The following is a 115,343-nucleotide window of genomic DNA, read 5'->3' as shown; positions in this document are numbered from 1 at the left end:
ATTGTTCGGTCACACGGACTATCAAGGGCTGGTGCGTCTGGTTGCGCTGGTACAAATGGGGATCGCCTGGGCGAACCTGCTGCTGGCGCTAATGAAGGGCTTTCGTGACGCGTCGGGTAATGCCTTATCGTTAATTGTCGGCAGCTTTTTGGGCGTCGCCGCTTGGTATCTCTGCTACCGTGTCGGCGGCTATGAAGGTGCTCTGCTTGGTCTGGCGCTGGTGCCGGCGCTGGTAGTAGTACCAGCCGGTATGATACTGATTAAGCGCGGCACCGTCCCGCTACGCTATCTCAAGCCCTCCTGGGACAATGGTCTGGCAGGGCAGCTCAGTAAATTTACCCTGATGGCGCTGATTACCTCCGTTACGATGCCGGTCGCCTATGTGATGATGCGAAACCAACTGGCCGCGCACTATAGCTGGAGCGATGTCGGGATCTGGCAGGGCGTAAGCAGTATTTCTGACGCCTATCTGCAATTTATCACCGCCTCCTTCAGCGTTTACCTGTTACCCACGCTCTCACGCCTGACGGAAAAACAGGACATTACGCGTGAAGTGGTAAAAGCGCTGAAATTTGTTTTACCAGCGGTTGCGGCGGCGAGTTTTACCGTCTGGCTACTGCGCGATTTTGCTATCTGGCTGCTTTTTTCCGCCAAATTCACCGCGATGCGCGATCTGTTCGCCTGGCAGTTAGTGGGCGACGTGCTGAAAGTTGGCGCCTATGTTTTCGGTTATCTGGTGATTGCCAAAGCGTCGTTGCGATTTTACATTCTGGCCGAAATTAGCCAGTTCATTCTGTTAACGGCGTTCGCTCACTGGCTGATTCCCGCTCACGGCGCGCTGGGTGCGGCACAGGCTTATATGGTCACCTATATTGTCTATTTTTCACTTTGTTGCGGCGTATTTTTACTCTGGCGTAGGCGAGCATGACTGTACTGATTCACGTCCTGGGATCGGATATCCCTCACCATAACCACACCGTGCTGCGGTTTTTCAATGATACGCTGGCCGCCACAAGCGAGCACGCGCGCGAATTTATGGTTGCCGGTGAAGATAACGGCTTCACGGAAAGCTGCCCGGCGCTCTCGCTTCGTTTTTATGGCAGTAAGAAAGCGCTGGCGCAGGCGGTCATCGCCAAAGCGAAAGCAAATCGTCGACAGAGATTCTTCTTTCACGGTCAGTTCAACACCAGCCTGTGGCTGGCGCTGTTAAGCGGCGGTATTAAGCCAGCTCAGTTTTACTGGCATATCTGGGGCGCGGATCTCTACGAAGTGTCCAACGGGCTGAAATTCCGCCTTTTCTACCCGCTTCGTCGTATCGCGCAGGGGCGAGTAGGGTGCGTATTCGCGACGCGCGGCGATCTCAGCTATTTTGCGCGCCAGCATCCGAACGTACGCGGCGAGTTGCTCTATTTCCCGACGCGCATGGATCCTTCCCTGAATGCTATGGCAAAAGAGTGCCAACGTGCGGGGAAATTGACCATTTTAGTAGGGAACTCCGGCGATCGCAGTAACCAACATATTGCGGCGTTACGGGCGGTGTATCAGCAGTTTGGCGATACGGTAAACGTGGTGGTGCCGATGGGCTATCCGGCCAATAACCAGGCCTATATTGATGAGGTTCGCCAGGCCGGCCTGGCGCTATTTAGCGCCGAAAATCTACAAATTCTTAGCGAAAAAATGGAATTTGATGCCTATCTTGCGCTTTTGCGCCAGTGCGACCTCGGTTATTTTATTTTTGCCCGCCAACAGGGGATCGGGACGTTGTGTCTGCTAATTCAGGCCGATATCCCGTGCGTACTGAACCGCGACAATCCTTTCTGGCAGGATATGGCGGAACAGCATCTGCCCGTCCTGTTTACCACGGACGATCTTAATGAGCAGGTCGTGCGCGAGGCGCAGCGTCAGCTCGCATCGGTAGATAAAAGCGGCATCACCTTCTTTAGCCCCAACTACCTGCAGCCGTGGCATAATGCGTTGAGAATCGCCGCAGGAGAAGCCGAATGAGTTTAATGCAATTCAGCGGGCTGCTGGTGGTCTGGCTGCTCTCTACGCTGTTTATCGCCACGCTGACCTGGTTTGAATTCCGCCGCGTGCGTTTTAACTTCAACGTTTTCTTTTCGTTGCTGTTTTTGTTGACCTTCTTTTTTGGTTTTCCGCTAACCAGCGTGCTGGTATTTCGTTTCGACGTTGGCGTCGCGCCGCCGGAAATCTTATTGCAGGCTCTATTATCCGCCGCCTGTTTCTACGGCGTGTATTACGTGACCTATAAAACGCGTTTACGCAAACGCGTTGTGGATGTACCACGCAAGCCGCTATTTACCATGAACCGGGTGGAAACCCACCTTACCTGGGTGATCCTGATGGGCATCGCGCTGGTGAGCGTGGCGATTTTCTTTATGCATAACGGCTTTTTGCTGTTCCGGCTGCACTCCTACAGCCAGATATTTTCCAGCGAAGTCTCCGGCGTGGCGTTAAAACGGTTCTTCTATTTCTTCATTCCGGCGATGCTGGTGGTCTATTTCCTGCGCCAGGACAGCAAAGCGTGGCTGTTCTTTCTGGTGAGCACCGTCGCGTTTGGTCTGTTGACCTACATGATTGTCGGCGGCACGCGCGCTAACATCATTATTGCGTTTGCTATCTTCCTGTTTATCGGCATTATTCGGGGCTGGATCAGCCTGTGGATGCTGGCGGCGGCGGGCGTGCTGGGGATTGTCGGTATGTTCTGGCTGGCGCTCAAACGCTACGGATTAAATGTGAGCGGCGATGAGGCGTTCTATACGTTTCTTTATCTGACGCGCGATACCTTTTCGCCGTGGGAGAATCTGGCGCTGCTGTTGCAAAATTACCACAATATCGATTTTCAGGGGCTGGCCCCTATCGTGCGTGATTTCTACGTCTTTATTCCCACCTGGTTATGGCCGGGACGACCCAGTATTGTGCTGAACTCTGCGAATTACTTCACCTGGGAAGTCCTGAACAACCATTCTGGCCTGGCGATATCGCCAACGCTTATCGGATCGCTGGTGGTCATGGGCGGGGCGCTGTTTATTCCGCTCGGCGCGATCGTCGTCGGGCTGATTATCAAATGGTTCGACTGGCTGTATGAACTGGGTAACCGGGAGCCCAATCGCTATAAGGCGGCGATTCTGCACAGTTTCTGCTTTGGCGCCATCTTTAATATGATTGTGCTGGCGCGAGAAGGGCTGGATTCGTTTGTTTCGCGCGTGGTTTTCTTCCTGGTGGTTTTTGGCGCCAGCCTGCTGGTCGCTAAGCTTCTGTTCTGGTTATTTGATAGCGCCGGGCTGATTCATAAACGTACAACTTCGCTCCCTCAGGCACAGGTGGAAGGAAAACTATGACCAATAATGCCGCTGCGCCCCTTTACTCGCTGCGTGGATTACCTCTGATTGGCTGGCGCGACATGTCACACGCGCTGAATTATCTGTTTGCCGATGGTCAACTGAAGCAAGGCACGTTGGTGGCGATCAACGCCGAAAAGCTGCTGACGGCGGAAGATAATCCGGAAGTCCGCGCGTTGATAGCGGCGGCGGAATTTAAATATGCCGATGGCATCAGCGTGGTGCGTTCAATACGTAAAAAATTTCCGCAGGCGCAGGTTTCTCGCGTGGCTGGCGCCGACCTTTGGGAAGCGTTAATGGCGCGCGCGGGGAAAGAAGGCACACCGGTATTTCTTGTCGGCGGCAAGCCTGAGGTGCTGGCGCAGACGGAAGCAAAACTGCGGACGCAGTGGAACGTCAATATTGTGGGTAGCCAGGACGGTTACTTTACGCCGGAGCAGCGTCAGGCGCTATTTGCGCGTATCCATGCCAGCGGCGCGAAAATTGTCACCGTCGCGATGGGATCGCCAAAACAGGAATTACTCATGCGCGATTGTCGGGAAGTGCATCCCCATGCGCTATATATGGGGGTGGGCGGTACCTATGATGTGTTTACCGGTCACGTCAAACGCGCCCCAAAAATATGGCAGAACCTGGGGCTGGAGTGGTTGTATCGTCTGCTTTCTCAACCGAGGCGTATTACCCGCCAGATGCGCCTGCTGCGCTATCTTCGCTGGCACTATACTGGCGATCTCTAATTCTCCCTTCTGATGACTTGAGCAGCGGATTGTGCTTATGGTGCTGCTCATTTACAACATAATCGATGATTTCTTACACAATAAGTGCATTTTTTTAATGCTCCATTTGCCATTTGTCCAAATTTAAGAAAATATTCGCAACAATCGATGTACCCATAACAATAACCGGTACTACCGGAACCGTTGCAAACACGACATGAGGATTTATGGCAGAGAAAAAACCGGAGCTACAGCGTGGGCTGGAAGCTCGTCATATTGAATTGATTGCCCTCGGGGGCACCATCGGCGTCGGACTCTTTATGGGCGCCGCCAGTACGCTGAAATGGGCGGGCCCGTCAGTGCTGCTGGCGTATATCATCGCCGGATTGTTCGTCTTTTTCATCATGCGTTCGATGGGGGAGATGCTCTTTCTGGAACCTGTTACCGGCTCCTTTGCCGTGTACGCCCACCGGTATATGAGTCCTTTTTTTGGCTATCTTACCGCCTGGTCATACTGGTTTATGTGGATGGCGGTCGGGATCTCGGAAATTACCGCCATTGGGGTCTACGTCCAGTTCTGGTTTCCGGAGATGGCGCAGTGGATACCGGCGCTGATTGCCGTCGGACTTGTTGCGTTGGCGAATTTGGCTGCGGTGCGCCTGTATGGTGAAATCGAGTTCTGGTTTGCGATGATCAAAGTCACCACGATTATTGTGATGATCATCATCGGTCTGGGGGTGATTTTCTTCGGCTTTGGTAACGGCGGCCAGGCGATTGGCTTTGGTAATCTGACCGAGCATGGCGGCTTTTTTGCCGGCGGCTGGAAAGGCTTTCTGACCGCATTATGTATCGTGGTGGCCTCTTATCAAGGGGTTGAGTTGATCGGTATTACCGCCGGTGAAGCGAAGAATCCACAGGTGACGTTGCGTAGCGCGGTGGGTAAGGTGCTGTGGCGTATCCTGATTTTTTATGTTGGCGCGATTTTCGTGATCGTCACCATTTTCCCGTGGAATGAGATTGGCAGCAACGGCAGTCCCTTTGTGCTCACCTTCGCGAAAATCGGCATCACCGCCGCGGCAGGCATTATCAACTTTGTCGTGCTGACGGCGGCGCTCTCCGGCTGTAACAGCGGAATGTATAGCTGTGGGCGTATGCTTTACGCGCTGGCGAAAAACCGTCAACTGCCGGCGGCAGTCGCGAAAGTCTCTCGCCACGGCGTGCCGGTCGCGGGCGTGGCGCTCTCTATTTTGATTTTGCTGGTAGGTTCTTGCCTGAACTACATCATCCCCAATCCGCAGCGCGTCTTTGTTTACGTTTATAGCGCCAGCGTACTGCCGGGGATGGTGCCGTGGTTTGTCATTCTGATTAGCCAACTGCGCTTTCGTCGGGCGCATAAAGAAGCGATTGCGGATCATCCTTTTCGTTCCATTATGTTTCCGTGGGCGAACTATTTGACGATGGCGTTTCTGGTTTGCGTTTTAATCGGCATGTACTTTAATGAAGATACGCGCATGTCGCTGTTTGTCGGCGTCATCTTCCTGCTGGCCGTCACGCTGGTCTACAAAGTTTTCGGTCTGAATCGTCACGGAACCGCCCACAAGGTGGGGGAATAAGCGCCAAAATGCGCAAAGCATAACCAAACGCGCATTTTATTTAAAAAGGCACTGGACAGCGGGGTGTGAAGTCCGTATTATCCACCCCCGCAACGGCGCTAAGCGCCCGTAGCTCAGCTGGATAGAGCGCTGCCCTCCGGAGGCAGAGGTCTCAGGTTCGAATCCTGTCGGGCGTACCATTTATTTAGGTGCTTGAGCTGCGGTGGTTTAATACCGCGTAAAAAGTTTCAGTGGTGGCTATAGCTCAGTTGGTAGAGCCCTGGATTGTGATTCCAGTTGTCGTGGGTTCGAATCCCATTAGCCACCCCATTAATATAGAGTTGTGAAACGCGAAGGTGGCGGAATTGGTAGACGCGCTAGCTTCAGGTGTTAGTGTCCTTACGGACGTGGGGGTTCAAGTCCCCCCCCTCGCACCACGACTCAATGAATTGAACTAAAAATTCAAAAAAGCAGTATATCGGCGAGTAGCGCAGCTTGGTAGCGCAACTGGTTTGGGACCAGTGGGTCGGAGGTTCGAATCCTCTCTCGCCGACCAATTTTGAACCCCGCTTCGGCGGGGTTTTTTGTTTTCTGTTCATTTTCAACCCCTTATCCCGCACGTGTTGCCATTATGGTTTATTGGCGATATCCCAGTCTTCATTTGTCGCTATTCGGTGACGAATAATCTATTGATTTATAATCACTTTGTAAAAAGCATCCTGTTCTGTCTCCGCCGGGCGACACGCTAAAACCTCGCCAGCGGTGGGGGGATGACAATCGCGTGAATTGTCTACGTTTTTTTAATGCCTGCGCCTGTTTTTTAGCGGTGCAAAGATGGCACGTTATGTGCAATAATGTACGGGTAGATGCTCATTCCATCTCTTATGTTCGCCTTCTGGCCTCATAAACTCAGGAATGATGCAGAGCCGTTTACGGTGCTTATCGTCCACTGACAGATGTCGCTTACGCCTCATCAAACACCCTGGACACAACGTTGAGTGAAGCACCCCTTTATGTTGTCATACAGACCTGTTTTGACGCCTGCCCCTTAACCGGGCAGGCGTTTTTTTATGCATCCCGAATGATTTTGTGTAGGCGGTAGGCCCGGTAAGCGAAGCGCCACCGGGCAAGAGGGAATTACTGCGGGGGATTGTTCTGTAATGTCAGCATCAAGCCATCGCGCCGCATGGCGGCGGCCTCTTCCGGTTGATGCAGTCGATCAAGCGCATCGGCAAGCCAGGCATAATCATACGCGTCCGGGCGTTGTTTTAGCGCGGCGCGGAAAGCCAGGGTTGCCTCCTGCCATTCACCGTGTTTCATTAGCGACTGGCCGAGCGTGCTCCATAACAGCGGGCGATCGCCTACCGTCTTGATTTGCTGACGCAGCACTTTCTCCAGTTGTTCCGGATTATTGGTTCTGAGGCGAGGAATGGGCAGCACCAGCCGATCGTCATACTGGCGTTTCAGACCGTCGATGATAATCTGCTGCGCCATATCATGATCGTCACATTCGATCAGATGCTCGGCCATCGCGACCTGCAGCGCCACCTGATGGCGGGTTTTACGGCTTTGGTTTTTCCACCAGGTGCGTAATCCTTCGCTGCCCTGCTCGGCGCGCGCCTGATCCATGAGTCCTATCCACGCCTGTTGTTCGAGCATGGCGCGATGCGCTTCATCGCCGACGTGCGCTTTCGCCATGGATGGGATGATATCCAGTAAAGAACTCCATGCGCTGGTGCGAATATAGGCCTGCTCCGCCAGACGCAGAACTTCCGGGTGACGCGGCGTGACCTCCAGCAGTTTGTCCACGCCGTGACGCGCTGCGTGATTTTCATTGCGCGCCAGCTGTAAGCGCACGCGCGTGATCTCGACCGGGATGGTGTCGTTCCCCGCCAGCTCTGCCGCACGTTCAAGGTGCTGATTAGCGCGTGCTTCATCGCCGCGCTGCTGCGCCGCTTCTGCCGCCAGCAGATAATTTACCACCGGTTGTTCAGCATGGTCGGCATTTTTTGACATCAGCTTTTCAACCTGCTGATAGTCGCCCTCCGCCAGCTTCAGCAGCGCCTGTTCGGTCTGCTTGCGGGCGCGACGGCGTTTACGACCGGCAAACCAACCGCGGGTGTGCGCGCCGGTACGAAACAGACGGCGTAGTAACCACTCAATGGCGAATAGCACCACCATAGCGACGATGAGAATGATCGCCAGGCCGGTGACGCTGGTTTCAATGTTGTAGTTATCGGTCTGGATTAACACATAGCCCTGGTGACCGGCTATCATCGGGCCGACCACGATACCCGCAAGCAACAACACAAAGAGCAATAATACTTTTAGCATCATTATTCTCCTTGCGGCGCGGCTGCCGGAGCGTCTGTCTGCGTGGCAGGCGCTGCCGTAGAGACTGTCGGTTGCGCCAGCAGATTACGCACGCGGGTTTGCATCAGTTTTTCAAGAATCGCCTGGCTTCCCAGAGTTTCCGGCAGATCCATCGTGATATTTTGCTGGCTTAATTTATCGACCTCCTCCAGGAAGGCTTTTGTCGCGGCGTCGTCAGTATCGTAATAAGCGCGAACCCAGGTCGAAACGTTATCCAGCGCCTGACGGTATGTTTCTTCCTGATGGCGTGGCACGGCCTGCGCGGCGACTAACAGGCGGGAGCGAATATTTTCGCGTAAATAGACGTCCTGGTTGGGCGCCAACAGCGGTACGGCGGTATCATCGCGGCGGCGAATGGTAATAAAGCTGTCCATAAAGTTCTGCCAGCTTTTTTGCAGGTTAACGCGCCATTCGCTTAGCGAGCTGGACAGCTCGCTGCTGTCTGAATCCATCGGCGAACCATCGGTATCGTTATCCGCCAGACGCAGGTTATCGATTTGGTTAGAGAGCTGATTGAGCTTGAGAATAATGCCGTCGTAGTCGATCTGCGCAACGGATGACAGGCTGGCGATATCGTCAGTAATCGCGCGTCGTGCGGTAATCAGGCTGGGGTCATTCATGTCCGCCAGACTGGCGTCAGCGCTTTTGAGCAGCGCAGCGGCGGTAGTGACGTCCTGATCGCTCCACAGTTTACGTCCGGCGAGTTTCACCAGGAAATCAGCCTGCGCCAGCAGCCAGGTTTTAGCATCGCTGCCGGAAATGGTGGCGACTTTTTGTTGTACTTCATCAAGCTGTTTCGCCAGCGCCGCCTGTTGGCGATTCGCGTCATCTAACTGCGCCGCTTGTTTTTTGATAATCCCTTCCAGCTCCGCTTTTTGGCTCTCCTGCGCCTTTTGCAAGGCGGTCAGTTGCGTCGCCAGCGCATCGCTGGTTTCCGTTTGCGCGGTTGCTTGCTGTTTCCCCCAGCCATAAAGCCCAATACCTGCCGCCAGGGCAATCGCAATCGCCACCGCGCTTAATACCAGCGCGGCGCCGTTCTTACTTTTTTTCTCGGTATTAACTGGCTGTGGCGTGGTTTCCACGCTCTCCCTGGTCTCATCAACCACGGCGGAGGATTTTTCTTGTTCCGTCATTATGGCATCCCATTATGAGAGTTATTGTAATGCGCGCAACAGCGCATCGTTGTCGGCGTTATCAGCGACCTTAATATCTTGCCAGCCCAGCTCCCGGGCGAGGTGCGCCAGACGTTCACTGACGACCAATAGCCGACAGCGTAGTAACCAGTGCTCACGATACCACTCGGGAGTCAGCGACCAGAGCCGTTGCAACATCTCGCCGCTGGTAACAACAAGCGTTGTTACGCCGCGAGTATGCCAGCGCATCGCTTCTTCCGCGCCATCGTAATGTTTCGCACATCGTTGATAACATTCACAAAAACTGACTTCGGCTCCGCGAGCTGTCAGGGTTTCGCCCAGCAGTTCGCGGCCGCCATTGCCACGCAAAATCAGCGCGCGTTTGCCCGCAATATTTTGTAATTCAGGTAATTGTAGCAAGGCTTCGCTGATTTCCCGATCCAATGGATAACGAATATCGAACCCGCTAACGGTATGAAGGGCGAGCGCCGTGGTGCGGCCAATCGCGAAATAGCGCGGCGACGCAGGCCAGTTTCGGCCATCCCGCTGGAGCTGGGCGTGAGCAAAGGCGACGGCGTGCTGTGAAAGGGCAAAAACCAGATCGTTTTCCGTCAGTGTCGCCAGGCGGTCGGCCAGGGTGGGTAGCTCCCGGCCGGCGACAAATTCAATCAGTGGAAAACTCCAGGCCACCTGCCCCAGTGCGCGCAGACGGCTCACTAACGCTTCCCCTGCGGGAGAGGGGCGGGTGATCAGAATACTCATGCGGGCGTCTCGCCGTTATAAACTTCCGTCAGAATCGCGCGTGCGCCGTTTTCCAGCAGTTCCTCTGCAAGCGAGATGCCCATTTGCTCCGCCTGCTCGGGAGAACCACGACGTTCGCCGCGCACCATCACCGAACCGTCCGGCGCGCCAACCAGCGCGCGTAGCCAAATTTCACCGTTGATGATTTCTGCATAGCTGCCAATCGGCACCTGACAACCGCCTTCCAGGCGGGTGTTCATAGCGCGTTCCGCCGTTACGCGCAGCGCGGTTTGCGAGTGATTCAACGGTGCGAGCAGCGCCTGTGTTCGCGCGTCGTCAAGACGACACTCAATCCCGACGGCGCCCTGGCCTACGGCAGGAAGTGAAACGTCGGGCGGCAAGGCTGTGCGAATGCGCGACTCCAGACCTAAGCGTTTCAGACCGGCCACGGCCAGGATAATGGCGTCATAATCGCCGTTGTCCAGCTTGCCGAGACGTGTGCCAACGTTGCCACGCAACGAACGGATAATGAGGTCCGGACGGCGTTCCGCCAGTTGACACTGACGACGCAAACTGGACGTCCCGACGATACTACCCGCGGGCAGATCGTCCAGACTGTGATATTTATTCGAGACAAACGCGTCGCGCGGATCTTCGCGCTCGCAAATGGTCACCAGACCGAGACCGTCCGGGAAGGCCACCGGAACGTCTTTCATAGAGTGCACGGCGATATCAGCGCGTTTTTCCAGCAGCGCGATTTCAAGCTCTTTAACAAACAGTCCCTTACCGCCCACTTTCGCCAGGGGAGTATCGAGAATCACGTCGCCGCGTGTGACCATCGGCACCAGTTCTACCGTCAGTCCCGGATGGGTTGCCATCAATGCGTCTTTGACATAATGTGCCTGCCAAAGCGCAAGGGGACTTTGGCGTGTGGCAATTCTTAAAACATTGTCTAACATGCTTGTTACCGTCATTATCAATCATTGACCATCCTAACATCCTTATAGAGAGTATGTTAGTTTTCCGGTCACCGTGAGTGAGAGGATAAGGCGCAGTGTCGTCAAGGACAGTGAATAATGACGAGAAACCGCCAGCCCGTATTTAAGAATTTACACGCAGCGAACGGTGCTACACTTGTATGTAGCGCATCTTTCTTTACGGTCAATGAGCAAGGTGTTAAATTGATCACGTTTTAGACCATTTTTTCGTCGGTATTAGATAAAAATATGCAGGCGAGAAAGGGTAACGGTTATTTTTGACATACGGTTTATCCCGAATGGCGACGGTCAAGTACTGACCTGCACCATGACGGGTAGCAACATCAGGCGATACGTCTTGTACCTCTATATTGAGACTCTGAAACAGAGACTGGATGCCATAAATCAACTGCGTGTGGATCGCGCGCTTGCTGCCATGGGACCCGCTTTTCAGCAGGTTTACAGTCTTCTGCCGACATTATTGCACTATCACCATCCACTGATGCCGGGTTACCTTGATGGTAACGTTCCCAGCGGTATTTGCTTCTACACGCCTGATGAAACCCAACGCCACTATCTGAACGAACTTGAGCTGTACCGCGGTATGACGCCGCAGGACCCGCCGAAGGGCGAGCTGCCGATTACCGGCGTTTACACCATGGGCAGCACCTCCTCGGTTGGGCAGAGCTGCTCGTCCGACCTGGATATCTGGGTGTGCCATCAGTCCTGGCTCGACGGTGAAGAGCGTCAGTTGCTGCAACGTAAGTGTAGCCTGCTGGAAAGCTGGGCCGCCTCGCTTGGCGTTGAGGTGAGCTTCTTCCTGATCGACGAGAACCGTTTCCGCCATAACGAAAGCGGCAGTCTGGGCGGGGAAGACTGTGGTTCTACGCAGCATATCCTGTTGCTTGATGAGTTTTATCGTACCGCTGTGCGCCTGGCCGGGAAACGTATCCTGTGGAGTATGGTGCCGTGCGACGAAGAAGAGCATTACGACGACTATGTCATGACGCTCTACGCGCAGGGCGTATTAACGCCAAACGAATGGCTGGATCTGGGGGGCTTAAGCTCGCTCTCCGCCGAAGAGTACTTTGGCGCCAGCCTGTGGCAGCTATACAAGAGCATTGACTCGCCGTACAAAGCGGTGCTGAAAACGCTGCTGCTGGAAGCCTATTCATGGGAATATCCTAACCCACGTCTGCTGGCGAAAGATATTAAACAACGTCTGCATGACGGTGAAATCGTATCGTTTGGACTCGATCCCTACTGCATGATGCTGGAACGGGTCACTGAATACCTGACGGCGATTGAAGATCCGACGCGGCTGGATTTAGTCCGCCGCTGCTTTTACCTGAAAGTGTGCGAGAAATTAAGTCGCGAGCGTGCCTGCGTAGGCTGGCGTCGGGAAGTATTAAGCCAGTTAGTCAGCGAGTGGGGATGGGACGACGCGCGTCTGACCATGCTCGATAATCGCGCAAACTGGAAAATCGATCAGGTGCGCGAAGCCCACAACGAATTGCTCGACGCCATGATGCAAAGCTATCGTAATCTGATTCGCTTTGCGCGGCGCAACAACCTCAGCGTGAGTGCCAGCCCGCAGGATATCGGCGTACTGACGCGTAAGCTGTACGCTGCTTTTGAAGCGTTGCCGGGTAAAGTCACGCTGGTGAACCCGCAGATATCGCCGGATCTGTCCGAGCCGAATTTAACCTTTATCCATGTGCCGCCGGGACGCGCCAACCGTTCAGGCTGGTATCTCTACAACCGCGCGCCGAACATGGATTCCATCATCAGCCATCAGCCGCTGGAATATAACCGTTATCTTAATAAGCTGGTCGCGTGGGCGTGGTTCAACGGCCTGCTGACGTCGCGAACGCATCTGTTTATTAAGGGCAACGGTATTGTCGACCTGCCTAAGTTGCAGGAGATGGTCGCCGATGTTTCGCACCATTTCCCGCTGCGCTTGCCTGCTCCGACGCCGAAAGCGCTCTACAGCCCCTGTGAAATTCGCCATCTGGCGATTATCGTTAACCTCGAATATGACCCGACGGCGGCGTTTCGCAATAAAGTGGTCCATTTTGACTTCCGTAAGCTGGATGTTTTCAGCTTTGGCGAAGAGCAAAACTGTCTGATAGGCAGTATCGACTTGTTATATCGCAACTCGTGGAACGAAGTGCGTACTCTGCACTTTAACGGCGAGCAGGCGATGATCGAAGCGCTGAAAACGATTCTGGGGAAAATGCACCAGGATGCCGCGCCGCCGGATAGCGTGGAGGTGTTCTGCTACAGTCAGCATCTTCGCGGTCTGATTCGCACCCGCGTGCAGCAACTGGTCTCCGAATGTATCGAGCTACGTCTTTCCAGCACCCGTCAGGAGACCGGTCGCTTCAAGGCGCTGCGGGTTTCCGGGCAGACGTGGGGACTATTCTTCGAACGCTTGAATGTCTCGGTGCAGAAGCTGGAGAACGCTATCGAATTCTACGGCGCGATTTCGCATAACAAGCTGCACGGGCTGTCGGTACAGGTGGAAACCAACCAGGTGAAATTGCCGTCAGTGGTGGATGGCTTCGCCAGCGAAGGGATTATCCAGTTCTTCTTTGAAGAAACGGGCGATGAGAAAGGCTTTAATATTTATATTCTGGATGAAAGTAACCGGGCGGAAGTGTATCACCACTGCGAAGGTAGCAAGGAAGAACTGGTGCGCGACGTCAGTCGCTTCTATTCATCATCGCACGATCGCTTCACGTATGGCTCCAGTTTTATCAACTTTAACCTGCCGCAGTTCTACCAGATAGTGAAAACCGATGGCCGCGCGCAGGTGATCCCATTCCGTACGCAGCCTATCAACACCGTGCCGCCAGCAAACCAGGATCATGACGCGCCGCTATTGCAGCAGTATTTTTCCTGAGGATTTTTGCCCGGTGGCGGCTACGCCTTACCGGGTCTACAGTAAGCCGGATAAGCAAAGCGCATCCGGCAAATAAATCAACGAAAGCTCACCTTTTCACCCGCCTGCTGCGTTGCCGCCTGCTCCAGCAGATCCCAGAACGTTTCGCCGCTGCGATCGCAAACCCACTCGTCGCCTTTCAGATCGAAATGATAGCCGCCCTGTTTGGTCGCCAGCCACACCTGGTGCAACGGCTCCTGACGGTTAATAATGATCTTACTGCCGTTCTCAAAGCTGAGGGTCAGCACGCCGCCGTTGATTTCGCAGTCGATATCGCTGTCGCCGTCCCAGTTATCGAGGCGTTCTTCAATGGTGAGCCACAGGGCGTCAGCCAGGCGATGAAATTCACTGTCGTTCATTGTTTTATCCCGCTATTGAGTGATATCGCCAGTATAAGGGGAAGCGTCAGCTTCTGGAACCGATACGAATTACCGTTGTGAGCGGTAAAGGATAAAACTCAGCGGTAGGTAAATGACGATAAATAGCGCACTGGTGATAAGTATGACGGACGCGTTAACCGGGAAATGGTTCAGAGCCGACAGCATTGCCACCATCAGCGCGACGCAGCCGCCGCAGAGGAGAAAATGCAACAGGATTAAGGGGGCGCGCGGCTTTGCTTTGATATCCAAAAGAGCGCTAAGCAGACCGAGTACCGCGCTTATCGTCAGGACTCCGGCAGCTTCAACACCGTTTATCGTGCCGTGCATAACGCTTTCAACAATGACGTAAATGCATGAACCGATCCCCACGCCCCGAAGGGCGTTTTTCAGATGTTTATTCAAACGCGCAAAACGGTTTAGCGGCGTCATTTTTGGCATTCCTGCGCCTGCGTTATGATGATGATATCTTTATTATTGGTGTACATGACGTTCCTATTCAGAGTATGCGACTTATCCGGGCAGGGGGATGCTGTTCGGTAAAGCTGGCTGCCAATCCACGTATAAACATAGCGGTTGTCATACGCAAAACGCTCGGTGACTTTTAGCGGCCCATTGATGCTAAAGACATGAATACCCTGACCTTGCTGGCTATCACGCATAAAATAGCCATGCTCTTTTCCGGCGTTAATTTCCCGGTTCAGGAAGGGGGCTGGGCTATCCAGTTCCAGCCCTGATTTGCCGGGTTAATCAATGAATTGGGTAACCGACGCAGGCGTTTGAAATTCACCTCCGGCAACGAAAGATTGTTCTCCTCTTCTGGCTGGAGATAAACCACGCCGCTGCCTTGCCGTTGATAAACATTGTGCGGAGATTCACTCAGCCGGCATCCCCAGGCGGGAGGTAGCAGAAGTGAAAGCGAAAAAAGGCAAAACAAATTACGATATTGCATAAGGTCATCCGGACGTGGTACGTAAACCTAAAGTGATGAGCAAAGCATGTTTCCTGATGTAAATGCGCAATAATCATGGCAACGCGCCGCTTTTCAGATTTTATAAAGAGCCCCTAAACGCTTGCTTTTACGCCTTCTCCTGCGATGATAGAAAATAGAAAGCATGAACTTACAGGCAATCCATAATGAAAAACGTGTTTAAGACACTCGCTGTACTTCTGACTCTGTTCAGCCTGACGGGCTGCGGTTTGAAAGGGCCGCTTTATTTCCCGCCAGCCGATAAAAATGCGCCGCCGCCGACGAAAAAAGTCGATTCGCAAACGCAGTCCACGATGCCCGATAAGAACGATCGCGCAACGGGAGATGGCCCGTCCCAGGTCAATTACTGAGGATAGTTTTCTGTCCCCGCGTGAACGGAGTGAATGATGCAATTCTCTAAAATGCATGGCCTTGGCAACGATTTTATGGTCGTCGACGCGGTAACGCAGAATGTCTTTTTTTCGCCGGAACTGATTCGTCGGCTATCCGACAGACACCTGGGCGTAGGGTTCGATCAGCTGCTGGTGGTTGAGCCGCCCTATGATCCTGAGTTGGACTTTCATTACCGCATCTTCAACGCCGACGGCAGTGAAGTCTCGCAGTGCGGCAATGGCGCGCGCTGTTTCGCGCGATTTGTTCGCCTGAAAGGGCTAACCAATAAACGCGACATTCGGGTCAGTACCGCGAATGGCCGGATGGTACTGAGCGTCACGGAAGATGAACTGGTGCGGGTGAATATGGGGGAGCCAAACTTTGAACCCGCGCAGGTGCCTTTTCGCGCCAACAAAGCGGAAAAGACGTATATTATGCGAGCGGCGGAACAGACCATACTGTGCGGCGTGGTTTCAATGGGCAATCCGCACTGTGTCATTCAGGTTGATAACGTCGACACGGCGGCCGTTGAAACACTGGGGCCGGTTCTGGAAAGCCATGAGCGTTTTCCGGAACGCGCCAACATTGGTTTTATGCAGGTTGTAAGACGTGAGCATATCCGGCTGCGAGTCTATGAACGCGGCGCAGGGGAGACCCGCGCGTGCGGCAGCGGCGCGTGCGCTGCCGTTGCCGTGGGGATTCAGCAGGGGCTGCTGGCTGAAGAAGTACGCGTGGAATTACCGGGCGGTCGGCTGGATATCGCCTGGAAAGGTCCTGGTCATCCGTTATACATGACTGGTCCGGCGGCACATATCTACGACGGATTTATCCATTTATGAAGCAACCAGAGGAAGAACTACAGGAAACGCTCACGGAACTGGACGATCGAGCGGTCGTCGATTACCTGCGCCATCACCCTGAGTTTTTTATCCGTAACGCCCATGCCGTGGAAGCGATGCGTGTTCCACATCCCGTGCGGGGAACGGTTTCGCTCGTTGAGTGGCATATGGCCCGCGCGCGTAATCACATCAATGTGCTTGAAGAAAATATGACGCTGCTGATGGAACAGGCTCATGCCAATGAAAGCCTGTTTTATCGCTTGCTGCATCTGCAAAGCCGTCTGGTCGCCGCGGATAGTCTGGATGAGATGCTGGTGCGGTTTCACCGCTGGGCGCGCGATTTGGGGCTTGCCGGCGCGACGCTGCGTTTGTTCCCGGATCGGTGGCGTCTTGGCGCGCCATCGCGCTATACGCATCTGGCTTTAAACCGTCAGGCCTTCGAGCCGCTGCGTATTCAACGACTGGGACAGTCGCAGCATTATCTTGGCCCGCTAAACGGCCCGGAACTGCTGGTGGTCTTGCCGGAGGCGAAGGCTGTAGGCTCGGTAGCTATGTCGATGATGGGCAGCGATGGCGACCTCGGGGTGATTCTCTTCAGCAGCCGTGACCCGCACCACTATCAGCCGGGGCAGGGGACGCAGCTTTTACAGGAGATCGCGCTGATGCTGCCGGAACTGCTGGAGCGCTGGATTAAACGCGTATGACGGATGTCGCGCTTTCTCAGGATGTCTCGCGGTTCCTGCGCTATTTAGGCGTGGAGCGCCAGCTTAGCCCCATTACCGTGCAGAACTACCAGCGTCAGCTTGATGCCATTATCGCTTTAGCCGGAGAAACCGGGCTGAAAAGCTGGCAACAATGTGACGCTGCGATTGTGCGCAGTTTTGCGGTGCGCAGTCGGCGTAAAGGGCTTGGCCCTGCCAGTCTGGCGCTACGTCTCTCGGCATTGCGAAGCTTTTTTGACTGGTTAGTCAGTCAGGGCGAATTGAAAGCTAACCCGGCGAAGGGCGTCTCCGCACCGAAAGCGCCGCGTCATCTGCCGAAAAATATTGATGTCGACGACGTTAACCGCCTGCTGGACATCGATCTTAACGATCCGCTCGCCGTACGTGACCGGGCGATGCTGGAGGTCATGTACGGCGCGGGGCTGCGTTTATCCGAACTGGTTGGCCTGGATATAAAGCACCTCGATCTTGATACCGGCGAAGTGTGGGTAATGGGTAAAGGCAGCAAAGAGCGACGCCTGCCGATTGGCCGTAACGCGGTGACGTGGATTGAGCACTGGCTGGATCTGCGCGGCCTGTTCGCCAGCGATGAAGAGGCGTTATTCCTGTCGAAGCTCGGCAAGCGTATCTCCGCGCGCAATGTCCAAAAACGGTTCGCCGAATGGGGCATAAAGCAGGGGCTAAACAGCCACGTGCATCCACATAAGCTGCGCCATTCGTTCGCGACCCATATGCTGGAATCGAGCGGCGATCTGCGCGGCGTGCAAGAGCTGCTGGGTCATGCCAACCTTTCCACCACCCAAATTTATACTCATCTTGATTTTCAACATCTTGCTTCAGTGTACGACGCGGCGCATCCGCGCGCTAAACGGGGGAAATAATGCGTTTTTACCGGCCTTTGGGGCGTATTGCCGCGCTCACCTTTGACCTGGATGATACCCTTTATGATAACCGTCCGGTGATTTTGCGTACTGAGCAGGAAGCGCTCGCTTTTATGCAAAATTATCACCCGTCGCTACGTTCGTTTCAAAACGTCGATTTACAGCGGATACGGCAGGCGGTGCGTGAAGCGGAGCCGGAAATCTATCATGACGTTACCCGCTGGCGCCATCGTGCGATAGAGCAGGCCATGCGGGATGCGGGATTATCGGCGCAGGAGGCCATTGCCGGCGCGAATGCGGCGATGATGCATTTTGCCAAATGGCGCAGCCAGATTGAGGTTCCGCAGGCTACCCATGAGACATTACAGCAGCTTGCGAAAAAATGGCCGCTGGTGGCGATCACTAACGGCAACGCCCAGCCGGAACTATTTGGTCTCGGCGATTACTTTAAGTTTGTACTGCGCGCCGGCCCGGATGGACGTTCCAAGCCGTTTAGCGACATGTATTTCCTGGCGGCGGAAAAGCTGCATGTGCCGATCGGCGAGATCCTGCATGTCGGCGACGATCTGACTACCGATGTGGCTGGCGCTATTCGCTGTGGGATGCAGGCCTGCTGGATTAAACCTGAAAATGCCGACCTGATGCGGACGCAGGACAGCCGTTTACTGCCGCATATCGAAATTTCGCGGTTGGCATCTCTCACCTCGCTGATATAATCACCAGTAGTTCTGTATAAATTCCCAGTTATTCTGGCGGATGGCGCTATGCTTATCCGCCCTACGATAAGTAGCCCCGGTAAGCGAAGCGCCACCGGGCGTTTTTAGTTTTCATGTTTTTACGCGGCGGTGCCAATGGACGTTTCTTACCTGCTCGACAGCCTTAATGATAAACAGCGCGAAGCGGTGGCCGCGCCACGTAGCAACATGCTGGTGCTGGCGGGCGCGGGAAGCGGGAAAACCCGCGTGCTGGTGCACCGTATCGCCTGGTTACTGAGCGTAGAAAACAATTCGCCATACTCCATCATGGCGGTGACCTTTACCAATAAAGCGGCGGCGGAAATGCGCCATCGTATTGGCCAGTTGATGGGGACCAGCCAGGGCGGAATGTGGGTAGGGACGTTCCACGGTCTGGCGCACCGCCTGCTGCGCGCGCATCATATGGACGCTAATTTGCCGCAGGATTTCCAGATTCTCGACAGCGAAGATCAGATGCGTTTGCTTAAACGCCTGATTAAGGCGATGAATCTTGATGAGAAGCAGTGGCCGCCGCGTCAGGCGATGTGGTACATCAATAGCCAGAAAGACGAAGGGCTACGCCCGCACCATATCCAAAGCTATGGCAATCCGGTGGAACAGACCTGGCAGAAGGTGTATCAGGCCTATCAGGAAGCGTGCGATCGCGCTGGTCTGGTGGATTTCGCCGAGCTACTGCTGCGCGCTCATGAACTATGGCTGAACAAGCCGCACATCCTGCAACACTATCGCGAGCGGTTTACTAACATCCTGGTGGACGAATTCCAGGATACCAACAACATTCAGTACGCCTGGGTTCGTCTGCTGGCGGGCGATACCGGTAAGGTGATGATTGTCGGCGACGATGACCAGTCGATTTACGGCTGGCGCGGGGCCCAGGTAGAGAACATCCAGCGCTTCCTCAATGATTTCCCCGGCGCGCAGACCATTCGTCTGGAGCAGAATTACCGCTCGACCAGCAACATCCTTAGCGCGGCGAACGCTCTGATTGAGAATAACAATGGGCGTTTGGGTAAAAAGCTGTGGACTGACGGCGTTGATGGCGAACCGATATCGCTGTACTGCGCTTTCAACGAACTGGATGAAGCGCGCTTTGTGGTTAACCGTATCAAAACCTGGCAGGACAACGGCGGCGCGCTTGCGCAATGCGCCATCCTTTATCGCAGCAACGCCCAGTCGCGCGTGCTGGAAGAAGCGTTATTACAGGCCAGTATGCCGTACCGGATTTACGGCGGTATGCGCTTCTTCGAACGCCAGGAGATCAAAGATGCGCTCTCTTATCTGCGTTTGATTGCCAATCGCAACGATGATGCCGCCTTTGAACGCGTGGTGAATACCCCAACGCGCGGTATCGGCGACCGCACGCTGGACGTGGTGCGCCAGACCTCGCGCGATCGCCAGCTAACATTGTGGCAGGCGTGCCGTGAATTGTTACAGGAAAAAGCCCTGGCCGGGCGTGCGGCCAGCGCGCTGCAACGCTTTATGGAACTGATCGACGCTCTGGCGCAGGAAACTGCCGACATGCCGCTGCATGTGCAGACTGACCGGGTGATCAAAGATTCCGGCCTGCGCACCATGTATGAGCAAGAAAAAGGCGAGAAAGGCCAGACGCGCATCGAAAACTTAGAGGAACTGGTGACGGCGACGCGGCAGTTCAGCTACAACGACGAAGATGAAGATTTAATGCCATTGCAGGCCTTCCTCTCTCACGCGGCGCTGGAAGCGGGCGAGGGGCAGGCGGATACCTGGCAGGATGCGGTACAGCTGATGACGCTGCACTCGGCCAAAGGGCTGGAGTTCCCGCAGGTGTTTATCGTCGGGATGGAAGAGGGGATGTTCCCCAGCCAGATGTCGCTGGATGAGGGCGGGCGTTTGGAAGAGGAGCGTCGTCTGGCCTACGTCGGCGTTACCCGTGCCATGCAGAAACTGACGCTAACCTATGCCGAAACTCGCCGTCTGTATGGTAAAGAGGTCTACCATCGCCCGTCGCGTTTTATCGGCGAGTTGCCGGAGGAGTGCGTGGAAGAGGTCCGTCTGCGCGCCACCGTCAGTCGTCCGGTGAGCCATCAACGAATGGGAACGCCGCTGGCGGAAAACGACACAGGCTACAAACTCGGCCAACGCGTGCGCCATGCGAAGTTCGGCGAGGGAACTATTGTCAACCTGGAGGGCAGCGGCGAGCATAGCCGGTTGCAGGTGGCTTTTCAGGGGCAAGGGATCAAATGGCTGGTTGCCGCGTATGCGAAGCTGGAAACGGTTTGACCGGCTCTCATATTGCCGGATGGCACCTCTTATCCGGCCTACGTGCTGGCTAACATTTTGATTTGTAGGCCGGATAAGGCGAAGCCGCCATCCGGCGATATATTGATGTTAATATTCTGAAATCATAGATAAATACTCTCACTCTGCTAACCTTTCTGCATAAGGGGAAATTATTGCTTTTTCGCGTTTCGTTGCGTGTTGACGGCAAATTTTTGCTGGCGTAACATGCGCCCACGATTACGCTAAGAGGACATTCGCCTTGGACACACCCAGTAGATACTGGCTCATTATCCTGTCATCCAGGATCAACTCCTAAGGCTATCCCTTTTTGCTGATAGCCTTAGCGGTTGTCAGCGACCTTTCATTTTTTCCCGTCGCGTTGAGTCAGGCTGTTTAATGGTCTGAAACCCAATTTGTTTCTGTGTGCCCATCTGAACTGTCCGATATTTTTACGCATTGGGAGTCCCGGTCATGCTGAGCGCATTTCAACTGGAAAAAAACCGACTGACCCGGCTGGAAGTCGAGGAGTCACAAAGCCTGATTGATGCCGTATGGGTCGATTTGGTCGAACCGGACGACGACGAGCGATTGCGCGTACAATCTGAGCTGGGCCAGAGTCTGGCGACGCGTCCTGAACTGGAAGATATCGAAGCATCCGCGCGCTTCTTTGAAGACGAAGACGGACTGCATATCCACTCCTTCTTCTTCTTCGAAGATGCGGAAGATCATGCCGGTAACTCTACGGTGGCATTCACTATTCGCGATGGCCGTCTGTTTACGCTGCGTGAACGTGAACTGCCCGCCTTCCGTTTGTATCGTATGCGCGCCCGCAGCCAGGCGATGGTCGACGGTAATGCTTATGAATTACTGCTCGATCTGTTCGAAACCAAAATTGAACAGCTAGCGGATGAGATCGAAAACATTTACAGCGATCTGGAAAAACTGAGCCGCGTCATTATGGAAGGGCATCAGGGCGATGAATACGACGAAGCGCTCTCCACGCTGGCGGAGCTGGAAGATATCGGCTGGAAAGTACGCCTGTGTCTGATGGATACCCAGCGCGCGCTGAACTTCCTGGTGCGCAAGGCGCGCTTACCGGGCGGACAGCTGGAGCAGGCGCGTGAGATCCTGCGCGATATCGAATCTCTGCTACCGCACAATGAATCGCTGTTCCAGAAGGTGAACTTCCTGATGCAGGCGGCGATGGGGTTCATCAACATCGAGCAGAACCGCATTATCAAAATCTTCTCGGTGGTTTCCGTGGTGTTCCTGCCGCCGACGCTGGTCGCTTCCAGCTATGGGATGAACTTCGAGTTTATGCCGGAACTTAAGTGGAGCTTTGGTTATCCAGGCGCGATTATCTTTATGATTCTGGCGGGGCTTGCGCCGTATCTGTACTTTAAGCGTAAGAACTGGTTGTAAAATATACGGACTGGCGATTTAACCGCCAGTCCGTTGGAAGTTCTTCATCATGAGGAAAGTTCTTGTTTTGAAGAAGCGATGAAAGATAGCAGTAGTGTTGTGAGTATTACCCAGGCAATATTGAGTTGTATACCAATGTTATCGCAATCAGCCCCATTGAGTGCGACACTGACTGTACAGAAGACATTTACACCTATAGACAATGCGATGAAATAAAGTGCCCTGCAACCTGAATCTCTGATTCTCTTCGCGCCAATATTAATATGGATATAGGTATTGGCAATAATAAATATTAAATTAAGATATTGGTTTTTAGGCATTATAGTAAATAATATTATCCACGATGATAATGTATAAATAACAAATTTTGCTCGCTTCAATGTATCCCTTGGGGAAGGGTGAAAAATATCTTTAATAATCCTAATCATATTATTTTTTCCATATTGATAACCAACTTCAGATCTCACATGTAAATATATTACACTGAATTTTCTAATGACAGCAATGGTAATTAATGTCATGATAATTACGCTGTACAGCAATCGATAATAATTAAATATATTATCTGGTAATTAACAATTTCAATGAATGGATTTCATAAAATGCAAAAGAAAAATTTCTGGCAAATTTATTTTGGTAAAGACCCTTTTTCTAAAGCCGAATTCATTAAAGCTTGGATTGGATGGTGGGTGATTGCTATTGTCCTGCTCGGTGTACTGTCGATTTGTACTTCATTAAATTTGAGGGGGATTGGAATAGCGTTGGGATTCGGCTTTTGCCAGATTCATGCCCGCTATTTAACGTTTGTTGGTTGGAATAAGTTTATTGGTGTGTTGGGCGTGTTTCCAGTAACAAATATTATATTATTTATTGTATTGCTATTTACTAAGAAGAAATAACATAAAATGGCAGCCAGATAATAGCTGCCATTTTATTATTTAATGCTTACGCCGCTGCGTATAAATCGCATCCATCACGAAAATCGCCAGCGCGACCCAGATAAACGCAAATGTCACCATCTTATCCGCGCCCGGCACTTCGCCATAAAACGTCACCGCCAGTAAAAACATCAGCGTTGGGCCGATATACTGGAAAAAGCCCAGTGTAGAAAGACGCAGACGCGTAGCCGCTCCGGTGAAGCACAGCAGCGGAATCGTAGTGACCACACCCGCCGCCATTAACAGCAAGTTCAACGATAGTGCGTTTTGTCCCATATGGCTGGTAGGGCTATCGGCGATGCCAAACAGATAAATTGCCGCGACCGGCAACAGCCATAGCGTTTCGACCAGCATACCCGTCTGCGCTTCAACGGCGATCTTCTTACGCACCAGGCCGTAAAACGCAAAACTAAACGCCAGCCCCAGCGCGATAATCGGCAGTGAACCAAACGTCCAGAGTTGCACCAGCACGCCGCACACCGCCAGAATCACCGCCAGCCACTGCATTCGACGGAAGCGTTCGCCAAGAAAAATCATCCCCAGCAAGATGTTAACCAGTGGATTAATGAAATAACCCAGGCTGGCCTCCAGCATATGGTGATTATTTACCGCCCAAATGAATAATAGCCAGTTACCGCCGACCAGTACGGCGGACAGGGCCAGCAGGAAAATCTTCTTTGGCGTTTTCAGTAAGCGCTTAACCTGTCGCCACTGCCGGCTGACGCTAAGCAGCGCCACCATAAAGAAAAATGACCAAATCACGCGGTGCGTCAGGATCTCATCTGCGCGAACGTAATAGATCAGCTTGAAATACGCGGGGGCGATCCCCCAAATAAAATAGGCGGCAAGAGCGAGTAATACGCCCTGCCGTGTTTGTTTTGCGTCCATCCGGAAAACTCGTATCTGAATTGTAACAACAGTTTACCTGCTTTTATCCCACCATATAAGTAGCGGTGGCGCTGGCGATGTACAGCTGATCTTCATTGTGTAATTCCACGCGGGCGACGGCCACTTTATTCCCTGCGCGCAGCAGGCTACTGGTGGCCGTAAAGCGGTTGCCTCTGCCCGGACGCAGGTAGTCAACGCGCAGGTCAATCGTTCCCATCCGCGACAGGCGCTGGCGTAGTTCATCTTCGCTGATGGTTTCGTGGCGAGTTAGCGTGCTGCCGACGCATACCAGTCCGGCGGCGACATCCAGCGCAGAGGCGATCACGCCGCCGTGTAAAATGCTTTGCGCCCAGTTGCCGACCATCATCGGCTGGTTGTTGAAGGCCAGTTGGGCGAACGCTTTTTCATAGCGTTCCAGCTCCAGCCCTAACGCCCGATTAAACGGCATGTGGTAGACAAACATTTCACCCACTAATTTCAGAGCTTGTTCAGCGGTAAGTACAGCGGACATAGATTCCTGACACTCCATTGGTTAATGAAATGTTGATATTATGCTTCTTAATTGTTGTTCTCTACTTTAAGAAGGGATAACTAACGGCTATGTGTGTAAATATGTAAAAATGGTTGGCAGAGAATGATTCAAGCTGAAAATACTTCGTCAGGAGAACGTCAAGAATGCGGGCGATTTTGAGAGGGTTGTTGCCAGCCACGCTACTGCCATTAGCGGCATATGCACAAGAAGCTACGATAAAAGAGGTTCATGATGCGCCTGCAGTACGGGGAAGTATCATCGCTAACATGCTACAGGAGCATGATAACCCTTTTACGCTTTACCCTTATGACACGAACTACTTGATCTACACGAACACCAGCGATCTGAACAAAGAGGCCATAAGTACCTACAACTGGTCTGAAAACGCACGTAAAGATGAAGTGAAATTTCAGTTGAGCCTGGCGTTTCCGCTGTGGCGCGGAATACTGGGGCCGAACTCGGTACTGGGCGCTTCCTATACGCAGAAATCCTGGTGGCAGCTTTCCAACAGTAAAGAGTCTTCGCCGTTTCGCGAAACCAACTACGAACCGCAGCTTTTTCTTGGTTTTGCTACCGATTATCGCTTTGCCGGCTGGACGCTGCGCGACGTAGAGATGGGCTACAACCATGACTCTAACGGACGTTCGGACCCCACCTCGCGTAGCTGGAACCGTCTGTATACCCGTCTGATGGCCGAAAACGGTAACTGGCTGGTAGAGGTCAAACCGTGGTACGTGATTGGCAGTACCGACGATAATCCGGACATCACCAAATATATGGGTTATTACCAGCTTAAAATCGGTTATCACCTGGGCGAGGCGGTATTAAGCGCCAAAGGCCAGTACAACTGGAATACAGGCTACGGCGGCGCGGAAGTTGGATTAAGCTATCCGGTCACCAAACATGTCCGGCTTTATACCCAGGTGTACAGCGGCTATGGCGAATCGCTGATCGACTATAATTTTAATCAGACACGTGTCGGCGTCGGCGTGATGCTTAACGATATCTTCTGATTGGATTGTGTTTTAAACATTGCAGTTTCTCTCGCAGGCGCTGAAAATAGCGCCTGTTTTGATTTATGGTGAACGGGGTTAATGTGGCGCAGGCGGAAGTGTTGAATCTGGAATCAGGGGCCAAACAGGTTTTGCAGGAAACCTTTGGCTACCAACAGTTTCGCCCGGGCCAGGAAGCGATTATTGATACTGCGCTCTCCGGTCGCGACTGTCTGGTCGTCATGCCCACCGGCGGCGGCAAATCTCTGTGCTATCAAATCCCCGCGTTGTTGCTGGACGGGTTGACCGTCGTCGTTTCGCCCCTGATCTCGTTGATGAAAGACCAGGTCGATCAGCTACTGGCGAACGGGGTGGCGGCGGCGTGCCTGAACTCCACTCAAAGCCGCGAGCAGCAGCTTGAGGTGATGGCGGGGTGCCGTACCGGACAGATTCGTCTGCTGTATATTGCGCCGGAACGCCTGATGCTGGACAACTTTCTTGATCATCTGGCGCACTGGAATCCGGTATTGCTGGCGGTGGATGAAGCGCACTGTATCTCGCAATGGGGACATGATTTCCGTCCGGAATATGCGGCGCTCGGTCAGCTTCGCCAGCGTTTTCCCGCTTTGCCGTTTATGGCATTGACCGCCACCGCCGACGACACCACGCGCCTGGATATTATTCGTCTGCTTGGGCTTAACGATCCGTTAATCCAGATCAGTAGCTTTGACCGACCGAATATCCGCTACATGCTGATGGAGAAGTTTAAGCCGCTCGACCAGCTAATGCGCTATGTTCAGGAGCAACGCGGCAAATCGGGTATCATCTACTGCAACAGTCGGGCGAAAGTGGAAGATACCGCCGCGCGCTTGCAAAGTCGCGGCATTAGCGCGGCGGCCTATCATGCGGGGCTGGAAAACGCTATTCGCGCCGATGTGCAGGAAAAATTTCAGCGCGACGATCTGCAAATCGTGGTGGCGACCGTCGCTTTTGGAATGGGCATAAACAAACCTAACGTACGTTTCGTCGTGCATTTCGATATCCCGCGTAATATTGAATCCTACTATCAGGAAACGGGCCGCGCCGGGCGCGACGGACTGCCTGCGGAAGCCATGCTATTTTACGATCCGGCTGACATGGCCTGGCTACGTCGTTGTCTGGAAGAGAAACCAGCCGGACAGCTTCAGGATATTGAACGGCATAAACTGAATGCGATGGGCGCTTTTGCTGAAGCGCAAACCTGCCGCCGCCTGGTATTGCTTAATTACTTTGGCGAAGGCCGACAAGAACCGTGCGGCAACTGCGATATCTGTCTCGATCCGCCCAAACAATATGATGGCTTAAACGATGCCCAGATTGCGCTTTCTACCATTGGTCGGGTTAACCAGCGTTTTGGCATGGGCTACGTTGTCGAGGTGATCCGCGGCGCGAATAACCAACGCATCCGCGATTTCGGTCATGACAAACTCAAGGTTTATGGCATGGGACGCGAAAAGAGCCATGAGCACTGGGTGAGCGTGATTCGCCAGCTCATTCATCTGGGGCTGGTAATGCAAAATATTGCGCAGCACTCCGCATTACAGTTGACGGATGCCGCGCGTCCGGTACTCCGTGGAGACGTTCCGCTAAAGCTTGCGGTGCCGCGCATCGTCGCCCTCAAACCCCGCGTGATGCAGAAATCGTTCGGCGGTAATTACGATCGCAAATTGTTCGCTAAGTTGCGCAAGCTGCGTAAAGCTATCGCTGATGAAGAGAATATCCCGCCGTATGTGGTCTTTAACGACGCCACGTTGATAGAAATGGCGGAACAGATGCCGGTTTCCGCCAGCGAGATGTTAAGCGTTAACGGGGTTGGGATGCGCAAACTGGAGCGCTTCGGGAAAGAATTTATGGCGCTCATCCGCGCGCATGTCGATGGTGATGACGAAGAGTAGTCAGCCCGGCAAAAAAGTGCCAGGATGGTGACTCACTGAACTATTTCCCCGCGAGCCATTTTTATGATGATGCTATTTTTCACCGTGGCAATGGTGCACATCGTTGCGCTAATGAGCCCCGGCCCCGACTTTTTCTTCGTGTCTCAAACTGCTGTCAGCCGTTCGCGTAAAGAAGCGATGATGGGCGTACTGGGCATCACCTGCGGCGTGATGGTATGGGCGGGCGTGGCGCTGCTTGGCCTGCATCTCATCATCGAAAAAATGGCCTGGCTGCATACGATCATTATGGTAGGCGGCGGCCTGTACCTGTGCTGGATGGGCTATCAGATGCTGCGCGGCGCGCTGAAAAAACAGGATGCGGCGGCGTCTTCTCCGCACATTGAACTGGCGCAGAGCGGGCGCAGCTTTCTCAAAGGGCTGCTGACCAATCTGTCGAATCCTAAAGCGATTATCTATTTTGGTTCCGTTTTTTCACTTTTTGTCGGCGATAACGTCGGCGCTGCGGCGCGCTGGGGTATTTTCGCGTTAATCACCCTGGAAACGCTGGCCTGGTTTACCGTAGTCGCCAGCCTGTTCGCGCTGCCGAAAATGCGCCGTGGCTATCAGCGTCTGGCGAAATGGATTGATGGCTTTGCCGGCGCTCTGTTTGCGGGCTTTGGTATTCACCTGATTATTTCGCGCTAATTTACCTCCGGGCCGGATAAACATCATCCGGCACGACTATCACGCGTGTCTTGCCGACGCCAGGAGCGCGCCTACCAGCATAAACAACGAACCAAACGCTTTATTCAGCGCCTTCATCTGCTTTGGTCCTTTAATCCAGGCGGCAATGCGCTGCGCCAGTGTGGCGTAACCGGTCATCACAACCATATCCACCACAATCGTGGTGACGCCGAGAATGAGGTACTGCGCCAGTTGCGGTTGCTGCGGCATGATGAATTGCGGAAACAGGGCGGCAAGAAAGACAATACTTTTGGGATTGGTTAGATTGACAAATATCGCCCGTTTGAACAGCCGACCCCGCGATTGCGTCTGGGCGAGGGTATGCAGATCGATAGCGCCTGCGGCGCGCCATTGCTGGATACCCAGCCAGATAAGATAAGCCGCGCCAGCCCATTTCAGAATTTCAAAAGCGAGGAGCGAGCGCGAAAAGAGCGTACCCAGTCCGACGCCCACCAGTACGATATGTATCCCCAGCCCGGTCTGGAGTCCGGCGATAGAAGCCACTGCGCCACGATATCCATGGTTGATAGACGTCGTCATGGTATTGATGGCGCCTGAACCCGGAGAAAGACTCAGCAGAGTTGAGGTCAGTAGATAGGCGAACCACCATTCAAAGGTCATGCGAAACTCCCTGGTTGTCTGTTTTTGTGCCACAATACGCTACTGCCGCTGTGTTGTGTCAGGCACGACGCAAAAAACGATTTTACCTGGTAAACGAGGCCGAAAACCCGATGTTTCAGCAGCAAAATGACTGGGAAACAAGAGAAAATGCGTTTGCCGCTTTTGCTATGGGGCCGCTGACCGATTTCTGGCGTCAGCGGGAAGAGGCGGAGTTTATCGGCGTGGGTAACATTCCGGTGCGCTTTGTCCGTTTTCGGAATGATTCTAACGATCGGACGATCGTCATTTGTCCTGGCCGCATTGAGAGTTATGTAAAATACGCTGAACTGGCGTATGACCTTTTTCATCTCGGTTTTGATATCTTCATCATCGACCACCGTGGTCAAGGGCGCTCCGGGCGGATGTTATCGGACCCGCATCGGGGCCACGTTGATCATTTTAACGATTATGTTGAGGACTTAGCGGCGTTCTGGCAGCAGGAAATTGAGCTGGGGCCGTGGCGTAAGCGTTATATCCTGGCGCACTCAATGGGGGGCGCGATAGCCACCCTGTTCCTGCAACGCCATCGTGTGCGGTGCGACGCTATTGCGCTCACCGCGCCGATGTTTGGTATTGTGATACGCTTGCCTTCCTTTATGGTGCGCCATATTCTCGACTGGGCCGAGGGGCACCAGCGTATCCGTGAAGATTACGCTATTGGTACCGGTCAGTGGCGGGCGTTGCCGTTTGGGATGAATGCGCTGACCCACAGCCGCCAGCGTTATCAGCGCAACTTACGATTTTATGCCGACGAGCCGCAGCTGCGCGTTGGCGGCCCCACCTGGCATTGGGTACGCGAAGGCATTCTGGCGGGTGAGCAGGTTCTGGCTGGGGCGAGCGATGACACGACGCCTACGCTACTGATTCAGGCGGAAGAAGAGCGGGTAGTGGATAACCGCACCCACGATCGTTTTTGTGAAATTCGCGCCGCGGCGGGATACCCTTGTGAAGGGGGAAAACCGCTGGTTATCAAAGGCGCGTACCATGAGATCCTTTTTGAAAAGGACGCCATGCGCTCAGTCGCGCTTAACGCCATTGTTGAATTTTTCAACAAGCCTAATTTATCCAGCGGAAATCGCTTTGCTTAGAGGTTAAATTTTATTATGTATCAGGTTGTTGCGTCTGATTTAGATGGCACGCTGCTCTCCCCCGACCATACGTTGTCCCCTTATGCCAAAGAGACTCTGAAGCTGTTGACCGCACGCGGCATCCATTTTGTCTTTGCCACTGGTCGTCATCATGTCGATGTAGGGCAAATCCGCGATAATCTTGAAATCAAGTCTTACATGATCACCTCCAACGGCGCGCGAGTGCACGATACCGACGGGAATTTGGTTTTTACGCATAATCTGGACAGCGACATTGCCAGCGACCTGTTCGGGGTGGTGAATGCGAACCCGGACATCGTGACTAACGTTTATCGCGACGACGAATGGTTTATGAATCGTCATCGCCCCGATGAAATGCGTTTTTTCAAAGAGGCGGTATTTAACTACTCGCTGTTTGAGCCTGCGCTGCTGGAGCCGGAGGGCGTCAGCAAAGTGTTTTTCACCAGCGACACTCATGAAAAGTTGTTGCCGCTGGAGCAGGCGATTAACGCGCGCTGGGGCGATCGGGTAAACGTGAGCTTCTCTACGCTAACCTGTCTGGAAGTGATGGCGGGCGGAGTGTCGAAAGGTCATGCGCTGGAAGCGGTCGCTCAGGCGATGGGGTACAGCCTGAAAGAGTGTATCGCCTTTGGCGACGGAATGAACGACGCTGAAATGCTCACGATGGCGGGCAAAGGCTGCATCATGGGCAATGCGCACCAGCGTCTGAAAGACCTGTATCCCGAACTTGAGGTGATCGGCATCAACGCGGATAACGCCGTGCCGCATTACCTGCGCGATCTTTTCTTACGCTGATGTGATTGTTTGTTAGTTGACCAGTTGTCAACTTCACTCTCCGCTACAATGGGTGTTCCCTGTTTTAAGAGACATCCATTGTGGCGCTACTCATCATTACCACTATCCTGTGGGCTTTCTCCTTTAGTCTATTTGGCGAGTATCTTGCCGGGCATGTCGATAGCTATTTCGCGGTGCTGATACGCGTTGGGCTGGCGGCGCTCGTTTTTCTGCCGTTTTTGCGTTCTCGCGGGCACAACCTAAAAACCATCAGCCTGTATATGCTGGTGGGGGCGATGCAGCTTGGCATCATGTATATGTTGAGCTTCCATGCTTACCTCTACCTGACCGTATCCGAACTGCTGCTGTTTACCGTTCTGACGCCGCTCTATATCACGCTGATTTACGATGTGATGAGTCAGCGTCGTTTGCGCTGGGGCTATGCATTTAGCGCGTTGCTGGCGGTGATTGGCGCCGGGATTATTCGCTACGATCGCGTGACCGACCATTTTTGGGTCGGTTTGCTCCTGGTGCAGCTTTCTAATATCAGTTTCGCTATCGGAATGGTGGGGTATAAACGTCTGATGGAGACCCGTCCCATGCCGCAGCACAACGCCTTTGCATGGTTCTATCTGGGGGCGTTTTTGGTGGCGGCGGTGGCGTGGTCGCTGTTGGGGAACGCGCAAAAGCTGCCGGAAACCACGCTGCAATGGAGCATTCTGGTGTTTCTCGGCGTGGTGGCGTCCGGCATTGGCTACTTTATGTGGAACTATGGCGCTACCCAGGTAGATGCCGGGACGCTGGGTATCATGAATAATATGCATGTTCCCGCAGGACTACTGGTTAATCTTGCCATCTGGCATCAGCAGCCCCACTGGCCAAGCTTTATTACAGGCGCGGCTGTGATCCTGGCTTCGCTGTGGGTGCATCGAAAATGGGTCGCTCCGCGCTCCGCACAAACGGCAGATGATCGCAGGCGTGATCCCGCGTCGAGCGAATAAACGCCTCGGTCACCGCCTGACGCTGGTCGCCGTCGCGCACGGCGGCATACAGGCGGCTCCACAGACCATCGCCCAGGGTTTTGGTCACCACCAGACCCTGGCGCTCAACGCTTTCCACCACCCAGTGCGGCAGGGCGGCAATGCCCATTCTGGCCGCCACCATCTGAATCAGCAGTAGCGTATTATCCACGCTTTTCAGCAGCGGACTGGTACCCGCCGGTTGCAGGAAATGTCGCCAGACATCCAGTCGGCTGCGCTGCACCGGGTAAATCAACAGCGTTTCGCTGGCTAAATCTTCCGGCGTAATCTGCGTTTTGCTGGCCAGCGGATGGTCGGGCGCCAGCACCAGTCGGACTTCAAAATCAAACATCGGCGAATAATGCAGCCCGCTGCGCGGCAAAATATCCGACGTCATCACCAAATCCAGCTCGCCTTGTTGCAAGGCCGGTTGCGGATCAAAAGTGACGCCGGATGTGAAATCCATTTCTACCTGCGGCCAGCTTGCACGGAAGTTTTCCAGCGCCGGGGTCAGCCACTGAATACAGCTATGACATTCAATAGCGATGCGCAGACGAGTTTGCTGCGGTTCGTTGCACGCCTGCAGCGCACGGCTGATTTGCGGCAGCACCTGGTTTGCCAGTTGCAGCAGAACTTCCCCCTGCGGCGTAAAGCGCAGCGGCTGGCTTTTACGCACGAACAGGCGGAAGCCAAGGCGTTGTTCCAGATCGCTGAACTGATGAGACAGAGCGGATTGGGTCTGGTGCAGCACCGCCGCCGCGGCAGCCAGCGATCCACTATTCCGCAATGCCTGGAGTGTTTTCAGATGTTTAATTTCGATCATGAAAGTCCTTCACTTCGCCATGAACAAATTGCGCTTGAGGAATATACAGTACCTTTACATTATGGATGTGTAAACATCCAGACGTCTAAAACTCGTCATATTTCGACTTGCAGATGCGTTGGCTTCCTTGCTTACCCCAGTCACTTACTTCAGTAAGCTCCTGGGGATGCGCTGTGTCGCCGCCTTCCTGCAAGCCGAACTATTTAGAGTTTTACTTTCAGATTCAATAAAATAAGAGAGGAAGTAAAATGACAATATTGACTCATACCCTCGGTTTTCCTCGCGTTGGCCTGCGTCGCGAGCTGAAAAAAGCGCAAGAGAGCTACTGGGCGGGGAACTCAACGCGTGAAGCGTTACTGGCGGTAGGCCGCGAACTGCGCGCGCGTCACTGGGAGCAGCAGAAACAAGCGGGTATTGACCTGTTACCGGTAGGCGACTTTGCCTGGTACGACCATGTTCTGACCACCAGCCTGCTGTTAGGCAATGTGCCGGCTCGTCATCAGAACAACGACGGTTCCGTGGACATCGACACTCTGTTCCGCATTGGCCGCGGTCGCGCGCCAACCGGCGAACCGGCGGCGGCAGCGGAAATGACCAAATGGTTTAATACTAACTATCACTACATAGTACCGGAGTTCAGCAAAGGCCAGCAGTTCAGGCTTACCTGGACACAGTTGCTGGAGGAAGTGGACGAAGCGCTGGCGCTGGGGCATAAGATCAAACCCGTACTGCTGGGGCCTGTCACGTATCTGTGGCTGGGTAAAGTGAAAGGCGAGCCGTTTGACCGCCTGACGTTGCTGAAAGACATTTTGCCGGTGTATCAGCACGTGCTGGCTGAGCTGGCGAAGCGTGGTGTTGAGTGGGTCCAAATTGATGAGCCAGCACTGGTGCTGGAACTGCCGCAGGCGTGGCTGGATGCCTTCAAACCGGCTTACGACGCGCTCGCCGGCCAGGTGAAGCTGTTGCTGACGACCTATTTTGAAGGCGTGACGCCAAACCTGGACACTATTATCGCGCTACCGGTACAGGGGTTACATGTTGACCTCATTCATGGCAAAGATGATGTAGCGGAACTGCATCAACGTCTGCCGGTCGACTGGCTGCTCTCCGCAGGCTTGATTAACGGGCGTAATGTCTGGCGCGCCGATTTGACCGAAAAATACGCGCAGATTAACGCCATTGTGGGCAAACGCGCGCTGTGGGTAGCATCCTCCTGCTCTTTGCTGCACAGCCCGATCGATCTCAGCGTCGAAACGCGTCTGGATACGGAAGTTAAAAGCTGGTTTGCCTTTGCGCTGCAAAAATGCGGTGAACTGGCGTTGCTGCGCGATGCGCTGAACAGCGGCGAAACGGCGGCACTTGAGGAATGGAGCGCACCGATTCAGGCTCGTCGTCACTCCCGCCGCGTACATAATGCCGCGGTAGAAAAACGCCTGGCGGCGATCACCGCGCAGGCCAGCCAGCGTGAGAATCCGTATGAGGTGCGCGCTGAAGCGCAACGCGCCCGCTTTAAACTTCCCGCCTGGCCGACGACGACTATCGGTTCGTTCCCGCAAACCACGGAAATTCGCGGTCTGCGTCTGGACTTCAAAAAGGGCAACCTCGACGCGAACAACTACCGCACCGGCATCGCCGAACATATCAAACAGGCTATCATCGAGCAGGAGCGTTTAGGGCTGGATGTGCTGGTACACGGCGAAGCCGAGCGAAACGACATGGTGGAATACTTCGGCGAGCATCTGGACGGCTTCGTCTTTACCCAGAATGGTTGGGTGCAAAGCTATGGCTCCCGCTGTGTGAAACCGCCGGTAGTGATTGGCGATATCAGCCGTCCGGCACCGATTACCGTGGAGTGGGCGAAATATGCCCAGTCGCTGACCGACAAGCCGGTAAAAGGGATGTTGACCGGCCCGGTGACAATTCTTTGCTGGTCATTCCCCCGCGAAGACGTGACCCGCGAAACGATTGCGAAACAGATTGCGCTGGCGCTGCGTGATGAAGTCGCGGATCTGGAGGCGGCGGGGATCGGGATTATTCAGATTGACGAACCGGCGCTGCGTGAAGGTTTACCGCTGCGTCGCAGCGACTGGGACGCCTATCTGGAATGGGGTGTGGAAGCCTTCCGCATCAACGCGGCGGTGGCGAAGGATGAAACCCAGATCCACACCCACATGTGTTACTGCGAGTTCAACGACATTATGGATTCGATCGCCGCGCTGGATGCGGATGTGATCACCATTGAGACCTCCCGCTCGGATATGGAGTTGCTGGAGTCGTTCGAAGCGTTCGACTACCCGAACGAAATCGGGCCGGGCGTGTACGATATTCACTCGCCGAACGTGCCGAGCGTCGAGTGGATTGAAGCCCTGCTGAAGAAGGCGGCACAGCGTATACCGGCACAACGCCTGTGGGTGAATCCGGACTGCGGTCTGAAAACTCGCGGTTGGCCTGAAACCCGCGCGGCGTTAGCGAACATGGTCAAAGCGGCGCACAATCTGCGTCAGGCGAAATAACCCATCCTGGCCGCTGCGTTTATCCGGCAGCAATGCGGCGCTACCCTTTGACGGGTAGCGCCCGTGCCTGACCTGATTAACAGCGCCTCTATCTCCTCTTTTTTCTCATTTCCCTTTTTCTTATTTTCCGCGCTGTCTTTTTCAGGATCTGGCTATTTGGCGATCTTGATAATAAAAAGGTTCTCCGTATGAATGACAACCAGGCGGATAGCGTCCCCGGAAGCAGCGCGGCGGATTTTATTGCCTCGCAGATCGTTTTTCCTGTCATGATCGCCCAGCGCTCTCATAGCACAAAACGAGGTTTTCCATTCTGTTATGTTCCCTGGCGACGATAAACGTCGCATTGTCTCATGGCGCTGGTGAACCTTATTTTTTAACGGAGATGTCTGACATGGCGGTAGCAGGTTGTCACGTAATGGCCAAACCCGGCGGCGCGATCTGCAATATTGATTGCACATATTGCTTCTATCTTGAAAAAGAGGCGCTGTACCCGGAACGCAATAAAAACTGGCGGATGTCGGACGAGACGCTGGAACAATTTATACGCCAGCATATTGCCGCGCAGAGTGGCGACCGCATTGACTTTGCCTGGCAGGGCGGCGAACCGACCATGATGGGGCTACCGTTTTTCCGCCGGGTTGTCGCATTATGTGAAAAGTACGGCGATGGGCGAAAAATCACTCATGCGTTGCAGACGAACGGCATCCTGGTGAATGACGAGTGGGCGCGCTTTTTCGCTGAACAGCATTTTCTCATCGGTCTCTCTATCGACGGCCCGGCGTCGTTACACAACCACTATCGGCTTAATCGCGCTGGAAAAGGAACTCATGAACAGGTCGTCGCAGCAATGGCGCGGCTTAAAGCGCACCATGTCGACTTTAATACCTTAACCGTCGTGGGAAAACATAACGTCGGTCATGCAGCAGACGTCTACGAATTTCTTCTGGCGGCGGGATCGCGTTTTATTCAGTTTATCCCGCTGGTGGAGCGAATGAGCACCGATAACTCATCGGTACTTAATCTGGTGATGCCCGGCGAAAGCGCGGCAAAGCTGGCGCCATGGACGGTACCGTCGTGGCAATATGGCGAATTTCTCAACCAGATCTTTGATATCTGGGTTCGTCGCGACGTAGACCGCGTCTATGTGCAGATGTTTGACGTGGCGTTAGCCGCCTGGACGGCGCAGCAGCCGGTACTGTGTGTACATTCCGAGACTTGTGGACATGCCTTCGCGTTGGAGTCGAACGGCGATCTCTACAACTGTGACCACTTTGTCTACCCGGAGCATCTGCTGGGGAATATCCACCAGCACAGCATCAAAACCTTAAATAATAGCGAGCGGGCTATTGCGTTTGGCGAGGCCAAGCGGGAGACCCTGACCGCCGATTGTCGTCGCTGTGACTACCGCTTTGCGTGTCATGGCGGCTGTCCGAAGCATCGCTTTGCCGTCTCGCCGTCCGGTCATCCTGCGCATAATTACTTGTGTGCGGGCTATAAACATTTTTTCCAGCACGTTACGCCGTATATGAATGTCTGGCGGGAGCTGCTGGCGCAAGGCTATCCGATGGCATCGATCATGCGCTGGCTGGCGCAGGACGCGCGTAAAGACACAGGAGCCGTCAGTCGTAACCATCTCTGTCCCTGCGGCAGCGGCAAAAAATATAAAAAATGCTGTGGTAAAGCATAGCTAACGTGGCGATGACGATTTGTTGAGCCTACACCGACTCCGGTCTCGTAGGCCCAACAAACATCGTAATGCGCTGTGGTTAGCCTTTTTTCCCACCGTACTGCGCGAACCATTCCAGCATTCTTTGCCAGCCGTCTTTCGCTGAGGCTTCGTGGTAGCCCGGACGATAATCGGCATTAAACGCGTGCCCTGCATCGGGATAGACCACGATTTCCGCCTTCGCATTAGCGGCGCGTAGCGCCTGACGCATGGTTTCCACGCTCTCCTGTGGAATACTGGTATCCTGCCCGCCGTATAAACCCAGTACCGGCGCGTTAAGATCGGTGGCGATGTCAACGGGATGCTTCGGCGAATTGAGTGACGTGTCGCCCACCAGCTTGCCGTACCACGCTACCGCCGCTTTTAACTGAGGGTTGTGCGCGGCGTACAGCCAGGTAATTCGGCCTCCCCAACAAAAACCGGTGATCATCAGCCTATGCGCATCCCCGCCGTTGCGCGAAGCCCAACTGGCGACGTGATCCAGGTCGGCAAGGACTTGCGAATCCGGTACTTTAGCCACCAGCCCGCTCAATAATGTGGGTATATCGGCGAAATCATTGGGGTCGCCTTCGCGGAAATAGAGTTCTGGCGCGATAGCGAGATAGCCTTCCAGCGCCAGTCGTCGGCAAATATCGCGAATGTGTTCATGTACGCCAAAAATTTCCTGTACCACAATGACCACAGGCAGCGCGCCGTCGCTCGCTTTTGGTCTGGCGTAATAGGCTGGCATATCGTCGCCCTGAGAGGGGATCGACGTTATCCCCGCGCTAATGGCCCCATCAGGCGTATGAATCATCGTAGGGGCAAGTGGGGAAGCTGCAGGTGCAAAGCCGGATGGATGTGTCGTTGTCATGGTATTCTCCGTACCCTTAAAAAATAGCGCAATCTTAACTATAGACAGTGTGTAACAAACCACATTGCCTTAAAGCGGCTATCTTTTGTGCAATGCTTGGCGATATTGATTATTTATTGTGATGAACATCACTTTTTAATGGTAAGCGAGTGCAATTGTTTTACGTCATAGTGATGGCTGTCACGAAAATATCTTTATGCCTTAGGTAAAGTGTCTCTTTGCTTCTTCTGACAAACCCGATTCACAGAGGAGTTTTATATGTCCAAGTCTGATGTTTTTCATCTCGGCCTCACCAAAAACGATTTACAAGGGGCCCAGCTCGCCATCGTCCCTGGCGATCCTGAGCGTGTGGAAAAGATCGCCGCGCTGATGGATAAGCCGGTTAAGCTGGCATCTCACCGCGAATTCACCTCCTGGCGCGCTGAGCTGGATGGCAAAGCAGTTATCGTTTGCTCTACCGGTATCGGCGGCCCGTCTACCTCTATTGCCGTGGAAGAACTGGCGCAACTGGGTATTCGTACCTTCTTGCGTATCGGCACCACGGGGGCTATTCAGCCGCACATTAACGTCGGCGACGTTCTGGTAACGACCGCATCCGTACGTCTGGATGGGGCGAGCCTGCATTTTGCGCCGATGGAATTCCCGGCGGTTGCCGACTTTGCCTGCACCACTGCGCTGGTTGAAGCCGCGAAATCGATTGGCGCCACGACTCACGTTGGCGTAACCGCCTCTTCCGACACTTTCTATCCGGGTCAGGAACGTTACGACACCTATTCTGGCCGCGTTGTTCGTCGCTTCAAAGGCTCTATGGAAGAGTGGCAGGCGATGGGCGTGATGAACTACGAAATGGAATCCGCTACGCTGTTAACCATGTGCGCAAGCCAGGGTTTACGCGCAGGTATGGTGGCGGGCGTTATCGTCAACCGTACCCAACAAGAGATTCCGAATGCGGAAACGATGAAACAAACTGAAAGCCACGCGGTGAAAATCGTCGTGGAAGCGGCCCGTCGTCTGCTGTAATTCTCCTCTCTTTTGCAAAGGCCGACGCGTTCGGCCTTTTCTTTTTGCGTGGCGCCTCGCAGGAAATCCCTTTTAAACTGGACGTTTATACAGCACAATTCTATTTTGTGCAGGACAGTGTGGTTCCAGGAGAGGTGTTGTGAATATTACTCTTATGATAAGCGCCGTCGTGGCGCTGGCGGCTGGGGCGGTGATTGGCTGGCTGGCGACGAAAGCGCACGCCGATCAAATCCGCGCCGATCTTATCGAAGAACGGCGTGAGCTGGATATCGAACTTAGCGCGGCCCGGCAGCAATTAGCGCAAGAAGCGCACTGGCGCAGTGAATGCGAGTTACTTAATAACGAACTGCGTAGCCTGCACAGTATCAATACCTCTCTGGAAGCCGATCTGCGTGAAGTCACGACCCGTCTGGAAGCGACTCAACAACACGCGGAAGACAAAATCCGTCAGATGATCAACAGCGAACAGCGTTTAAGCGAGCAGTTTGAAAATCTGGCGAACCGTATTTTTGAACACAGTAATCGTCGCGTAGACGAACAAAACCGACAAAGCCTGAATAGCCTGCTGACGCCGCTGCGTGAGCAACTGGACGGTTTTCGCCGCCAGGTTCAGGAGAGTTTTGGCAAAGAAGCGCAGGAGCGGCATACGCTGGCGCACGAAATTCGTAATTTGCAGCAGCTTAACGCGCAAATGGCGCAGGAAGCGATCAACCTGACGCGCGCCCTGAAAGGGGACAATAAGGCGCAAGGAAACTGGGGCGAAGTTGTGCTGGCGCGGGTGCTGGAGGCATCCGGACTGCGTGAAGGCTACGAATACGAAACCCAGGTCAGTATTGAGAACGATGCGCGCTCGCGGATGCAGCCGGATGTCATCGTCCGCTTGCCGCAGGGCAAAGATGTGGTCATCGACGCTAAAATGACGTTGGTCGCCTACGAGCGTTACTTTAACGCTGAAGATGACTACACGCGCGAGGCCGCTTTACAAGAGCACATCGCCTCGGTGCGCAATCATATTCGCTTACTGGGGCGTAAAGACTACCAGCAGCTTCCCGGCCTCCGCTCGCTGGACTATGTTCTGATGTTTATCCCCGTAGAACCCGCTTTCCTGCTGGCGTTAGATAAACAGCCCGAACTGATAACCGAGGCGCTGAAAAATAACATTATGCTGGTAAGCCCCACGACGCTGCTGGTGGCGTTACGGACAATCGCCAACCTGTGGCGCTATGAACACCAGAGCCGCAATGCGCAGCACATCGCAGACAGAGCCAGTAAGCTCTACGATAAAATGCGGTTGTTCGTTGATGATATGTCAGCGATCGGTCAGAGTCTGGATAAAGCGCAGGATAACTACCGCCAGGCGATGAAAAAACTTGCGTCGGGGCGTGGCAACGTTTTGGCGCAGGCGGAGGCCTTCCGGGGGCTAGGCGTGGAAATCAAACGCGAGATTAATCCGGATTTAGCGGAACAGGCCGTTACGCAAGATGAAGAATATCGTTTACGATCGATCCCTGAAGGGCGGCAGGATGAACATTATCCCAATGATGAACGGGTGAAGCAGCAGTTAAGTTAACCCATACGGAGTAGTTTAGTCCTGGCGCAGAGTAGGGCAAATTGGCCCAATCTGTTACACTTCTTGAACATTTTTATCGATAAGCAGGCACTGAGATGGTGGAAGATTCACAAGAAACGACGCACTTTGGCTTTCAGACCGTCGCTAAAGAGCAGAAAGCTGACATGGTGGCCCACGTTTTTCATTCTGTGGCGTCAAAGTACGATGTGATGAATGATTTAATGTCATTTGGCATTCATCGTTTGTGGAAGCGCTTCACCATTGATTGCAGTGGCGTGCGTCGTGGACAAACCGTTCTCGATTTAGCGGGCGGTACGGGCGATCTTACCGCGAAATTTTCACGTATGGTCGGGGAAACTGGCAAAGTTATCCTGGCGGATATTAATGATTCTATGCTCAAAATGGGGCGTGAGAAGCTGCGTAATATCGGCGTGATCGGCAACGTAGAGTATGTGCAGGCGAATGCCGAAGCTCTGCCTTTCCCTGATAATACGTTTGATTGCATTACCATTTCGTTTGGTTTGCGCAATGTAACGGAAAAAGAAAAAGCGCTGCGGTCAATGTTCCGTGTGTTGAAACCCGGCGGACGTTTACTGGTGCTTGAATTTTCCAAGCCTATCATTGAGCCGCTGAGTAAAGCGTATGACGCCTATTCTTTCCATATTTTACCGCGTATTGGCTCGATGGTCGCAAACGATGCGGATAGCTATCGGTATCTCGCGGAATCCATCCGTATGCATCCCGATCAGGATACCTTAAAAGCCATGATGCAGGACGCCGGATTTGAGAGCGTGGATTATTACAATCTGACGGCGGGCGTTGTGGCATTGCACCGTGGTTATAAATTCTAGGAGGGTGGAATGCCTTTTAAACCCTTAGTGACCGCAGGAATTGAAGGTCTCCTCAATACGTTTCTGTATCGTTCGCCAGCGCTGAAATCAGCCAGAACGCGCTTACAGGGAAAAGTACTGTGTGTGAAACTAAAGGGATTTTCGACGCCATTAGTCCTGGTATTCAGCGAACGCCAGGTTGATGTGCTGGGGGCATGGGAAGGCGAAGCGGACTGTACGGTAATCACTCAAGCTAGCGTTTTGCCAAAACTACGCGATCGTCAGCAGCTGGCCGCGCTTATTCGCAGCGGCGAACTGGAAGTGCAGGGCGATATTCAGGTCGTGCAAAATTTTGTGGCGCTCGCCGATCTCGCCGAATTCGATCCTGCGGAGCTGTTGGCGCCATACACGGGTGATATTGCGGCGGAAAGTATCGGTAAGGCCGTGCGTGGCGGGGCTAAATTCCTGCGCCACGGGTTTCAACGCCAGCAGCGTTATGCCGCTGAAGCGATCACTGAAGAGTGGCGTATGGCGCCTGGCCCGCTGGAAGTCGCATGGTTTGCCGAAGAAACCGCGGCTGTTGAGCGCGCCGTAGATTCTCTGACCACACGGCTGGAAAAACTGGAGGCCAAATGACGCCAGGTGAAGTACGGCGCCTATATTTCATCATCCGCACGTTTTTAAGCTACGGCCTTGATGAACTCATCCCCCGAATGCGTCTTACACTGCCACTCCGATTATGGCGCTATTCGCTGTTCTGGATGCCAAACCGGCATAAAGATAAATTGCTGGGTGAACGATTAAGACTGGCGTTGCAAGAGCTGGGACCGGTCTGGATCAAATTTGGCCAGATGCTCTCCACGCGCCGTGACCTGTTCCCGCCGCAAATCGCCGATCAGCTCGCTTTGCTCCAGGATAAAGTCGCGCCATTCGATGGTCGGCTGGCGAAAGCCCAGATTGAAGAGGCGATGGGGGGGCTACCTGTCGACGCCTGGTTTGACGACTTTGATATCCAGCCTTTAGCGTCGGCGTCAATCGCCCAGGTACATACCGCGCGATTGAAATCAAACGGTAAAGAAGTGGTTATTAAGGTCATTCGCCCGGATATTTTGCCGGTAATTCAGGCAGACCTGAAACTGATTTATCGCCTTGCTCGCTGGGTACCACGCCTGTTGCCGGATGGGCGTCGTCTGCGCCCGACGGAAGTGGTGCGTGAGTATGAAAAAACGCTGATCGATGAGCTGAATCTGCTGCGGGAATCGGCCAACGCGATTCAGTTACGCCGCAATTTTGAAAATAGTCCCATGCTGTATATCCCGGAGGTGTACTCCGATTACTGTAGCCAGAACATGATGGTGATGGAGCGGATATACGGCATTCCTGTTTCGGATGTGGCGGCGCTGGAAAAGAACGGCACCAACATGAAACTGCTGGCGGAACGCGGGGTTAAAGTTTTCTTCACCCAGGTTTTCCGCGACAGCTTTTTCCATGCGGACATGCATCCGGGAAATATTTTTGTCAGCCATGAACACCCTGAAAACCCGCAATATATCGGCATTGACTGCGGTATCGTCGGGTCGCTAAACAAAGAAGATAAGCGTTATCTGGCTGAAAACTTTATCGCGTTTTTTAATCGCGATTACCGAAAGGTGGCAGAACTGCATGTCGATTCAGGCTGGGTTCCGCCAGATACCAACGTTGAAGATTTTGAGTTTGCCATCCGCACCGTCTGTGAACCTATCTTTGAAAAGCCGCTCGCGGAAATCTCGTTTGGTCATGTGTTGTTAAACCTTTTCAATACAGCGCGTCGATTTAACATGGAAGTCCAGCCGCAACTGGTGTTGTTGCAGAAAACATTATTGTATGTTGAAGGGGTTGGGCGGCAACTTTATCCTCAGCTTGATTTGTGGAAAACGGCGAAGCCGTTTCTTGAGTCCTGGATCAAAGATCAGGTGGGTATTCCGGCTCTCACGCGGGCTCTTAAAGAAAAAGCGCCGTTCTGGGTCGAAAAAATGCCAGAAATACCTGAACTGGTGTACGACAGTTTGCGCCAGGGCAAATATTTACAGCACAGTGTTGATAAGATTGCGCGCGAGTTACAGGTAAACCATGTGCGCCAAAGTCAGTCTCGTTATTTATTGGGAATTGGCGCAACGCTGTTACTGAGCGGGTCATTCTTACTCGTCAACCGCCCTGAATGGGGATTGATGCCTGGCTGGCTCATGGTCGGCGGCGTAGTTGTCTGGCTGGTTGGCTGGCGTAAAACTCGTTGAGATTTTTTATCGCTCAACGCCGGTTGTGTCACGCAGGTACATATTATCACTCGAGGCAATACTCAGGCCGCAAGTCAATGTCGTCCCGGTCGTATGTAAAAGTATGTGAATAGGGCGGGCGAAAGCGGCTAACAAAGAGGCAGCGCGAAGGATAATGTGTATAATGCGGCCCTATTAATTCATCATCTATCACAGAGGAACATGTATGGGTGGTATCAGTATTTGGCAGTTGTTGATTGTTGCCGTCATCGTCGTACTGCTGTTCGGCACCAAAAAACTCGGTTCCATCGGTTCCGATCTTGGCGCGTCTATCAAAGGCTTTAAAAAGGCCATGAGCGATGATGATGCCAAACAGGATAAAACCAGTCAGGACGCTGATTTTACCGCTAAATCTATCGCGGATAAGCAAGGCGAAGCGAAAAAGGAAGACGCTAAAAGCCAAGATAAAGAGCAGGTATAATCCGTGTTTGATATCGGTTTTAGCGAACTGCTGTTAGTGTTCGTTATCGGCCTCATTGTGTTGGGGCCGCAACGATTGCCAGTAGCGGTAAAAACGGTAGCGGGCTGGATTCGCGCGTTGCGATCCCTTGCGACAACGGTTCAGAATGAACTGACTCAGGAACTGAAACTTCAGGAGTTCCAGGACAGTCTGAAAAAAGTCGAAAAGGCGAGTCTGGAAAATCTGACTCCCGAACTGAAAGCATCTATGGATGAACTGCGTCAGGCGGCGGAGTCGATGAAACGCACCTACAGCGCTAACGATCCCGAACAAGCGAGCGATGAAGCGCATACCATCCATAATCCGGTGGTAAAAGGGAACGAAACGCAGCATGAGGGCGTCACCCCTGCCGCCGCTGAAACACAGGCGAGCGCGCCGGAACAAAAGCCGGAGCCCGTTAAAGCTAACGTGCCTGAGTCGACGGAAACCGCTTCCGTAGCCACGATAGACGCCGAGAAGAAATCCGCTGCGCCTGTTGTCGAATCTTCCCCCTCGTCGAGTGATAAACCGTAAACATGGCTGTAGAAGATACTCAACCGCTTATCACGCATCTGATCGAGTTGCGTAAGCGCCTGCTAAACTGCATCGTCGCAGTACTTCTGATTTTTCTGGCGTTAATTTACTTCGCCAATGATATTTATCATTTAGTCGCCGCACCGCTGATTAAACAGATGCCGCAAGGGGCGACAATGATTGCGACGGATGTGGCGTCGCCGTTTTTTACGCCTATCAAACTCACCTTCATGGTGTCTTTGATCTTATCCGCGCCTGTCATTTTGTACCAGGTTTGGGCCTTTATCGCCCCGGCGCTGTATAAACATGAGCGTCGTCTGGTCGTACCGCTGCTGGTATCCAGTTCGCTGCTTTTCTACATTGGTATGGCCTTCGCCTATTTTGTCGTATTCCCTTTGGCCTTTGGTTTCCTGACGCATACGGCGCCGGAAGGGGTACAGGTTTCGACAGATATCGCCAGCTATCTTAGCTTTGTCATGGCGCTTTTTATGGCCTTTGGCGTAGCCTTTGAAGTGCCGGTGGCGATTGTGTTGCTGTGCTGGATGGGCATCACCACGCCAGAAGATTTGCGTAAAAAACGGCCTTATATCCTGGTCGGGGCATTCATTGTGGGAATGCTGCTTACGCCGCCAGATGTTTTCTCGCAAACGTTGCTGGCGATACCGATGTACTGCCTGTTTGAAATTGGCGTTTTCTGCTCACGCTTTTATGTCGGTAAGCGACGGACGCGCGACGAAGATAACGAGGCCGAAACCGAAAAGGCCGAGCACACTGAAGACTAAACACAACCGCCCGCCAGGGCGGTTGTCATATGGGGGCAAGCATGTTTGATATTGGCGTTAATTTAACCAGTAGCCAGTTTGCAAAAGATCGTGATGATGTGGTCGCCCGTGCGTTTGCGGCGGGAGTAAAAGGTATGCTACTGACCGGAACGAACATCCATGAAAGTCAGCAGGCGTTAAAACTGGCGCGGCGCTACCCCCATTGTTGGTCGACGGCTGGCGTCCATCCCCATGACAGCAGTCAGTGGTCACCCGCGTCTGAAGACGCCATTATTGCGCTGGCGAACCAGCCGGAAGTCGTCGCTATCGGTGAGTGCGGGCTGGATTTCAATCGCAATTTTTCCACGCCGCAGGAGCAGGAGCGTGCCTTTCAGGCGCAGCTACAAATTGCCGCCGAATTGCAGATGCCAATCTTTATGCACTGCCGGGACGCGCATGAGCGATTTCTGGCATTGCTTGATCCCTGGCTGGATAGTCTTCCTGGTGCAATACTGCACTGCTTTACCGGTTCACGCCAGCAAATGCAGGCCTGTGTGGATAGAGGGCTCTATATCGGTATTACCGGGTGGGTTTGCGACGAACGACGCGGGCTTGAGCTACGTGAACTCTTACCGTTTATTCCAGCGGAAAAGCTACTGATAGAAACCGACGCGCCGTATCTGTTGCCCCGCGATCTTACGCCGAAACCAACGTCACGACGCAACGAGCCCGCGTATCTGCCTCACATCCTGGAGCGCATTGCGCTATGGCGTGGTGAAGATCCGCAATGGTTAGCGGCGATGACAGATGCCAACGCCAGAACCTTATTTGAGGTCGTATTCTGAACGATAGCTAAATCTTGCGAAAACCGGTGTTTTTTACGCTCTGCTTCACTTCTTTATTGAGTAAATTAAGCAGTAACATCGAACGCGTTTCGCCATCCGGTTCGGTAAAAATCGCTTTCAGCCCTTCAAATGCGCCTTCCGTGATGATGACGCTATCGCCGGGATAGGGGGTTTCAGGATCGACAACGCCTTCGGGCTTGTAGATAGAAAGCTGATGAATAACGCTGGAAGGCACGATCGCAGGATGCGCGCCAAAGCGCACAAAATGGCTGACGCCGCGCGTGGCGTTGATTGTAGTGGTATGTATCACTTCCGGATCAAATTCAACGAACAGATAATTAGGAAAGAGCGGTTCGCTGACGGAGGTACGTTTTCCGCGTACCATTTTTTCCAGGGTGATCATCGGTGTCAGGCAACTTACCGCTTGTCTTTCGAGGTGTTCCTGAGCACGCTGAAGTTGCCCGCGTTTGCAGTACAGTAAATACCAGGATTGCATAATGACTCTTATCCGCTTGTTCGGGGCGCAAGCATAGCAAAAGCCATGCGCGAAGTTAATTATACACTTCATCCTTTAAGCCGTATCTGGATTAGCGTTGGTTGCCAGAGTTCACGCTAATTTAACAAAAATACAGCATCCCGATGATGAACGCCGTATAATGATGCGCTTACCAAGAGGCTACAATGGACGCCATGAAATATCACGATTTACGCGACTTCCTGACGCTACTTGAGCTGCAGGGGGAACTAAAACGCATCACGCTACCTGTGGATCCTCATCTGGAAATCACGGAAATCGCTGACCGCACGCTGCGTGCCGGTGGACCGGCGTTGCTGTTTGAAAATCCTAAAGGTTACGCCATGCCGGTGCTGTGCAACCTTTTTGGCACGCCAAAACGCGTGGCGATGGGCATGGGGCAGGATGATGTTTCCGCCTTACGGGAAGTGGGTAAATTATTAGCGTTTCTTAAAGAACCTGAGCCGCCGAAAGGCTTTCGCGATCTGTTTGACAAGCTGCCGCAGTTTAAGCAAGTGCTGAATATGCCGACGAAACGGTTACGCGGCGCGCCTTGCCAACAGAAAATCGCGTCTGGCGATGATGTCGATTTAACGCGTCTTCCTGTCATGACCTGTTGGCCGGACGACGCCGCGCCGCTGATTACCTGGGGACTGACGGTAACGCGTGGCCCGCACAAAGAACGGCAAAACCTGGGCATTTATCGTCAGCAGTTGATAGGTAAAAATAAGCTTATTATGCGCTGGCTGTCTCACCGAGGCGGCGCGCTGGATTTTCAGGAGTGGTTAGCCGCGCGTCCGGGTGAACGTTTCCCGGTCTCCGTCGCATTGGGCGCCGATCCGGCGACGATACTTGGCGCCGTGACTCCTGTTCCCGATACTCTGTCGGAGTATGCCTTTGCGGGCCTGCTGCGCGGCACGAAAACTGAAGTGGTTAAATGCCTTTCTAACGATCTGGAAGTGCCTGCCAGCGCCGAGATTATCCTTGAAGGTTACATTGAGCCGGGAGAGATGGCGCCGGAAGGACCGTATGGCGATCATACGGGCTATTATAATGAAGTGGATAACTTTCCGGTCTTTACCGTCACGCATATTACGCAGCGTGAGGATGCCATCTATCACTCCACCTATACCGGGCGTCCGCCCGATGAGCCTGCGGTATTAGGGGTGGCGCTCAATGAAGTCTTCGTGCCTATTCTGCAAAAACAGTTTCCGGAAATCGTCGACTTTTATCTGCCGCCGGAAGGGTGTTCTTACCGCCTGGCGGTAGTGACGATGAAAAAGCAGTACGCTGGTCATGCGAAACGCGTCATGATGGGCGTCTGGTCGTTTTTGCGCCAGTTTATGTATACGAAGTTTGTTATCGTTTGCGATGATGACGTTAACGCACGCGACTGGAATGATGTGATCTGGGCGATTACCACCCGTATGGACCCTGCGCGGGATACGGTGCTGGTTGAAAATACGCCGATTGACTACCTGGATTTTGCCTCGCCGGTCTCCGGGCTGGGTTCAAAAATGGGGCTGGATGCCACAAACAAATGGCCGGGCGAAACCCAACGCGAGTGGGGTCGTCCTATTGTTAAAGATCCTGAAGTTACCGCGCGTATTGATGCGATTTGGGATGAGCTGGCTATCTTTAAATAACTGAAAGCGGACATCGACATTTCAGGCTGCGGCGACTCGGCTTGAAAAATGTCGGTATTGACCCGACACCCGACAGAGGGAGCGCATGACAACCTTAAGCTGTAAAGTGACCTCGGTAGAAGCTATCACCGATACCGTATATCGGGTTCGTTTAGTGCCGGACGCGGCGTTTTCATTCCGCGCTGGTCAGTATTTGATGGTCGTAATGGACGAGCGTGACAAACGCCCGTTTTCGATGGCTTCAACGCCGGACGAGAAAGGGTTTATTGAATTACACATTGGCGCTTCCGAGCTCAATCTGTATGCGATGGCGGTCATGGATCGAATTCTGAAAGACCGGGAAATCGTCGTCGATATTCCGCATGGCGACGCCTGGCTACGTGACGATGAAGAGCGTCCGTTGATTCTGATCGCGGGCGGTACGGGCTTTTCTTATGTGCGCTCCATCCTGTTGACGGCGTTAGCGCGCAACCCGAACCGCGATGTTACCATTTACTGGGGTGGTCGCGAAGAAAAGCACCTCTATGATCTCTCTGAGCTGGAAGCACTCTCTGTTAACCATCCGAATTTGCGTATTGAACCTGTTGTCGAGCAGCCGGAAGAAGGCTGGCGTGGACGTACAGGAACGGTACTTACGGCGGTATTGCAGGATTATGGTACGCTGGCGGGGCACGATATTTATATTGCCGGACGTTTTGAGATGGCGAAAATCGCCCGCGATCTGTTCTGTCATGAGCGTAACGCGCGGGAAGATCGTCTGTTTGGCGATGCGTTCGCATTTATTTAACTATTTTATGGGACGCAGTAGCGTCCCTTTTTACGTTAGCCTACCTAAAAGTCCTCTTAAATATTAATTAATCGTCAACTATAAAACCTTATGATATTGAATATCTACAGGCTTTGTATTGCGTGTAATAAATTAAGTAATATTATGTCCTGAGGCTATCAATAAAAATAGTTAATTATATATGCTTCATTTATTTTTATAAAAGAAACATAAAATGGAAAGTTAGTTATTTATTTATAAGATGGAGAGTGTTATGAAATTTAAATATGCTTTAACTTCTCTCGCATTATCTGTTGCAATTTTGTCATCAGTACCTTCTACTGCTTTCGCCATCGGCGGCGCCAGCGGCGCTAAAGTGGACTATCAGGTCCAGGGAAAAATTGGCGAAGTTGTTATGAACCCCTATGATATCGCGCCGCTAACCGCCGTTATTCGTAATGGCGGTTACCAGTTACGTGACGTGCATGTACGGATTGTCCCCAAAGAAAATGGCCAGGAGATCGCGTATAAAGTTAATAATAAATACCTTTTAACGTATGGCGGTATCCCCGTCTTTGGTCTTTACCCAGATTATGTCAATACCGTTGAAGTTGAATATACAAGGATCCAGGGTAGTAAAACCGAAAATATAAAAGAAAGCTATAAAATGTATGCACCGCCTGCCTATATTGAATCAGCGGGTACAAAAGAAGAACAATCAGCACTCTTTACTATCGATGTTAAAAAGGTTTCCCCAGAATTTAAAGATCGCTTGTATCTTTTGAATAATACGAAAGATAAGTCTGGGAATGGAACGCGTACTGTCTGGAACAACCCTACTGGGGGTGCATTAGAATGGAACTTCACTACAGCTAACGCTATTATCGACACCTCCGGTGATATTCGTTGGTTTATGAATCCAAGTTCAATTTATGATTTAAAGTCAATTTATCGTGCTGGCGTTATGATGGGCTTTAAACAAAACCAGGATGGCGCACTATCGTGGGGCTACGGTCAGCGTTATGTGAAATACGATATCATGGGGCGTGAAATCTTTAACCGCCGCCTGCCGGATAATTATAACGATTTTTCACACTCAATGGATAACGCGGCCAACGGTCACTACTTCCTGCGTGTAGCCAGCTCTAACTATAAACGCCCTGATGGGAAAAATGTTCGTACCGTGCGTGATGTGATTGCCGAAGTTGATCAGAACGGCGTGGTAGTGGATGAATGGCGTCTGTTTGATATCCTCGATCCTTATCGTGATGTGATAATGAAAACCCTCGATCAGGGCGCTGTGTGCCTGAATATCGACGCCAGCCAGTCCGGCCATACGTTGAGCGAAGAAGATCTGGCGGCGCTGGACTCCTCCGACAAATTCGGGGATATCGTGGGTAGTGGGGCTGGCCGCAACTGGGCGCATGTCAACAGCGTCGACTATGACAGTGAAGATGATTCCATCATCATCAGCTCCCGCCACCAGAGTGCGATTATCAAAATCGGCCGCGATAAGAAAGTGAAGTGGATACTGGGTACGCCTGCTGGCTGGAAAGCGCCATTTAATGCCGCAATTCTGACGCCTGTGGATAGCAAAGGCCAAAAAATCGCCTGCCAGGACAGTGGCTGCGAGGGTGACTTCGACTGGACATGGACGCAACATACGGCCTTTAAAATTGATAGTAAGAGTAAAGGCGATATCTTATACCTTTCCGCTTTCGACAATGGCGATGGCCGCGGCTTAGAACAGCCTGCTATGCAGAGTATGAAATACAGCCGCTCCGTGATTTACAAAATCGACCAGAAAAACAAGACAGTCCAACAGATCTGGCAATACGGTAAAGAGCGCGGGAACGAGTGGTTTAGCCCGGTAACCTCTATCACCGAGTACCAGACTGACAAGAATTCTGTGTTCGTGTATTCCGCAACAGCAGGTGGTGCGTTTGATTTATCGGTAGGCGCATTTACCAGCTTGCCTAATCCGTATCTGGAAGAGTTCAAATGGGGAGAAAAAGAGCCTGCGGTTGAAATGCAAATACATGGTGCGCGTGGATATCAGGCTATGCCATTTAGCCTGACCAAAGCGCTTACTGAGTAGAGCGGGCCATACGGTGAAAAAACCCGCCCCTGACGGGCGGGAAAAACGGCAACTAAACTGTTTCCCGTCATAATTCGCGCAGCCTCTTTGTTGGCTGCCTTTGCTCACCCCGGGCACATAGTTATCTATGTGCCCGGGGATTCGCTCAGTTGCCGCTGCGCTGCAATGCGAGTTATTTAGGGGATATTATCTTTGATTAAACCCGCTCAAACACCGTGGCGATGCCCTGACCCAGACCAATACACATCGTCGCCAGACCAAACTGTGCGTCTTTGCGCTCCATCAGGTTGATAAGCGTGGTGCTGATACGTGCTCCGGAGCAGCCGAGCGGATGACCAAGCGCGATCGCACCGCCGTTGAGGTTGATCTTCTCGTCTATCTGCTCCATCAATCCCAGATCCTTAATGCATGGCAGGATCTGTGCGGCAAACGCTTCGTTCATCTCAAACACATCGATATCGCTGGCTGACAGTCCCGCTTTTTTCAACGCCAGTTTTGACGCCGGAACCGGCCCGTAACCCATAATTGACGGATCACAACCCACCACTGCCATTGAGCGAATACGGGCGCGAGGTTTCAGGCCCAGCTCACGGGCACGACTTTCGCTCATTACCAGCATGGCGGCTGCGCCATCGGAAAGCGCGGATGAGGTGCCCGCCGTGACCGTGCCACTAACCGGATCAAATGCCGGACGCAGCGTTGATAGCGCTTCGACCGTGGTTTCCGGGCGGATCACTTCATCGTAGCTAAACTGCTTCAACACGCCATCGGCATCATGACCGCCAGTCGGGATAATCTCCGTTTTGAATGCGCCAGACTGGGTGGCGGCCCAGGCGCGAGCGTGAGAACGCGCGGCGAACTGGTCCTGCATTTCCCGGCTAATGCCGTGCAGGCGGGAGAGCATTTCCGCCGTTAGCCCCATCATCCCTGCCGCTTTGGCGACGTTGCGGCTCAGACCCGGGTGAAAATCCACGCCGTGGCTCATCGGCACGTGCCCCATATGCTCCACGCCGCCAACCAGACAAACCTGCGCATCGCCGGTCATGATCATTCGCGCTGCATCGTGTAACGCCTGCATCGAGGAACCACACAGACGGTTGACGGTGACCGCCGGTACCGAATGGGGAATTTCTGCCAGCAGCGCGGCGTTACGGGCAATGTTGAAGCCTTGCTCCAGCGTTTGTTGTACGCAGCCCCAGTAAATATCATCGAGGGTCGCCGCTGTAAGCGACGGATTACGCGCCAGCAGGCTACGCATTAAGTGGGCGGAGAGATCTTCTGCCCGCACGTTGCGAAACGCGCCGCCCTTCGAACGGCCCATCGGGGTGCGAATAGCATCGACAATGACAACCTGTTCCATTGTGACTCCTTAAGCCGTTTTCAGAGAACCAACCGGACGGGCTGGTTCAACCGGGGGATAATACGGTTCGTTATGGCGCGCTTTATTACGCAGCCCTTCCGGCACTTCATACAGCGGGCCGAGGTGTTGATACTGCTGCGCCATATCAAGATATTTCGCGCTGCCCTGTGTATCCAGCCAGCGGAATGCGCCGCCGTGGAACGGAGGGAAGCCCAGGCCGTAGACCAGCGCCATATCGGCTTCCGCCGGGCTTGCGATAATGCCTTCTTCCAGACAGCGAACCACTTCGTTAATCATCGGGATCATCATACGGGCGATTATCTCGTCGTCGCTGAAGTCGCGTTTCGTCTGACTGACGCTTGCCAGCAGGTCATCCACCGCAGCATCTTCTTCTTTCTTCGGCTTACCCTTGCTGTCTTCTTTATAGCGCCAGAAGCCCAGACCGTTTTTTTGCCCAAAACGGCTGGCGTCAAACAATGCGTCGATCGCGTCGCGATACTCTTTCTGCATCCGTTGTGGGAAGCCTGCCGCCATTACCGCCTGCGCGTGGTGGGCGGTATCAATACCCACCACGTCGAGCAGATAGGCCGGGCCCATCGGCCAGCCGAACTGTTTTTCCATCACTTTATCGACTTTGCGGAAATCCGCGCCGTCGCGCAGCAGTTGACTGAAACCGGCGAAATAGGGGAACAGCACGCGGTTAACAAAGAAGCCGGGGCAGTCGTTGACTACAATCGGCGTCTTGCCCATTTTGCTGGCCCAGGCGACGACTTTGGCAATGGTTTCGTCTGAACTCTTCTCGCCGCGAATGATTTCAACCAGCGGCATCCGGTGTACCGGGTTGAAGAAGTGCATTCCGCAAAAGTTTTCCGGACGTTCCAGGGCGCTTGCCAGTTCGCCAATTGGGATGGTGGAGGTATTTGAGGCCAGCACGGTTTCCGGGCGCACTTTCTGCTCGGTTTCCGCCAGTACCGCTTTTTTCACTTTCGGATTTTCGACTACCGCTTCGACAACAACATCTACGCGATCGAAACCGGCATAATCGAGAGTCGGGTGGATGGTCGAAATGACGCCCGCCAGCTTCAGACCGTCGATCTTGCCGCGCTCCAGCTGTTTGTTCAGCAGCTTGGCCGCTTCGGTCATGCCGAGGTTCAACGATTTATCGTTGATATCTTTCATGATGACCGGTACGCCTTTCCAGGCCGACTGGTAAGCGATACCGCCGCCCATAATGCCCGCGCCCAGTACGGCTGCCTGTTTCGGCGTCTCAATATCTTTGGTCAGCTTTTTGGCTTTACCTTTTACATATTGATCGTTGAGGAAGATACCGACCAGCGCACGAGCCTCATTGGTATGCGCCAGCGGAACAAAGCTTTTATTTTCCAGATTCAGCGCTTCTTCACGACCAAAACGCGCGGCGGCTTCAATGGTTTTCACTGCGGTCATCGGCGCCGGATAATGTTTACCCGCCGTTTGTGCGACCATGCCTTTAGCGATGGTAAAGCTCATCGCCGCTTCAATCTTACTGAGTTTCAACGGTTCCAGTTTCGGCTGGCGTTTAGCTCTCCAGTCGAGATCGCCGGTAATGGCCTGGCGTAACACCGCTATCGCGCCTTCAATTAGCTTCTCTTGTTTGACCACGCCGTCCACAAGGCCGATTTTCAGCGCGTGCTCAGCACCGACATCTTTACCTGCCGCGATAATCTCCAGCGCGCTGTCTGCGCCCAGCATACGCGGCAGACGAACGGAGCCGCCGAAACCCGGCATGATGCCCAGTTTAGTTTCCGGCAGACCGATACGGAGGTCTGGCGTCGCCAGACGGTAATCGGTGGCCAGCACGCATTCGCACCCGCCGCCCAACGCATAGCCGTTTACGGCGGCAAGGGTCGGTACGGGTAAATCTTCCAGACGGTTAAAGACGCTATTAGCGAAATGCAGCCATTGGCTTAACTGCTCTTCGGGGACGAGGAACAGTGAAAGAAATTCGGTGATGTCCGCGCCGACAATAAAGGCCGCTTTATTAGAGCGCAGCAGCAGCCCTTTTAAATCGTGTTGCTTTTCCAGCACCTCAAGCGCCTGGCCGAGGCTGGCGACGGTTGCGGTGTCGAGTTTATTGACCGAGCCTGGAGCATCGAACACCAGTTCGGCGATGCCATCTTCCAGCCAGTCGAGGTACAGGGTGTCGCCTTTATAAAGCATGTCAGTCTCCTGAATCCACAAGGTGATCTGGTCGTACCAGATGAAGCGAAGTGTGTATTTTGTGTTAATAAAATGCAAATAAATGATTGAAGAAATGCCGATGTGATCACGCTCGGCAGAGATCACGCTCTCGTGGGGCGATGTGCTAAGATGCGGAAACTTGAGGTCAAAAAAACAGAAGGGTAAAAAATGGAATCACTGGCCGCGCTCTATAAAAATCATATTGTTACCTTACAAGAACGGACGCGCGATGTTCTGGCGCGCTTTAAGCTGGATGCGTTACTTATTCATTCCGGCGAGCTTTTCAACGTCTTTCTCGACGATCACCCTTATCCGTTTAAGGTCAATCCGCAGTTTAAAGCGTGGGTGCCGGTAACTCAGGTTCCAAATTGCTGGCTGCTGGTCGATGGCGTCAACAAACCCAAATTGTGGTTTTATCTGCCGGTCGATTACTGGCATAACGTTGAACCGCTGCCAACGTCATTCTGGACAGAAGAAGTCGAGGTCGTCGCCTTACCGAAAGCGGATGGCATCGGCAGCCAACTGCCTGCCGCGCGTGGCAATATCGGCTATATCGGCCCGGTTCCTGAGCGCGCGCTACAATTGGATATCGCCGCCAGCAACATCAACCCGAAAGGTGTTATCGACTATCTGCATTACTACCGCGCCTATAAAACGGATTATGAACTGGCCTGTATGCGCGAAGCGCAGAAAATGGCGGTGAGCGGTCATCGGGCGGCGGAAGAGGCCTTCCGTTCCGGCATGAGTGAGTTCGACATCAACCTGGCGTACCTGACCGCCACGGGACATCGCGATACTGATGTTCCATACAGCAACATTGTGGCGCTGAACGAACATGCCGCCGTGCTGCATTACACGAAACTGGATCATCAGGCACCGTCTGAAATGCGCAGTTTCCTGCTGGATGCGGGCGCGGAATACAATGGCTACGCGGCGGATCTGACGCGGACCTGGTCGGCGAAAAGCGATAACGACTACGCCCACCTGGTGAAAGATGTTAACGACGAACAGTTGGCGCTGATCGCTACCATGAAGGCGGGCGTCAGCTATGTGGATTATCATATTCAGTTCCATCAACGTATCGCGAAGCTGCTGCGTAAACATCAAATCATTACCGACATGAGTGAAGAGGCGATGGTGGAAAATGATCTTACCGGGCCGTTTATGCCGCACGGTATTGGTCATCCGTTGGGTCTGCAGGTACACGATGTGGCCGGGTTTATGCAGGATGATTCCGGTACGCATCTCGCTGCACCGTCCAAATACCCGTATCTGCGCTGCACGCGTGTGTTACAGCCGCGAATGGTGTTGACCATCGAACCGGGGATTTACTTCATCGAATCGCTGTTAGCGCCGTGGCGCGAAGGCCCGTTCAGCAAGCACTTCAACTGGCAGAAAATTGAAGCGCTCAAGCCTTTCGGCGGTATTCGCATTGAAGATAACGTGGTCATCCACGAAAACGGCGTGGAAAACATGACGCGGGATTTAAAACTGGCGTAATGGACAGTTGGTTAATCCCTGCAGCGCCGGTCACCGTTGTTGAAGAGATCAAAAAAAGCCGCTTTATTACGCTATTGGCGCATACCGATGGCGTAGACGCGGCGAAAGCGTTTGTTGAGTCAGTCAGAGCTGAGCACCCTGATGCGCGCCACCATTGTGTGGCGTGGGTGGCGGGTGCGCCGGACGACTCACAGCAACTGGGCTTTTCAGACGACGGCGAACCGGCGGGAACGGCAGGCAAGCCGATGCTTGCGCAATTGATGGGCAGCGGCGTCGGAGAAATTACTGCCGTCGTCGTGCGCTACTATGGTGGTATTCTGCTGGGTACGGGCGGGCTGGTAAAAGCCTATGGCGGCGGTGTGAATCAGGCATTACGTCAGCTTGCCACACAACGCAAGACGCCATTAACCGAATATACTTTGCAGTGTGAGTACGGTCAGTTGGCCGGAATCGAAGCATTATTAGGACAGTTTGCCGGGAAGATCGTTTCCAGCGATTATCAGGCGTCTGTTCGGCTCAGGGTGGCGCTTCCTTTTGCTCATGTGAATGCATTTTCCACAAAACTGGCGGATTTTAGCCGTGGTTCATTGCAATTGTTAGCGATTGAAGAATAATCCCCACCTCATTTTTAAGAATAAAGGAAGCGGCAGAGATGCATTTTCGCGCCATTACCCGAATCGTTGGACTACTGGTTATCTTATTTTCGGGGACAATGATTCTCCCGGGACTGGTAGCGCTAATATATCGTGATGGCGCAGGAAGAGCGTTCACGCAGACCTTTTTTGTCGCGCTGGCGATCGGTTCCATACTGTGGTGGCCAAACCGTAGGGAAAAGGGCGAGCTGAAATCCCGCGAAGGATTTCTTATCGTGGTGCTGTTCTGGACCGTGCTGGGCAGCGTGGGTGCGCTGCCGTTTATTTTCTCGGAAAGCCCAAACCTCACCATTACCGATGCTTTTTTTGAATCGTTCTCCGGGTTAACCACCACGGGCGCCACTACGCTGGTGGGGCTGGACTCATTACCGCACGCCATTCTCTTTTATCGTCAGATGCTGCAATGGTTTGGGGGTATGGGGATCATTGTGCTGGCGGTGGCGATTCTCCCTATCCTCGGCGTCGGGGGGATGCAGCTCTATCGGGCGGAAATGCCGGGGCCGCTCAAAGATAACAAAATGCGCCCGCGTATTGCCGAGACGGCGAAAACGCTGTGGCTTATCTATGTCTTGCTAACGGTAGCCTGCGCGCTGGCGCTATGGTTTGCAGGGATGCCCGCGTTTGACGCTATCGGACACAGCTTCTCCACTATCGCTATCGGCGGCTTCTCAACGCATGACGCCAGCGTAGGCTATTTTGATAGTCCCACTATTAATACCATCATCGCTATTTTCCTGCTGATCTCCGGTTGTAACTATGGCCTGCATTTCTCTTTATTAAGCGGGCGTAGCCTGAAAGTATACTGGCGCGATCCGGAATTCCGCATGTTCATCGGCGTACAGTTGACGCTGGTGGTGATCTGCACGCTGGTACTGTGGTTCCATAATATCTACGACTCGGCGCTGACAACGCTAAATCAGGCATTCTTCCAGGTTGTGTCGATGGCGACAACGGCAGGGTTTACCACGGACAGCATTGCGCGCTGGCCGCTGTTTTTGCCCGTCTTGCTGCTATGTTCCGCGTTTATTGGCGGTTGCGCCGGGTCAACGGGCGGGGGGTTAAAGGTCATCCGTATTCTGTTGTTGTTTAAACAGGGGAACCGCGAACTCAAACGTCTGGTGCATCCGAATGCCGTTTACAGTATTAAGCTGGGGAACCGGGCGCTGCCAGAACGTATTCTGGAAGCCGTCTGGGGATTCTTTTCTGCCTACGCGCTGGTATTTATCGTCAGTATGCTGGCCATTATCGCTACAGGCGTAGATGATTTCTCGGCTTTCGCCTCGGTAGTGGCTACGCTTAATAACCTGGGACCGGGGCTGGGGGTGGTTGCTGATAACTTCGCCAGTATGAATCCGGTTGCGAAATGGATACTCATCGCCAACATGCTATTTGGTCGTCTGGAAGTATTCACTTTGCTGGTACTTTTTACCCCGACTTTCTGGCGTGAATAATGGAGTAACACGTGAAAACATTGATTCTTTTCTCTACCCGGGACGGACAAACGCGCGAAATTGCCTCTTATCTGGCTTCTGAACTCAAAGAGATGGGGATCTGGGCCGATGTCGTTAATCTGCATCGCGCAGAAGAGCCGGACTGGGATAGCTATGATCGCGTAGTGATTGGCGCGTCTATTCGTTATGGTCATTACCACAGCGCCTTTCAGGAGTTTGTTAAGAAATATGCCACGCGGTTGAACGGAATGCCGAGCGCCTTTTATTCCGTTAACCTGGTGGCGCGTAAAGCTGAAAAACGGACGCCGCAGACTAACAGCTACGCGCGTAAGTTTTTAATGAGCTCTCCGTGGCGACCTGACTACTGTGCCGTCATTGCAGGCGCGCTTCGCTATCCCCGCTATCGCTGGTATGACCGTCTGATGATCAAGCTTATTATGAAGATGTCGGGCGGCGAAACGGATACCAGTAAAGAAGTGGTGTACACCGACTGGGAGCAGGTTGCGCACTTTGCCCGTGAAATAGCCCATTTAACCAACAAATCGTCGGCAAAATAAACGCAAAGAATAAAAAGTGCGCACTCAGAAAATTATTTTAAATTTCCTCTTGTCAGGCAGAAATAACTCCCTATAATGCGCCACCACTGACACGGAACAACGGCACACAGGCCGCCGGGTCAGCGGGGTTCAGACCAGAACCTCACGGAGAAAAGCGAAAATAAACGCTTGACTCTGAAGCGGGAAAGCGTAATATGCACACCCCGCGCCGCTGAGAAAAAGCGAAGCGGCACTGCTCTTTAACAATTTATCAGACAATCTGTGTGGGCACTCGAAGATACGGATTCTTAACGTCCTCGGACGAAAAATGAATACCAAGTCTCAAGAGTGAACACGTAATTCATTACGAAGTTTAATTCTTTGAGCATCAAACTTTTAAATTGAAGAGTTTGATCATGGCTCAGATTGAACGCTGGCGGCAGGCCTAACACATGCAAGTCGAACGGTAACAGGAAGCAGCTTGCTGCTTCGCTGACGAGTGGCGGACGGGTGAGTAATGTCTGGGAAACTGCCTGATGGAGGGGGATAACTACTGGAAACGGTGGCTAATACCGCATAACGTCGCAAGACCAAAGAGGGGGACCTTCGGGCCTCTTGCCATCAGATGTGCCCAGATGGGATTAGCTTGTTGGTGAGGTAACGGCTCACCAAGGCGACGATCCCTAGCTGGTCTGAGAGGATGACCAGCCACACTGGAACTGAGACACGGTCCAGACTCCTACGGGAGGCAGCAGTGGGGAATATTGCACAATGGGCGCAAGCCTGATGCAGCCATGCCGCGTGTATGAAGAAGGCCTTCGGGTTGTAAAGTACTTTCAGCGGGGAGGAAGGTGTTGTGGTTAATAACCGCAGCAATTGACGTTACCCGCAGAAGAAGCACCGGCTAACTCCGTGCCAGCAGCCGCGGTAATACGGAGGGTGCAAGCGTTAATCGGAATTACTGGGCGTAAAGCGCACGCAGGCGGTCTGTCAAGTCGGATGTGAAATCCCCGGGCTCAACCTGGGAACTGCATTCGAAACTGGCAGGCTTGAGTCTTGTAGAGGGGGGTAGAATTCCAGGTGTAGCGGTGAAATGCGTAGAGATCTGGAGGAATACCGGTGGCGAAGGCGGCCCCCTGGACAAAGACTGACGCTCAGGTGCGAAAGCGTGGGGAGCAAACAGGATTAGATACCCTGGTAGTCCACGCCGTAAACGATGTCTACTTGGAGGTTGTGCCCTTGAGGCGTGGCTTCCGGAGCTAACGCGTTAAGTAGACCGCCTGGGGAGTACGGCCGCAAGGTTAAAACTCAAATGAATTGACGGGGGCCCGCACAAGCGGTGGAGCATGTGGTTTAATTCGATGCAACGCGAAGAACCTTACCTGGTCTTGACATCCACAGAAGAATCCAGAGATGGATTTGTGCCTTCGGGAACTGTGAGACAGGTGCTGCATGGCTGTCGTCAGCTCGTGTTGTGAAATGTTGGGTTAAGTCCCGCAACGAGCGCAACCCTTATCCTTTGTTGCCAGCGGTTAGGCCGGGAACTCAAAGGAGACTGCCAGTGATAAACTGGAGGAAGGTGGGGATGACGTCAAGTCATCATGGCCCTTACGACCAGGGCTACACACGTGCTACAATGGCGCATACAAAGAGAAGCGACCTCGCGAGAGCAAGCGGACCTCATAAAGTGCGTCGTAGTCCGGATTGGAGTCTGCAACTCGACTCCATGAAGTCGGAATCGCTAGTAATCGTGGATCAGAATGCCACGGTGAATACGTTCCCGGGCCTTGTACACACCGCCCGTCACACCATGGGAGTGGGTTGCAAAAGAAGTAGGTAGCTTAACCTTCGGGAGGGCGCTTACCACTTTGTGATTCATGACTGGGGTGAAGTCGTAACAAGGTAACCGTAGGGGAACCTGCGGTTGGATCACCTCCTTACCTTAAAGAACTGTTCTTTGAAGTGCTCACACAGATTGTCTGATGAAAAACGAGCAGTAAAACCTCTACAGGCTTGTAGCTCAGGTGGTTAGAGCGCACCCCTGATAAGGGTGAGGTCGGTGGTTCAAGTCCACTCAGGCCTACCAAATTTTCCCTGAATACTGCGTTGTGAAATAACTCACATACTGATGTATGCTTCGTTATCCCACGCCTTGTCTCAGGAAAAATTATCGGTAAAGAGGTTCTGACTACACGATGGGGCTATAGCTCAGCTGGGAGAGCGCCTGCTTTGCACGCAGGAGGTCTGCGGTTCGATCCCGCATAGCTCCACCATCTCGTGAGTGTTTACGAAAAAATACTTCAGAGTGTACCTGAAAGGGTTCACTGCGAAGTTTTGCTCTTTAAAAATCTGGATCAAGCTGAAAATTGAAACACAGAACAACGAAAATTGTTCGTGAGTCTCTCAAATTTTCGCAACACGATGATGAATCGTAAGAAACATCTTCGGGTTGTGAGGTTAAGCGACTAAGCGTACACGGTGGATGCCCTGGCAGTCAGAGGCGATGAAGGGCGTGCTAATCTGCGATAAGCGCCGGTAAGGTGATATGAACCGTTATAACCGGCGATACCCGAATGGGGAAACCCAGTGTGACTCGTCACACTATCATTAACTGAATCCATAGGTTAATGAGGCGAACCGGGGGAACTGAAACATCTAAGTACCCCGAGGAAAAGAAATCAACCGAGATTCCCCCAGTAGCGGCGAGCGAACGGGGAGGAGCCCAGAGCCTGAATCAGCATGTGTGTTAGTGGAAGCGTCTGGAAAGGCGCGCGATACAGGGTGACAGCCCCGTACACAAAAGCGCATGTGCTGTGAGCTCGATGAGTAGGGCGGGACACGTGGTATCCTGTCTGAATATGGGGGGACCATCCTCCAAGGCTAAATACTCCTGACTGACCGATAGTGAACCAGTACCGTGAGGGAAAGGCGAAAAGAACCCCGGCGAGGGGAGTGAAAAAGAACCTGAAACCGTGTACGTACAAGCAGTGGGAGCACAGGTTTACCTGTGTGACTGCGTACCTTTTGTATAATGGGTCAGCGACTTATATTCTGTAGCAAGGTTAACCGAATAGGGGAGCCGGAGGGAAACCGAGTCTTAATTGGGCGTTAAGTTGCAGGGTATAGACCCGAAACCCGGTGATCTAGCCATGGGCAGGTTGAAGGTTGGGTAACACTAACTGGAGGACCGAACCGACTAATGTTGAAAAATTAGCGGATGACCTGTGGCTGGGGGTGAAAGGCCAATCAAACCGGGAGATAGCTGGTTCTCCCCGAAAGCTATTTAGGTAGCGCCTCGTGAATTCATCTCCGGGGGTAGAGCACTGTTTCGGCTAGGGGGCCATCCCGGCTTACCAACCCGATGCAAACTGCGAATACCGGAGAATGTTATCACGGGAGACACACGGCGGGTGCTAACGTCCGTCGTGAAGAGGGAAACAACCCAGACCGCCAGCTAAGGTCCCAAAGTCATGGTTAAGTGGGAAACGATGTGGGAAGGCCCAGACAGCCAGGATGTTGGCTTAGAAGCAGCCATCATTTAAAGAAAGCGTAATAGCTCACTGGTCGAGTCGGCCTGCGCGGAAGATGTAACGGGGCTAAACCATGCACCGAAGCTGCGGCAGCGACACTGTGTGTTGTTGGGTAGGGGAGCGTTCTGTAAGCCTGTGAAGGTGTGTCGTGAGGCATGCTGGAGGTATCAGAAGTGCGAATGCTGACATAAGTAACGATAAAGCGGGTGAAAAGCCCGCTCGCCGGAAGACCAAGGGTTCCTGTCCAACGTTAATCGGGGCAGGGTGAGTCGACCCCTAAGGCGAGGCCGAAAGGCGTAGTCGATGGGAAACGGGTTAATATTCCCGTACTTGGTGTTACTGCGAAGGGGGGACGGAGAAGGCTATGTTGGCCGGGCGACGGTTGTCCCGGTTTAAGCGTGTAGGTGTGTGTTCCAGGTAAATCCGGTTCACTTTAACACTGAGGCGTGACGACGAGGCACTACGGTGCTGAAGCAACAAATGCCCTGCTTCCAGGAAAAGCCTCTAAGCATCAGGTAACATCAAATCGTACCCCAAACCGACACAGGTGGTCAGGTAGAGAATACCAAGGCGCTTGAGAGAACTCGGGTGAAGGAACTAGGCAAAATGGTGCCGTAACTTCGGGAGAAGGCACGCTGACACGTAGGTGAAGTGATTTACTCATGGAGCTGAAGTCAGTCGAAGATACCAGCTGGCTGCAACTGTTTATTAAAAACACAGCACTGTGCAAACACGAAAGTGGACGTATACGGTGTGACGCCTGCCCGGTGCCGGAAGGTTAATTGATGGGGTCAGCGCAAGCGAAGCTCCTGATCGAAGCCCCGGTAAACGGCGGCCGTAACTATAACGGTCCTAAGGTAGCGAAATTCCTTGTCGGGTAAGTTCCGACCTGCACGAATGGCGTAATGATGGCCAGGCTGTCTCCACCCGAGACTCAGTGAAATTGAACTCGCTGTGAAGATGCAGTGTACCCGCGGCAAGACGGAAAGACCCCGTGAACCTTTACTATAGCTTGACACTGAACATTGAGCCTTGATGTGTAGGATAGGTGGGAGGCTTTGAAGTGTGGACGCCAGTCTGCATGGAGCCGACCTTGAAATACCACCCTTTAATGTTTGATGTTCTAACGTGGACCCGTTACCCGGGTTGCGGACAGTGTCTGGTGGGTAGTTTGACTGGGGCGGTCTCCTCCTAAAGAGTAACGGAGGAGCACGAAGGTTGGCTAATCCTGGTCGGACATCAGGAGGTTAGTGCAATGGCATAAGCCAGCTTGACTGCGAGCGTGACGGCGCGAGCAGGTGCGAAAGCAGGTCATAGTGATCCGGTGGTTCTGAATGGAAGGGCCATCGCTCAACGGATAAAAGGTACTCCGGGGATAACAGGCTGATACCGCCCAAGAGTTCATATCGACGGCGGTGTTTGGCACCTCGATGTCGGCTCATCACATCCTGGGGCTGAAGTAGGTCCCAAGGGTATGGCTGTTCGCCATTTAAAGTGGTACGCGAGCTGGGTTTAGAACGTCGTGAGACAGTTCGGTCCCTATCTGCCGTGGGCGCTGGAGAACTGAGGGGGGCTGCTCCTAGTACGAGAGGACCGGAGTGGACGCATCACTGGTGTTCGGGTTGTCATGCCAATGGCACTGCCCGGTAGCTAAATGCGGAAGAGATAAGTGCTGAAAGCATCTAAGCACGAAACTTGCCCCGAGATGAGTTCTCCCTGAGACTTAAAGTCTCCTGAAGGAACGTTGAAGACGACGACGTTGATAGGCCGGGTGTGTAAGCGCAGCGATGCGTTGAGCTAACCGGTACTAATGAACCGTGAGGCTTAACCTTACAACGCCGAAGATGTTTTGGCGGATGAGAAGACGATTTTCAGCAGTGATTCAGAGTTGAGTACGCAATACTTTGCGCAGCAGCAAGGCGGCAAGCGAAGGAAAGGAAGGAGCATACAGAAGTATGTGACTGAGTTTACGAGCGCAGGCAACGCCGCTGATGCGATAAAGAATTGCGTACAGAGCACAAAGAATTTGCCTGGCGGCACTAGCGCGGTGGTCCCACCTGACCCCATGCCGAACTCAGAAGTGAAACGCCGTAGCGCCGATGGTAGTGTGGGGTCTCCCCATGCGAGAGTAGGGAACTGCCAGACATCAAATAAAACAAAAGGCTCAGTCGAAAGACTGGGCCTTTTGTTTTATCTGTTGTTTGTCGGTGAGTAGTCTCCTGAGGAGGACAAATCCGCCGGGAGCGGATTTGAACGTTGCGCAGCAACGGCCCGTAGGGTGGCGGGCAGGACGCCCGCCATAAACTGCCAGGCATCAATTTAGTGAAGAAGCCCATCCGTCAGGATGGGCTTTTTTGCGTGTGCGGTAACTGTAAAAATGTAGGCCTGATAAGTGCAGCGCCATCAGGCAACCGGCACCGCCGGATGGCGGCTCCGCCTTATTCGGCCTACAAGGAACGTGCTTTCTCTAACCACCGCAAAATGAAGGCAGAAATCTGCGATACATCATTAAGATCCAAAACGGGTACCGCTACGGCAAGTGGAATATCACTGGCAACTGCAATAACATGCTCATCAAGAATTAATTCTTCCTCGCTGTGCCCACATCCCTGACGAAAAAGTAAGATCTTCGCAACTGCCTCGTGTTTAAACCCTTCTACCAGCACCATATCCAGCTTTGATGCATCCATCCGGCTCACCAGCCATGCCAGATCCAACTCTTCTTGCCCCGGCGTTTCAGTCATTAACGCCCAGCGCTGCTGACTGGCAACCAGCGTCTGTGCCGCCCCGGCTTTACGCAGCTCGTAGCTATCTTTACCCGGTTTATCGACATCCATATCATGATGGGTATGCTTAATCAGCCCTGGCCGAATTCCATGCTCACAAAGTGCTGGGATCAGTTTTTTCAGCAGTGTTGTTTTTCCCGTGCCGCTCCATGCGGCAATGGCGAGTAGCGGTATCATGGTCTCTTTTGCCATTGCGCGAGTTCCTCCGGCGTGTTGACGTTCACAAATGCCTCCTTACAATCGCTGAAATCAACGGCGTGTCCGCCTACCTGGCGCATAAAAATCATTACCCGCCGCTCGCCTGCTTGCAAATAAGCTGTCAACTGGGGCTCAACGGCACGATTAATCAACGCGATCGTTGGATGATCGCGCTCTCCATCATGAACCCAAACCACGGGTGCGCCATGACGCTGCGCTGCTAAACGATCGACCAGGTTGTGGGGGATACAGGGATTGTCACAGGGACAAAACAGAAACCAGTCGCTTGCTACCTGCTGAAAAACGGAAAGCATACCCGCCAGCGGACCGGGAAAGTCAGCGATTGAATCCGGAATGACTTTCAGGCCGCTGGCCTGGTAGATATCCAGATGGCGATTAGCACTAATGACGACCGTTGCAAGTTGTGGCGCGAGCGCGTCGGCAACGTGTCGCCAGAGCGGTTTCCCGTTCAGTTCAAGCAGACCTTTATCCGCACCTCCCATCCGCCGGGCTTTACCGCCTGCCAGCACCACGCCGGTTATTACTTCATCCAGATTCACCGATATCGCCTCTTTTATTGTGGGATTGACCCTGCTACCGTGTCTGTATCAAGAATAAGGAGCACAGCTATGAAATGTAAACGCCTGAATGAAGTCATTGAACTCCTCCAGCCAGCCTGGCAGAAAGAGCCTGATCTTAATCTGACGCAATTTTTGCAGAAACTGGCGAAAGAGTCAGGTTTTGACGGCAAACTGGAAGATTTAACTGATGATATCCTGATCTACCATCTGAAAATGCGCGATTCCGCCAAAGACGCCGCCATTCCAGGGATTCAAAAAGACTATGAAGAGGACTTTAAAACGGCGCTTTTACGCGCCCGCGGCGTTATTAAAGAGTAAAACCTTGTAAGCGGCGCCACCGAAATCGCCACGAAATGATATCCTGAATCATTCGTAGTATTTTCCGGATGATGGGATGAACGACAACGCTTTTACTTTCCAGACGCTACACCCGGAAACCATCATGGATGCGCTGTTTGAACAGGGGATCAGGGTGGATTCCGGGCTGACTCCACTAAACAGTTATGAAAACCGCGTCTATCAGTTTCAGGATGAAGACCGTCGACGTTTTGTCGTTAAGTTTTATCGTCCTGAACGCTGGTCTGTTGATCAAATTCGGGAAGAACACCAATTCGCGCTTGAACTGGTGAAGGATGAGGTTCCGGTTGCTGCTCCGCTCGCGTTTAATGGCCAGACACTGTTAGCGCATCAGGGCTATCATTATGCCATTTTCCCCAGCGTAGGCGGTCGTCAGTTTGAAGCAGATAATATCGATCAGATGGAGGCGGTAGGGCGTTATCTTGGTCGATTGCATCAGACGGGGCGAAAACGTCCTTTCACTTTCCGGCCTGACATTGGGCTTGCAGAGTATCTTTTTGAACCTCGCCAGGTATTCGAAGATGCCGCACTGATTCCCTCCGGGCAAAAAGCGGCTTTCCTGAAAGCCACTGATACTCTACTGTCTGCAGTTACCGAATGCTGGCGCACCGATTTCGCCACGCTGCGATTGCACGGCGATTGTCATGCCGGCAACATTCTATGGCGTGATGGACCGCTGTTTGTCGATTTAGATGATGCCCGTAACGGTCCGGCGATACAGGATTTATGGATGCTGCTGAACGGCGACAAAGCCGAACAGCGAATGCAGCTTGAAACCATTATTGAAGCTTATGAAGAAGTTAGTGAGTTCGATACGGCTGAAATTGGTCTCATTGAACCTTTACGCGCCATGCGTTTAGTTTATTATCTTGCCTGGTTGATTCGTCGTTGGGGCGATCCTGCGTTTCCAAAAAACTTTCCCTGGTTAACAGGGGAAGATTACTGGCAGCGACAGACAACGACTTTTATTGAGCAGACTAAAATTTTGCACGAACCCCCTTTACAATTAACGCCAATGTATTAATCGGAGAGAGTTGATCATGAAAAAGATTTGGCTGGCGCTGGCTGGTATGGTTTTAGCTTTTAGCGCCTCGGCAGCACAGATCAGCGACGGTAAACAGTATATCACGCTGGATAAACCGGTCGCTGGCGAACCCCAGGTACTGGAGTTTTTCTCCTTCTACTGCCCACATTGTTATCAGTTTGAAGAAGTGCTTCATGTGTCTGACAATGTGAAGAAAAAGCTGCCGGAAGGCACCAAAATGACCAAGTACCACGTTGAGTTCCTGGGGCCGTTGGGCAAGGAGCTCACCCAGGCATGGGCGGTGGCGATGGCGTTGGGTGTAGAAGATAAAGTCACGGTCCCGCTGTTTGAAGCCGTACAGAAAACCCAGACAGTACAATCTGCCGCGGATATCCGTAAAGTGTTCGTTGATGCGGGCGTCAAAGGCGAAGATTACGATGCGGCATGGAACAGCTTCGTGGTGAAATCACTGGTTGCGCAACAGGAGAAAGCCGCGGCTGACTTGCAACTGCAGGGCGTTCCGGCGATGTTCGTCAATGGCAAATACCAGATTAACCCACAAGGCATGGATACCAGCAGCATGGATGTTTTTGTTCAGCAGTATGCTGATACCGTGAAATATTTGGTTGATAAAAAATAAAAAGAACGCCGGTCACTGACCGGCGTTTTTATAAGATGTTTTAATCTCTTCTATCTGTATATCTTTCTTATCCCACAGCGTATTAAGCCAACGTTGAAAACGGCGTTTGAATGTTTTGTCGTTCACGTAATCGCCGTGCAGTTCTTCATTTATGGGTTCCAGTTGCACCCGAACAACAATACGCGTCAGCCTACCGCTTAGCATATCGTAGAAAGGGTGGCGATCGTTGTTTGGGTAACACAACGTAATATTAAGCAGCTTATCGAACTGTGAGCCTAAAACGTTAATCGCCATTGCAATACCGGCTGCTTTTGGCGGCAACAGATGTTGATAAGGTGAATGCGTTTGCTGACGTTTCTCATGCGTAAATCGCGAGCCTTCAACAAAGTTAACGATAGTGGTGGGATACCGACGAAACTTTTCGCAAGAGCGACGAGTTGTTTCAACATCTTTGCCGCGTCGATCGGGGTGGCGGAGCAGGTAGCTACGGGAGTAGCGCTTCATAAACGGCATATCTAATGCCCAGCACGCCAAGCCAATGAACGGTACCCAGGCCAATTGCTGTTTAAGAAAGTACTTATTCATTGGGATATGCTTGCGGAACAGAACGCAAAGCACAACGATATCGGCCCAGCTGCGATGATTACAAATCAGTAAATACCAATTTTTCTTGCTCAGCCCTTCTAACCCTTCTACATCCCATTGCAAGTGCGGATTAAGGCGTAACAGCGCTGCAAGACCAGCACACCAGCAATACATCATGAAATTGCAGAAAATGGAGACCTTGCGCCAGATACAGGGAACAGGCAAAAGGAGCTTTACCATACCGGCAACGATGATCGGTACTGAGCAAACAATAGTGACCAGGATGGTCAATACGATACTCAATGGGAGCGTGATAGCCGCGAGTATTCTCGTCATAATAAATTATTCAAAAGTTAGCCATAAACGGTGCGCGAAAAGGGCGCAAGAGGCTGATTCTATCAGAAAACGATGCTAATGATGGCGCTGAGTGAAATAGAAACACTCGTAACAACTATCCACATTATGATAACGGCATGAATCAGATAATCAGAAAAACGTGATGTTAACAACTCATTGAAAATAATGGTTAATTATTAAGATGAGAAGGCTATCGCGCTGATTTTAAAGTAATGGTAAGAATTTACACACAAAGTTATCCACAGGTTGTTTTGCGAGCGATCCTGAAGATCGACAAAACTTTTCCGCAAATGCGGCGAAAAACTCAAGTTTTCCTCCTGTATGTGGCATCCTTTAACCATAATCTGTTAAACAGGCACGGACATTATGGTTCAGATCCCAGAAAACCCACTTATTCTCGTAGATGGCTCATCCTATCTCTATCGCGCCTATCATGCGTTTCCGCCGTTAACCAACAGCGCGGGAGAACCTACGGGCGCAATGTATGGTGTCCTCAACATGTTGCGCAGCCTGATCATGCAGTATCAGCCGACGCATGCTGCGGTGGTGTTTGACGCCAAAGGAAAAACCTTCCGTGATGAGCTCTTTGAACACTACAAATCGCATCGTCCTCCGATGCCGGATGATCTGCGAGCGCAAATAGAGCCGTTACATGCCATGGTTAAAGCCATGGGGTTACCTCTGCTGGCAGTCTCTGGCGTAGAAGCGGATGACGTTATCGGTACACTGGCGCGAGAAGCGGAGAAGGTGGGGCGTCCGGTATTAATCAGCACCGGCGATAAAGATATGGCACAGTTGGTGACGCCGAATATTACGCTGATCAACACCATGACTAACACCATCCTCGGCCCGGATGAAGTCGTTAATAAGTACGGCGTGCCGCCTGAGCTGATTATCGACTTTCTGGCGCTGATGGGGGACTCCTCGGATAATATTCCAGGCGTACCAGGCGTGGGTGAGAAGACGGCGCAAGCCTTGCTTCAGGGATTGGGCGGCCTGGATACGCTGTACGCCGAGCCGGAAAAAATTGCCGGTCTCACTTTCCGCGGCGCCAAAACGATGGCCGGTAAATTAGCGCAGAATAAAGACGTAGCGTACCTGTCTTATAAACTCGCCACCATTAAAACGGATGTTGAGCTGGAGCTGACCTGCGAACAGCTTGAAGTGCAGCAGCCGATTGCGGATGAACTGCTGGGCCTGTTTAAAAAATATGAGTTCAAGCGCTGGACGGCGGACGTCGAGGCAGGCAAGTGGCTACAGGCAAAGGGCGCGAAACCGGCGGCCAAACCGCAGGAAACGGTCGTTATTGATGAATCGCCCAGCGAACCGGCAGCGGCGCTCTCTTATGAAAATTATGTCACGATTCTGGACGACGTTACGCTGGAAAGCTGGATTGAAAAGCTGAAAAAAGCGCCAGTTTTTGCTTTCGACACGGAGACCGACAGTCTGGATAATATCGCCGCCAACCTGGTGGGCCTCTCGTTTGCTATCGAACCTGGCGTTGCCGCGTATGTACCTGTCGCGCATGATTATCTGGACGCTCCGGATCAAATCTCCCGCCAGCGTGCTCTGGAACTGCTGAAGCCGCTGCTGGAAGATGAAAAAGTGCGCAAAGTGGGGCAAAACCTCAAGTACGATCGCGGCGTCTTGCAAAATTACGGTATTGAGCTGCGCGGTATCGCCTTCGATACCATGCTTGAGTCTTACATTCTGAACAGCGTCGCCGGACGCCATGATATGGACAGTTTGTCCGATCGTTGGCTGAAGCACAAAACTATCACCTTTGAAGACATTGCCGGTAAAGGTAAAAACCAGCTCACCTTTAACCAGATCGCACTGGAGGAAGCGGGGCGCTATGCGGCAGAAGATGCGGATGTCACGTTACAGTTGCATCTCAAAATGTGGCCTGAGCTCCAGCAGCACAAAGGCCCGCTGAATGTTTTCGAAAACATCGAAATGCCGTTGGTGCCTGTACTGTCACGCGTTGAGCGCAATGGCGTAAAAATCGATCCTGCCGTCCTGCACAAACATTCGGAAGAAATCACGCTACGTCTGGCGGAACTGGAAAAGAAAGCGCATGACATTGCGGGCGAGGCGTTCAACCTGTCCTCGACGAAGCAGTTGCAGACCATCCTGTTTGAAAAGCAGGGTATTAAGCCGCTGAAGAAAACGCCTGGCGGCGCGCCGTCAACGTCGGAAGAGGTGCTGGAAGAGCTGGCGCTGGACTATCCGCTGCCGAAAGTGATTCTGGAGTATCGTGGTCTGGCGAAGCTAAAATCCACCTATACCGATAAGCTGCCGCTGATGATTAACCCGAAAACCGGGCGCGTCCATACGTCCTATCATCAGGCGGTAACGGCGACGGGACGTTTATCGTCCACCGATCCGAACCTGCAAAATATTCCGGTGCGCAATGAAGAAGGCCGCCGCATTCGTCAGGCATTTATTGCGCCTGAGGATTATCTCATCGTGTCTGCGGACTATTCACAGATTGAGCTGCGTATTATGGCGCATCTTTCCCGTGATAAAGGACTGCTCACGGCGTTCGCCGAAGGGAAGGATATTCACCGCGCAACGGCGGCGGAAGTCTTTGGCTTGCCGCTGGATAGCGTGACCGGGGAACAGCGCCGAAGTGCGAAAGCCATTAACTTTGGCCTGATTTACGGGATGAGCGCCTTCGGTCTTTCTCGCCAGCTTAATATTCCGCGTAAAGAGGCGCAGAAGTATATGGATCTCTACTTCGAACGCTACCCTGGCGTGCTGGAATATATGGAGCGCACCCGCGCTCAGGCAAAAGAACAAGGCTATGTGGAAACGCTGGAGGGACGCCGCCTTTACCTGCCGGATATTAAATCCAGCAACGCGGCGCGGCGCGCGGGGGCGGAACGCGCGGCGATCAATGCTCCCATGCAAGGAACGGCTGCCGATATCATCAAGCGCGCCATGATTGCCGTCGATGCCTGGCTACAGGCCGAGCAGCCACGCGTGCGGATGATTATGCAGGTACACGATGAATTAGTGTTCGAGGTGCATAAAGACGACTTAGATGCGGTAGCAAAACGTATCCATCAGTTGATGGAAAACTGCACGCGTATTGATGTGCCGTTGCTGGTGGAAGTCGGTAGCGGAGAAAATTGGGATCAAGCGCACTAAGCATTTAAGGAATAACGCGCTTTTTTCGTAATTAAGCAACATAAGCACGGGGGTTTTGTGATGGGTATTAGAATTCCCTATGTAAAGAATGAAAAAAAATTACGAAAAGGTCTTTCTGTGTTGCTCAAAAAAGAGTAAAGTTATTCACGTAGGGTACAGAGGTAAGATGTTCTATCTTTCAGACCTTTTACTTCACGTAATCGGATTTGGCTGAATATTTTAGCCGCCCCAGTCAGTTTATGACTGGGGCGTTTTTTATTGTGCGCAAGAAAAGTTTCGCTCACACCGTAGGCCGGATAAGACGCGCAGCGGCGCCATCCGGCATAGCGGGTGATTATTCCCCGTCCTGAATCTCTTCGACCGGTGCCAGTTCACTAAACCAGCTATCCAGCTTCTGACGTAACTTATCCACGCCCTGCTTTTTCAGCGAGGAAAACGCTTCTACCTGCACATCGCCATTAAAAGCCAGCACGGCTTCACGTACCATATTCAACTGCGCCTTGCGCGCGCCGCTGGCCAGTTTGTCCGCTTTGGTCAGCAGAACCAGAACCTGGATATTGCTCTCTACAGCCCACTGGATCATCTGTTGGTCGAGGTCTTTCAACGGATGGCGGATATCCATTAAAACGACTAAGCCCTGTAGGCTTTGACGTTTCTCCAGATATTCCCCCAGCGCGCGTTGCCACTTGCGTTTCATCTCTTCCGGGACTTCCGCATAGCCATAGCCCGGCAGGTCGACCAACCGTTTGCCCTCTACGACTTCAAACAGGTTAATCAATTGGGTACGGCCCGGCGTTTTAGAGGTGCGCGCCAGGCTTTTTTGGTTGGTCAACGTGTTCAGGGCGCTGGATTTGCCTGCATTGGAACGGCCAGCAAAAGCCACTTCAATTCCGCAATCGGAAGGTAAATGGCGAATATCAGGCGCACTCATCACAAAATGCGTCTGTTGATAATTCAGGTTAGTCAAAGCGGTCGTCTCCGTCAGTCAAAGCATTGTGGCGATTATACCTGAACGCCAGCAAAAGACGGATTTTTCGGCGCGGCGGTGCTGTAAGTAAAAGCCATACGCTTTGTGAGACATTGACCATTGCACTTATGCGACATGGCAGAGTCGTTGTCAGGCTCAAAGCCAGTTAATATAGTTAAATCATGAATTTATAGAAAGGTAATTGTCTGAAAAAAAGGGATTTGCCGTGTCGGTATCTTGTGAGTTTACCCCAAAAGAGTAAAGTAATGCACATAGCGAGGACGCTAACAGGATCAACGACTCAGGATGAGGGTCAGGAGCGCCAGGAGGCGAAGACACAGGATTGTCAGGAAGACAAACGTCCGGAGACGTTAGTAAAAGGAAATGGAAACAACATGGAATGTTCCAGGCTAAGGGAAAAACAGGGCGTGTTGATAGCCAACAGGGATGGTGGAACCCGTTAAGGGTCGTGAGTCAAGAAAAAAGGCGGCAGATTACTCTGTCGCCTTTTTTCTTTGCTTGCTTTCTGCTAGATTCCGCCTCAATTCTATACTGAATAAAACGGCTTAAAGATCTGACATCATGAAAAAACCAACCTCTGCACCGCGCAGTAAAGCCTTTGGCAAACAGCGTCGTAAAACGCGTGAAGAGTTAAACCAGGAGGCGCGCGACCGTAAACGCCTGAAAAAACATCGCGGTCATGCGCCGGGAAGTCGCGCGGCGGGCGGCAATTCCGCTTCGGGCGGCGGCAATCAGAATCAACAAAAAGATCCACGTATTGGCAGTAAAACACCTGTTCCATTGGGCGTGACTGAAAAAGTGACCCAACAGCATAAACCGAAAAGTGAGAAACCTATGCTTTCACCGCAGGCGGAGTTGGATTTACTGGAAACGGATGAGCGCCTGGATGCGCTGTTAGAACGTCTGGAAGCGGGCGAAACCCTGAGTGCGGAAGATCAAGCCTGGGTAGATGCCAAACTGGATCGTATTGATGAACTGATGCAGAAGCTTGGTCTGTCTTACGATGACGACGAAGAAGACGACGAAGAGGACGAGAAGCAGGAAGATATGATGCGCCTGCTAAGAGGCGGCAACTAACGGGTTTACACCGTGGGCTTGCCCGTCCTGCTTATAACCCTTCCGGTTATATGTTATCTGGTGTGGTTATTCGTTAAACTACAGCGATTGTCGCGGCGACAGAAATGGCTGCGCAGCCGGCTTGCCGCCCGTCATGGCGTGAAGCCGGTACGCCGTACCCGCCAGAGACGCCATCGGAAGGAGTGAGCATGTCTGAACAGCAAATAGACTGGGATCTGGCCCTGATCCAGAAATATAACTATTCCGGGCCACGATATACCTCGTACCCAACCGCGCTGGAGTTTTCTGAAGACTTCGAGGACGCCGCATTCTTGCAGGCTGTGGCGCGTTATCCTGAGCGTCCGCTCTCGCTGTATGTGCATATCCCGTTTTGTCACAAGTTGTGTTATTTCTGCGGCTGCAACAAGATTGTCACCCGCCAACAGCATAAAGCTGACCAGTATCTTGACGCGCTTGAGCAGGAAATTCGTCATCGCGCGCCGCTGTTTGCAGACCGTCATGTCAGCCAGCTTCACTGGGGCGGCGGTACGCCTACTTACCTGAATAAAACGCAAATCAGCCGCTTAATGACGCTGTTGCGTGAAAATTTCCACTTTAATACCGATGCGGAAATCTCGATCGAAGTCGATCCTCGTGAAATTGAGCTGGATGTGCTCGATCATTTACGTGCGGAAGGTTTTAACCGCCTGAGTATGGGCGTGCAGGACTTTAATAAAGAGGTGCAGCGCCTGGTTAACCGCGAGCAGGATGAAGAATTCATCTTTGCGCTGCTTAATCACGCCCGCGATATCGGCTTTACCTCGACCAATATCGATTTGATCTACGGTCTACCGAAACAGACGCCGGAAAGCTTCGCTTTCACGCTGAAGCGTGTGACGGAACTGAACCCCGATCGTTTGAGCGTCTTTAACTATGCGCATCTGCCAACGCTTTTTGCCGCCCAGCGTAAAATTAAAGATGCTGATTTACCCAGCGCGCAGCAGAAACTGGATATTTTGCAGGAGACGATCGTATCGCTTACCCAGGCTGGTTATCAGTTTATCGGGATGGACCATTTTGCCCGTCCGGACGACGAACTGGCCGTCGCGCAGCGCGAAGGCGTGTTGCACCGTAATTTTCAGGGCTATACGACCCAGGGCGATACCGATCTGCTGGGGATGGGGGTTTCTGCTATCAGCATGATTGGCGATGGCTACATGCAGAACCAGAAAGAGCTGAAGCGTTATTACCAGCAAGTGGATGAGCGGGGCAATGCGCTATGGCGTGGTATTACGCTGACCCGTGATGATTGCATTCGTCGCGATGTTATCAAGGCGCTGATTTGTAACTTCCGCCTGGATTTTAACGCTGTCGAACAGCAGTGGGGTTTGCATTTCGCTGAGTATTTTGCCGAAGATTTGCAGTTACTGTCGCCGCTGGCGAAAGATGGGCTGGTGGATATTAGCGAGAAGGGAATTCAGGTGACGGCGAAAGGTCGTTTGCTGATCCGCAATATCTGCATGTGCTTTGACGCGTATCTGCGCCAGAAAGCGCGGATGCAGCAGTTCTCGCGCGTCATTTAGCCGGGTTGCCCGGTGGCGCTGCGCTTACCAGGCCTACACGTTGCGACAACCTGTAGGCCGGATAAGCATTAGCGCCATCCGGCACATTGTCAGCTGAACAGTCCCACCAGCGCGGCACACAACACGGCGGCTAGCGCAGTTTGTGGCGTGTGGCTGTCGACCGCTCCACTCGATACCAGATTAATAATAGATTCTAACATAATGAATCCCCCCGTTTGCCGGGCATGATCATACTGAACTCATCGGAACAGTAAAGCGCAAAATAGCAGCGTTTTGCGCTCAATTATTAATCTTTACACTCGCGGGTAATGTTTACTCCATTCCCAGCTCTTTCAACTTCCGCGTTAGGGTGTTTCGCCCCCAACCGAGCAGCCTGGCGGCTTCCTGTTTATGACCCTGCGTATGGCGTAATGCCGTGGTCAGTAGCGTTCTCTCCAGTTCTGGCTGCGCTTCAGAAAGCAGGTTTTGATGACCGGATCGCAAGGCGCGGTCCGCCCATTGTGCCAGTAATGTAGCCCAGCTATCCGGCGGCAGGTGGGACGGGCTATCCGGCGTCGAGGCTTCAAACAGTTCGCCCGGTAAATCCTGGATCAATACCTCCTGTCCGGCGGCCATGACGGTGAGCCAGCGGCAGGTATTTTCTAACTGACGCACGTTACCAGGCCATGCCAGGCGCGTTAACGCCGTTTCGGTTTCCGGATGTAATAATTTGGCTTCCACACCTAATTCACGGGCGGCGACCTGCAAAAAATGGCGCGCCAGGCGCGGAATATCCTCACGGCGCTCGCGCAACGGCGGAAGATGGATACGAATCACGTTCAGGCGGTGGAACAGGTCTTCGCGGAATTTCCCTTCCTGAACGCGTCGTTCGAGGTTCTGGTGGGTGGCGGCGATAATGCGCACATCCACTTTTACCGGCGCGTACCCGCCCACGCGGTAGAACTGTCCGTCAGCCAGCACGCGTAACAGACGAGTCTGGACATCCAGCGGCATATCGCCAATTTCGTCCAGAAACAGCGTGCCGCCGTCAGCCTGCTCGAAACGGCCCTGCCGGATGGTATTCGCCCCGGTAAAAGCGCCTTTCTCATGGCCAAACAGTTCGGATTCAATCAAATCTTTCGGGATGGCCGCCATATTGAGCGCGATAAACGGCGCTTTGGCGCGTGGGCTATGGCGGTGAAGCGCATGGGCGACCAGTTCTTTACCGGTCCCTGATTCGCCGTTAATCAGCACGCTAATCGAAGAACGCGACAGCCGACCAATAATGCGAAACACATCCTGCATGGCGGGCGCTTCGCCTATCATGTCTGTTGTCGGGCCGTTAACCTCGATATTACGCGGCTGCTGCTGCTCCTGATAGTGGCTAATCGCGCGCTCGACCAGAGCGACGGCTTCATCAATATCAAACGGTTTAGGCAGATAATCAAACGCCCCCTGCTGATAGGCGCTCACGGCGGCATCTAAATCGGAATGCGCGGTCATAATGATGACCGGAAGCATCGGGTGACGCTGTTTAATCTGCTTTAATAGCGCCAGCCCGTCCATTCCCGGCATTCGGATATCCGACAGCAAGACGTCCGGCGTTTTACTGGCCAGCGCAGCCAGTACTTCATTACCATTCTCAAAGGTGGTACAGGTCAACCCTGCCCCGGCGAGAGCACGTTCAAGCACCCAACGGATGGAACTATCATCATCGACGACCCAGACTATTCCTCGTTGCATAAACACCTCTATTTCCGAATCGGCAGGTAAACCGAAAACTCGGTATGCCCCGGCCAACTGGTAAATTCAATTTTGCCGGCGTGTTGATCGATAAGATTGCGGGCGATAGATAACCCAAGCCCGGTGCCGCCTTCGCGACCGCTGACCATCGGGTAGAACAGCGTATCCTGTAAATGGGGAGGAATGCCCGGCCCATTGTCTTCAACGTCTATACGCGCCGCCAGGCGATAGCGTTCGCCATGCAGCGTTAACTGGAAGGCGGTACGGGTACGCAGCGTAATTTCGCCGCCATCCGGCCCCAGCGCCTGCAAGGCATTGCGGACAATATTCAGCAGTACTTGCTCAATTTGTTCCGGGTCATGCGGCAGTTCTGGCAGACTGGGGTCGTAATCGCGGATAAGCCGGACATTATCCGGCAGTTCCATCGACACCAGCGCCACCACGCGCTCCGCGACTTTATGTATGCTCTCGGTAATGTGCATTCCCGGGTGCTGCGGCCCCAGCAAACGATCGACAAGGTTGCGTAGCCTGTCGGCCTGTTCAATGATGACTTTGGTATATTCCGTTAGCGCCGGGTCGGGCAGCGCCTTGCTGAGTAGCTGCGCCGCGCCGCGCAGGCCGCCGAGCGGATTTTTGATTTCGTGTGCCAGACCGCGCACCAGATCGCGGGCGGCGATTTGCTGCGCGTGCTGCAACTGCTCCTGACTCAGACGACGCTGGTTATCCATCGGCGCCATTTCGAGCAGTATAAAATCGTCGGGCAGACGTTGGGCGGTCAAAGAGAGAATATGCGAGCGACTATCAATCACCAGCGTCACTTCGTTATCGGTAAAGCCTTGCCCTGCCGCTAAACTTTCGCGCATCAGGTCAATGTTTAACGAAAAATAGCTCAACAGTTCAGGTAACGGCGTCCCGAACAGTTTGCGTGAGCTTTGCGCGAGCAACTGCTGCGCGGCAGGGTTGGCGTAATGGATTGCCAGCGCGTCGTCGACCACCAGCACGCTGTTGATTAACGAATTGAGGATCTGCCCAGCATCGGGCTGTATGCCGCTTGCCATTCAGCAGTCTCCTGGAAAAGGTTGCACCATTTTAGTGCATTATAGCTTTTTACCACTAAAAAGCGCGTGAGATCAGATTGTTGGTGGAGAAAAAAGCCCATCCTGGGATGGGCTGAAAGTTTCCACGGCAACTCAAAAACTCCTGACGCCTTTCACGCTGCTGCTGCGTTGGCTGCCTTCGCTTACCCCGGTCACATCGCTATCTATGCTCCTGGGGATGTGCTCAGTTGCCGCCTTGCAGCAACGCGAAATTCGTCGGATTTTTAATATACGATTAAACGCTGTAGTACAGCTCAAACTCTACCGGGTGCGGGGTCATACGCACGCGGTCATCTTCTTCGCGACGCAGCGCAATATACGCATCGATCGCTTCATCCGTGAACACGCCGCCTGCTTTCAGGAACTCGCGGTCCAGATCCAGCGCGTTCAGCGCTTCTTCCAGAGAACCCGCTACCTGTGGGATCTCTTTCGCTTCTTCCGGCGGCAGATCATACAGGTTTTTGTCCATGGCTTCGCCCGGGTGAATCTTATTCTTAATCCCGTCCAGACCGGCCATCAGCAGGGCGGCAAAGCACAGATACGGGTTAGCCGCCGGGTCCGGGAAACGCACTTCGATACGGCGCGCTTTCGGAGACGCCACCACCGGAATACGGATGGAGGCGGAACGGTTACGGGCGGAGTAGGCCAGCATCACCGGCGCTTCGTAACCCGGGACCAGACGCTTGTAGGAGTTGGTGGTCGGGTTCGCCAGGGCGTTGATGGCTTTGGCGTGTTTGATGACGCCGCCGATGTAGTACAGCGCCTGCTCAGACAGACCGGCATATTTGTCGCCAGAGAACAGGTTGGTGCCGTTCTTCGCCAGCGACATGTGGCAGTGCATACCAGAACCGTTATCGCCGAACATCGGTTTTGGCATAAAGGTCGCGGTCTTACCGAAGCGGTGAGCCACGTTATGTACGACATATTTGTAAATCTGAATTTCGTCGGCTTTTTTGGTCATGGTGTTAAAGCGGGTCGCCACTTCGTTCTGACCTGCGGTCGCTACTTCGTGGTGGTGCGCTTCAACGACCAGGCCCATCTGCTCCATGACCAGACACATTTCAGAACGGATATCCTGCGCGGAGTCAACTGGCGGAACCGGGAAATAACCGCCTTTCACGCCCGGACGATGGCCTTTGTTGCCGCCTTCATATTTGGTAGAGGAGTTCCAGGCGCCTTCAATATCGTCAATCGCCACATGTGAGCCGGAGATAGATGCGCCGAAGCGGATGTCATCGAACAGGAAGAATTCAGGTTCCGGCCCAAACAGGACGGTATCGGCGATACCGGTCGCGCGCAGGTAGTCTTCCGCACGTTTTGCGATGGAACGTGGGTCACGGTCATAACCTTGCAGAGTGCCAGGCTCCAGGATGTCGCAACGGATAATCAGGGTAGAGTCCGCGAAGAACGGGTCAATCACTGCGGTGGATGCGTCTGGCATCAGCACCATGTCGGATTCGTTAATGCCTTTCCAGCCGCCGATAGAGGAGCCGTCAAACATTTTGCCTTCTTCAAAGAATTCGGCATTTACCTGATGAGCAGGAATCGTGACGTGCTGTTCTTTGCCTTTGGTATCGGTGAAGCGCAGATCGACAAACTTCACTTCGTGCTCGTTCAGCATCGTCAAAACGTGTTCAGCGGACATACTTGTACTCTCCCGGATTGGTCATGGTCGGTCGTCGTGGTAACGAGATCTTCAATTCTGCTGGCCGTGTCGCCGTAAAAATATAAAGCGAAATCTGTGCCAACTTTCACATTGCCCCCAAAAGGCGTTATCATGCGTACCATCGTGCAAAAGGGCTGCACCACGGTGACTATGTTGCACCAAAATAGTGCTTTAATGTGAACATTGAGCACCACATTGGTGCAATAGAACGCAAGCCACCCTTTTAACGCTCCGTGAAAGCGATCACAAAGAGACTCTGCAATACTTGTTTGCGGAGGATGTTTGTGATCCTGTTTTGTAGTGCGATTAATCCGTGTACAATAACGCGCTATTTCTAATGCCTGAGGCAAAGTTGTGATCGAAAATTTGCGTAACATCGCCATCATCGCGCACGTTGACCATGGTAAAACTACCCTGGTTGATAAGCTGCTCCAGCAATCCGGTACGTTCGACGCGCGTGCCGAAACTCAAGAGCGAGTGATGGACTCCAACGATTTGGAGAAAGAGCGTGGTATTACTATCCTCGCTAAAAACACCGCTATTAAATGGAATGATTACCGTATCAACATCGTTGATACTCCCGGGCACGCTGACTTCGGTGGTGAAGTAGAGCGCGTCATGTCCATGGTTGACTCTGTGCTGCTGGTGGTTGACGCATTTGACGGCCCGATGCCGCAAACGCGCTTCGTGACCAAAAAAGCCTTTGCTCATGGCCTGAAACCTATTGTGGTTATCAACAAGGTTGACCGTCCTGGCGCGCGCCCTGACTGGGTTGTTGACCAGGTATTCGACCTGTTTGTTAACCTCGACGCGACCGACGAACAGCTGGACTTCCCGATCATCTACGCTTCGGCGCTGAACGGTATCGCGGGTCTGGACCACGAAGATATGGCGGAAGACATGACCCCGCTGTATCAGGCGATCGTTGATCATGTTCCGGCGCCGGACGTTGACCTCGATGGTCCGTTGCAGATGCAGATCTCCCAGCTGGACTACAACAACTATGTTGGCGTTATCGGCATTGGCCGTATCAAACGCGGCAAAGTGAAGCCGAACCAGCAGGTCACTATCATCGATAGTGAAGGGAAAACCCGTAACGCGAAAGTAGGTAAAGTGCTGACGCATCTGGGTCTGGAGCGTATCGACAGCGATATCGCCGAAGCGGGCGATATCATTGCGATCACCGGTCTGGGCGAGCTGAACATTTCCGACACCATCTGCGACCCGCAGAACGTTGAAGCGCTGCCGGCGTTGTCCGTTGATGAGCCGACCGTGTCTATGTTCTTCTGCGTTAACACCTCGCCGTTCTGCGGTAAAGAAGGTAAGTTTGTGACTTCTCGTCAGATTCTTGACCGTCTGAACAAAGAGCTGGTGCATAACGTGGCGCTGCGCGTTGAAGAAACCGAAGATGCGGATGCGTTCCGTGTATCCGGTCGTGGCGAACTGCACCTGTCCGTGCTGATTGAAAATATGCGTCGTGAAGGTTTCGAACTGGCGGTTTCCCGTCCGAAAGTTATCTTCCGTGAAATCGACGGTCGTAAACAAGAGCCGTACGAAAACGTGACGCTGGACGTCGAAGAGCAGCACCAGGGGTCTGTCATGCAGGCGCTGGGCGAGCGTAAAGGCGACCTGAAAAACATGAATCCGGACGGTAAAGGCCGCGTACGTCTCGACTACGTGATCCCAAGCCGTGGGCTGATTGGTTTCCGTTCAGAATTCATGACCATGACTTCCGGTACGGGTCTGCTGTACTCCACCTTCAGCCATTACGACGATATTCGTCCGGGTGAAGTGGGTCAGCGTCAGAACGGCGTACTGATCTCTAACGGTCAGGGTAAAGCGGTGGCGTTTGCGCTGTTCGGTTTGCAGGATCGCGGTAAGCTGTTCCTGGGTCACGGCGCGGAAGTTTATGAAGGCCAGATTATTGGTATTCACAGTCGCTCCAACGACCTGACGGTAAACTGCCTGACCGGTAAGAAGCTGACCAACATGCGTGCGTCTGGTACGGATGAAGCGGTGATTCTGGTTCCGCCAATTAAAATGAGCCTTGAGCAAGCGCTGGAGTTCATTGATGACGACGAACTGGTAGAAGTCACCCCGACCTCTATCCGTATCCGTAAACGTCACCTGACGGAAAACGATCGCCGCCGTGCGAACCGTGGTCAGAAAGAAGAGTAATTAACGTTCTTACGGATAAAAACCCTGCCGAAATGAAAGCTCGGCGGGGTTTTTTTATTCACGTTGAGAAAGGGATAAGGTTGCCAAAAAATCAGCAATTGCTGGCGTATTATGCCGACCAATGACGCTGTCCGCATAAACCTTTGCCCGGGCGCTGGCATTCCCCATCGCTACGCCCAATCCGGCTAAACGTAGCATTTCCGCATCGTTATCATTATCGCCAAACGCCATCACTTCGCGCATTGCGATATGCTGTTGCTGTGCATATCTGGCGAGGCTTTGCCCTTTGCTACACCCCTTCTGGAGAATATCCAGTTGATGATGCCAGGACCAGGTACAGCTTAGCTGTAATTCATGCTGTATAAACTCAGCAATATTTTGTAGTTGTTTTATGTGCCGATGAACGACGCTGATTTGCCAAATATTCTCCCTACTGCTTAGCTCATCAGCCTGAAAGATTATTTTATCATCAGCACGAATTGTCGGTTTAAGCGGATATACCCGCGCCAGTATTTTTTCCGTTTGTAAGTGCGTCAGCGGCAGTGGATGAAGGATCTGCTGTTGAGCCGGTTGATAAATATAACTTCCGTTACAACAGATCATCGGTTCGGTGAGCGCCAGCGTTTGATAATACGCATAGGCTTCACGATGAGAGCGGCCGGTGACAAGCATTATTCGGCAGCCCATGTCTTGCATCTGACGGATGGCGGTTAGCGACTCTGGCAGAATTTGTTTATTACGGTTTAGCAGCGTTCCATCAAGATCAAAAGCGATTAAACGATATCGCATGAGCGCCCGATCCTAAAACAGCGTGAGGTATCCAGGTGATTCAGCAATGGAATATCGAGACGGTGCTGATAAGCGAGAAAACAGTGGCATTGTTTTGCCTGGCAGGCGGGAGAATTAAGCCGTTGCTGATATAAATTACCCATTTTAATTTTGCTGATATGACAAGCAAAAAGATCGCCTTCTGCATTCATAAAAATACTTTTTCTTCCTGCGGTACAGATATCCAGCTGCGCTGGCCACTGCTGCGTTTCAACCACATACAGCGGATCGAGTTCGCTGAAGGCGATGGTTTCCTCAACGGTATGCCGGGTATTGGCACACTCGTTGGCGTTAAACCAAAAATAATTCTGGTCAGGCAACTGCTGGCGTAGCCAACGAAACTGGGCGATATCTTTCATACTGGCGACAGCCCCCGCGCACCAGGTTATTCCGGCGGCAGAGAGCGCTAAACACTGCTGGAGAAAGCGCTCAGCGGTAATTTGTGAGGGATGAAAAGAACACCATAACCGAAGCTTTGAGATATCTCCGCCGCCGGCACGAAATGATTCCAGCAATGACATTAACGAAAAAGAGGCGTTAGTTTGTATGCCGACCGCCTGAACATGAGGATAGCGGCTAATTTCTGCCAACGCCGCCATGTAATAACGCAAGCGTAGCGCCTCGCCATAAGGCGTAATCATCACATTCAACGGCGTACCTAAAAGAGGCAAATGGTCAACCATGCGCCATAGCGCGGCTTCGTCGCGTTTTTTATCGTTGCGGGCGTGTTTATGGAACGGGCAATAGCCGCAATGATAATTACACGATTTAAGATAGCCGCGATAAAACAGCGTGTGAATATCGCGCAGGGCGGGGGCGCTCATCTCTGCCGATTCTCCCGTAGCATCACCTCAGGCGAAACGAACACAGGAGCAAGGCAATCGGATAATGCCATACCGGTCTCCGTTAGCCGGAGGCGACTGCCATTCTGATAGCAGTAACCCTGCCGTATGAAGCGTTCAAGGTCGGGGAAATCCCTTAGCGCATCGCTGGCAAAATATTGCTGATAATCGCTAAGAGAAAGTCCCTGCCAGAAAAATAGATTTTTAATGATAAAGCGGCGTTTCATTTCATCAGGGGGAAGCAGATAACCGTGATTAATGACGGTTTTATCCGGGCTGTCGATAAACGCCTGAATGATTTTTCGTGATGTTTGCAGGTTCGACGACCACGGTGAACAGTAATGCAGATTGCCAAGATAACTTCTGCCGCCCGCGCCGAGCGCCAGTGAGTTTTCAAATCCGCAGCTTTCCGCCGCGGCGGATGGCGCTGGATTAAGGACGAAACGGCGCATGGACGTTTGGGTGTAGCCCGCGTTGCGTAAAAGATCGCGGGCTAAAACGTAGTAGCTATGCATATTTTCCTGGCGAGGCATATTATAAAGCGGATAAAGGAACAGCTCTTCCGGTTGATAAACGAGCGCCTGATGTAACGATTCCGTCAGGCTTGCGTGAGTCTGGCCGGGAATGCCATAAATAATATCAATATTGAGTGATGGAAAATGACCCGCCTTTAGCCATTCCAGCGCCTGGTGCGCGCTGGCGGCATTGTGGCGGCGGTGCAGCGTATGTAACTCGCTATCATGAAAACTTTGTACGCCAATACTGACGCGATTAACGGAAAAGGCGTTTAATAGCGCTACTTTTTCTGCCGTGGTATCCGTAGGGGAAGTTTCAATCGTTTTATAAATATTCCAGTCAACATTGAGCACATCAAAGACGGAAAAAAATAACTTCTCTAATTGCGCAATATTTAATAGCAGAGGTGTGCCGCCGCCTACGGTAAAGCTTGCCCAGTGGGCGGGCGCCAGCGCCATTTGTCGGCCCTGGGTAATAATCGCGTCGATATAGCTATCAATGAACGTATTATCTGCGCCAGTGCAGGTAAATAAATTACAGAACCCGCAGCGACTTTGACAAAAGGGCATATGAACATACAGATGTGTGTCGTGCTCGTAAATCCGCGGTTTTACTTCGCTAAAGCTGACGTTCTCCACCTCCCGATAAGCCGTCTTATGCGGATAACTGTACATATACTGACGATAAATATCATTGTTATTCATATTAATGATTACAGCTCAGCAAGAAATGCATATAGGGAACGGTATTAACGATCGGATGATTAAAACTATGGAAATATTTCCCGTCTTCGCCATAGCAGGTACCGTGATCGGAGCAGACAATAACGAACGTTTCGCCGCCGGTTTGGCGGAAAATGTTTAGTAATCCGTCGATGCGGGCGTCGATATAGCGTAGCGCGGCGGCATGGGTCTCAACGGTATCGCCAGGGGCCGCGCCCTCAACGTAAAAATGGTTAGGGTAATGAATCGTGTCGATATTGATATACATCATGACCGGTTGGCTGCCAGCACGCTCGGCCATGATTTTCTGGATATAATGGATCTGGTTATCCATACTTTCTTTAACCGTACAGGCAAATCGTGGATGCCAGTAACTCTCTTTAAACATCGACGGGAACACTTTTCCCATGCCGGAGCGGTTATTAAAGAAAGAGACGCCGCCAATACAGATGGTCTGGTAGCCTTTATTTTCCAGACTTTTTATCCATGTTGCGTCATCAAAGGCAAATGCATTTTTCGGCCCTTTACGACCAAGTCCGATATCTTTTGGGAAAAACAGCATGGTCTGATTAACGGTATCATCAATAGGTTTTGGCATAAAACCTGAAAACATGGCGTGATGCGAAGGCCAGGTAAAATTACCGGCCGCCTCGCATTTCGTCCATTGTCCATAATGATTAAGGTTGGGCGTATTTCCGGCGGTTTGTTCCTGAAGCGCAATATCGTAGCGTAACGAGTCCAGCACAATAAAAAGAATATGAGCGTTATTACTAATTAGCGTATTCATATCGAATTCGCCATCGCCTGTGTCAATCGACGCGTGCAGCGAGACGGGGACTTCATCCATTGAATTATACATTTTGCTTCCTCATGGCCCGGATTTGCGCCTGATAAATTAGATTATTCTGCTGCGCATCCTGATAAATCAAATCACCCTGGCCATTAATTTCAATAACATACGGCGTCAGGCTGGTAGTAAGTAAAACATCAATACCCGCTAAGCGAATGCCAGGGAAAAGCCGCATGGCATTTTGACAGAGCGTATCGATCTCAGTCACTTTTGCGGCAGATAACTCCAGACTTTCGAAGCAGTAAGCCTGGTTTTGCAGATGTAAGTTAGTAATGGGCTGCGAGGAGGTTCTGACCACTCGCCAGATAATTTCGCCATCCAGGCAGACGATGCGTAAATCATAGGTTTTATGCTTTACGTTGGCTTTGGGCAGCCACTGTTCGACGAGGTTTTCCTGCTGAAGAACGCCATCAATAATGAGCTGGATATCTTCTTTCTGACGATACTGTTGGATTTTTTTGCTGTTAAATAGCTGTTGTCCTGATATGGCAATCGCGCTGTAAAGCACCTGCTTTATGCCATCAGGGTGGCGGCGCAAAGCGATAACGCCCGCCGCGCCAGAACCCAGCGAGGGCTTAATGAACACGCTGGCGACCCTTTTTTCCTCCATGATGGCGGTGAGCTGTACAAAACTTTTTACGTCTTCCGCTACCAACGGCGGCGTGGGGATGCCGTGTTCCAGTAAGCGCCGCTTGCAGAGTTTTTTATCCAACAGGTGAATGAGGCCCGCCGGATGGTTAAGCCAGGTGACGCCAGGACGCGCCGCCATGTTCTGCAAAAAATGGATATAGTCCAGACCGATCGCGTTTATTTTGCGGATGTCTGTTTCACTGTGTACTGGCGGGTCGATTTTAACGATGCCAGAGGTCAGCGAAGCGTCCAGCGCTTGCGGATGAGTCAGCGCCGTGACGGGTTCCCCAAGTACGGCGGCAGCCTGCATAAAATAATGCGTGCGCTTGCTCTGACGGGGGCCAATGAGCGTAATCACAATAAATCCCTTTATCGTTGTGTAGGGGAATGTGCACATTCCCCTACACAATCACTCGGTGTACATCGCATTCATATAAATATCGCCATCGTAATCATCAGGCTCCAGAGCTTCTGAAAGATTCAGGTTTATCGGCAGTGTGGCTTTTAGCTTTTCCTGCATCTCCGGCGTCAAATAGTGGTGGTGGAGATCGAGTGTTTCCAGATGCGCAATTCGGTCTTTATGCTCCAGCAGCGCCTCTGCGCCGTTGTCCGTTAAGGTACCGCATGAGAGTTCCAGCACGTTAAGCTGCGGCAGGATATTACTTTCCAGCACCCGGCGGGCGATATCATCCTGCTCTTCGCTGTTCATCAACCCCAGATGGGTGAGCTGAGGGAAAAGGTCTTTCGATGCCAGTGCCATCACGTCATCCAGCGAACCGTCAAAACCGTATTCCTCTACGCCCAGGAAGAGCTTCAGCGTTTTTAATGCAGGGAGCTGCGCATTTTGTAGTTCGGCAAGTACGTTAGAAGGGATGCCGCCGGAAATGATTTCCAGGTGCTCCAGTTTCTCATGATGTATAGCGCCCAGTCGCAGATCCGACGCGCCTTTAATAATCAGTTCTTTCAGATTGGGTAACGCCGCATAGAGCCTGGAATAGTCACCTTGTTTAATCCAGGAGATCTCGCAGTCTTCGCTCTCCATATCACCGATAAACAGTGATTCCAGGTGAGTAAAGCGGGAGGCGTTCTCCACAATCATATCAATAATAGGCTGGCAGGTTTCGTCTTCCCAACAATCACCCCAGTTACCAATGGTCAGTGAGCGAAGCTTTGGCAGATCTTCATCGGTTAAAATCAAATTAATGAGCTGTTCCTGGGTTAATTCATTGTCCCAATCAATATTAAATCGCTTATTCATTTGTTTCCCTTCTCTATAAGCATGAATATGGTAAAACGCTTTGCGAATATTATCATGGCGCTTAGAGACGGGATATCGGGAGTCTGATTCAGGATGAATGAGCGGGCAGAACAACTACCCGCTGTGATGCAGATTCGAAAAATAGAGGCGATAATATCAGAAGAAATACTTCGCCCCGATACGAATCTGGTTTTGCTCTCTATGGTAGGGACCCACGTTACGATCTAACCAGCGTAATTCAAAGTAGGGCAACCAGTGTTCATTGATACGATAACGGAAGGTATTAGTGATTTCCCAATGATGCTTCGTACCATTACTACTATTAAAATCATTAACGTTATAAAAATAGTGTGGTTCAAAGGTATAAGAAAATTTATCGGTAATGATAAAATTCCAATAGTTACCGATTTCATAGCTGTCATTATTATCCAGTTCGCCATTCAAATCGGTTGAACTATAATTATTGTGATTATATCGGTTACGTACCGTAAGATTAAACCACGGGGTAAATTTATAGTTAACATCCAGATAGACGGCGCCGCCGGAACCAATGCTTTTGTCGTTTATTAACCCCCCAGGCTGGATGGTTAATTTATCTGTAGGTTTAAATAATGGATACCAGCCCTCAATCTCATTATAACCGTGCTTTAATTCATCATCACGCTGTAGCGTATAGGTATTGGTCAACATAATTCCGGCCCCCATATCGGAGTTATAGCCGACGCGCAGCATAAACTCCATTTGGTCAGACGCCAGGTTATAGGCCTCACGGTTTTCTACATAAGCGCCAGCAAAAACAGAGGTGGATATTACTGAAGTTAATATCACTAGAGTATTCAGAGATTTCATAATAAATCCATTTTTCAAATATAGGGAAGCCGCCATCCATCGGGATGGATAAAGCGGCAAGCGTCGTTTAATTATTTACAGTAGAAATACTTTGTTTATTATTAGTCGCGACAATTTGATTACCTGTTTTCTTTCGTTGGGCAATTTCCTCGATAATAAAAGCGAAACGTTGTTCATTGAGCTTATAAAAAAAGCCCATCGTTAGTGCTGCGATAATGGCAAGACCGCAAGGCCATAAAAAAATGAGCTGACGCAAACCAAGCAACGTGGTGTCACTTTGAGCTATGTTGGGGATATAACCGATTTGCGTCAGCATAATACCTGGCAAAAAGCCAGCAAGCGCAGCGGAAATTTTGCGGGAAAAGGTATAACCCGTATACACCGAGCCTTCAGCGCGAATACCCGTTTTCCATTCACCGTAGTCAACCGTATCCGGAACCAGTGCCCAGTTCAGGCTGTTGACGAAAGCGGTACCGAAGAAGGCGATACAAGAGAAAATAACAAACAGGAATGACGTTCCACCCCAGATAAAATTCAGGATATCGCCAACGGCCCACAATATCAGACCACCAAGATAAACCTGTTTTTTCCCGAAGCGTTTTACCGCAGCAGGTACTAATAAAACACCAATCAGGATACAGCCCATGCTGAAAAACCCATCCATGACAACAAATGAATATCGTTCAGCACGTACTGAGTGTAATAAACCTGAATGGCCAGCTTGATATTAAAGGCGGCCAGCGTGCACAAATTGGCAACGCAGAGCACCAGCAGCGGCGGATTACGAAAAATCGCGCAGAAGGACTTCAATATGCTGGGTTTATGCGTGTCAGGTACGGTTTCGATATACCGTTCTTTCACCCCGCTAAAGCACCACCACATGCTGAACAGCCCGCAGACCGAAAAGATGACTGCTGCAATCAGATAACCCAGCGAAGGGGAACGGGTAAACAGCGCCTGAATGGGCATAAAACCTACGGTACAAAGAAGAAGGCCAATGGTAGCGCCGCCTTGTCGCCATGCGGCGAGCTGGGCCCGCTCATGCGGATTTTTGGTAATAGCGGGTACCATCGCGCCGTATGAGCAGTTCATCAGGCTGTAGAACAGACCGAACAACATAAACAGCACCGTCGCGAAGGCTGTTTTAACGGGTAAAGTAAAGTGAGTGGCAAAGAATTGCGCAGTAGCAACCAGAGCGACTGGAAATGACGCATACAGAATAAAAGGCCGAAACTTTCCTTTTGTGCCAATATTACGGCGTGAGTCCAGCAATACGCCGGTGAGCATATCGGTAAAAGCGGTGAAGAATTTCGCCACCAGAAAGATAATTCCACCGTAATATGCAGGCATCCCGAGTTCATCGGTATAAAACTTCAGTAGATACAGCGTACCGATACACAGCATCAGATTTGAGCCGAAATCGCCCACGCCATAGGCGCATTTTTCCCGCAGGCTCAACTTTAGCGTTAGCGGATCATGATTAGACATAATCGCCTCTCAAAACGCCCCGCAGGGCGTTATATTTTATTGTTGTTAAACCGTATGTTTCCGGGCCTCAATCTCTTCCACAATTCGCACGTACATCTTCTCGTTGAGGTTGTAGAAACAGCCCATCGCAATAATGGTGATGACCGCCAGCACGCAAGGATAAATAAAGATCAACTGGCGTAGGCCTTCGACGGTGCCTGCCGATTGCACCACATTCGGGATATAACCGATTTGCGTTAGCATCCAGCCGGGGAAGAACCCTGCCAGCGCCTGGGAGACCTTACGGAAGAACGTGAAGCCGGTGTAAACCGTCCCTTCCGAGCGGACGCCGGTGCGCCATTCACCGTACTCCACCGTGTCGGAAACCAGCGCCCAGTTCAGGCTGTTGACGAAGGCGGAACCGAAGAACGCCAGGCAGGAGAAGGCGACAAAACTGACCGAGCCGCCGCCAAAGAAGTAGTTGAGCAGATCGCCTGCCACCCATATTAACAGCCCGCCGATATAGACTTTCTTCTTGCCAAAACGCCTTACAGCGCCGGGCATCAAAAAAACGCCGATAAAAATACAGCCCATGCTAAAGAAGCCCATCCAGGAGAGGAGGATCGGGTCGTTAAGAACGTACTGGGTGTAATAAACCTGAATCGCCAGTTTGACGTTGAAGGCGCCAAGAGTACAAAGGTTGGCGATACACAGAATAAACAGCGGACGGTTACCGGCGATGGCGCGGAACGACTGCAATAATCCAGGCTTTTGCGCGCTATCGACAGGTTTCACTTCGACGTAGCGCTCTTTAACGCCGGCGTAGCACAGCCACATAAATAGCAGGCCAAACAATGAAAATAGCGTGGCGGCGAAAATATAGCTGAGTTGGGCATTGCCTTCGATCAGGTTCATGACCGGCACAAAGCCAACGGTACACAGCAGCAGGCCGAGAGTGGCGCCGCCCTGACGCCAGGCGGCAAGCGAGGCGCGTTCATCCGGGTTCTTGGTAATCGCGGGTACCATCGCGCCATACGAGCAGTTCATCATGCTGAAAACCAGCCCGTACAGCATAAACAGCATCGTTGCGACGACGGTTTTTCCCGTCACCTCAAACGGTGTGCCGACAAAGTTAGCAATCGCCAGTAGCGTTACCGGAAATGCCGCGTAAAGCACGAACGGGCGGAATTTGCCCTTCGGACCAATTTTACGCCGCGAGTCGAGCATAATGCCGGTACCCATATCGGTAAATGCGGTAAAAAATTTGGCGATCAGGAAAATGATACCGCCATAAGTTCCCGGTAAACCAAGGACATCGGTATAAAACTTGAGTAAATAGAGGGTCCCGATATCTAACAGGATATTGGAACCTAAATCCCCCAGTCCATAGGCAAGTTTTTCTTTAAACGGCAAGCGTAGGGTTGCCGGATTCGATGATGTTTGACTCATTATTCTTCTCCATCTGCCCGCAGGTTTCCCTGCGGGCGAGCCGTATTAGATATTCCGTAAAGAAGCAAAAAGTGAAGCCCACTCGCTCTTCGCGCGATAGAAGACCGGCGGTTTGCCAATGGGCGCATCCACGGTAATTTCACCGCCGTGGTGAACTTCACCGGTCCAGATATTCACCCAGTGATCTTCCGGCAGGTACAGCGTCCAGTCGCAACGCCCCTGCTCGTGAACCGGCGCGACCAGCAGATCCTGACCGAGCAGATATTGATATTTCAGGGTGTAGGTTGCGGCATCGTTCTCGTAGTGCAGGAATAGCGGACGCATGACCGGCAGACCGGTATCCGCGTTTTGCGCCACCGCCTGCTTGAGATACGGTTTCAGCGTGGTAAAGACGGTGGTCATACGGGCAAAGTGGGCAATGGTTTCCTCATCGCCATCAAACTGCCAGTTATCGCCAGGGCGGTTGCCTTCATGGGTGCGCATCATTGGGGTGAAGGCACTGAAATCACACCAGCGCAGCAACAGCTCTTTGCTGCGTTTCATGTCAAACAACGTGGTGTAACCGCCGATATCGCTGTGGTGCAGACCGTGACCGGTCATTGCCAGCGACAGTGCGGCAGGAACGACCGAGGCCAGTCCATCATCAAGGCTCCAGTCAACGTTTTGATCGCCTGCCCACATCATGGTGGAGTACTTCTGACTGCCGGTGTAGCCCGCACGCATAAAGAACAGGATCTCGCCGAGCTTGCCGGTCTCCTGTAGCGCTTCGTAGTTACATTTCGCCCACAGTGCGGGCCACGCGTTATGCATAATTTCGGCACTGACGCCGTTGTGCAGGTAAGTGTCGGTTGGCAGGTATTCGCCGAAATCCGCCATCCAGCCGCTGCAGCCGAGCGCGATCATGTTCTTTTTGATGACGTCTTTGAACCAGTCGTAAGCTTCAGGATTGGTCAGATCGACCACGCCGCCATAGAATTCGCCAAACTCGACCAGATAGTCGCCGCCCGTGGCGTCTTTCGCCAGGTAGCCGTGTTTCGCCGCCTCGGCGCAGAGGTCTTTATCACTGGCGACGTATGGGTTGATATAAGAGAGGAACTGGACGCCTTCTTCTTTCCACTGTTTGATACGGCTATCCAGCTGTGGATAGTTGTCGCTATTCCACTTCCAGTTCCACATCACGCGTTTGCCAAAGGAGGTCATGCGAATGCCGGACCAGTCCTGCGCCCAAATACCGTTCACTTTTACGCCTGCGTTGCGCATGGTATCCAGTTTTTGCTGGCAAACTTCCGTACCGCCCTGAATGCCTAGCGTGACGCCGTCGTAAACCCAGTCCGGCAGCTCCGGCTGGCGACCTAACAGCGCAGTCAGTTTTTCCAGCAGGGCGATGTAGGTGTCGGCACACTCAAAACGTAGCGTAGTTTTATCTTCCCACAGCGCCAGTTCGTGATACTCCGGCGCGCTGAAGTCGAAATTCATATAGCAGCTATTATCGACGTGGCAGTAATACTTCTGCGTGCTGACAAAGGTCGGTTGCGGGAAGAAGGTCCAGTAATAGTCGCCGCCGGCGTTCTCTTTACAGTCTGCCTGCCAGGTGACATAGCTGGTTTTATTACGGCCAACGCCCTGTTCGCTGGTCCACAGCGGGAACGGCTTGCCGCGCAAATCGAAATAAGAGAACTGTTCGCCGCAGCCGTAGATATGGTCGTCTGGATTAGCTGCGAGGCGTAACCAGATACGGTTATGGTGCAGGTCGTCGTTTTGCAGATCCAGCTTCAGGCGTCCCGCCTCATCGGCGGAGATGCGAAGGGTGGCGCTAATTGTTGCGCCACGGCTGAATTGTACCAGCCAGCCGTCGGGTAGCTCGCTGACGGTGGCCTCCGTTAATGCAATCTTTTCGTTAAGTTTGTCTTTGATGCTGAAGTTGCCGCGAAACATGTCAATGTCGGCAACGCCCGCGCCAATCCACAGACAGGGATTTTCGGTGCTGTGGCGTAAAATCAGGCGCTGTTGCCAGCTAAGCGCAAAACCATCCTGTGATGTTGTCAGTTCAAAATCGGTTGACCGTTGTGGTAGAGAATTCATTGTAATCTCCGTGAATGTAGGGTAATTCGGTAATCCATTTGGGCTAGTCGCAGCCGATGGAAAAATGCAGTTGATGGATCGCTTTTGGGGCAAGATGAATCAGTGCGATCCCGGAATTAAATGCATCGGGCGGGCAGCTCATAGGCTCTACCGCGAGACCTTTTCGGCTGAGTTTTTCGCCGGTATAGATCTGCAACCAGGGCTGGGTGCTGCGTAAAAATGTGGACATGTTCTGCGTTGGGCTGGTAAGTCTGACCTCCCACTCAGCCGGGGTAGTCGCGGTCTTAACCGCATGATCAAGGCGCGTTTCGCCGAGCAGGCATGATGCGGAAAAATCTCTGCCTGCGGGCAATTCTTCGCTTGCCGGCAGTGTTAATACACAGCTATCGATGCTTTGCAGGTTACAAGTCAAATAAGGATGTGCGCCCGCGCCATAAGGGGCTGATTCATCGCCAATGTTTTGCGTACGAATCAATACGTGCAGCCCACTGGCGGCATCTAACCGATAAATCACTTCCGATATCAACGCAAAGGGATAGCCGTAAGAGGGCGGCAGAAAAATCGTTAGCGACGCTTCCGTCGTCGACTGATAATTAATCTGCCAGTCTCGCCAGGCTAACAGACCGTGAATGGCGGTCTGCGAAACCGGGTCGTTAACGGCAAGCTGGAAAACTTTGCCGTTATAGGAGTAGCAGCCATTTGTCACGCGATTTGGCCAGGGAATCAATACTTTCCCCAGATGCGCCATGGGTATTTCTTCCGGTTTATGCGGGATGACCACATGACGTCCATGATGAGTCAGTTCCGCCAGACCTGCGCCAACCGTGACGATTTTCGCCTGGTAATGGCCCGCATTAAGCTGAATAGTTTTTCCACCGCTATGCATGGCTGCCATCCTCATGACCTATTTCGCGTTGATATCCAGGAGACCCGCCGCGACCGCCGGAGCCAGGCCCGGCGCCAGTGGCAGACGAGGAATGACCAGACAGTGCAGCAGATGGTAAATATCTTGCTTGCCGTCCCACACTTTGGTGGTCACTTTGTTATCGGCGTCCAGCTCTTGCCACCAGGAACCATTTTCATAGTCCATCAGGTACTTAATGCAGTAGTCCCACCATTTCTGATACCACTCTTCATGCTGGCTATCGCCCGTCAGGGTGTGGAGGGCGTAGGCCGTACCCATCGCTTCCACAATCGGCCAGCGCACGCGTTCACGTACGATAGGTTTACCGTCCCAGTCGACTGAGTAGACAAAACCGTCTGCGCCATCTGGCGCCCAGGCGTCGCGGATAGTGGCATGGAACAGACCTTTCGCGTCTTCCAGCAGCCAGGCGGGTGGCGTTTCGAAGCGGGCCTCCAGCGCAGCATGGAGATGGAGCATCAGACGGCCCCATTCAATCCAGTGACCTGGCGTACCGCCGTAGGCGCGGAAACGGTGGGCAGGATTATCTTTGTTGTAGTCGCGGATAGGGTTCCACTGTGAATCGAAGTGCTCATTGACGCGGTAATCACCGTTGCGCGCCACATCATGAATAATTACCGACGCGATACGCAGCGCGCGATCCAGCCATTTTTTGTCATGGGTAACGTCATAAACAATCAGGAACGCTTCGACGGCGTGCATATTGGCGTTACCGCCACGGTAATCTTCCGTCTGGCTGAAGGCTTCGTCCCAGGACTCCAGGCACATCTGCTCTTCTTCACTCCAGAAGTATTTCTCAATCACTTCTATGGTGTAATCCAGCAATTTCCTGGCTTCAGGATGCCCGGTCGTGACGGCGCTGGCCGCGCCCAGCAAGGCGAAGAAGTGTTGATAACCCTGTTTAGAGGCATCCACCACGCCCTGATCGTTAACGCAGGCATACCAGCCGCCGTATTTTTTATCGCGCAGCGCGCCGTTCATGGCTTTGATGCCATGATCGACCAGATCATAAGCGCCCGGTCGGCCCATCGACGCCGCCACGGAATAAACGTGCAACATACGCGCCGTGATCCAAAGATGGGTGCCCATCTCTTCTTTAATTTGCCCTTTATTTCCCAGCCAGCCGAAGCCTGTCGGCACCACGGCGTTTTTACCGAAATTAAAGATGCGGTCGGTTTCCTGCTCCAGCCAGTGGTTGTGGCTCAACGTGTTAAACCATTTCATTCTTTCATCCTCGTATTAACGACGTTTCGCCATCATTTCATCGACGATCTCGCCCAGACGTTGCAACTTAGGCGCGGAAACATCACGTAGCATCAGCTCGGTATCCGGTAGACCAATCACTGATGACCAGACCGCGCGTCCCGCCAGGAACCCGGATGCGCCAGCTTCCATGGCGACCCTGACCGCGCGAGGGAACAGTTTTTCGTCCACACCGGAAGAGAGGATGACCCACGGCATATTGATATGCCCATTCAGGCGTTGTGAGGCGGTAAGAAGATCGGAACGCGCGCCTTTGCCGTAGAGCGGCATTTCAACTTTGTAAAGATCGGCGCCGCTGTCGCCCAGCTCTTTGGCCGCATCGATAATCGCCTGCTCGCGATCGAACTTGTCGCCGCAGCGCGGCGGACGAACAACCGGTTCGATAATGCTCAGCAAACCATTGGAGTGACATAATTCATTGAATTCTTTGACCATATCCAGACGCTGCTGCGCGTCTTCATCGCTGCGCCACAGCACCAACAGTTTTAAGGCTTTCGCGCCATCCCGTTTTACCGCCTGCGCATTAATTTTTTTATCAATGACCACGTTATCAACGGGAATACCGTTGCCCGGGATGAAATCATCCGCCGCGACGATCATGGCGCAGCTTTTAGCGACCGCGTTTTGTTCTACGGCCTGGCGATAACAGAACTGCTGATCCAGCAGAACGGCAGAGGCATACGGGGAAAGAATTTTCGCCGCATTCACTTTGAAATCCGTCAGCACGCTATCGGCAACGGGTGTTTTCGCACCAGCAGCAGCAAACATTAAACGCATCGCCTCGCGCTGATCGACAGCCAGCATGGCAAACCCGCCGGACGCTCGCGTAATGTCTTTGATGGTGTAGTTGTTCATTCAATTTTCCTTTATACAGTCGTTACTTTTTTACGTTGGCGGTCAGCCCGGCGCTGATGCGCACCTGTTCCAGGATGGCGCTCCAGTCTTCCCGACCGCGGCCTGCGGCCCGCGCCAGGTTATAAACTTCACGGGAGGCGGCGCCGAGCGGCATCGGTACGTGCAGTTGATTGGCGACATCCAACGCGATGCCAAGATCTTTGTGCGCCAGATCGATCATGAAGGCGGGAGACAGATCTCCTTTCATCACTTTATTCGGCCAGGTGGTGGTGAAATGCCCTTTGCCTGCGGCAGTGCCGCTCATCACTTTTAAAGCCACGTCGAAGGAAAGCCCCAGCGCTTCACACAGCACGGCGGCTTCGGCGGAGAGCGCATTTAGCGCAATACTCATGTAGTTGTTGATCAGTTTTAAGCGAATACCCATTCCCGGGCCGCCGGTGTTGACCAGCTCATTACCCATCGCCATCAGAACAGGGGTAGCACGCTCTACTTGCTCCGCCGTACCGCCTGCCAGCAGCAACAATGTGCCGGTAATCGCGTTGTCGGATGTCCGGCCTACCGGCACATCCATCATGCTGAACCCTTTGCTCTGCATGTCGGCAATCAGCTTATCGGTTTGCAACGGATGAATAGTGGACATATCAATGACCAGCGCTTCATGGGAAAGAGTTTCACAAACGCCTTGCTCGCCAAACAAAACGGAACGAACCAGATCGCCGTTCGGGAGCATGGTGATAACAAATTCAGCGCCGATGGTTGCCTGAGCCGGGCTGCTTGCAGGTTGCGCGCCTTTGTCTACCAGACGCTGTACGGCGTCGGGATTAACATCGAAGACGCTGAGTTGATGGCCCTGCTTTAGCAGATTGCTCGCCATAGGGGAGCCCATCTGTCCCAACCCGATAAATGCTATAACTGCCATATCGTTCTCCTGAACACGGTGGTGTCATTTTTTGTCATTAATGAGCCTTTTCCTGTCTGTTTGTGATCGTATTTGTAATTTATAGTCAAAAAATTGACAGCCGTCACTTTTTAAACATTTCGTGAAATTAAAATGATCACATCGAAAATGCTTGAGGAATGACCATGGTTCGTATTGCTTGTGTAGGTATTACCGTGATGGATCGCATCTATTACGTGGAAGGATTACCGACAGAAGGGGGTAAATATGTGGCGAAGCGCTATACGGAAGTGGGCGGCGGGCCTGCGGCGACCGCTGCCGTGGCTGCGGCGAAATTGGGCGCGCAGGTGGACTTTATTGGCCGTGTGGGCGATGACGACACCGGAAACAGCCTGCTGGCGGAACTGGAATCCCTGGGGGTAAATACCCGCTATACCCGCCGCTACACGCAGGCCATGTCCTCGCAGTCAGCGATTATGGTGGATGCCAAAGGAGAGCGGATTATCGTTAATTATCCCAGCCCGGATTTATTACCTGACGCCGACTGGCTTAACGACATCGATTTTTCGCAGTGGGATGTGGTGTTGGCGGATGTGCGCTGGCATGACGGCGCAAAACAGGCGTTTACGCTGGCGCGTCAGGCTGGCGTCATGACTGTTCTTGATGGCGATATTACGCCGCAGGATATTAGCGAGCTGGTGGCGTTAAGCGACCACGCCGCCTTCTCCGAGCCAGGGCTGGCACGCCTGACGGGGATGAGCGAAGCCATTGATGCGCTAAAAAAAGCACAAATGCTCACAAATGGACATGTCTATGTCACGCGAGGCAGCGAAGGCTGCAACTGGTTGGAAAAAGCGGCGGTACGCCACCAACCGGGTTTTACCGTGGAGGTGGTGGATACTACTGGCGCGGGCGATGTTTTTCATGGCGCACTGGCATTTGGCCTGGCAAGCGGATACGCCATCGAAGAGGCTGTCAGATTCGCCAGCGGCGTTGCCGCGCTGAAGTGTACGCGCCCGGGTGGCCGGGCGGGTATCCCTGATTGTGAGCAAACCCGATCTTTCTTGTCACTTTTTGTATAATATGAGCAGTAGGAAGCTTTTAGAGGAATGCTCATGAGTCTTACCGAACTGACCGGTAATCCGCGACACGATCGGCTGTTAATGCTAATTGATGAACGCGGCTATATGAATATCGATGAGTTAGCCAGTTTGTTGGAGGTCTCTACCCAGACGGTTCGCCGCGATATTCGTAAATTAAGCGAGCAGGGGCTGATTACGCGTCATCACGGCGGCGCTGGCAGAGCGTCCAGTGTGGTCAATACCGCCTTTGAGCAGCGAGAGGTCTCCTGGACGCAAGAGAAAAAAGCCATTGCGGAAGCCGTGGCTGACTATATTCCGGATGGCTCCACGATATTTATCACGATTGGAACGACGGTTGAGCAGGTGGCGCGCGCGCTGCTCAACCATAATCATCTGCGCATTATCACCAATAGCCTGCGCGTCGCGCACATTCTTTATAATAACCCTCGCTTTGAAGTGATGGTGCCTGGCGGCACGCTGCGCCCGCATAATAGCGGCATTATCGGGCCATCCGCGGCGGCGTTTGTGGCGGGGTTCCGGGCGGACTATCTCGTCACCAGCGTAGGCGCGATAGAGAGCGATGGCGCGTTACTGGAGTTTGATGTCAACGAAGCCAGCGTAGTGAAAACCATGATGGCCCACTCGCGACATATTCTGCTGGCCGCCGATCATACGAAATACCATGCTTCTGCGGCGGTTGAGATCGGCAATGTGTCACAGATTACCGCTCTGTTTACGGACGAGTATCCCGGTCCGGCATTACAGAATTTACTTCAATCCCAGCAAATCGAAGTGGTTCAGGTGAGTCCTTCGCTGGACGACGCCGTTTCAGCGTGACAAGCGCCCTTGCGCCGGATGGTCGCGTCAGCGCTTTATCCAGCCAATAAAACGGCGCTGTGATGCAGGCGATATTGAACATCGTCTGCGTTTCTATTGTCTTTTTGTTAATTGATTTATAAAGGGATACATAGTCAAACTTCTCCTTTCCCGCTACAGTTATTCATCCCCGGTTAGCAAGGAGAATGACATGCTCTACATCTTTGATTTAGGTAATGTGATTGTCGACATCGACTTTAACCGCGTATTAGGTGTGTGGAGCGACCTGAGTCGAGTACCGCTGGCTTCGCTGAAGCAAAAATTTACGATGGGCGAGACTTTTCACCAACATGAACGCGGTGAGATAACGGACGAAGCGTTTGCTGAAGCTTTCTGTCATGAAATGGCGTTATCGCTCAGTTATGAACAATTTGCGCACGGCTGGCAGGCGGTATTTGTCGGATTACGGCCCGAAGTGATTGCTATCATGCATAAACTGCGCGAGCAGGGGCATCGCGTGGTGGTGCTATCCAATACTAACCGACTGCATACCCACTTCTGGCCGGAAGAATATCCGGAGGTGCGCGCTGCCGCCGACCATATTTATTTATCCCAGGATTTGGGAATGCGTAAGCCGGAAGCGCGTATTTATCAGCACGTCCTGCAGAAAGAAGGTTTTTCTGCTGCCGATGCGGTCTTTTTCGACGACAATGCCGATAATATAGAAGGGGCCAACCAGTTGGGGATCACCAGCATTCTGGTGAAGGATAAAGCCACCATCCCTGACTATTTCGCGAAGCTGTTATGCTAAAAACCGTTCACCAAAAAGCTGGACGCCATACGCGCCCTGTTCGGGCCTGGCTCAAGCTATTATGGCAGCGTATCGATGAGGATAATATGACGACTCTGGCGGGAAATCTCGCTTATGTCTCATTACTCTCCTTAGTACCGCTTATTGCCGTCGTTTTTGCCCTTTTCGCTGCTTTTCCGATGTTTTCTGATGTCAGCATTCAGTTACGCCATTTTATTTTTGCTAACTTTATGCCAGCCACCGGAGACGTGATTCAGCGCTATATTGAGCAGTTTGTCGCTAACTCCAACAAAATGACGGCGGTGGGTGCCTGTGGACTGATTGTGACGGCATTGCTGTTGATGTACGCCATTGATAGCGCCTTAAACACTATCTGGCGCAGCAAACGCACACGGCCAAAAGTGTACTCTTTTGCGGTGTACTGGATGATCCTCACGCTCGGCCCGCTTCTCGCCGGTGCCAGCCTGGCGATCAGCTCCTACCTGCTTTCTTTACGCTGGGCCAGCGATCTGAATACGGTCATCGACAATGTATTGCGCATCCTTCCGCTGCTGCTCTCGTGGATCTCATTCTGGTTACTTTACAGTATTGTCCCAACAACTCGCGTACCGAACCGTGACGCCCTTGTCGGCGCGTTTGTCGCAGCGTTGCTGTTCGAGGCCGGAAAGAAAGGTTTCGCGCTTTATATCACCATGTTCCCGTCATATCAGCTCATTTATGGCGTACTGGCAGTGATCCCTATCCTGTTTGTCTGGGTATACTGGACCTGGTGTATAGTCTTGCTTGGCGCAGAAATAACTGTCACTCTCGGGGAATACCGAAAACTCAAACAAGCCGCAGAACAAGAAGAAGCTGACCAACCATGATTGCATTAATTCAACGCGTAACCCGTGCCAGCGTCACCGTGGAGGACGAGGTGACGGGTGAAATCGGCCCAGGACTTTTGGTGTTATTGGGTGTCGAAAAAGAAGATGACGAACAAAAAGCGAATCGTCTGTGCGAGCGCGTGCTGGGATACCGTATCTTCAGCGATGCTGACGGCAAGATGAATCTGAATGTACAACAGGCTGGCGGCAGCGTGCTGGTGGTGTCGCAGTTTACGCTGGCGGCAGATACCGAGCGTGGTATGCGACCAAGCTTTTCCGGCGGGGCTGCGCCGGATCGCGCGCAGGCGCTTTATGAATATTTTGTCGAACGCTGCCGCCAGCAGGCGATAGACACGCAAACCGGACGCTTCGCTGCCGATATGCAGGTTGAGCTGGTTAATGACGGCCCCGTGACATTCTGGCTCCAGGTATGAGTCAGCTTCCGGCGTGGCCGCGGATAACAAGAGAGAGTACGGCTATGTATCACCTTCGAGTTCCGCAAACAGAAGAAGAATTAGAACGTTACTACCAGTTTCGCTGGGAGATGCTGCGTAAACCGCTGCACCAGCCGAAAGGGTCGGAGCGGGATGGCTGGGATGCGTTGGCGCACCATCAAATGGTGGTGGACGAAGAAGGAAATTTAGTTGCAGTGGGCCGCCTGTATATCAATGCAGATAACGAGGCGTCTATCCGTTTTATGGCTGTACATCCCTCGGTACAGGATAAAGGGCTGGGGACATTAATGGCGATGACCCTGGAGTCTGTTGCCCGCCAGGAAGGCGTTAAGCGCGTCACCTGCAGTGCGCGCGAAGATGCGGTTGAGTTCTTTGCCAAACTCGGGTTTGTCAATCAGGGGGAGATTACTACGCCCACAACCACGCCAATCCGCCATTTTCTGATGATTAAACCGGTAGCATCGCTGGATGATATCCTGCATCGCGGCGACTGGTGCGGGCAGCTTCAGCAGGCCTGGTATGAGCACATTCCATTGAGTGAAAAGATGGGGGTGCGCATTCAGCAGTACACCGGGCAAAAATTTATCACCACGATGCCGGAAACCGGTAATCAAAATCCGCATCACACGGTGTTTGCCGGCAGCTTGTTCTCCCTGGCGACGCTGACCGGATGGGGACTTATCTGGCTGATGCTCCGTGAACGCCACCTGGGCGGGACGATTATTCTTGCTGACGCCCATATTCGCTACAGTAAACCCATTAGCGGAAAGCCAAACGCCGTGGCTGATTTGGGGTCGCTAAGCGGTGATTTGGACAGGCTGGCGCGGGGTAAAAAAGCGCGTGTCCAGTTGCAGGTTGAACTGTTGGGCGGCGAGACCGCTGGGGCAATTTTCGAAGGCATTTATATCGTACTACCTGCGAAACCGTTCGGCCCGTATGAAGAGGGCGGGAATGAGGAGGAGTAGCTGGACATCTCCAACTACTCGATGAAGGCATCTGCTGGTAGTTTGAAGCGTTGTGTAAGCGCTTTAATATGATTAACCGTTAGTGCTCTGCGGCCATTTAAGATGTTGCTGACGTTCGATTTAGAACCAAGTTCGTTGGCAAGATCTGCTGCTTTGAGACCGTATTGATCCATGAGCGTTCGCAATACTGAAACGCCAGGGGGCGTTTTCTCCAGGTGTTGGTTGAGTGCTTTGAATTCCGGCGCATGTTTTTCGTATTCACTGATTCGGGCACAGAGCAATTCAAATAGTGGGTTTTCAAGATCGTCGTGGTCGACCAGAAACTCCACTAGCGCTAGTGCCCTGCGATACTCATTGTCATTTCGGTCTTCCCCCATCAGTGGGACGCTTTTTACCGCATCGCTGAAGGTATCAACGATCTTTTTTGCGCTGGTTGCATCCATCTGACGATGAGTTCTCATTCTTTATTACCCCGATCATATGCGGTCAGTTTGTCATATTCGGCATGGGAAACGATATGTTTCACAAATATCTTATGTAACCTGAAATCTATGTAGGAAATGAGTCTCAGGCTGTTACCAGAAACATCAATCACCCACCATTTATCTCTGTGCTTAAAATTATCCAGTGAAGGAATATACCGCTTCATCTCTTCAGGCTGAGTGAGTGTTTTTTTCTCCAGAACATTCAGCAACTCAGTGAGAGCAAGCTCATGGTTTGGATACATGAGCATCGCTTCATTGAACGGTTTTCGGCTGATAACATGCACAATGTAGTTCCATTACAAAGTTTTCAACCTGAAAACAATTTAGCGCAACGTTATCCAGTTTTCAAGTTGAAAACAAAATTGAATTTTAGGTCATTTTGCCTGTTGATGGACTTACAACACGCCAGGCCACATCTCGCATGGCGCTTCGTGCCGCCTGGCTCACGCCTCCTAGCTGGAAAAAGCCATGGATGACACCGAGATAGCGCTGGCAAGTGCATTCCACACCCTGTTCCTGGAACCGTTGATACAGGGCCTCGCCCTCATCGCGCAGTGGGTCGAATTCGGCAGTAATGATGTGCGTGGATGGCAGTCCGGCGAAGTCCTCACGCCAGAGCGGACTGGCTTCAGGATGCAGTGGATCGGTTCGCGGCATATACATCTCGTAGCCTGAAAGCAGCGTGTCACGCGTGATAATGTAATCCAGCCCATTACAGGTGTAGCTCGCAAACCTGGCGGTTGCGTCCAGCATGGGGTAGATCAGAATCAGCTGTGCAGGTTGCCATTGACGGGCGGCTTTCAGGCGTAGCGCGGTGACCAGCGCCAGATGCCCACCCGCGCTGTCACCGGCAAGCGTAATGTTCTCGCGATCTATCCCCAGTTTCTGGGCATATTTCCAGATAGTATTAGCTCCGGTTTCGGCATCGTTATGTGCGGCCGGGAAGGTGTGCTCTGGTGCAAGTCGGTACTGTGCCGCAATCACGCGACAACGGCTGTAAAAAGCTAACTGCCTTAACTGGTTATCGTGAGTGGCAAAACCGCCGCTGACAAAGCAGCCACCATGATAATAAATGATGCAGGGTAATTTCCCTGTGGCATTGAGCGGCGAAACCACGCGAAACGTCATGGCATCGAGTTCAATATCTTCAACCTGGACGCGGGTTTCTGTTTCTCCTGCCAGCGTCGTGCTGGCGATGTAGCCCGCCCTCCGGTCATCAATATTCTGTTCGCGAGAAGAGGGGCGTCCCGCGGCGATAAACCCAGCGACCAGTTCGGCAATTCCTTTTTCCAGTGGCATATAACGCTCCTTTAACTGTATGTATGTACAGTTTATAACCTGGTTCGTTGGGGATGGAAAGTGGTGAAACGAGGGGATGATGATTCTGGATAGAGGTTCGCAAAAAATGGAATGCGGTTGGCGCTGGGTTTTTAATTTTTGTACTGTGAAATGATGATGCTATACGCCATTGACGTATAGATTATTTTCACTACTATAAGCCAATGGCGTATGGAATATGCAATTTATAGAAACGGAACTCTTTACTGAAGATGTTAAAAAACTGCTCGATGAGGATGAATACCATAAGCTTCAGGTTTTTATGGCTCAGCATCCAGATTGTGGTGATGTCATTCAGGAAACGGGCGGCCTGAGAAAAATGCGCTGGGGAGCGCGAGGCAAAGGAAAGCGTAGTGGCGTGCGAATTATCTATTTTCACCGTAGTCAACGGTATGAGATTCGCTTGCTTCTGATTTATCAAAAAGGCATTAAAGATGATCTCACGCCGCAGGAAAAAGCGGTGCTTCGTATGCTGAATGAGAGGTGGTAGATGGATAAAGTGTTATTTGAGCGATTAACTCAAAGTATGTCTCAAATGAATGAAATCATTGAAGGGACCCGTGAGCCTTCTCGTACCTTTCATATTGATGCAATGAAGATTAAAGAAATACGGCAGGCATCTGGGTTGTCGCAATCTAAGTTTGCAGAACTGATTTCGGTCAACGTGGATACGCTGCGCAACTGGGAGCAAGGAAGACGTTCACCGACAGGGCCAGCCAAAGCGTTACTTCGCGCCATTGCCAACGACCCGAGAAACGTTATACAAGCATTGCGTTATTGAGCAATGATCCGGCTAACGTAGATTGCTAGCCGGTATACCAGAGAACTTATTCCCCTTCCCCCGGGAACAGGAACGGGTTGATGGAACTGCGGGCGAACCCTTCCTGCTCCATGCGCGCGTCCAGCACCAGCGAGGCGAGGTCGTCGGCCACGGCTTCCACTTTCGGGTCTTTTTCCTGATAGAGAATCTTCAGGTAAGTCCCGCAATCGCCGCAGCTTTCGGCTTTCACCGCAGCCTGCTCATTTTCCAGCGACCAGTAGTGTAAGTCGCGGCTCTGTTCGCAGTTACTGCATTTTACGCGCACGACATGCCATTCGGTTTCGCACAGGTTACAGTGCAGATAACGCAGCCCCTGCGTGGTGCCGATCTGCACCATGCTGGAGACCGGCATCGAACCGCACACCGGGCAATACTGGCGCGCTTCACCGTATTCCGCGCGGGCTTTGCCTGGAATCAAGCTGGCCATTTGCGCCCAGTAAAGGGAGAGCGCGGCCCAGATAAACGGGGCTTTATCGCTGCTGACGGAGGCAAAATCCGAGGCAAACAGCGCGCTGGCCATCTGCTCCAGCTCCTGCTCGGAGGCTTTCTCCAGGTTTTCGATAACCGCCAGCGCCGGGCCGCTCATTTCCGGCTTCAGTTCAGCAATCATCGAGTGCAGCAGCGTATGCCAGTGCTTGTCGCGCGGCAGAACGTGAATATCCAGCGGCGGTTTGCCCTGATCGTTCGCGTCTTTAATGCGCGCGGTGAGGTCCATCCGCAGCGGATGATCGTACAGCACCACTTCCTGCGCGTGCGCGATAAGCGCGGCAAAGCGCAGGTAATCGCCCAGCGGGTTATTTTCAGCCAGCTCGCGCAGACGTTCGGCGCGGCGGTTGTAGACGTTTTTGAGTCGGGGGAACAATAACGGCGGAATCATATCCGCCGTACGTTTCTCGCTCGACCCCAGCTCATCTTGCGGGATTATGCGAATACTCATTCAGTTTCTTTTTCCGTTGTCTTGCGGACTTCTCGGTACCAGCGTGGGTGATGTTTCTTCGCCCACGACCGGGTTACCCAGCCTTCCACCATCGCGGTAATGGTACCTTTCACCCAAAGGGCGGCGTAGATATGCACCATGATAACCACAATTAACGCTACTGCGGCAAAAGAATGCAACATTAACGCGAATCGGATCACCGGGATTGAGAAAGCAGGCGCAAAGTACGGACGCCAGATAATTACCCCGCTCACCAGCAGCAGCACTAGGAAGATAATCGCCGCCCAGAATACGCATTTCTGGCCGAAGTTATAACGCCCGGTGTCACCCACTTCCTCGTTGACGACGATCTTACGAATATTCTTCGCCCAAAAGATATCATCCCGATTGATTAGATTGTGGTGCCAATAACGGAAAAACATGATGATGAACGAGGCAAACATAACCACGCCCACAAACGGGTGCAGAATTCGCGCCAGTTGTGGGGTGCCCAGGATATGCATCAACCAGTTGAAGGATGGGAATAAAAAGCCCAGCCCGCTCACCGCCGCCAGCACGAAGCAGAAGGCGACGATCCAGTGGTTGATGCGTTCCGGCGCCGTATAGCGCACGATGGTGTCACGTCGTTTCATTTGCGCACCTCGTCTTTCTCTTCATGCAGGTTGTCATCTTCCTCTTCCGCACGGTTCGGGCCGACGCCGACATAGTGGAAGACGCTGGCGGCAAAGGTCGCGGCAAAACCGAACGCGGCGAGCGGTTTCCAGACGCCTTTCCAGAACTTAACGGTTTCGCTGATTTCCGGGTTCTCCGGCAGACCGTGATACAGATTCGGCTTGTCGGCATGATGCAGCACGTACATGACATGCGTACCGCCTACGCCCGCCGGATCGTACAGACCCGCGTTGTCATAACCACGGGTTTTTAGTTCCGCCACCCGCTCGCCCGCCAGCGTTTTCATATCCTCTTTCGAGCCAAAATGAATGGCGCCGGTTGGACAGGTCTTCACGCAGGCCGGTTCCTGGCCGACCACCACACGGTCAACGCACAGCGTACATTTATAGACGCGGTTGTCTTCCGGGTTGAGGCGCGGCACGTTGAACGGGCAGCCAGCGATACAGTAGCCGCAGCCGATACACTGCTCGGACTGGAAGTCGACAATACCGTTAGCGTACTGAATGATCGCCCCTTCCGCCGGACAGGCCTTCAGGCAGCCGGGATCGGCGCAGTGCATACAGCCATCCTTACGGATCAGCCACTCCAGTTTGTCGTTCTGTTCCACTTCCGAGAAGCGCATCACCGTCCAGGATTTCGCAGTTAAGTCCGCCGGGTTGTCATACACCCCGACGTTATTGCCCACTTCATCACGGATGTCGTTCCACTCGGAGCACGCCACCTGACACGCTTTACAGCCGATACAGGTGGTGACGTCGATGAGTTTCGCCACCTCTTCCTGGTGGTCCCGCGCCTGGGGCGCGGGGGTGAAACCGTTAGTGGCGGAACGACGAATGATGTCTTGCGATTGATAAGCCATAGGTCGTCTCCGTTACACCTTTTCCACGTTCACAAGGAAGGATTTAAACTCCGGCGTTTGCGTGTTCGCATCGCCGACGAAAGGCGTTAACGTATTGGCGATAAAGCCTTTTTTTGCCACGCCTTCGTAGCCCCAGTGAATAGGAATACCGATGGTATCGATATCCTTGCCGTCCGCTTTCAGCGTGCGAATACGCTTGGTCACCACTGCTTTGGCTTTGATATAGCCGCGGTTCGAGGAGACCTTCACGGTATCGCCATGCGCGATGCCGAGCTTATTCGCCAGCTTCTCGCCAATTTCCACAAACTGTTCCGGCTGGGCGATAGCGTTAAGCAACGCGTGCTTGGTCCAGTAGTGGAAGTGCTCGGTCAGACGGTAAGTGGTTCCGACATACGGGAACTTATCCGCTTTACCCAGCGCGTCGGCATCGTCTTTAAAGATACGGGCGGCAGGGTTAGAGATAACGTTCGGGTGCAGCGGGTTAGTGCCCAGCGGCGTTTCAAACGGCTCGTAGTGTTCCGGGAACGGCCCTTCCGCCATCTTATCGATAGCAAACAGGCGACCCATCCCTTCCGGCTGCATGATAAACGGTCCGACGTCACTGCCGGGCGCGGCGGCGCTGTAGTCCGGAATATCCCATCCGGCCCATTTGCCGCCTTCCCATTTCAGTAGCTGACGTTTCGGGTCCCAGGGATTACCCTGCGGATCGGCGGAGGCGCGGTTATAGAGGATGCGGCGGTTAAGCGGCCATGCCCATGCCCAGCCCAGCGTGTTGCCGAGACCAGACGGGTCGGCATTATCACGACGCGCCATCATGTTGCCTTCCGGCGTCCAGCTACCGGCGAAAATCCAGCAGCCGCTGGACGTCGTACCGTCATCGCGCAGTTGCGCGAACGAACTGAGCTGTTGACCTTTCTTCACCACCACCGCGCCGGTTGCCGGGTCGATAAGATCGGCCAGCGCTTTACCGTTACTTTCCATCGCCACTTCTTCAGAGGCGGGTTCGTATGGTTTGGTGTAGTTCCAGGTCATATTCAGCACCTGTTCCGGGTTGGCGCCGCCCTGTTCAGAGTACATCTTACGCAGGCGTAAGAAGATACCGGCGAGGATTTCGCCGTCGGTCATGGCAATTCCCGGGGCGTCCGCGCCCTTCCAGTGCCACTGTAACCAGCGACCGGAGTTAACGATGGAACCATTTTCCTCGGCAAAACAGGTGGAAGGCAGACGGAACACTTCGGTCTGGATTTTTGCGGGATCAACGTCGTTCGACTCACCGTGGTTTTGCCAGAAGGTGGACGTTTCGGTGTTGAGCGGATCGATAGTCACCAGGTACTTCAGTTTGGAAAGCGACGCGACCACTTTGTTTTTGTTCGGGAATGAGGCCACCGGGTTAAAGCCCTGGCAGATATAGCCGTTGACCTTGCCCTGTTTCATCATCTCGAAGTACTGCAGTACATCGTACCCTTTGTCCCACTTCGGTAGCCAGTCAAAGCCCCAGCTATTTTCCGCTGTCGCTTTATCACCAAAGAAGGCCTTCATCATCGAGACGAAGAATTTCGGATAGTTGCCCCAGTAGTTGACCTGATCCTTCAACAATGGCTTCGGCGTATTGGCAGCCAGATAGGTTTGCAGGTCGGTCTGTTTTTCGCTCGGCAGCGTCAGGTAGCCCGGCAGACTTTGCGACAGCAGTCCTAAGTCGGTCAGTCCCTGAATATTGGAGTGACCGCGCAGGGCGTTAACGCCGCCGCCGGCCATCCCCATGTTACCGAGCAGAAGCTGGATCATTGCCATAGTACGGATGTTCTGCGCGCCGATGGAATGCTGCGTCCAGCCCAGCGCGTACAGGAACGACGCGGTTTTATCTTTTGCGCTGGTTTCTGCAATGTACTCGCACACTTTCAGGAAGTCCGCTTTCGGCGTACCGCAGATATTTTCTACCACGTCCGGCGTATAGCGCGAGACATGCTGTTTCAACAGATTCCAGACACAGCGCGGGTGTTGCAGTGTCGTATCGCGTTTGGCAAAACCGTTTTCGTCCAGCTCATAGTGCCAACTGGTTTTATCGTACTGCCGCTTGTCTGCGTCATAGCCGGTGAACAGACCATCATCGAAGCCAAAATCTTCACGCACGATCAGGCTGGCATTGGTATAGGCCTCGGTGTATTCACGGTTGTATTTTTCGTTGGTCAGCAGATACAGCATCACGCCTGACAAGAAGGCAATGTCAGTACCAGAGCGTATTGGCGCATAGAAATCGGCCACCGACGCGGTACGCGTGAAGCGCGGATCGATCACAATCAGCTTCGCGCCGTTGTGAATTTTGGCTTCCATCGCCCAGCGGAACCCGACCGGGTGAGCTTCTGCGGCGTTACCGCCCATCACCACGACGAGGTTGGCGTTCTTGATGTCGACCCAGTGGTTGGTCATCGCACCGCGACCAAATGTTGGAGCAAGACTTGCTACCGTTGGTCCGTGTCAGACACGCGCCTGGTTGTCGACCGCGAGCATACCCAGCGCGCGGGAGAATTTTTGCGTTAAATAACCCGTCTCGTTACTGGATGCGGAAGCGCACAGCATCCCGGTGGTGAGCCAGCGGTTAACGGTAACGCCTTCGGCGTTCTGCGCCTGATAGTTGGCGTCGCGATCTTCCTTCATCAGTTTAGCGATGCGGTCAAACGCTTCTTCCCAACTGATCTGTTGCCACTTATCTGAACCCGGCGCGCGGTATTGCGGGAATTTCAGGCGGCTTTCAGAGTGGATAAAGTCCACCAGACCGGCCCCTTTCGGGCACAGCGCGCCACGGCTTACCGGATGATCCGGGTCCCCTTCGATATGGAAAATAGATGCTTTGGCGTTTTTCGCACCGTCGCCGAGGCTGTACATCAACAGCCCGCAGCCAACGGAACAGTAGGTGCAGGTGTTACGGGTTTCGCGGGTGCGCAGCAGTTTATATTGCCGTGTTTCCGCTAGCGCTACGCCGGGCGCGAAGCCCAGTGCCGCCGCCGTGGTGCCTGCCATACCGCCAGCGCAGATCTTAAAGAACTGCCTTCTGCTGACCTGCATGGTTTGCTCCTTGTTTCGACATTGTCACTTCTCTTTCACATTTCTCTATCTGAAACGCTCAGGGAGTGGTTGTTATTTTTCTTTGCGGACGGGCCCGCAAAGGTTCAGAATTGGATAAATTTTCCTCCATCCGGGAGGAGTTGTAACAGAATACCATAATGTTGGTGTGTGTGTTCTTATATGGTTAAAAGAAAGTGAACAATATACTGTCTGAAGAAGTCCTAAATGTGACTGATTTCACAACCTCACGCCAGTTGACTCTCTGGAAACGCGAGGATTTGCAGTCCCCCCAACTTGATGATGTTGCCGAGGAAGTGCCTGTGGCACTGGTGTATAACGGCATTTCGCATGTTGTTATGATGGCCTCTCCGAAAGATCTGACGCATTTCGCAATGGGGTTTTCTCTGTCGGAAGGGATCATTGACAGCCCGCGTGAAATCTATGGCATGGACGTTGTACCGTCCTGTAACGGACTTGAAGTGCAGATTGATCTTTCCAGCCGTCGATTTATGGGGCTGAAAGCGCGTCGTCGCGCGCTGGCCGGACGCACCGGTTGCGGCGTGTGTGGCGTGGAACAGCTCAATGACATCGGTAAGCCGGTGCAACCGCTGCCGTTTAGCCAAACGTTTAATCTCGGTAACCTTGATCGCGCGTTAAAACATCTGAATGATTTTCAACCGACGGGTAAGCTGACGGGTTGTACGCACGCTGCGGCGTGGGTCATGCCGTCGGGTGAACTGGCGGGGGGCCATGAAGATGTCGGACGCCACGTTGCGCTGGATAAACTGCTCGGCCGCCGCGCTACGGAAGGTGAGGAATGGCGGCAAGGCGCGGCGCTGGTTTCCAGTCGTGCGAGTTACGAAATGGTGCAGAAGTCGGCGATGTGCGGTGTGGAAATTTTGTTTGCGGTTTCTGCTGCTACCACGCTCGCGGTTGACGTCGCTGAACGGTGTAATCTTACGCTGGTGGGGTTCTGTAAGCCGGGTCGGGCGACGATTTATACCCATCCGCAGCGGTTAATCGCAGACTAAAATAGTACCCTCTACATTTGCGTAAAATATATATTTTCTCAATTTTACAGCCTCTCTTGATAACGGAATCACGTATAGTGGCGAGGCCATACAGGTTTTAATCGTTTTTATGCTGGGCCGCAGCTTATTCCAGCCATTCACGAGGCGCTTGCTACCCGGTAATACTTCGAACGAAAAAAGCGCCCCTGGGGCGCTCTTTCGACAGTCGCTAACGACTTATTTGTTCAGTTTAGCGGTCATATGCACGCGATTTGCAGCGTGAAAAGCTTAGAACTCACGCTCAAGATGATAGCCATTATAGGTATCGATGAGCTCGTTATAAGCTTTAACCACAGCCTCATAAGAACCATCTACCATATCACCGCTGCCGCTATTGAGGTAGTCCTGCTCATGCGAGGTATACGCCACGTTATCGCGCACGCGCCGAATGCGTTTTTTCACCTTGCCCTGGAATTTTTCCAGCTCAGAAATAAAACCAGGGAAGCTACGATGTTTATCTATATCAACGTTGATCTTCTCGTTTAGCTTCTGAGTATGCTCTTCAAAATCAGCGAGCTGTTTGCTTACTGCCGCCACATCAAAAGAATCATCAGCTACAGCGTCATTAAGCGTCTCGGCTTCCTGCATCGTCAAAAGCGTATAGTACTTAATGGATTTACCTTCTTTCTTCTCGGTCGCCTTAATTTCATTAGCCGCATGCTGCCCACTCATAATGGTAATCTCGGCGCGCAATGGGATCAAACTCATCGAACTGTTTTATAAACGTTTTATGGAACGCTTTAGCGCCAGCAAAGGCATCATCCTTGAAGTTATCTTGATCATAGTATTTATTCATACTATTGATTGTTTCAGCTAGTGGTCCAGCCGCATTAATAAATGCCAGAGCAGCACTATCCAGAGAGGCAAACGCCGGCTTTAATTCAGCCGCCGCCTTGATGTCTTTCCGGCAGTCCTGGATAAGTGCAGGATACACAGGAACCAGCGGAGAGGGATCGTCTTCCTTACCGGTAGGACCGGTGCGGAAATCGTCGAATGTGTTAGCATAACGATTTACAGCGCGGTAAATACCTGCCTGGAGATTATTATAACAATCAATGTAAACATTTAGCTTTTGGTTAAGAACATCGTTCGCATCTGCGCTTTCCGCTGATGTGGATTGTGTATTGCTCGCTGATGAGTCCGCACTCTGAGCTACAGGTTGTTCGTCCGCTTTTTTTTCATCACAAGCGCTTAGCCCGGCAGTCATCAGCATAGCGATAATAATTGATGATAACAAATCCTTTTTCATTAGAATAACCTATAAATAATATCATTGAAATTTACAGATTCATTTTAATGAAAAAAAACAGGTATGTGATTTATTCAACATAAAAAATACTTAATCCATATTTCATTATAATTAACATTATCAATATCAATGTGTTCGTTAAAATAAGAGAACCCCAACGTAAATATACAAAAGGCAATTAAATGAAAAGGAATTTATTATCCTCAGCGATAATCATTGCGCTAATGACCCTGGGCGCAACAGGATGTGATAACAATAATGTTAAAACCGAGGCGACGCCGGCCGCCAGCAGTCAGCCTGCGACGCCAGCGCCTTCTCAGACGCCGGAAACGCAATCTGACGAAAGTCCAGCGCAGCCCTCAGCAGCGAAGCCAGAAACGGCAACTCAGCCCCCGGCGGCGAAGCCAGAAACGCCAGCTCAGCCGGAGGTTGACGCTGAAGAAGTTTATAGTGAAAAAATGGATGTCTATATCGATTGTTTTAATAAACTTCAATTGCCCGTTCAGCACAGTCTGGCGCGTTACGCGGATTGGGTGAAAGACTTTAAAAAAGGTCCGACAGGGAAAGAGAGCCTGGTTTATGGCATTTATGGTATTACGGAGTCTTACATAACGAATTGCCAGAAAGAGATGAAACAGGTGGCCGCCTTAACGCCATTACTTGAGCCTATTGATGGCGTTGCCGTTAGCTATATTGATAGCGCCGCCGCGCTGGGTAATACCATTAACGACATGGAAAAATATTATACCCAGGAAAACTATAAAGATGATGCCTTTGCTAAAGGTAAGGCGCTGCATCAGACATTACTGAAGAATATCGAGGATTTTAAACCCGTCTCGGAAAAATATCATGAGGCTATTCAGGAAATAAATGACAGGCGGCAATTGACACAGTTGAAGAGAATAGAAGAAGCGGAAGGTAAAACATTTAACTATTATTCTCTGGCTGTCATGATTTCGGCAAAGCAGATCAACAAGGTTATTTCTGCCGATACCTTTGATGCCGAAGCGATGATGAAAAAAGTCGCGGAACTGGAAACAATGATTGCACAATTGAAAGAAGTGAATACTGATGGCCGTAATTCTTCTTTCATCAGCTCTGCGGCTGATTATCAGCTACAAGCTAAAAAATATATTCGTCGCATCAGAGACAATGTTGAGTATTCTGATTTTGAAAAGAAACGGGTGCAGGACCCTGCAACAGGATGGATGGTTGCGGATTCTTATCCGGCGTCGTTGAGAAGTTATAACGAGATGGTGGATGATTATAACCGCCTGCGTTGAGTGACGGCACATTAACTGCGCACAGGCTGGCGCAAGTGCCTATAAAATTACGCTATAACGCCAATAAAAAGCGCCGATCAGGCGCTTTTTTCGTTCATGTATTCTTCATCAGGCAATATCCGTAAAAATAGCTGACGTAAACATTAACTAAAGAGAGCTATTAGAAAAACCAGTAATCTGAAGCTATCACAAGATGTTGACGTCACGCTGGAAGGTACTGGTAGTGTCATTGAGGATCGGCATTTATATGGAAAGCATTTATCCCGTCTGATGCGAAAATTCTGAGCCACTTCAGCATAGGGCGGCCCAGCCTTTATCACTTATAGGGTGTCACGTCCAACTGTTCGGTAAGACGTTAATTAATACCCGCCATTCGTAATAACGCGGTCACCACCGCAGCGGCGATAATCACCACAATAAGCGGCATTTTACGCCAGGCTAAAAATACGGCGAAGCCAACCCCAAGAACGCGCGCCATTCCGGCAAAATGTTCGCCTTCGTAAAAGGTGGTCGCCAGCGCGACGGAGAATAGTAGCACCGTTGCCGCATCCGAGAGCAGCGCCTGTGAACGCTCAGACAGCGCCAGACGGCTGCCAAGTTTAGCGCCGCCGAGGCGCATCAAATAGGTTCCCGCAGACAAAAGAGCAA

The 115,343-nt window shown here is 52.5% G+C and carries 102 protein-coding genes, 6 tRNA genes, 3 rRNA genes and 3 pseudogenes (2 of these 114 cut by a window edge); 66 read left to right on the top strand and 48 right to left on the bottom strand.

Annotated elements, in window-relative coordinates; genetic code table 11:
* From wzxE to J1G48_RS22170, 9 genes are all read left to right on the top strand, one after another.
* On the top strand, positions 1-928 hold the 3' portion of the coding sequence (gene wzxE / locus J1G48_RS22210; protein WP_000050305.1) for a lipid III flippase WzxE. It extends 323 nt beyond the left edge of the window; 928 of the gene's 1,251 nt are visible here — the last part of the coding sequence; its start codon lies beyond the left edge, outside the window; its stop codon occupies positions 926-928.
* On the top strand, positions 925-2,004 hold the full coding sequence (locus J1G48_RS22205; protein ID WP_000217198.1) for a TDP-N-acetylfucosamine:lipid II N-acetylfucosaminyltransferase: 1,080 nt from the start codon (positions 925-927) through the stop codon (positions 2,002-2,004). The genes wzxE and J1G48_RS22205 overlap by 4 nt, the downstream gene beginning before the upstream one ends.
* Complete coding sequence (wzyE, locus tag J1G48_RS22200) at positions 2,001-3,359, top strand: ECA oligosaccharide polymerase (protein ID WP_000055605.1); 1,359 nt, start codon at positions 2,001-2,003, stop codon at positions 3,357-3,359. The genes J1G48_RS22205 and wzyE overlap by 4 nt, the downstream gene beginning before the upstream one ends.
* Positions 3,356-4,096, top strand: coding sequence for a lipopolysaccharide N-acetylmannosaminouronosyltransferase (gene wecG, locus J1G48_RS22195; protein WP_000183621.1), 741 nt, complete (start codon positions 3,356-3,358; stop codon positions 4,094-4,096). Before wzyE ends, wecG begins: the two co-directional genes overlap by 4 nt.
* 206 nt (positions 4,097-4,302) lie before the next feature.
* A complete protein-coding gene (locus J1G48_RS22190; RefSeq protein WP_000818378.1) occupies positions 4,303-5,688 on the top strand; it encodes an amino acid permease in 1,386 nt (461 codons plus the stop codon).
* A 102-nt stretch (positions 5,689-5,790) separates the two neighbouring features.
* Positions 5,791-5,867, top strand: a tRNA-Arg gene (locus J1G48_RS22185).
* A gap of 54 nt (positions 5,868-5,921) precedes the next feature.
* Positions 5,922-5,997, top strand: a tRNA-His gene (locus J1G48_RS22180).
* A gap of 20 nt (positions 5,998-6,017) precedes the next feature.
* Positions 6,018-6,104, top strand: a tRNA-Leu gene (locus tag J1G48_RS22175).
* Positions 6,105-6,146: 42 nt separating this feature from the next.
* Positions 6,147-6,223, top strand: a tRNA-Pro gene (locus tag J1G48_RS22170).
* Between the two features lie 581 nt (positions 6,224-6,804).
* On the opposite strand, the gene hemY is transcribed toward J1G48_RS22170, so the two are convergent.
* The 4 genes from hemY to hemC are packed head-to-tail and all read right to left on the bottom strand — an operon-like array spanning position 6,805 to position 10,873.
* Complete coding sequence (gene hemY, locus J1G48_RS22165; protein WP_001546072.1) at positions 6,805-8,001, bottom strand: protoheme IX biogenesis protein HemY; 1,197 nt, start codon at positions 7,999-8,001, stop codon at positions 6,805-6,807.
* A 2-nt stretch (positions 8,002-8,003) separates the two neighbouring features.
* Positions 8,004-9,173 carry a uroporphyrinogen-III C-methyltransferase gene (hemX, locus tag J1G48_RS22160; protein WP_000138962.1) on the bottom strand — a complete coding sequence of 390 codons (1,170 nt, stop codon included), beginning with the start codon at positions 9,171-9,173 and terminating at the stop codon, positions 8,004-8,006.
* Positions 9,174-9,194: 21 nt separating this feature from the next.
* Complete coding sequence (gene hemD, locus J1G48_RS22155; protein ID WP_000025494.1) at positions 9,195-9,935, bottom strand: uroporphyrinogen-III synthase; 741 nt, start codon at positions 9,933-9,935, stop codon at positions 9,195-9,197.
* Positions 9,932-10,873 carry a hydroxymethylbilane synthase gene (gene hemC / locus J1G48_RS22150; RefSeq protein ID WP_001521319.1) on the bottom strand — a complete coding sequence of 314 codons (942 nt, stop codon included), beginning with the start codon at positions 10,871-10,873 and terminating at the stop codon, positions 9,932-9,934. The genes hemD and hemC overlap by 4 nt, the downstream gene beginning before the upstream one ends.
* Positions 10,874-11,249: 376 nt before the next feature.
* Between hemC and cyaA the strand changes: the two genes are divergently transcribed.
* Positions 11,250-13,796 carry a class I adenylate cyclase gene (gene cyaA / locus J1G48_RS22145; protein WP_000281718.1) on the top strand — a complete coding sequence of 849 codons (2,547 nt, stop codon included), beginning with the start codon at positions 11,250-11,252 and terminating at the stop codon, positions 13,794-13,796.
* 77 nt (positions 13,797-13,873) lie between these two features.
* Here the strand turns inward: cyaA and cyaY are convergent, their stop codons facing one another.
* From cyaY to J1G48_RS22125, 4 genes and pseudogenes are all read right to left on the bottom strand, one after another.
* On the bottom strand, positions 13,874-14,194 hold the full coding sequence (cyaY, locus tag J1G48_RS22140; RefSeq protein WP_000999925.1) for an iron donor protein CyaY: 321 nt from the start codon (positions 14,192-14,194) through the stop codon (positions 13,874-13,876).
* A gap of 69 nt (positions 14,195-14,263) precedes the next feature.
* Positions 14,264-14,653: a DUF3021 family protein gene (locus J1G48_RS22135; RefSeq protein ID WP_001125566.1), complete on the bottom strand. Its 390-nt coding sequence runs from the start codon at positions 14,651-14,653 to the stop codon at positions 14,264-14,266.
* Positions 14,641-15,003, bottom strand: a pseudogene (locus J1G48_RS22130) (hypothetical protein); the annotation flags it as partial. The pseudogene J1G48_RS22130 and the gene J1G48_RS22135, both read right to left, overlap by 13 nt.
* On the bottom strand, positions 14,913-15,164 hold the full coding sequence (locus J1G48_RS22125) for a hypothetical protein (protein ID WP_001594384.1): 252 nt from the start codon (positions 15,162-15,164) through the stop codon (positions 14,913-14,915). The gene J1G48_RS22125 and the pseudogene J1G48_RS22130, both read right to left, overlap by 91 nt.
* Positions 15,165-15,349: 185 nt before the next feature.
* On the opposite strand from J1G48_RS22125, the gene J1G48_RS22120 reads away from it, so the two are divergent.
* The 8 genes from J1G48_RS22120 (at position 15,350) to corA (ending at position 22,453) form a co-directional block, all read left to right on the top strand.
* Positions 15,350-15,553, top strand: a complete 204-nt coding sequence (locus J1G48_RS22120; RefSeq protein WP_000799903.1) for a lipoprotein — start codon at positions 15,350-15,352, stop codon at positions 15,551-15,553.
* Positions 15,554-15,589: 36 nt separating this feature from the next.
* Entirely contained in the window at positions 15,590-16,414 is an 825-nt protein-coding gene (dapF, locus tag J1G48_RS22115; RefSeq protein ID WP_001160671.1) for a diaminopimelate epimerase, read from the top strand.
* Complete coding sequence (locus J1G48_RS22110) at positions 16,411-17,118, top strand: DUF484 domain-containing protein (protein ID WP_000812763.1); 708 nt, start codon at positions 16,411-16,413, stop codon at positions 17,116-17,118. Before dapF ends, J1G48_RS22110 begins: the two co-directional genes overlap by 4 nt.
* A complete protein-coding gene (gene xerC, locus J1G48_RS22105) occupies positions 17,115-18,017 on the top strand; it encodes a tyrosine recombinase XerC (protein WP_000132878.1) in 903 nt (300 codons plus the stop codon). The genes J1G48_RS22110 and xerC overlap by 4 nt, the downstream gene beginning before the upstream one ends.
* Positions 18,017-18,733, top strand: coding sequence for a 5-amino-6-(5-phospho-D-ribitylamino)uracil phosphatase YigB (gene yigB / locus J1G48_RS22100; protein ID WP_001213560.1), 717 nt, complete (start codon positions 18,017-18,019; stop codon positions 18,731-18,733). The genes xerC and yigB overlap by 1 nt, the downstream gene beginning before the upstream one ends.
* Before the next feature lie 135 nt (positions 18,734-18,868).
* Positions 18,869-21,031, top strand: coding sequence for a DNA helicase II (gene uvrD, locus J1G48_RS22095; RefSeq protein WP_000383436.1), 2,163 nt, complete (start codon positions 18,869-18,871; stop codon positions 21,029-21,031).
* Between the two features lie 259 nt (positions 21,032-21,290).
* Entirely contained in the window at positions 21,291-21,347 is a 57-nt protein-coding gene (ysgD, locus tag J1G48_RS23480; protein ID WP_212723238.1) for a YsgD/CorL family protein, read from the top strand.
* Positions 21,348-21,502: 155 nt separating this feature from the next.
* A complete protein-coding gene (corA, locus tag J1G48_RS22090) occupies positions 21,503-22,453 on the top strand; it encodes a magnesium/cobalt transporter CorA (RefSeq protein ID WP_000947139.1) in 951 nt (316 codons plus the stop codon).
* Between the two features lie 47 nt (positions 22,454-22,500).
* Here corA and J1G48_RS22085 read toward each other — a convergent pair whose 3' ends face one another.
* Positions 22,501-22,881, bottom strand: coding sequence for a hypothetical protein (locus J1G48_RS22085; RefSeq protein ID WP_000619297.1), 381 nt, complete (start codon positions 22,879-22,881; stop codon positions 22,501-22,503).
* A gap of 174 nt (positions 22,882-23,055) precedes the next feature.
* On the opposite strand from J1G48_RS22085, the gene J1G48_RS22080 reads away from it, so the two are divergent.
* Positions 23,056-23,352, top strand: coding sequence for a hypothetical protein (locus J1G48_RS22080; protein WP_001170054.1), 297 nt, complete (start codon positions 23,056-23,058; stop codon positions 23,350-23,352).
* A 39-nt stretch (positions 23,353-23,391) separates the two neighbouring features.
* Here J1G48_RS22080 and rarD read toward each other — a convergent pair whose 3' ends face one another.
* On the bottom strand, positions 23,392-24,279 hold the full coding sequence (gene rarD / locus J1G48_RS22075; RefSeq protein ID WP_000339118.1) for an EamA family transporter RarD: 888 nt from the start codon (positions 24,277-24,279) through the stop codon (positions 23,392-23,394).
* 43 nt (positions 24,280-24,322) lie between these two features.
* Positions 24,323-24,790, bottom strand: coding sequence for an acyl-CoA thioesterase YigI (yigI, locus tag J1G48_RS22070; RefSeq protein ID WP_001277136.1), 468 nt, complete (start codon positions 24,788-24,790; stop codon positions 24,323-24,325).
* Positions 24,791-24,954: 164 nt separating this feature from the next.
* On the opposite strand from yigI, the gene pldA reads away from it, so the two are divergent.
* The 3 genes from pldA to rhtC all read left to right on the top strand — a co-directional run bounded on the left by pldA (position 24,955) and on the right by rhtC (position 28,421).
* Positions 24,955-25,824, top strand: a complete 870-nt coding sequence (gene pldA / locus J1G48_RS22065; RefSeq protein ID WP_001201692.1) for a phospholipase A — start codon at positions 24,955-24,957, stop codon at positions 25,822-25,824.
* A gap of 83 nt (positions 25,825-25,907) precedes the next feature.
* Positions 25,908-27,737 (top strand): ATP-dependent DNA helicase RecQ, encoded by a 1,830-nt coding sequence (gene recQ, locus J1G48_RS22060; protein ID WP_001664819.1) that lies wholly within the window; start codon positions 25,908-25,910, stop codon positions 27,735-27,737.
* A gap of 63 nt (positions 27,738-27,800) precedes the next feature.
* Entirely contained in the window at positions 27,801-28,421 is a 621-nt protein-coding gene (rhtC, locus tag J1G48_RS22055; RefSeq protein ID WP_000980080.1) for a threonine export protein RhtC, read from the top strand.
* A gap of 39 nt (positions 28,422-28,460) precedes the next feature.
* Here rhtC and rhtB read toward each other — a convergent pair whose 3' ends face one another.
* The gene (gene rhtB / locus J1G48_RS22050) at positions 28,461-29,081 is read right to left on the bottom strand and encodes a homoserine/homoserine lactone efflux protein (RefSeq protein WP_000142528.1); all 621 of its coding nucleotides are present in this window, start codon (positions 29,079-29,081) and stop codon (positions 28,461-28,463) included.
* Between the two features lie 110 nt (positions 29,082-29,191).
* On the opposite strand from rhtB, the gene pldB reads away from it, so the two are divergent.
* The 3 genes from pldB (at position 29,192) to J1G48_RS22035 (ending at position 32,004) form a co-directional block, all read left to right on the top strand.
* Complete coding sequence (gene pldB / locus J1G48_RS22045; protein ID WP_000487682.1) at positions 29,192-30,208, top strand: lysophospholipase L2; 1,017 nt, start codon at positions 29,192-29,194, stop codon at positions 30,206-30,208.
* Between the two features lie 15 nt (positions 30,209-30,223).
* Complete coding sequence (yigL, locus tag J1G48_RS22040; protein WP_000285338.1) at positions 30,224-31,024, top strand: sugar/pyridoxal phosphate phosphatase YigL; 801 nt, start codon at positions 30,224-30,226, stop codon at positions 31,022-31,024.
* An 80-nt stretch (positions 31,025-31,104) separates the two neighbouring features.
* The gene (locus tag J1G48_RS22035; protein ID WP_001196254.1) at positions 31,105-32,004 is read left to right on the top strand and encodes a carboxylate/amino acid/amine transporter; all 900 of its coding nucleotides are present in this window, start codon (positions 31,105-31,107) and stop codon (positions 32,002-32,004) included.
* Here the strand turns inward: J1G48_RS22035 and metR are convergent.
* Positions 31,892-32,845 (bottom strand): HTH-type transcriptional regulator MetR, encoded by a 954-nt coding sequence (gene metR / locus J1G48_RS22030; RefSeq protein WP_000569790.1) that lies wholly within the window; start codon positions 32,843-32,845, stop codon positions 31,892-31,894. The two genes, J1G48_RS22035 and metR, sit on opposite strands and share 113 nt — an antisense overlap.
* A 248-nt stretch (positions 32,846-33,093) precedes the next feature.
* Between metR and metE the strand changes: the two genes are divergently transcribed.
* On the top strand, positions 33,094-35,358 hold the full coding sequence (gene metE / locus J1G48_RS22025) for a 5-methyltetrahydropteroyltriglutamate--homocysteine S-methyltransferase (RefSeq protein WP_000154187.1): 2,265 nt from the start codon (positions 33,094-33,096) through the stop codon (positions 35,356-35,358).
* 343 nt (positions 35,359-35,701) lie between these two features.
* The gene (locus tag J1G48_RS22020; protein ID WP_000017941.1) at positions 35,702-37,045 is read left to right on the top strand and encodes an anaerobic sulfatase maturase; all 1,344 of its coding nucleotides are present in this window, start codon (positions 35,702-35,704) and stop codon (positions 37,043-37,045) included.
* A 79-nt stretch (positions 37,046-37,124) separates the two neighbouring features.
* On the opposite strand, the gene J1G48_RS22015 is transcribed toward J1G48_RS22020, so the two are convergent.
* On the bottom strand, positions 37,125-37,937 hold the full coding sequence (locus J1G48_RS22015; protein ID WP_000213959.1) for a dienelactone hydrolase family protein: 813 nt from the start codon (positions 37,935-37,937) through the stop codon (positions 37,125-37,127).
* Positions 37,938-38,195: 258 nt separating this feature from the next.
* Between J1G48_RS22015 and udp the strand changes: the two genes are divergently transcribed.
* The 9 genes from udp (at position 38,196) to tatD (ending at position 46,248) form a co-directional block, all read left to right on the top strand.
* Positions 38,196-38,957, top strand: a complete 762-nt coding sequence (gene udp / locus J1G48_RS22010; RefSeq protein WP_000045169.1) for a uridine phosphorylase — start codon at positions 38,196-38,198, stop codon at positions 38,955-38,957.
* A gap of 139 nt (positions 38,958-39,096) precedes the next feature.
* Complete coding sequence (gene rmuC, locus J1G48_RS22005; protein WP_001027862.1) at positions 39,097-40,527, top strand: DNA recombination protein RmuC; 1,431 nt, start codon at positions 39,097-39,099, stop codon at positions 40,525-40,527.
* A gap of 95 nt (positions 40,528-40,622) precedes the next feature.
* Positions 40,623-41,378, top strand: coding sequence for a bifunctional demethylmenaquinone methyltransferase/2-methoxy-6-polyprenyl-1,4-benzoquinol methylase UbiE (ubiE, locus tag J1G48_RS22000; RefSeq protein ID WP_000229009.1), 756 nt, complete (start codon positions 40,623-40,625; stop codon positions 41,376-41,378).
* Positions 41,379-41,387: 9 nt separating this feature from the next.
* On the top strand, positions 41,388-41,993 hold the full coding sequence (gene ubiJ, locus J1G48_RS21995) for a ubiquinone biosynthesis protein UbiJ (RefSeq protein WP_001116090.1): 606 nt from the start codon (positions 41,388-41,390) through the stop codon (positions 41,991-41,993).
* Positions 41,990-43,630, top strand: coding sequence for a ubiquinone biosynthesis regulatory protein kinase UbiB (gene ubiB, locus J1G48_RS21990; protein ID WP_000187554.1), 1,641 nt, complete (start codon positions 41,990-41,992; stop codon positions 43,628-43,630). Before ubiJ ends, ubiB begins: the two co-directional genes overlap by 4 nt.
* A 205-nt stretch (positions 43,631-43,835) precedes the next feature.
* Complete coding sequence (gene tatA / locus J1G48_RS21985) at positions 43,836-44,090, top strand: Sec-independent protein translocase subunit TatA (RefSeq protein WP_000508972.1); 255 nt, start codon at positions 43,836-43,838, stop codon at positions 44,088-44,090.
* 3 nt (positions 44,091-44,093) lie between these two features.
* On the top strand, positions 44,094-44,642 hold the full coding sequence (gene tatB, locus J1G48_RS21980; protein WP_000459612.1) for a Sec-independent protein translocase protein TatB: 549 nt from the start codon (positions 44,094-44,096) through the stop codon (positions 44,640-44,642).
* A 2-nt stretch (positions 44,643-44,644) separates the two neighbouring features.
* On the top strand, positions 44,645-45,424 hold the full coding sequence (tatC, locus tag J1G48_RS21975; protein ID WP_000257554.1) for a Sec-independent protein translocase subunit TatC: 780 nt from the start codon (positions 44,645-44,647) through the stop codon (positions 45,422-45,424).
* Between the two features lie 41 nt (positions 45,425-45,465).
* On the top strand, positions 45,466-46,248 hold the full coding sequence (gene tatD, locus J1G48_RS21970) for a 3'-5' ssDNA/RNA exonuclease TatD (RefSeq protein ID WP_000459637.1): 783 nt from the start codon (positions 45,466-45,468) through the stop codon (positions 46,246-46,248).
* 7 nt (positions 46,249-46,255) lie between these two features.
* On the opposite strand, the gene rfaH is transcribed toward tatD, so the two are convergent.
* Positions 46,256-46,744 (bottom strand): transcription/translation regulatory transformer protein RfaH, encoded by a 489-nt coding sequence (rfaH, locus tag J1G48_RS21965; RefSeq protein WP_001192410.1) that lies wholly within the window; start codon positions 46,742-46,744, stop codon positions 46,256-46,258.
* A gap of 185 nt (positions 46,745-46,929) precedes the next feature.
* On the opposite strand from rfaH, the gene ubiD reads away from it, so the two are divergent.
* From ubiD to J1G48_RS21950, 3 genes are all read left to right on the top strand, one after another.
* The gene (gene ubiD / locus J1G48_RS21960; RefSeq protein ID WP_000339754.1) at positions 46,930-48,408 is read left to right on the top strand and encodes a 4-hydroxy-3-polyprenylbenzoate decarboxylase; all 1,479 of its coding nucleotides are present in this window, start codon (positions 46,930-46,932) and stop codon (positions 48,406-48,408) included.
* Positions 48,409-48,493: 85 nt separating this feature from the next.
* Entirely contained in the window at positions 48,494-49,195 is a 702-nt protein-coding gene (gene fre, locus J1G48_RS21955) for an NAD(P)H-flavin reductase (protein WP_000209832.1), read from the top strand.
* 253 nt (positions 49,196-49,448) lie between these two features.
* Positions 49,449-51,272 (top strand): aryl-sulfate sulfotransferase, encoded by a 1,824-nt coding sequence (locus tag J1G48_RS21950; protein WP_000669887.1) that lies wholly within the window; start codon positions 49,449-49,451, stop codon positions 51,270-51,272.
* A 196-nt stretch (positions 51,273-51,468) separates the two neighbouring features.
* Here the strand turns inward: J1G48_RS21950 and fadA are convergent, their stop codons facing one another.
* Both fadA and fadB read right to left on the bottom strand, forming a co-directional pair.
* Positions 51,469-52,632 (bottom strand): acetyl-CoA C-acyltransferase FadA, encoded by a 1,164-nt coding sequence (gene fadA / locus J1G48_RS21945; protein ID WP_000438783.1) that lies wholly within the window; start codon positions 52,630-52,632, stop codon positions 51,469-51,471.
* A 9-nt stretch (positions 52,633-52,641) separates the two neighbouring features.
* On the bottom strand, positions 52,642-54,831 hold the full coding sequence (gene fadB, locus J1G48_RS21940; RefSeq protein WP_000966003.1) for a fatty acid oxidation complex subunit alpha FadB: 2,190 nt from the start codon (positions 54,829-54,831) through the stop codon (positions 52,642-52,644).
* Positions 54,832-55,020: 189 nt separating this feature from the next.
* Here fadB and pepQ point away from each other — a divergent pair, with 189 nt between their 5' ends.
* The 9 genes from pepQ to rrf all read left to right on the top strand — a co-directional run bounded on the left by pepQ (position 55,021) and on the right by rrf (position 64,667).
* Positions 55,021-56,352 (top strand): Xaa-Pro dipeptidase, encoded by a 1,332-nt coding sequence (gene pepQ, locus J1G48_RS21935; RefSeq protein ID WP_000444529.1) that lies wholly within the window; start codon positions 55,021-55,023, stop codon positions 56,350-56,352.
* Positions 56,352-56,966, top strand: a complete 615-nt coding sequence (locus J1G48_RS21930) for an IMPACT family protein (protein ID WP_000378897.1) — start codon at positions 56,352-56,354, stop codon at positions 56,964-56,966. The genes pepQ and J1G48_RS21930 overlap by 1 nt, the downstream gene beginning before the upstream one ends.
* Positions 56,967-57,004: 38 nt before the next feature.
* A complete protein-coding gene (gene trkH / locus J1G48_RS21925; RefSeq protein WP_000545688.1) occupies positions 57,005-58,456 on the top strand; it encodes a Trk system potassium transporter TrkH in 1,452 nt (483 codons plus the stop codon).
* Positions 58,457-58,467: 11 nt separating this feature from the next.
* The gene (gene hemG, locus J1G48_RS21920) at positions 58,468-59,013 is read left to right on the top strand and encodes a menaquinone-dependent protoporphyrinogen IX dehydrogenase (RefSeq protein WP_000853982.1); all 546 of its coding nucleotides are present in this window, start codon (positions 58,468-58,470) and stop codon (positions 59,011-59,013) included.
* A 377-nt stretch (positions 59,014-59,390) separates the two neighbouring features.
* Positions 59,391-60,932, top strand: a 16S ribosomal RNA gene (locus tag J1G48_RS21915).
* Positions 60,933-61,001: 69 nt separating this feature from the next.
* Positions 61,002-61,078, top strand: a tRNA-Ile gene (locus J1G48_RS21910).
* A gap of 111 nt (positions 61,079-61,189) precedes the next feature.
* Positions 61,190-61,265, top strand: a tRNA-Ala gene (locus tag J1G48_RS21905).
* 182 nt (positions 61,266-61,447) lie between these two features.
* Positions 61,448-64,354: ribosomal RNA gene (locus tag J1G48_RS21900) — 23S ribosomal RNA — on the top strand.
* Positions 64,355-64,551: 197 nt separating this feature from the next.
* Positions 64,552-64,667, top strand: a 5S ribosomal RNA gene (gene rrf / locus J1G48_RS21895).
* Together the 16S, 23S and 5S rRNA genes with 2 tRNA genes alongside form the textbook arrangement of a ribosomal RNA operon.
* A gap of 302 nt (positions 64,668-64,969) precedes the next feature.
* Here rrf and mobB read toward each other — a convergent pair.
* Positions 64,970-65,485 (bottom strand): molybdopterin-guanine dinucleotide biosynthesis protein MobB, encoded by a 516-nt coding sequence (gene mobB / locus J1G48_RS21890; RefSeq protein ID WP_012543414.1) that lies wholly within the window; start codon positions 65,483-65,485, stop codon positions 64,970-64,972.
* Positions 65,482-66,066, bottom strand: a complete 585-nt coding sequence (gene mobA / locus J1G48_RS21885) for a molybdenum cofactor guanylyltransferase MobA (protein ID WP_001046894.1) — start codon at positions 66,064-66,066, stop codon at positions 65,482-65,484. The genes mobB and mobA overlap by 4 nt, the downstream gene beginning before the upstream one ends.
* A gap of 69 nt (positions 66,067-66,135) precedes the next feature.
* Here mobA and J1G48_RS21880 point away from each other — a divergent pair, with 69 nt between their 5' ends.
* From J1G48_RS21880 to dsbA, 3 genes are all read left to right on the top strand, one after another.
* Positions 66,136-66,405 carry a YihD family protein gene (locus tag J1G48_RS21880; RefSeq protein ID WP_000649858.1) on the top strand — a complete coding sequence of 90 codons (270 nt, stop codon included), beginning with the start codon at positions 66,136-66,138 and terminating at the stop codon, positions 66,403-66,405.
* A 76-nt stretch (positions 66,406-66,481) separates the two neighbouring features.
* Complete coding sequence (locus J1G48_RS21875; protein ID WP_000999264.1) at positions 66,482-67,468, top strand: serine/threonine protein kinase; 987 nt, start codon at positions 66,482-66,484, stop codon at positions 67,466-67,468.
* 16 nt (positions 67,469-67,484) lie between these two features.
* Entirely contained in the window at positions 67,485-68,108 is a 624-nt protein-coding gene (gene dsbA / locus J1G48_RS21870) for a thiol:disulfide interchange protein DsbA (protein WP_000725364.1), read from the top strand.
* Between the two features lie 12 nt (positions 68,109-68,120).
* On the opposite strand, the gene J1G48_RS21865 is transcribed toward dsbA, so the two are convergent.
* A complete protein-coding gene (locus J1G48_RS21865) occupies positions 68,121-69,029 on the bottom strand; it encodes an acyltransferase (protein WP_000196894.1) in 909 nt (302 codons plus the stop codon).
* A 387-nt stretch (positions 69,030-69,416) separates the two neighbouring features.
* Here J1G48_RS21865 and polA point away from each other — a divergent pair, with 387 nt between their 5' ends.
* Positions 69,417-72,203, top strand: a complete 2,787-nt coding sequence (polA, locus tag J1G48_RS21860; RefSeq protein ID WP_000249966.1) for a DNA polymerase I — start codon at positions 69,417-69,419, stop codon at positions 72,201-72,203.
* A 334-nt stretch (positions 72,204-72,537) separates the two neighbouring features.
* Here the strand turns inward: polA and yihA are convergent, their stop codons facing one another.
* Positions 72,538-73,170, bottom strand: coding sequence for a ribosome biogenesis GTP-binding protein YihA/YsxC (gene yihA, locus J1G48_RS21855; RefSeq protein WP_000183331.1), 633 nt, complete (start codon positions 73,168-73,170; stop codon positions 72,538-72,540).
* Between the two features lie 239 nt (positions 73,171-73,409).
* Between yihA and J1G48_RS21850 the strand changes: the two genes are divergently transcribed.
* From J1G48_RS21850 to hemN, 3 genes are all read left to right on the top strand, one after another.
* Entirely contained in the window at positions 73,410-73,634 is a 225-nt protein-coding gene (locus J1G48_RS21850) for a hypothetical protein (RefSeq protein WP_001541209.1), read from the top strand.
* Positions 73,635-73,752: 118 nt separating this feature from the next.
* Positions 73,753-74,268 (top strand): Der GTPase-activating protein YihI, encoded by a 516-nt coding sequence (gene yihI, locus J1G48_RS21845; RefSeq protein ID WP_000743292.1) that lies wholly within the window; start codon positions 73,753-73,755, stop codon positions 74,266-74,268.
* Between the two features lie 188 nt (positions 74,269-74,456).
* Positions 74,457-75,830: an oxygen-independent coproporphyrinogen III oxidase gene (gene hemN / locus J1G48_RS21840; RefSeq protein WP_000003527.1), complete on the top strand. Its 1,374-nt coding sequence runs from the start codon at positions 74,457-74,459 to the stop codon at positions 75,828-75,830.
* An 89-nt stretch (positions 75,831-75,919) separates the two neighbouring features.
* Here the strand turns inward: hemN and J1G48_RS21835 are convergent, their stop codons facing one another.
* The 4 genes from J1G48_RS21835 to glnA form a co-directional block, all read right to left on the bottom strand.
* The gene (locus tag J1G48_RS21835; protein WP_001578131.1) at positions 75,920-76,030 is read right to left on the bottom strand and encodes a YshB family small membrane protein; all 111 of its coding nucleotides are present in this window, start codon (positions 76,028-76,030) and stop codon (positions 75,920-75,922) included.
* A gap of 112 nt (positions 76,031-76,142) precedes the next feature.
* Complete coding sequence (gene glnG / locus J1G48_RS21830) at positions 76,143-77,552, bottom strand: nitrogen regulation protein NR(I) (protein WP_001188783.1); 1,410 nt, start codon at positions 77,550-77,552, stop codon at positions 76,143-76,145.
* 8 nt (positions 77,553-77,560) lie between these two features.
* The gene (gene glnL / locus J1G48_RS21825; protein WP_000146192.1) at positions 77,561-78,610 is read right to left on the bottom strand and encodes a nitrogen regulation protein NR(II); all 1,050 of its coding nucleotides are present in this window, start codon (positions 78,608-78,610) and stop codon (positions 77,561-77,563) included.
* 274 nt (positions 78,611-78,884) lie between these two features.
* Positions 78,885-80,294, bottom strand: a complete 1,410-nt coding sequence (gene glnA / locus J1G48_RS21820) for a glutamate--ammonia ligase (protein ID WP_001271699.1) — start codon at positions 80,292-80,294, stop codon at positions 78,885-78,887.
* Between the two features lie 375 nt (positions 80,295-80,669).
* Between glnA and typA the strand changes: the two genes are divergently transcribed.
* Positions 80,670-82,493, top strand: a complete 1,824-nt coding sequence (typA, locus tag J1G48_RS21815) for a ribosome-dependent GTPase TypA (RefSeq protein WP_000572064.1) — start codon at positions 80,670-80,672, stop codon at positions 82,491-82,493.
* Positions 82,494-82,547: 54 nt separating this feature from the next.
* On the opposite strand, the gene J1G48_RS21810 is transcribed toward typA, so the two are convergent.
* From J1G48_RS21810 to yihU, 14 genes and pseudogenes are all read right to left on the bottom strand, one after another.
* Positions 82,548-83,282, bottom strand: a complete 735-nt coding sequence (locus J1G48_RS21810; protein ID WP_001270595.1) for a Cof-type HAD-IIB family hydrolase — start codon at positions 83,280-83,282, stop codon at positions 82,548-82,550.
* Positions 83,267-84,145: an STM4011 family radical SAM protein gene (locus J1G48_RS21805; RefSeq protein WP_001576425.1), complete on the bottom strand. Its 879-nt coding sequence runs from the start codon at positions 84,143-84,145 to the stop codon at positions 83,267-83,269. The genes J1G48_RS21810 and J1G48_RS21805 overlap by 16 nt, the downstream gene beginning before the upstream one ends.
* Positions 84,142-85,383, bottom strand: coding sequence for an STM4012 family radical SAM protein (locus J1G48_RS21800; protein WP_001062071.1), 1,242 nt, complete (start codon positions 85,381-85,383; stop codon positions 84,142-84,144). The genes J1G48_RS21805 and J1G48_RS21800 overlap by 4 nt, the downstream gene beginning before the upstream one ends.
* 1 nt (position 85,384) lies before the next feature.
* On the bottom strand, positions 85,385-86,260 hold the full coding sequence (locus J1G48_RS21795; RefSeq protein WP_000282799.1) for an STM4013/SEN3800 family hydrolase: 876 nt from the start codon (positions 86,258-86,260) through the stop codon (positions 85,385-85,387).
* Entirely contained in the window at positions 86,253-87,278 is a 1,026-nt protein-coding gene (locus J1G48_RS21790) for an STM4014 family protein (RefSeq protein WP_016697117.1), read from the bottom strand. The genes J1G48_RS21795 and J1G48_RS21790 overlap by 8 nt, the downstream gene beginning before the upstream one ends.
* A 12-nt stretch (positions 87,279-87,290) precedes the next feature.
* A complete protein-coding gene (locus J1G48_RS21785; RefSeq protein WP_001042089.1) occupies positions 87,291-88,139 on the bottom strand; it encodes an STM4015 family protein in 849 nt (282 codons plus the stop codon).
* 156 nt (positions 88,140-88,295) lie between these two features.
* Positions 88,296-88,988, bottom strand: coding sequence for a porin OmpL (gene ompL / locus J1G48_RS21780; protein ID WP_000838828.1), 693 nt, complete (start codon positions 88,986-88,988; stop codon positions 88,296-88,298).
* 67 nt (positions 88,989-89,055) lie between these two features.
* Positions 89,056-90,476 (bottom strand): annotated as a pseudogene (locus tag J1G48_RS21775) (MFS transporter).
* Positions 90,477-90,521: 45 nt separating this feature from the next.
* A complete protein-coding gene (locus J1G48_RS21770) occupies positions 90,522-91,904 on the bottom strand; it encodes an MFS transporter (RefSeq protein ID WP_000084251.1) in 1,383 nt (460 codons plus the stop codon).
* 45 nt (positions 91,905-91,949) lie between these two features.
* Complete coding sequence (locus tag J1G48_RS21765; RefSeq protein WP_001087039.1) at positions 91,950-93,986, bottom strand: alpha-glucosidase; 2,037 nt, start codon at positions 93,984-93,986, stop codon at positions 91,950-91,952.
* Between the two features lie 43 nt (positions 93,987-94,029).
* Entirely contained in the window at positions 94,030-94,887 is an 858-nt protein-coding gene (locus J1G48_RS21760; RefSeq protein WP_001675324.1) for an aldose-1-epimerase, read from the bottom strand.
* Positions 94,888-94,890: 3 nt separating this feature from the next.
* Positions 94,891-96,132 (bottom strand): sulfoquinovose isomerase, encoded by a 1,242-nt coding sequence (gene yihS / locus J1G48_RS21755; RefSeq protein ID WP_000870887.1) that lies wholly within the window; start codon positions 96,130-96,132, stop codon positions 94,891-94,893.
* 15 nt (positions 96,133-96,147) lie between these two features.
* A complete protein-coding gene (gene yihT / locus J1G48_RS21750) occupies positions 96,148-97,026 on the bottom strand; it encodes a sulfofructosephosphate aldolase (RefSeq protein WP_001067413.1) in 879 nt (292 codons plus the stop codon).
* 22 nt (positions 97,027-97,048) lie between these two features.
* Entirely contained in the window at positions 97,049-97,945 is an 897-nt protein-coding gene (gene yihU, locus J1G48_RS21745) for a sulfolactaldehyde 3-reductase (protein WP_000268244.1), read from the bottom strand.
* Positions 97,946-98,109: 164 nt separating this feature from the next.
* On the opposite strand from yihU, the gene J1G48_RS21740 reads away from it, so the two are divergent.
* The 6 genes from J1G48_RS21740 (at position 98,110) to fabY (ending at position 102,919) form a co-directional block, all read left to right on the top strand.
* The gene (locus J1G48_RS21740; RefSeq protein WP_001520529.1) at positions 98,110-99,006 is read left to right on the top strand and encodes a sugar kinase; all 897 of its coding nucleotides are present in this window, start codon (positions 98,110-98,112) and stop codon (positions 99,004-99,006) included.
* A gap of 33 nt (positions 99,007-99,039) precedes the next feature.
* Positions 99,040-99,843 carry a DeoR/GlpR family DNA-binding transcription regulator gene (locus J1G48_RS21735; protein WP_000059693.1) on the top strand — a complete coding sequence of 268 codons (804 nt, stop codon included), beginning with the start codon at positions 99,040-99,042 and terminating at the stop codon, positions 99,841-99,843.
* 190 nt (positions 99,844-100,033) lie between these two features.
* On the top strand, positions 100,034-100,633 hold the full coding sequence (yihX, locus tag J1G48_RS21730) for a glucose-1-phosphatase (protein ID WP_000965695.1): 600 nt from the start codon (positions 100,034-100,036) through the stop codon (positions 100,631-100,633).
* Positions 100,627-101,499, top strand: coding sequence for a virulence factor BrkB family protein (locus J1G48_RS21725; protein WP_000921423.1), 873 nt, complete (start codon positions 100,627-100,629; stop codon positions 101,497-101,499). Before yihX ends, J1G48_RS21725 begins: the two co-directional genes overlap by 7 nt.
* Complete coding sequence (dtd, locus tag J1G48_RS21720) at positions 101,496-101,933, top strand: D-aminoacyl-tRNA deacylase (protein WP_000560968.1); 438 nt, start codon at positions 101,496-101,498, stop codon at positions 101,931-101,933. The genes J1G48_RS21725 and dtd overlap by 4 nt, the downstream gene beginning before the upstream one ends.
* A gap of 44 nt (positions 101,934-101,977) precedes the next feature.
* Positions 101,978-102,919 (top strand): fatty acid biosynthesis protein FabY, encoded by a 942-nt coding sequence (gene fabY, locus J1G48_RS21715; protein ID WP_001518251.1) that lies wholly within the window; start codon positions 101,978-101,980, stop codon positions 102,917-102,919.
* Positions 102,920-102,933: 14 nt separating this feature from the next.
* Here the strand turns inward: fabY and J1G48_RS21710 are convergent, their stop codons facing one another.
* The 3 genes from J1G48_RS21710 to J1G48_RS21700 form a co-directional block, all read right to left on the bottom strand.
* Positions 102,934-103,380, bottom strand: coding sequence for a type II toxin-antitoxin system HigA family antitoxin (locus J1G48_RS21710; RefSeq protein ID WP_001259009.1), 447 nt, complete (start codon positions 103,378-103,380; stop codon positions 102,934-102,936).
* A complete protein-coding gene (locus J1G48_RS21705) occupies positions 103,377-103,688 on the bottom strand; it encodes a type II toxin-antitoxin system HigB family toxin (protein WP_000558168.1) in 312 nt (103 codons plus the stop codon). Before J1G48_RS21705 ends, J1G48_RS21710 begins: the two co-directional genes overlap by 4 nt.
* Before the next feature lie 85 nt (positions 103,689-103,773).
* Positions 103,774-104,703: an alpha/beta hydrolase gene (locus J1G48_RS21700; RefSeq protein ID WP_001127705.1), complete on the bottom strand. Its 930-nt coding sequence runs from the start codon at positions 104,701-104,703 to the stop codon at positions 103,774-103,776.
* A gap of 217 nt (positions 104,704-104,920) precedes the next feature.
* Between J1G48_RS21700 and J1G48_RS21695 the strand changes: the two genes are divergently transcribed.
* Both J1G48_RS21695 and J1G48_RS21690 read left to right on the top strand, forming a co-directional pair.
* Positions 104,921-105,232, top strand: coding sequence for a cytotoxic translational repressor of toxin-antitoxin stability system (locus tag J1G48_RS21695; RefSeq protein ID WP_001159635.1), 312 nt, complete (start codon positions 104,921-104,923; stop codon positions 105,230-105,232).
* The gene (locus J1G48_RS21690; RefSeq protein ID WP_000362050.1) at positions 105,233-105,523 is read left to right on the top strand and encodes a DNA-binding transcriptional regulator; all 291 of its coding nucleotides are present in this window, start codon (positions 105,233-105,235) and stop codon (positions 105,521-105,523) included. It abuts the gene before it with no gap.
* Positions 105,524-105,569: 46 nt separating this feature from the next.
* Here J1G48_RS21690 and fdhE read toward each other — a convergent pair whose 3' ends face one another.
* The 4 genes from fdhE to fdnG are packed head-to-tail and all read right to left on the bottom strand — an operon-like array spanning position 105,570 to position 111,093.
* The gene (gene fdhE, locus J1G48_RS21685; RefSeq protein WP_000027736.1) at positions 105,570-106,499 is read right to left on the bottom strand and encodes a formate dehydrogenase accessory protein FdhE; all 930 of its coding nucleotides are present in this window, start codon (positions 106,497-106,499) and stop codon (positions 105,570-105,572) included.
* Positions 106,496-107,131, bottom strand: coding sequence for a formate dehydrogenase cytochrome b556 subunit (gene fdoI, locus J1G48_RS21680; RefSeq protein ID WP_000829025.1), 636 nt, complete (start codon positions 107,129-107,131; stop codon positions 106,496-106,498). The genes fdhE and fdoI overlap by 4 nt, the downstream gene beginning before the upstream one ends.
* Positions 107,128-108,030 (bottom strand): formate dehydrogenase subunit beta, encoded by a 903-nt coding sequence (fdxH, locus tag J1G48_RS21675; protein WP_000331364.1) that lies wholly within the window; start codon positions 108,028-108,030, stop codon positions 107,128-107,130. The genes fdoI and fdxH overlap by 4 nt, the downstream gene beginning before the upstream one ends.
* 12 nt (positions 108,031-108,042) lie before the next feature.
* Positions 108,043-111,093, bottom strand: a complete 3,051-nt coding sequence (fdnG, locus tag J1G48_RS21670; RefSeq protein WP_077248424.1) for a formate dehydrogenase-N subunit alpha — start codon at positions 111,091-111,093, stop codon at positions 108,043-108,045.
* A 194-nt stretch (positions 111,094-111,287) separates the two neighbouring features.
* On the opposite strand from fdnG, the gene fdhD reads away from it, so the two are divergent.
* Complete coding sequence (fdhD, locus tag J1G48_RS21665) at positions 111,288-112,124, top strand: formate dehydrogenase accessory sulfurtransferase FdhD (RefSeq protein WP_001059743.1); 837 nt, start codon at positions 111,288-111,290, stop codon at positions 112,122-112,124.
* A gap of 267 nt (positions 112,125-112,391) precedes the next feature.
* Here fdhD and J1G48_RS21660 read toward each other — a convergent pair.
* Positions 112,392-113,412 (bottom strand): annotated as a pseudogene (locus J1G48_RS21660) (YiiG family protein).
* 182 nt (positions 113,413-113,594) lie between these two features.
* On the opposite strand from J1G48_RS21660, the gene J1G48_RS21655 reads away from it, so the two are divergent.
* Positions 113,595-114,695 carry a YiiG family protein gene (locus J1G48_RS21655; protein ID WP_000828057.1) on the top strand — a complete coding sequence of 367 codons (1,101 nt, stop codon included), beginning with the start codon at positions 113,595-113,597 and terminating at the stop codon, positions 114,693-114,695.
* 355 nt (positions 114,696-115,050) lie between these two features.
* Here J1G48_RS21655 and J1G48_RS21650 read toward each other — a convergent pair whose 3' ends face one another.
* Positions 115,051-115,343: the 3' portion of an AzlD domain-containing protein gene (locus tag J1G48_RS21650; protein WP_000527677.1), read on the bottom strand. It continues 31 nt past the right edge of the window; the window shows 293 of its 324 coding nt (coding positions 32-324); the start codon falls outside the window, past its right edge; the stop codon is at positions 115,051-115,053.

It is taken from the genome of Salmonella sp. SAL-020, assembly GCF_017372215.1.
Taxonomy (GTDB): domain Bacteria; phylum Pseudomonadota; class Gammaproteobacteria; order Enterobacterales; family Enterobacteriaceae; genus Salmonella; species Salmonella enterica.
The sequence above is the reverse complement of the archived record's forward strand: the minus strand, read 5'-3'. Positions and strand labels throughout refer to the sequence as shown.

Coding starts and splice junctions, on each gene's coding strand:
- glnG (WP_001188783.1), bottom strand. CDS start 77,552: ATGCAACGAGGAATAGTCTGGGTCGTCGATGATGATAGTTCCATCCGT.
- rarD (WP_000339118.1), bottom strand. CDS start 24,279: ATGGACGCAAAACAAACACGGCAGGGCGTATTACTCGCTCTTGCCGCC.
- J1G48_RS21810 (WP_001270595.1), bottom strand. CDS start 83,282: ATGCGATATCGTTTAATCGCTTTTGATCTTGATGGAACGCTGCTAAAC.
- pepQ (WP_000444529.1), top strand. CDS start 55,021: ATGGAATCACTGGCCGCGCTCTATAAAAATCATATTGTTACCTTACAA.
- J1G48_RS21805 (WP_001576425.1), bottom strand. CDS start 84,145: ATGAGCGCCCCCGCCCTGCGCGATATTCACACGCTGTTTTATCGCGGC.
- dsbA (WP_000725364.1), top strand. CDS start 67,485: ATGAAAAAGATTTGGCTGGCGCTGGCTGGTATGGTTTTAGCTTTTAGC.
- J1G48_RS21785 (WP_001042089.1), bottom strand. CDS start 88,139: ATGAATAAGCGATTTAATATTGATTGGGACAATGAATTAACCCAGGAA.
- J1G48_RS21800 (WP_001062071.1), bottom strand. CDS start 85,383: ATGAATAACAATGATATTTATCGTCAGTATATGTACAGTTATCCGCAT.
- corA (WP_000947139.1), top strand. CDS start 21,503: ATGCTGAGCGCATTTCAACTGGAAAAAAACCGACTGACCCGGCTGGAA.
- hemX (WP_000138962.1), bottom strand. CDS start 9,173: ATGACGGAACAAGAAAAATCCTCCGCCGTGGTTGATGAGACCAGGGAG.
- cyaY (WP_000999925.1), bottom strand. CDS start 14,194: ATGAACGACAGTGAATTTCATCGCCTGGCTGACGCCCTGTGGCTCACC.
- J1G48_RS22080 (WP_001170054.1), top strand. CDS start 23,056: ATGCAAAAGAAAAATTTCTGGCAAATTTATTTTGGTAAAGACCCTTTT.
- tatC (WP_000257554.1), top strand. CDS start 44,645: ATGGCTGTAGAAGATACTCAACCGCTTATCACGCATCTGATCGAGTTG.
- J1G48_RS22110 (WP_000812763.1), top strand. CDS start 16,411: ATGAAGCAACCAGAGGAAGAACTACAGGAAACGCTCACGGAACTGGAC.
- J1G48_RS21740 (WP_001520529.1), top strand. CDS start 98,110: ATGGTTCGTATTGCTTGTGTAGGTATTACCGTGATGGATCGCATCTAT.
- J1G48_RS21865 (WP_000196894.1), bottom strand. CDS start 69,029: ATGACGAGAATACTCGCGGCTATCACGCTCCCATTGAGTATCGTATTG.
- ubiB (WP_000187554.1), top strand. CDS start 41,990: ATGACGCCAGGTGAAGTACGGCGCCTATATTTCATCATCCGCACGTTT.
- yigB (WP_001213560.1), top strand. CDS start 18,017: ATGCGTTTTTACCGGCCTTTGGGGCGTATTGCCGCGCTCACCTTTGAC.
- pldB (WP_000487682.1), top strand. CDS start 29,192: ATGTTTCAGCAGCAAAATGACTGGGAAACAAGAGAAAATGCGTTTGCC.
- hemD (WP_000025494.1), bottom strand. CDS start 9,935: ATGAGTATTCTGATCACCCGCCCCTCTCCCGCAGGGGAAGCGTTAGTG.
- J1G48_RS21760 (WP_001675324.1), bottom strand. CDS start 94,887: ATGAGGATGGCAGCCATGCATAGCGGTGGAAAAACTATTCAGCTTAAT.
- J1G48_RS21950 (WP_000669887.1), top strand. CDS start 49,449: ATGAAATTTAAATATGCTTTAACTTCTCTCGCATTATCTGTTGCAATT.
- J1G48_RS21710 (WP_001259009.1), bottom strand. CDS start 103,380: ATGAGAACTCATCGTCAGATGGATGCAACCAGCGCAAAAAAGATCGTT.
- rhtC (WP_000980080.1), top strand. CDS start 27,801: ATGATGATGCTATTTTTCACCGTGGCAATGGTGCACATCGTTGCGCTA.
- J1G48_RS21695 (WP_001159635.1), top strand. CDS start 104,921: ATGCAATTTATAGAAACGGAACTCTTTACTGAAGATGTTAAAAAACTG.
- yihT (WP_001067413.1), bottom strand. CDS start 97,026: ATGAACAACTACACCATCAAAGACATTACGCGAGCGTCCGGCGGGTTT.
- J1G48_RS21795 (WP_000282799.1), bottom strand. CDS start 86,260: ATGTATAATTCAATGGATGAAGTCCCCGTCTCGCTGCACGCGTCGATT.
- fdxH (WP_000331364.1), bottom strand. CDS start 108,030: ATGGCTTATCAATCGCAAGACATCATTCGTCGTTCCGCCACTAACGGT.
- wzyE (WP_000055605.1), top strand. CDS start 2,001: ATGAGTTTAATGCAATTCAGCGGGCTGCTGGTGGTCTGGCTGCTCTCT.
- yihS (WP_000870887.1), bottom strand. CDS start 96,132: ATGAAATGGTTTAACACGTTGAGCCACAACCACTGGCTGGAGCAGGAA.
- metR (WP_000569790.1), bottom strand. CDS start 32,845: ATGATCGAAATTAAACATCTGAAAACACTCCAGGCATTGCGGAATAGT.
- fabY (WP_001518251.1), top strand. CDS start 101,978: ATGTATCACCTTCGAGTTCCGCAAACAGAAGAAGAATTAGAACGTTAC.
- yihX (WP_000965695.1), top strand. CDS start 100,034: ATGCTCTACATCTTTGATTTAGGTAATGTGATTGTCGACATCGACTTT.
- wecG (WP_000183621.1), top strand. CDS start 3,356: ATGACCAATAATGCCGCTGCGCCCCTTTACTCGCTGCGTGGATTACCT.
- rfaH (WP_001192410.1), bottom strand. CDS start 46,744: ATGCAATCCTGGTATTTACTGTACTGCAAACGCGGGCAACTTCAGCGT.
- J1G48_RS21765 (WP_001087039.1), bottom strand. CDS start 93,986: ATGAATTCTCTACCACAACGGTCAACCGATTTTGAACTGACAACATCA.
- J1G48_RS21655 (WP_000828057.1), top strand. CDS start 113,595: ATGAAAAGGAATTTATTATCCTCAGCGATAATCATTGCGCTAATGACC.
- fre (WP_000209832.1), top strand. CDS start 48,494: ATGACAACCTTAAGCTGTAAAGTGACCTCGGTAGAAGCTATCACCGAT.
- rhtB (WP_000142528.1), bottom strand. CDS start 29,081: ATGACCTTTGAATGGTGGTTCGCCTATCTACTGACCTCAACTCTGCTG.
- J1G48_RS22125 (WP_001594384.1), bottom strand. CDS start 15,164: ATGCAATATCGTAATTTGTTTTGCCTTTTTTCGCTTTCACTTCTGCTA.
- fadB (WP_000966003.1), bottom strand. CDS start 54,831: ATGCTTTATAAAGGCGACACCCTGTACCTCGACTGGCTGGAAGATGGC.
- yihU (WP_000268244.1), bottom strand. CDS start 97,945: ATGGCAGTTATAGCATTTATCGGGTTGGGACAGATGGGCTCCCCTATG.
- yigL (WP_000285338.1), top strand. CDS start 30,224: ATGTATCAGGTTGTTGCGTCTGATTTAGATGGCACGCTGCTCTCCCCC.
- yigI (WP_001277136.1), bottom strand. CDS start 24,790: ATGTCCGCTGTACTTACCGCTGAACAAGCTCTGAAATTAGTGGGTGAA.
- yihI (WP_000743292.1), top strand. CDS start 73,753: ATGAAAAAACCAACCTCTGCACCGCGCAGTAAAGCCTTTGGCAAACAG.
- ubiD (WP_000339754.1), top strand. CDS start 46,930: ATGGACGCCATGAAATATCACGATTTACGCGACTTCCTGACGCTACTT.
- pldA (WP_001201692.1), top strand. CDS start 24,955: ATGCGGGCGATTTTGAGAGGGTTGTTGCCAGCCACGCTACTGCCATTA.
- mobB (WP_012543414.1), bottom strand. CDS start 65,485: ATGATACCGCTACTCGCCATTGCCGCATGGAGCGGCACGGGAAAAACA.
- hemC (WP_001521319.1), bottom strand. CDS start 10,873: ATGTTAGACAATGTTTTAAGAATTGCCACACGCCAAAGTCCCCTTGCG.
- trkH (WP_000545688.1), top strand. CDS start 57,005: ATGCATTTTCGCGCCATTACCCGAATCGTTGGACTACTGGTTATCTTA.
- fdhE (WP_000027736.1), bottom strand. CDS start 106,499: ATGAGTATTCGCATAATCCCGCAAGATGAGCTGGGGTCGAGCGAGAAA.
- J1G48_RS22190 (WP_000818378.1), top strand. CDS start 4,303: ATGGCAGAGAAAAAACCGGAGCTACAGCGTGGGCTGGAAGCTCGTCAT.
- J1G48_RS21700 (WP_001127705.1), bottom strand. CDS start 104,703: ATGCCACTGGAAAAAGGAATTGCCGAACTGGTCGCTGGGTTTATCGCC.
- glnL (WP_000146192.1), bottom strand. CDS start 78,610: ATGGCAAGCGGCATACAGCCCGATGCTGGGCAGATCCTCAATTCGTTA.
- J1G48_RS22205 (WP_000217198.1), top strand. CDS start 925: ATGACTGTACTGATTCACGTCCTGGGATCGGATATCCCTCACCATAAC.
- hemY (WP_001546072.1), bottom strand. CDS start 8,001: ATGCTAAAAGTATTATTGCTCTTTGTGTTGTTGCTTGCGGGTATCGTG.
- ubiE (WP_000229009.1), top strand. CDS start 40,623: ATGGTGGAAGATTCACAAGAAACGACGCACTTTGGCTTTCAGACCGTC.
- uvrD (WP_000383436.1), top strand. CDS start 18,869: ATGGACGTTTCTTACCTGCTCGACAGCCTTAATGATAAACAGCGCGAA.
- J1G48_RS22135 (WP_001125566.1), bottom strand. CDS start 14,653: ATGCCAAAAATGACGCCGCTAAACCGTTTTGCGCGTTTGAATAAACAT.
- J1G48_RS22120 (WP_000799903.1), top strand. CDS start 15,350: ATGAAAAACGTGTTTAAGACACTCGCTGTACTTCTGACTCTGTTCAGC.
- ompL (WP_000838828.1), bottom strand. CDS start 88,988: ATGAAATCTCTGAATACTCTAGTGATATTAACTTCAGTAATATCCACC.
- J1G48_RS21835 (WP_001578131.1), bottom strand. CDS start 76,030: ATGTTAGAATCTATTATTAATCTGGTATCGAGTGGAGCGGTCGACAGC.
- J1G48_RS21790 (WP_016697117.1), bottom strand. CDS start 87,278: ATGTGCACATTCCCCTACACAACGATAAAGGGATTTATTGTGATTACG.
- fdoI (WP_000829025.1), bottom strand. CDS start 107,131: ATGAAACGACGTGACACCATCGTGCGCTATACGGCGCCGGAACGCATC.
- ubiJ (WP_001116090.1), top strand. CDS start 41,388: ATGCCTTTTAAACCCTTAGTGACCGCAGGAATTGAAGGTCTCCTCAAT.
- fadA (WP_000438783.1), bottom strand. CDS start 52,632: ATGGAACAGGTTGTCATTGTCGATGCTATTCGCACCCCGATGGGCCGT.
- tatA (WP_000508972.1), top strand. CDS start 43,836: ATGGGTGGTATCAGTATTTGGCAGTTGTTGATTGTTGCCGTCATCGTC.
- J1G48_RS22015 (WP_000213959.1), bottom strand. CDS start 37,937: ATGACAACGACACATCCATCCGGCTTTGCACCTGCAGCTTCCCCACTT.
- polA (WP_000249966.1), top strand. CDS start 69,417: ATGGTTCAGATCCCAGAAAACCCACTTATTCTCGTAGATGGCTCATCC.
- J1G48_RS21690 (WP_000362050.1), top strand. CDS start 105,233: ATGGATAAAGTGTTATTTGAGCGATTAACTCAAAGTATGTCTCAAATG.
- tatD (WP_000459637.1), top strand. CDS start 45,466: ATGTTTGATATTGGCGTTAATTTAACCAGTAGCCAGTTTGCAAAAGAT.
- dapF (WP_001160671.1), top strand. CDS start 15,590: ATGCAATTCTCTAAAATGCATGGCCTTGGCAACGATTTTATGGTCGTC.
- metE (WP_000154187.1), top strand. CDS start 33,094: ATGACAATATTGACTCATACCCTCGGTTTTCCTCGCGTTGGCCTGCGT.
- udp (WP_000045169.1), top strand. CDS start 38,196: ATGTCCAAGTCTGATGTTTTTCATCTCGGCCTCACCAAAAACGATTTA.
- J1G48_RS21875 (WP_000999264.1), top strand. CDS start 66,482: ATGAACGACAACGCTTTTACTTTCCAGACGCTACACCCGGAAACCATC.
- xerC (WP_000132878.1), top strand. CDS start 17,115: ATGACGGATGTCGCGCTTTCTCAGGATGTCTCGCGGTTCCTGCGCTAT.
- J1G48_RS22085 (WP_000619297.1), bottom strand. CDS start 22,881: ATGATTAGGATTATTAAAGATATTTTTCACCCTTCCCCAAGGGATACA.
- hemN (WP_000003527.1), top strand. CDS start 74,457: ATGTCTGAACAGCAAATAGACTGGGATCTGGCCCTGATCCAGAAATAT.
- glnA (WP_001271699.1), bottom strand. CDS start 80,294: ATGTCCGCTGAACACGTTTTGACGATGCTGAACGAGCACGAAGTGAAG.
- J1G48_RS21930 (WP_000378897.1), top strand. CDS start 56,352: ATGGACAGTTGGTTAATCCCTGCAGCGCCGGTCACCGTTGTTGAAGAG.
- J1G48_RS21880 (WP_000649858.1), top strand. CDS start 66,136: ATGAAATGTAAACGCCTGAATGAAGTCATTGAACTCCTCCAGCCAGCC.
- dtd (WP_000560968.1), top strand. CDS start 101,496: ATGATTGCATTAATTCAACGCGTAACCCGTGCCAGCGTCACCGTGGAG.
- J1G48_RS21735 (WP_000059693.1), top strand. CDS start 99,040: ATGAGTCTTACCGAACTGACCGGTAATCCGCGACACGATCGGCTGTTA.
- J1G48_RS21725 (WP_000921423.1), top strand. CDS start 100,627: ATGCTAAAAACCGTTCACCAAAAAGCTGGACGCCATACGCGCCCTGTT.
- J1G48_RS21770 (WP_000084251.1), bottom strand. CDS start 91,904: ATGAGTCAAACATCATCGAATCCGGCAACCCTACGCTTGCCGTTTAAA.